We start from the raw sequence: 115,343 nt of genomic DNA on the forward strand, positions 1-115,343 counted from the left end.
AATATAGACTATTATATAACAGTTTGACAACAGTTTTTTTGAATCTTTTTATTTGCCTTCTCTCTTCAAACCGATTAGGATGAATTGTGTGACCTATCAATGATTGATTCATCAATTAGTTTTAAGGAGGATGTCTCATGCGCGACGCCTGTTCGCTCAGCGACGAAATCCTTTACCACGTCATCACCGTACAAAAAGAACTCGCCCAACTGTTCGATACGGAAATGGACGGACTCAGTTCGACCCGCTTCGATATTTTGAGCAACTTGCATCACGTCGGACCGTTACGTCAACGTGAACTGCAACAACGGGTCGGAGTCGACCATGCCGCCATTACGCGTCACTTAAAACAACTCGAGACACAAGGCTTAATCACGCGCGAACGATGTCTTCAAGACAATCGGGTCATCTTTGTCGATTTGACGGATGACGGTCGCGAGCGGATTGCACATTGGACCGAGCAAAAGAAGTGCTTATCGGACCGACTTTTTGTAAACATGAAGGTAGAGGATCAACAACAGCTACTCGAATTGTTAAATACATTACAAACCAACATTCAACACGAAAGGAAGACCCTTATATGAACACGACTACACAAAAAGACTTTATGGAGATCGTCAAAGGACGCCGCTCGATTCGCGTATACGATGAGAACGTCAAAATCTCGAAAGAAGAGATGACACAAATCTTGGAGGAAGCGACGACGGCTCCGTCTTCACTTAACCTGCAACCATGGCGCTTCGTCGTCATCGATAGCGCGGAAGGGAAAGACACGCTCCTCCCGCTCGCAAGCTTCAACAAACGCCAAGTCGAGACGTCATCTGCCGTCATCGCCATCTTCGCCGATTATCAAATGGCCGATTACACAGAAGAGATTTTCGATACGGCCGTTGAACGTGGCCTCATGCCTCCAGACGTCCGTGACCGCCAAGTCGACATGATTACAGGCATCTTCAAAGACGCTCCGAAAGAATCGATCAAAGACAGCATCTTGCTCGACTCAGGTCTCGTCGCGATGCAACTCATGCTCGTCGCCCGTGCTCACGGCTACGACACGAACCCGATCGGTGGTTATGACAAAGCGAACATCGCGGAAGCGTTCGGCCTCGAGAAAGAGCGCTACCTTCCGGTCATGCTCCTCTCAATCGGAAAAGCCGCGGAAGACGGTTACCAATCGGTCCGCTTCCCAATCGACCGCATCACCGAGTGGAAATAAGCAAAAGCTCAAGCGCCGAGGCGCTTGAGCTTTTGCTTATCCGATGTATTTGACGACCTCATTGAAGTCACGGCGTGTCTTCGGCGCGAAGTCACGGGCCCGATGTCCGAACGCGACCATGACCGAGAGCGACCAGGCGCCTCGTTCCATGACGCCTTCTGAAATCAATAATTCGTCAATCTCCGCTTGATTGAACCCTTCAATCGGGCATGAGTCGACGCCGATTTGGGCAGCGGCCGTCATCATGTTGCCGAGCGGGATATACGTTTGGCGTTTAATCCATTCTTGGAACACACGCTCGTCGTCCAACAGTTGATAATCTTGTTCTTGGAACTCACGGACACGTTTTACCCGAAGGGCGTATTCGTCTTCCGTCCGTCCTTGGACGTCCGTGACGATATGACGGATATAGTCCGAGTCGTAGCGCATCGCTTCAGGCGTCCGCGCCAAGATCAACACGAAATGGCTTGCCGTCAACGCCTGCCCTTGCGCCCCCCAAGCATGGTCTTTAATCTTTTGGAGCAAGTCTTCGCGACGAACGACGACGAACTGCCAAGGCTCAAAACCGAACGAACTTGGTGACAGGCGGCCTGTCTCCAAGATGAATTCGAAATCTTCCTCATCGATTTTACGGTCCGCGTCGAACTCCTTCGTCGCTTGACGCCAACGATACGCGTCTAAAATCTCTTCTTTTTTCACGATGATCCACTCCCCATTCACCAAGATGACTCCATCATATCAAAACGATAAATGAGAAAGCGCTCATGAAGATTCTTCAAGGGCAATCGGACGTCCTGCACGTAGCGAAACGGCGTCTCATCGTTCAGAAAATGTAAGTACTCATCGGCTGGATAATAGAGGATGAGGTCGACCGGACGCGGCGTGCGCTCGACCGAGTCGATGATATTCGCGACGACCTGCCGGAACACGTTCACCGAGAACGGGTTGAAGAAGTAAAAGCGGTTCGCCTCAGCCGGCACCTCAAACTGTTCGGCGTAGCCGCGGACGAGCTGAACACTGCCACGCGTCCGGTGTTTCTTGGCGTAGTTCATCCAATTCTCAAGTGCCGCTTCGTGGAAGCCGCCATCCATCTCGATGCCAATGGCCCGAACTCGGAACGTATAGGCGAGATAAAATGGAAGCCGCCCCTTCCCCGAACCGAAATCGACGACCGTGTCCGTGGCCGCGAGCGGATAGGCGTCACGCAACAAGTCGAGCGCCTCATAAGGAGTCGGTTCATAGCGGTGGTATTCGGCCGAGGCCGGGAACCCTTGTTGCGGTTTTGCCGTCTCGATTTGAAGCAATCGTTCATAGTCTTGTTCAGTCATAAATCTGTCCTTTCTTGGATGGCGCGGAAAAATGGATGACGCTCCATCTCTTGTTTGAACGCCTGTCGTTCTTGCCACATCACGTAGCCGACATAGAGCGGGATGAGCAACTTGAACCAGCTCGGCACGAGGAGCATCCCTGTGACGGCAAGCGGGATGAGACGCAGCCATAAGTTCCGATGACGCGGCGTCCGTATATAGAGTAAAATGGCCGACGTGCGCCGGGCGGTCCCAAACCGATTCGGTCTCGGTCGATAGAGCGGACGTTTGCGCCGGCTCGGCTTCTCGATGGCGCCCGACGTCGATAATAATGCCCGGTCAAAGGCGGTACGCAACGCCTCACTACGTTCGAGTTCTTGGCTAAGATATGGGTGGCGTGACAGCCACCCTTCTCCGACATACATCGCAAATGCAACGAGGCCGCTGCCGAGTACGGCCGACCATAAAGGTGAGTCGATGAGGAGCGCATACATACAAACGAACGTTACACACGTCACCGTAACTCGTAACATCCAATGGCTGCTCCGGACCGTCAACTGATAACGGATCCACGTATGAAGCCCGGTCAAAAACAGGAGGCTGATCCCAAATGTGGATATGGAGACAACGGGCCAACCGTCAAGCCAAAGCACGGGGATGAACATCAATAGGACAAAGAGGAGCGTTGAACCTAGTTTGATGGCGTGATAAAGCAACGAACCGTGCTTCAATTTATGAATCAAAGAACGTTTGGCCACCAGTGTCACGTCCGCCCGTTCGACCCAGACGAAAAACGGATTTCTAAGGAGTACGATTCCAATTCCAAGCGTCCAAACGAACATCGGTACTTGGCTCACCCATCTAAGCTCGCCTTGCCAAAGCAATCGGTATTGGTACCCGAGAAAGATGGCGAACGGAATGACGCCGTACAGAACGACTGTCCAATCCAAGATGAGCCGCCACGTCTTCCACTGTTTGGTCACATGGGTGCGGACACGTCTAACGAACAGCTGATGTTCATTCATCGCATGGCCACATCTTCCATCATGTCGAACAGCGACTCGCCTTCGGTTTGCAGGCTGAGACGCAATTCATCTTTCGTCCCACTTGCGAGCATGCGTCCGTCATCGATCCAGACGAAGCGGTCGCATAACCGCTCTGCCGTATCGAGGACGTGGGTGACGAGAAGCACCCCGGTGCCTTGACGGCGTTCCGCTTCAAGTAAACGAAGCAACTGAATCGTCGTCGTCGCGTCGAGTCCGACGAACGGCTCATCGACAAGGAGAAACTTCGCCTCTTGGATGAGCGCCAACAGAATCATCGCTTTTTGCTTCATCCCTTTTGAGAACGAGGCGATATAGTCGTACCGGACCGTCTCGAGCCGAAACAGACGCAGCAATTCGTCTGTCCGCTCGCGAGTGTGAACACTCGTCAATTCCAATACGAGAGCGATATGTTCCTCGAGCGTCAAATAATCATAGTAAACCGGTTGCTCGGGGATATAGGCGTAGCGGTCGATTTTCACCGTTCCACGCATCCACGGGATTGTTCCGGTGAGACAGGCGAGCGTCGTGCTCTTCCCGGCCCCGTTCGACCCAATCATCCCAACGATTTCGCCCGGTCGGACCTCAAATTCGATGTCCTCAATGACCGACTCACCGCGTTCATACCCGGCTTGTTCAATGTGAACGTCCATTCGAACCTCCTTCGCAAAAAGTCGCCTTTTCAGGCGACGTCATCGAACGATATTGACCGAAGAGAAAACGAACTTGTCATAGCGGTGCCGGGCGAATGAATATTCGAACGGCTTCCCGTTACTCAAGTAAACGACTTGTTCGACTTCAATGATTGGGTCGGTAATGTCATTCTTCAAGTAACGTTGGTCGTACTCGTCAGGCTTGTCGGCTCGAATCATCTTGTGTGAACTCGTGATCGTGTAACCGAGCTCCTGTTGGATGTAACTATAGACCGATTTCTCTAAAATTTTACGCGACAGTCCTGTAATTAGATTGGCGACCATGTACGTCAATTCGATGACATACGGCTCTTCGTCCACATAGCGGACACGACGAATCTCATAGACCGGTTCCGTCAGCTCAATCATCAAATGGTCAGCGACTTCCTGGGTCGGGAACTTCACTTCAAAATCGAGCACTTCACTGCGCAAACTGCGGTCGCCGATGACTTGCGTCAATCCCCTCGTCTCTTTACTGATGATGTTGATGCGTTCTTTTTGGAAACTGGCCGGCAAGATGAACGTCCCTTTGCCACGCTTCCGATAAATCAAGCCTTCCATCACGAGAATCTCGAGAGCACGCTTCATCGTCATACGGCTGACACCAAATTCTTCTGCTAATTGAATCTCATCTGGGAGCGGTGTTTCGAGTTCATAAGCCTGTTCATTGATCCGATGCCGAATCTCATCCGCAATCGATTCATATTTTGGTTTTTTCTTTGTAGACATATTCCACCTCATGTATAGACATATACAAATAATATATCAAAAAAAGCTGACAAAGAGTAGGTCCTTGTCAGCTTTTCCTATTATTCTGTAAATCCATGATTGGCAATCACTTGTTTGAACCAGTGACCAGACTTTTTAACGGTCCGCTCTTGGGTCGCCAAGTCGACACCGACGAACCCATAGCGGTTCTTATAGGCGTTGCTCCATGACCAGTTGTCCATGAACGTCCATAAATGGTACCCTTTCACGTTCGCACCTTCTTCGAGCGCCCGATGCGTCCATTTCAAATGCTCGCGAATGAAATCGATCCGGTAGTCGTCTTGGACGCTACCGTCGGTGTCACGGTAACGTTCTTCTCCTTCAACGCCCATCCCGTTCTCAGAAATGAAACACGGGATGTTGCCGTAGTTGTCTTTCAAGTTGATCAAGATGTCATAGACGCCCTGCTCATAAATTTCCCAACCACGATACGGGTTCATCTTGCGACCCGGCATCTCATAGAAGTCGAACAAATTCTCGGGTAGGAACGGCGCATCAGGATTCGGTAGCGACGCCTTTGCCTTGACCCGACGCGGTTGATAGTAGTTGATGCCAAGGAGGTCGATCGTATTCGCCCGAATGAGATCCAAGTCTCCAGGTTGCATCTCCGGCATCGCGCCTTGTTCCTGTAACACGTCGACGAGTTCTTCAGGGAACGTCCCGAGCACGGACGGGTCCAAGAACGAGCGGTTGAAGATCGCGTCGGCCAAGCGTGACGCCTTCAGATCGGCCGGATGTTGGCTGCGCGGATACGACGGCGTCAAATTCAGGATAATTCCGATTTGACCGGCCTGTTCCCGCTCCCGGTACGCCTGAATGGCGAGCGCGCTCGATATGATCGAATGGTAAGCGACTTGAACGGCACGCTTGAAATCGACGACGTTCGGATAGTGGAAATCGTACAAATAGCCGCCTTCGACCGGTACGATCGGTTCGTTATGGGTGAACCATGTCGTCACACGGTCTCCGAAAAGTTCGAAACACGTCTTCGCGAACTGTACGTAAGCGTCGACGACGTCACGTGACTCCCAGCCGCCTCGGTCTTGAAGCGCCATCGGCATGTCGAAGTGATACAAGTTGATGAACGGCTCGATGTCATGATCGATGAGGCAATTGATCACATTGTTATAGAATGTGATCGCCTCTTCATTCACCTCACCGACGCCTTCTGGGAATAGACGTGACCACGAGATTGAGAAACGGAACGTGTTATGTCCGAGCTCCTTCATGAGTACGATGTCTTGCTCGTACAAATGATAGAAGTTAGACGCCTCCGTCGCGCTGACGCCATTGAAGAATCGGTTCGGCTGTTGCATATACCAATAATCCCAAATATTTAAGCCTTTGCCTCCCTCAAACGCCGCACCTTCCATTTGCGTCGCCGAAGAGGCCGTCCCCCACCAAAAATCGGTCGGGAATTGATACGTCACTGCTGCTGATGTTTTCGTTTCTGTCGGGTTCGTCATAAACTTTCTCTCCCTTATTCCCTATTTCTCATTCATACCGCTTCGTCTTTATGGTTAGCGGCTTCTTCCTGTTCTTTCTTCAAGTTCAAACGGTCAATAAATTTAAGGAATGGGAACCAGACCGCCAAGATGATCAAGAAGTTGACGAGTTGTAGCAATCCGCCGGCAAGTGAGTTCGTCGCCATCATCCCGCTGATGAACATCGGGACGGTCCAAGGTACCGCGACCCCTGTCGGCGGCGGGACGAGCCCTGTCGACATTGCAAAGTAAGTGACTGTGACCGTGATGAGTGGGGCGACAATCCACGGAATCATGATGAGCGGGTTCATGACGATCGGCAGACCGAAAATGACCGGTTCGTTGACGTTAAAAATCCCTGGTCCGAGTGACAGTTTCCCGATTTGTTTCAACTGCTTCGATTTCAAGAACAACAAAATCGCTACAATGACGGCAAGCGTCGAGCCGGAGCCACCAAGGCCGACCGTATAGATTTCGACGAACTGTTTACTGATGATGTTCGGCACATCTCCGGTCGCCGTGTACGCGTTCAAGTTTTCAAGCGACAACGTATTCCAAATCGGATCCATGACCGAGTTGACGATGACTTGTCCGTGCAACCCGAAGAACCAGAACAATTGGACGAAGAAGATGGCGATCAACGTTGGGACGAGACCGTTACCCAATTTAACGAGCGGCTGTTGCACGACGTTGAAGATGACGTCATGTAAGTTCGTATTGAACAAGCTCGTCACACCAATGTTGAGGAGCAAGAAGACCGTGAGCGTCAACAAGGCCGGAACGAGCGCCGAGAACGACTTCGCAACCGCCGGCGGTACGCCGTCCGGCATTTTGATCGTCCAGTTCTTTTGAACGACGAATCGATAAATCTCACCTGAGAGGAAACCTGTAATCATGGCGAGGAACATTCCTTTGGCGCCAAGACGATCAAGCGGGAGGACGTTACCGACCGCTTCTGTCATTCCTTCGACTTCAATGAGGAACGGTGTCAACAAGAGGAACGATACGAGCGAAATCGCCCCACCGAAGACGGCTTCGACGTTGTAACTTTTCGAAAGATAATAGCCAATACCGAAAACGACGAAGATTGACATGATTCCCATCGTGGCGGATGGGGCGTTACCGAGTGACGATTTGAACGCATTCAGCGTCCCTTCCGACATGAACTTGTCTAAGAACGGCAAGTTGGCAATAACGACGACGATTGAACCGAACATGGTAATCGGGAACGCGAGCATGAACGCATCCCGTAATACTTGCAAATACCGACTGTTGTTCAAGTAAGTCGCCATCGGCATGAGCAACTTGCTGATCAATAAGAACATTTTGTTGTCCTGTGACATAGGATTCACCCTTCTTGATTAGGATTTACAATCTTTTGCTCCATCATCTCAATCAGACCTGCCGTCAAATCTAGCATCGTCTGAGTCGACATGAGATGGTCTTCGGCGTGAAGGAGCAACAGTGACATGTCCGTCTTCTCCCCGTTCGCCTCTTTTTGAATTTGACCGAAGTGCGTCTGATGCGCTTCTTTTAACTGTTCACGTGCTGTCGCTAGCTGCGCTTCAAACGCTTCGTAGGAACCGTTCTTATACGTTTGGATTGCTTCTTGAATCGTGCTCCGAGCGTTCCCGCTATGCAAAATCATCATGAACGCCATCTGTTCTAACGTTAACTCTTCCGTTCCTTCCATGACCTCACCCCATCAATTTGATTGCTTGCTCATACGCTGCTTTCCCATTCGCCGTTCCGTAGGCCATCATGTCGATGACTTCGACCGGCTTCGATGTTTGCGCTTTCAATTTATCGAGCAAAAAGCGCATTTGCGGTCCGATGAGGATGACGTCCGCTTCTTCCATCTCCTTACCAACCTGGTCTTGACCGACTGCCCAAATTTTCGCTTCGTCCCCGATTGACGCCGCGTGCTGTTGCATTTTTGTGACGAGCAGGCTCGTCGACATTCCTGAACTACAAGCAAGTAATACCTTCTTCATGTTCGACCACTCCTTTTTTGAAATCGTTTACAAGTTTTATTATACACATGATTAATTTCATGTCTATACTTGATTTAAAGTTTGTTTAGTTTTTAAATTTAAAAGTGTATACGATAATAAATGAGAGTGAGGGAATTGACGATGAAAATCATCCCGTTACAGCCGCATTATCAATATCGTCTTTGGGGAGGCGACCGCTTAAAGCGTTTTGGTTTTTGTTTTGATGAAGTCTCGATCGGCGAAGCATGGACCGCCTCGGCGTTGCCGCAAGGCAGTTCCGTCGTGTCTGCCGGATCGCATATTGGGACAACGCTAGACGACCTTTATGCCACGCATCCAGAACTGTTCGGCATTAACTCACCTGTATTTCCGTTATTGATCAAGTGGATTGACCCGAACGATGATTTATCGATTCAAGTGCATCCTGATGACGAGCTCGCGCAGTCGCTCGAGGGTCAACCGTATGGAAAGAATGAATGCTGGTACATCCTCGACGCGCCAGAAGGGGGAGAAATCATCTACGGGCATACGTTCGAGTCGAAAGAGACGTTACAACAGGCGCTCGAAGCTGGTGATGTCATGTCCGGTTTAATTCGAAAACCTGTCAGCCGCGGCGATTTTTTATACGTGCCGGCCGGGACTGTCCACGCTTTGACGAAAGACGTATCTGTTCTCGAGATTCAACAAAGTTCGGATACGACGTACCGTCTCTATGATTACGGACGCACTGAACCGACGACGGGCCGCACACGTGATCTCCACGTCAATCAAGGTACCCTTGCCTCCTTCGCACCCCATCTCGACTATATGGAACCTGCCCTGTCACTGGATCATTTCCGAACGCAGTTGACGCGCAATCCGTATTTCTTCGTCGAAAAATGGACGATCGAACGCGAAGAATCCGTCTCGACGGACACGTTCCGTTTGCTTTCGGTCGTCGAAGGGACACTTGAGATTGACGGTTCGGCCTTCGATATTGGTGCGACGTTGCTTTTGCCAGCGGGTCAGTCATTTCAGTTAGACGGAACGGCCACGTGCCTCGTCACCGGTGTATCCTCTCCAACGAAACAAAAAGCCCGCATCGGCATCGATTTGGGCGGCACAAACACACGAATCGCCGCCGTGTCGACAGAAGGGCGTCTCGAGAAACAATATAAATTGAAGACACAGCCGCACCTTGCGCTCGACACCTTGTTGAACCAAATCAAGCTTGCCGTCGAACGATTCCAACTCGAATATGACATCACGCACGTCGGCATCGCGGCACCTGGTCCGCTCGACTTAAAACGAGGTGCGTTCTTGACCCCGCCGAACCTCCCGAACTGGCACCATCAGACGATCGTGGAGCCGCTATGCACTCTGCTCGGCCTACCTGTCACGTTAGAGAATGATGCCAATGCGGCGGCACTCGCCGAAGCGAAATTCGGGGCTGGTCGTCATGTCGACTCCGTCTTTTACGTCACGGTCAGCACAGGGATTGGCGGCGGTTTCGTCTATAAGCAAAATTTGATTAGCGGGGCTCATGGTAGCGCCGGAGAAGTCGGCAATATGATCATTCGTACGGACGGACCAGCACATCCGACGCTGAACGTCGGAGCGCTTGAGACGCATGCGAGTGGAACGGCACTTCACGAACGTGCCCGCACTAAAGGAATGACTGATTCGATGACGCTTTTGACAGACGAAATCGAACGCAGCACGTTCGTCGAGGATTTAGCGACCGGTCTCGCCAATATCATCCACACGGTCGATCCTGACGTCATCATTCTTGGAGGAGGCGTGACGGCTTCGGCTCCGTTATACTGGAATCAGTTACAAGACGCGGTCGCGATGCGAGTATACCCTCATTTGAGAGGAGCGACCCCCCTCGTCCTGCAGCAACTGCATGGCGACGCTGGCGTCATCGGGGCCGCGTTCTTGCCATAAGGAGTGGAAACAAGACATGCAACATTATTTAGCCATCGATATTGGTGGTACGAGTATCAAATACGGAGTCGTCCAAACCGACGGCAACCTCCTGTCGAACAAACACGTCCCAACCCCAGCGACGTGGGACGGCTTGCTTGATCAAGTCGATGTGATTTTTAACGAAGCGACCGTCGAGTCCCCGCTCGACGGAATCGCCTTCAGTGCGCCCGGCTCCGTCGACTCGACGACCGGTGTGATTCATGGCATCAGCGCATTGCCGTATATCCACAATCGTCCGTTTCTACAGGCGTTCGAAGACCGTTACGACTTACCGGTCACCGTCTTGAACGATGCCAATGCGGCAGCACTTGCAGAAGGATGGAACGGTGCGGCCGCATCCGTGAAACGTTATGCGACCGTGGTCATCGGTACCGGCATCGGTGGTGCCTTCGTCGACTCGGACATCCTCATGGTCGGGTCACACTTCCACGGCGGTGAGTACGGGTACTGGATTTTGGACCCGAACTTGCCGCATCCAGATGGAACATGGAGCGCCATCGGTTCGACGGCCGTCCTCGTCAAGCGTTGCAGCGAACAGCTCGGTCGTCCACTTACCGGAAAAGACGTGTTCGCGCTTCAAACCGATCCGGTCATCCAAACGGAATTAGAGCGCTTCTATCGCTGGAACGCAATCGGCATGTACAATCTTCAATTCGGACTCGACCCGGAGCGGATTTTAATCGGTGGCGGCATCAGTCGCCGTCCGGAAGTCCGAGACGGCATCAAACGACACTTGGATGCGCTCTGTGACGCGTTCGGGACGTTCCACATCGATCTCGAGACGTGTGCCCACTTCAACGAGGCCAACTTGATCGGGGCCGCACGGTTTCACATGTTAGCGCAGTGAAAAAAGGGTTTCCACCACGAGTCTGTGATGGAAACCCTTTTATTGTGCCAGGCGATCTTCATGGAGGTGATGATATACCTCGTCTCGAATCGCTTCGAGCGTACGGTCATGGACAATCATATGCTCCCGAATCGTCCGGTTGACGCGTTCATTAATCTTTCCGGCCTCTAAGTATCGATCCAACACAGGAAGGCTGAAGTCGTCAATCGGCAAATAGGCGATAGGAGTCACGGCGGATCCCGATTTCACAGAGACTTGCACGCCGTTCACTTCTGGAAAGAAATAAGATTCATAATACGGTTCGACGACCAGTTCTGCTTTCGCCGCATCCCGGACTTCCGGAATCGTTGTCGGCAACGCGATGAAATATACCATTTGATCGAACGAGAATGAGACATCTTTCAATGAGACACCGAGTGCCGTAGCGTGGCGTCGCGCCAGGTTGCCTGTCACGAAACGATAACACGGCTGACTCGTCAATAAAATCGAACCGATAAAGACGACGGTCATAATCATGACACTGAATTCGGTCATAACGTTACCCCTTCCCAACGACAAACTTGGTTTTTCCCTTTTGATTTGGCTGCATAGAGGGCTTGATCGGCACACTCAATCAACTGTTCGAGGGACTGTTCATGAAGGGTATGCTTTGAAGCGACGCCGAAACTGAGCGTCAACTGCCCACCCGGTTGTCGCTCTCCGTTCATAAAGTTCGTTCCAAGCACGGCGCTGCGGATCGTTTCCGCCACCTGTGCCGCCTCGACCTCGTCATACTGCGGCAATAGGACGACGAACTCTTCGCCACCGAACCGATACGCCATCTGTTCATCCGGCACGCTTCGTCGAATGACACTCGCGAGTCGCGTCAACAACTCGTTTCCAGCCAAGTGCCCGTTCGTGTCGTTGAAGTGCTTGAAATGATCGATATCCATGACAATCAGTGACAGCTCGTCCGTTTCGCACTCCCGGAACAAGACGTCCAAATCTTGTTCGAACGAGCGATGGTTTTTAAGACGCGTCAAGCCGTCACGAAGCGCCAATGTCTCGATACGTTGATACAGCATCGTTTGATGGAGCGCGAGCGAGGCTTGTTCCGCAATCGGACGGACACTATCAATCTTTTGAGGGGTGATCGGCTTTTTGTTGACAACGTTATCGATGACGAGGAGTCCGTAAGGGATTCCTTGATGGTGAAGTGGGAAAATCGTACACTCATCCATTTGTAAATCGGTATGTAGCATCCGCAGCACCGGGTCATCGGCGATGCTCGCGTAGACATGGAGCGGTCGTCCTGAATCGAGCGTCTGTTTGAACAGGTGGTTGCCATGAAACGGGATCGTCATCTTCTGAATTCGTTCGTTCAACTGTTCATCGTGCGTCGAGTCCGTCTCCTTCTCATCAATCAGTCCTTGAAGATCAATGTGTTGTCTCGTGATTTCTTCCCAAATTTGAAAGCCGTCTTCTGGATTCATCGGTCCTGTCCCCATGACTCCGTAAATGCTATCTTTTTCCAAATCCGCAAAAAAGATGATTGAACGGTTAAACCCGAGCCCATGCCCCGCCGTCACCGATGTCAAAATCGTTTGCAGCAACCGGTCCGGATCGAGCGTGTCTTGCATTGTAAAACTGACTTCCCGAAACACGTTCAATTGACGAGAACTTGCCGTCAACATCCGTAACCGTCCCGACCGCTCACGCTTCAACTGTTTGACGTAGCCGAAGAGCAACGCCGCGCCTAATCCAAAGAAGACATAACTGAGCAACAGTGGAAAAGATAGTATCCCGGATTGACTGTATACTAAAAGCCAGCTGACCATAATTGCAACAGTCATGCCTTTCCAGTGAAAACAGACGAGTCCCGTCATAATCAACAACAGCACGGACCAATGCAAATCATAAAAGTCGAACAACACCCCGTGCCAAATCACGACGAGACTGCTCGTCCCGGCGAGCAGCCAGCGATTCAGGGCGGGGGTCGTCATCAACCGGAGGATGTTGAGGACGATGGTGATTAGGACAGTGCCGCCAATCAATAAGCCATAAACCATGGTTACCCCTCGTTTCATCGATTCATCTATACATTTGATTATAAATCGAATCCTTGAAGGCGGGACCGAATTCGCCCAATCACTGACCAAACTTTTAACTTCCTTGAAGTATTTTCCATAAGATGTCGAACGTCTTTATCTACCTCTCGTATGAGTGATTTCACATAATCCTTTCGTTTACTTTAGTGGAGTAACGTGGAATGATGGAATTAACTAACCTATTTAAGCGAGGTGGAAGCGTGACCCGTACCGAACATCTAGAAGCTACACGGATTTTACAACATCTATTTAACGCGTCTTCCTTCGTCGGAATCGACTTCGGTTCCGGCCCAAACCATCACCTACTTTACTTTAAACGAGACGGCAACGAGTCTTGGCTCTCAATCGAAGGACCCTGGTACGTCCACTCATCGGGTCCGTCGTTCAACGAAGACGAACAACTCCATCACCTCGTCGGACTGCGACGTGAACGCGTCCGCTCCGTCCGTTTAACAGAAGACAACCCCAACCTTGAACTTACATTTGAATCCGGATCAGTCCTGTTCGTGAACGGTTATCATGAGCAGTACGAGAGTTGGCAGGCCGGGGACGCCCGCCCGCTCGGAGGCGAGCACTTTTTACTCGTCGCCATGCCTCAAGGAGACTTGGCCGTCTTCGCGGAAGATGACGTCTGATGGCAGCCTGGACGGAGATTCTCACGTATATGTTGATTGCCGGCGGCGTCAGTCTCGCCATCATCGTTTTGCGAAAAATCACGAAAGCATAATAAAAGAGCGGCCGCGGCCGCTCTTTTATTATTTCACCGTCTCGTCCTCGAACAAGCTTGCCCCGTTCGTCTGGATGACGTCTTGATACCAGAAGAACGAGTCTTTCCGTGAACGCTCGAGCGTCCCTGACCCGTCGTCGTGCTTATCGACGTAGATGAAACCGTAACGTTTGCTGTACTCCCCGGTCGATGCGCTGACAAGGTCGATACAGCCCCAGCTCGTATAACCGATGACGTCGACACCGTCTTCAATCGCCTCCACCATCGCTTTCAAATGGTCACGCAAGTACTCAATCCGATAATCGTCATGGACCGAACCGTCCGCTTCGACCTTATCATAAGCCCCGAGACCGTTCTCGACGATGAAGAGCGGCAATTCATAACGCTCATACAGTTTGTTCAAAATGACGCGAAGTCCCATCGGATCGATTTCCCAACCCCAGTCGCTTGCTTTCAAGTAAGGGTTTTTCACACCGCTCATAATGTTCCCTGCTGCTTCGTCTTCTGTCTTCTCCGCTTTCTCGGTACGCGACATATAATAGCTGAGTGAGAAGAAGTCGACCGTGTGTGCTTTTAGCGTCTCGAGATCGCCATCTTCCATCACGAGTTCAATCCCGTTCTCACGGAAGAATCGTTTCGCGAACGACGGATATTCACCGCGAACGTGAACGTCGCCGCAGAAGAAGTTCATCATGCGCTCGGCGTCATGCGCGTACCAAATGTCTTCCGGGTTCGAGCTGTACGGATAGACCGGCGCCGCGATGAGCATGCAGCCGATTTGCATCGACGGGTCGATTTCGCGTGCTGCTTTTGTCGCGAGTGCACTTGCCACGAGTTGATGATGCAACCCTTGATACGTCAATTGCAACTGGTCGTCCCCTTCACGGATTGCCATCCCGAGACTGAGCATCGGCATGAATTGGGCCCCGTTGATTTCATTGAACGTGAGCCAATATTTGACCTTGCCTTGGTAACGTTCGAACAAGACACGGCTGTACCGCTCGAAAAATGTCACGAGGCGGCGGTCACGCCAACCACCGTATGCTGTCGCCAAGTGGAGCGGCAACTCATAGTGCGAGATGGTGACGAGCGGCTCAATCCCCTGCGCGACGAGCTCGTCGATGACGCGGTCATAGAATTGAAGACCTTCCTCGTTCGGCTCGAGTTCGTCACCGTTCGGGAAGATGCGCGACCAAGCGATTGACATGCGGAACGTCTTGAAGCCCATCTCTTTGAAGAGAGCGATGTCTTCCTTGTAGTGATGATAGAAGTCAATGCCTTCGTGGTTCGGGTACGTATACTCGTCATGTAGCTCGAAATCGAACGTCGGGTCATGGATGATTTTCATCCGGTCCTTGCCGCCCGGCATCACATCCGCGATCGACAGTCCTTTGCCACCTTCTTGATATCCGCCTTCAAATTGGTTCGCCGCTGTGGCGCCACCCCATAAAAAGTTTTTCGCTACTTGTTTCATATCCATTTCCTCCTTTTAGGCTAAGACGCGCAAGACGCCGTGGTTTGGTTCGACGATGCCGCTATGTGTCGGCAAGACATCTAAGTAGTTCCCTGTATTGGTGACAATTACCGGAGTTATCGTGTCGTAACCGGCTTGAGCGATGGCTTCTAAATCAAATTTCACCAACACGTCGCCTTCGGTCACTTGTTGTCCGTCTGTGACGAACGATTCGAAATGTTGTCCCCCGAGCTGGACCGTGTCGAGCCCGACGTGAATCAATACTTCGACACCGCTATGCGACCGGAGTCCGATTGCGTGCTTCGATTGATAGACCGTGACGACTTCCCCGTCGAACGGCGCATAGACGACGCCTTCCGTTGGCATGATGGCAATTCCTTTCCCCATCGCGCCACTCGAGAACACTTCATCGCGAACGGTCTCAAGTGCGACGACTTCCCCTTTGACCGGTGAGGAGACCGGTGTACCGACGTGATCAGTCAAGACAGGTGCTGATTCGACACGCGGCGACGTTTCTTCCGATGCTACTTCTTTATGGAATGCGAACGTGAGTCCGAACGAGACGAGCGTCGCAACTGCCATCCCAATCAACGCACCATAGAATGTCATATCAAGGCCCGTTGCCGGAATCATGACCGGGATACTGAACACGCCGAGACCACCCATCGCATAAGCGGCCGTCCCGAGCATACCGCCGACGACACCGCCGGCCGCGCCACCGACCATCCCAAAGACGAACGGTTTTTTACGCGGGAGCGTCAATCCGTAAATCGCCGGCTCGGTGATACCGAACACACCAGCGATCGTCGACGAGGTACCAAGTCCTTTCGTCTTCGGGTCACGCGCCTTCAATGTGATGGCGAGCGTTGCCCCGACTTGACCGAATGTCGCCATGAGGACTCCGACGACGATCGTGTCCATGCCGACGACTGCCAAGTTGTTGATGATAATCGGCACGAGCCCCCAATGGAGACCGAACATGACGAGCACTTGCCAAAATGCACCGATGAAAGCGATGGCGACGACTGGACTGAGTTCATATAAGAACGAGTAGCCGCCGGCGAGACCTTGACTCGCGTATGTTGCGACCGGACCGATGGCGAGGAACGTGAGCGGGACGACAATCAAGAGTGCCATCATCGGGGTCGTGAAGTTACGGACCGCCTCATGCGTGTGTTTGTTGAAGAACGTTTCGACTTTCGATGACACGTACGCCGCCAAGATAATCGGGATGACCGAGGACGCGTAGCTCATCAAGACGACTGGCACCGTGAGGAATGAGAGTGACTCGCCCGCCCCTTGTATCGCGACGATAGCCGGATAGACGAGCGCACCCCCGATAATCATCCCAATATACGGATTGCCGCCAAACTTCTTCGCTGCCGAATGGCCGAGGATGACCGGTAAGAAGTAGAAGAGCGCGTCGGCCGCTGCGTTCAAGACGATGTATGTGCCCATGTCTTGTGTCAGTAAGCCGAGGGCGACGAGAATGGCGAGCAACCCTTTCAATAGACCACTACCGGCCATCGGACCGAGAATCGGGGTGAAAATCCCCGCAATCACATCAATCAAACGGTTAAAGACGCCCGTTTTTTCCGTATCGTCGTTCGATGACGTCTGGAATCCACCCGCCTCGACCACGTCTTGATAGACGTATGGGACGTTGTTGCCGATGACGACTTGGAATTGACCGCCGCTTTGGACGACCGTGATGACGCCGTCATGATTTTTTAACGCTTCAGGATTGGCTTTCTGTTCATCTTTCAATTTAAAACGTAGCCGTGTTGCACAATGGAACACGCTTTTGACGTTATCTTTCCCGCCGACGTGACGAATGATGTCCGCGGCGAGCGTTTTTGTTTGGCTCATAATGTTCACTCCTTCAATTTGGGTAAAAAGAAAAACCTAAATGAACGCACACGGGAGGTGTCGTCATTTAGGTTTGGCCTGCATCATCAGTAACCATCCTTAGGATCGTCGTTCTTTCATTAAGTTTTCGATATGAATCATCATATACAACCGCTCATCGGTCGAGACTTCGTAACTGTACTTCGTGGCGATTAGACCGGCGATTTTCTCGACACATTCGTAAGCATCCGGATAGCGCAGCTTTACCATCTCGAACAGTGTCTCGTCGCCCCCCTGCTTAATCTTCTCACCTGAGGCAAGCCGTTGGACGAAATACTTCAAGTGGGTCAAGAATCGTGAATAGGCGTATGATTCTTCATCTAAATCAATTTGAAAGTGGTACGTGATGATGGTGAGGATTGCTTGTGTGGCGCGTGTCATCTCGGTGACGAGATGCAAATTTTCACCTTTGGCGCCCGACATCGTCGCGTTGACGAGATGGAGCGCGATGGCGACCGCCTCGTCTTCGTCTAATTTGACGTCGTGCCGTTCATTGATGAGGGCGACCGCTTCTTTCCCGATGGTGAACTCGGGTCCGTAAAATCGTTTCACTTCCCAAACAAGCGGGTTCCGAATGATGATTCCATCCCGATACCGACTGAGGGCGAAATGGATGTGGTCGGCGAGGGTCACATATAGCGAATCATGGACCGACTTCTCAAGCCGCGTCTCCGCCAACTTGACGATTTCTTTGACCGTATCCATCTCCGCCGCTGGCATCTCATTCAAAAAATGAACGAACCGTTCGTGGCTCTCTTTACTCTCGAGCGTAAAGACTTTTTCAATCCGCGCTTGATCAATCGCATCACCCGGACGTTTTTGAAACGCAATCCCCCGTCCCATGACGACTTGTTCTTGACCGTTCGCTTGAATGGCCACGACGTTATTGTTGAACACTTTTGAAATCTGCATGGAATCAATTCACCTCCGCTCAAGTTCGAGTGAAAAGAAAAAAACCTAAATTCACACCGGTCCGCCCAAATTTGGATGATCGGCATCAATTTAGGTTTTGCCTGCTTGACCAGTAACAATCCCAAAATGGATTTTCTTCTTCTCGCTACTAGCATACTCCCTTGAAATCTTGACGTCAACATAAAAATAAAACGCTTACACCGTGACCGTTTTCACTCGAACAGGATGCGTTGCATCCGTTCTGGTGCCGCTAGAAAGTCACGCATGACACGGACGTGCTCGAGTTCGTCGAACGTCGTCGGCCGGAGTCCCGTCTCGACTTGGAGTATGTCGGCGTCAGGATACGACATGAGGATTGGTGAATGGGTCGCGATGATGAATTGACTGCCCGATTGGACGAGTTCATGCATCCGCGCGAGCATCGTCAACTGCCGCATCGGGGACAAGGCGGCCTCAGGCTCGTCCAATATATAGAGCCCGCCATCCCGGAAACGATGGAGCATGAGCGACAAGAACGCCTCTCCGTGCGATTGCTCATGGAGCGATCGACCGCCGTAAGACGCATAGAACCGTTCCGGGTCGGGCGACGTTCGTGCAATCTCATCCACATAACTCGACAATTGATATGCCGTCTCGGCCCGGAGGAAAAATCCGTCCTTCGGTCGATAGGCACCCCGAATCGGACGGAGCGCCTCGAACAACGGGCTATGCGTTGCCTCGGTCTCAAAACGGAACGTCGTCGCCCCACCTTCCGGATTGAATCCGGCGGCGATGGCCATTCCTTCGACCAACGTCGATTTTCCACTCCCATTCTCGCCGACCAAGAACGTGACCGACTTCGTCATCGTCAGTTCATCAAACCCCTCAAAAATCGGTAGCGAGAACGGATAGCCAGGTGTCTCAATCCGGTCCCGTTCCAAGCGCACACCCCGCAAAAATAAGTTTATTCCCATTCGATCCAAAACAGTGCCCCCTCTCTCGACTCAATCCCGTACGACAGCCCTTGTGCCTCGAGTAACAGCTTATTGATAGCCAGACCAAGCCCGTGCCCGTTCGAGCGGTCGCCTTTCACATACATGTCCCAGATGTTGGCACGCATCGATGCTGTGATGCCCGGACCGTCATCCTCGATTTCAAGCCGTCGCTCGGTGAGCCTGATTGTAATCATTCCGCCAATCGGACTCGCATGATACGCGTTCTGAAGAAAGTTTGACAGGATGCGCTCCATCGCCAACCGGTCCGCCTGAACGACCGCGTCCTCGACGAGTTCAAGTGTGACCGTCACTTGCTTGTGACGGAACCATTCCTCCATCCGCGCGACCGTCGCTTCAATCAATTCATTCATGTGAACAGTCTCAATCGTGAGCGCCAGCTTGCCTGCCGATAGCTTCGAGTATTCGAGCATCTGGGTGACGAGCCGGTCGATGCGATCGACTTCTTCGGTCATGCTACGTCCCGTCTCGGCCACATCTTCTTGTTTGACGACACCGAGCTCGAGCATTTCTGCCTCGTTTCGGACGATGGCGAGCGGGGTGCGGACGTCGTGCGTGATTCCCGAGATGAACGTGTTTTGCAGTCGCTCTTTCTCTTCGAGCGACGTGTTCATTTGACGGACCGCTTCCGTCAAATCGCCGATTTCGTCGTCGGTGACCGGTGGCAATATGAGATCATGACGACCCGACATGATGGACGCGGCCGCCTGCTTCAGCTCGATGAGCGGGGACGTCAAACGCCGACCCATCCAATACGTGACACCGATGGCGACGAGGAGTGCGAGCAAAAAACCGCTGCCGAGAATGACATAAATTTGGCGAAACTGAGGGTTCGACAGCGGGACAGGTGCATACGTCACGATTTGAACATCTCCTTCTTCCCGCAGGAACGTCAATAGCCGCATCCCGTTCACGCTGACCTCGTCTCGTTCGGACAATCCGTCCGGGTCGAGCATCGGCGTCATCTGTCGACGCATCCTACCTCCCCGCTCAAGATTGACCGCCTCCCCGTCTTGAAACACGAGGACATCGAGCTGTCCGGGTATGCCGCGCCCATCCACGAGAGCCTCGTAGACGATATCTGCTTCACGCGCTAATTGGTCATAGCTCTCTGTCTCAGCGAAACGTCCAATCAATAGCGACGTCAGGCCGAACGTGAGCAACGCCATGACGACGAGCGGAAGGATTGCCGTCCAAAGCAGTTTCTTCATCAAACGGCTCATCAGACTTCCTCCAATCGATAACCGACACGGTGCACCGTCTTCAATTGCTGTTTCATCGTCGTTGATTTGTCGCGCAACTGCTTGACGTGCGTATCGACCGTCCGCGTATCCCCGGCGAACGTGTAATCCCACACCTCGTCGAGTAGGCGGTTCCGATCGAGCGCTTCTCCGCTATGCTTCAAGAAGTAGAGTAACAACTCATATTCTTTATTGGTCATTCGAATCGCTTGCCCGGCGTCAGTCACCGTGCGAGAACGTGCGTCCACCGTCATGTCGCCGAACGAAATCTCGTCCGTCTGTTTGACGAGACGCTTCAGACGAATTTCGAGTTCTTTTAACACAATCGGTTTGACCAAATAATCGTCGGCCCCGAGCTCGAGACCGAACACACGGTCATCTGCCTCTCCTCGTGCCGTCGCCAAGATGATGGCCGGCCGCGGCTTAAGCGCCTTCAGTTTTGGAATGAGCGTCCATCCTTCCCCGTCCGGCAGACGAACGTCGAGCAAGACTGCATCGAACGGTTGCTCGAGCTGTCGTTTCGCCTCGGCGAGCGTGCCGGCCACACTGACATGAAACCCCGCGTACGTTAAAAAGCGGGCGAGCCCGTCCGCTAATTTCGGTTCATCTTCGACTACGAGTACATTCATCTTTATCGCCTCCACCCTCATTATATCGCATCGCGAAACGAACCCATCATTTCCCAAAGACAATTTGCAGAAACCTTGCAACTCCCTCACAACTTTTGAACGTCCACGTCCTACACTTGAAGTAGTAAAGGAGGAGATTAATATGAAAACATCTAAATTAGCCATCGCCCTGGCCGGCCTACTTGCCGTCTCAGGAACCGGCGTCTATGCCGCCACGAACGATACGACAACAACCGACGGAACGGAAACGACGACCCAATGCGAACGCGGAGAACGGGGTATGTTCGGTGACCGGGCCGCCGGGCAGGCCGCTTTGCTCGAGGCGCTCGGTTTGACCGAAGCCGAGGTGGAGGCAGCGCGAGAAGAAGGACAATCGCTTCCTGAACTCGCGGAAGAAAAAGGGATCACCATCGAACAGTTCATCGAGGCGATCATCACCTCTCATGAAGCGAAACTTGAGGCAGCCATCGAATCCGGTGACTTGACGCAAGATGAGGCCGACGCGATTCTTGCCGACCACGAAGAACGTTTTGCTGACGTCACGAGTTACGACGACTTAGGCGACATGCGCGGCTTTGGCGGTGGACGTCACGGAGGTGGGCATGGCCCTCATCACGGTGGTCAATTCGGTGGACCGAACCAAGATGAGGACACACCTGCGGCCGATGATAACGTAGACAATCAGAGCACCAATTCACTGTAAGCAAAAAGGCAACCTCGCGGTTGCCTTTTCATATGGCCAATAACAGTAAAGCGTATCCGATGAGCCCGACAGCAAACGCACGAAAGCTGCTGTCTCGCTCTTCCGGCAGCTCTTCTTTCATGACGTTCAAAATAATCCCCCCGGCCAAGAACGCGACAATCATCGACAGCGTCACTTCATGGAGCACTGAAAATGCGCCGACGCCCCACCCGGCAAGCACAGCCAACGACAACCACAATCGGCCTCGCCTGTCGTACGACTCCTGATGGTGATGCCTCAGACCCTGGTCGACCGTGATGAAATGAATCCCTAATGCGACAAAGTAGAGTGTCATTGCCCATGCCGTATCGAACTCGCTCTCCGCGAGCACATAGCCGATGCTGAAGTTGTAGACGATGAACAACGCCATGTGAATCCAAAAAACGCTGCCGTTGCCACGCCGTTTCATTTGCGTGGCCAACCGTTCCAAGCCATAAAACACTGCCAGACCGAGCATGCTGACGACGAGGATATGATTCTCGATTGAAGCGAACAGTCCGCTCTCGAGATGTCCTTCGAGTTCTTGTTGATATTCGTTCAGTTCAGGCAAGAGATGAAGAAACACATACGCGACGGCGACTCCGCCGGCGAGTGACAGAAACCGGCTCCGCGGCGTCTCGCGCACGTGAATCAACTGTCCTGAAAAGTAGTGAATCAAGGCAAATCCGATGGCGAACAACAAGCTTAACCAAAACATCCAGTCACCTCCGACACGTTACCCGAAAGCCGAACTGTACGTGATGACTCCCGGTCCTTGTTCCTTACCCGAGTGTCTTCCCGGATACACTCATTCGCCTCGTTCGGCACGTTGCCGCGCCCGAATCTCTTTCTCGACGCGACGGAGCGCCTTCTTCGAACCGCGAGCAAAGTCATGGGCTTCTTTCCGGTCCCGGTAATCGATGAATAACGTTTCCAGGTTATAACCAGCTGGATACAAGTCGAGCGCTTTCGCCTCGCGTCGAACTCGGCGGAGCGGTTGCTCACTGAAGACACCGTCGACATACACGGTGACTTGGCGCAACGATTCGTCCATCGCATAGACAAGACCGACTTGATCCGTCTCGAGCAGGCGGACCCGGTCACCCTTCACTAGCATTTGGTCAGGTTCGACGACAGGGCGGACGACTTCTTGTGTCAGTCGCGTCGCATCAAGGAGCGACTGGTCGTACGTCTTGTCGTGCATATAGCGGGCCGCCTGCTTCAAAATCGATTCGGGCAATTTCATTTTCCGGGCAATGAATAAGGCGTTGCTGTCGCCGGACTGCCCAATCAACAGCCGATACTTCGGTTCGAGCGTGTCCGGGTCGAACTGCATGGCCGCGTTCATGAAGTCCGGATGCGTCTCGGAGTACGCTTTGATTTCGCCGTAATGGGTCGAGGCGACGACGAGACAGCCGCGCTTATATGCCTCTTCCAAAATCGCGATGGCGAGGGCCGCTCCCTCGTTCGGCTCAGTCCCGCTTCCGATCTCATCGAATAATAGTAACGACCGTTTCCCGGCCTTCTGCATGATGCTCGCCACGTTATGCATATGGGCCGAGAACGTGCTGAGCGCCGACCCCATATCCTGGTTGTCCCCGATATCGACGAATACGTCGTCAAACGTCGAGATGTCCGTGTCCGGATGGGCCGGGATATGAAGCCCGCTCATCGTTATCAAACTGAGCAGACCGATCGTCTTCAAGACGACCGTCTTCCCGCCGGCGTTCGGTCCGGTGATAATCAGACCGCGGTACGTGTCCCCGAGCGAGAAGTCGAGCGGGACCGCCCGTTCGAGGAGCGGATGGCGGACTTGTTTCAAACGGATTTTTCCGACACCGTTCACGCGCGGGGCGATGCCATCGATGGCTTGGCTATACTTCCCTTTCGCGAACACCATATCGTATTGGGCGATGACGTCGAGCGTCGCCTCGATGGTCGGCAACGCTTCCGCCACCATGCCGGTGAGCGTGGCGAGCACTTGATAGATTTCGACTGCTTCCTCCGTCCGTTTGACGACGAGTTCCGCGTTCAGCTTCGCCACCGCTTCCGGTTCGATGAACACAGTCGTACCGCGGCTCGAGGTGTCGATGATCGCCCCAGCGACTTTATGTTTATACGACGCTTTGATCGGAATCGTGAATCGGTCTTGTTTCTTCGTCACAAAGCCGTCTTGAATCGCTTCCCGGTTCGCAGCACTCTTCAAGAACTTGCTCAACCGCTCCTCAATCCGTCCTTCGAGAATGTCGATTTGTTTGCGGACCCGTTTCAATTCTTTGGACGCCTCGTCGACGACACGTCCCCCGCGAATCGACTGGATAATGTCTTCCTCGATACTGCGCCACTCGCTCATCTCTCCCGCGTAAAGGGACAAGAGCGGTGCAAAGAACGCCTGCTCGGCCATGAACCGCTTCAGTTTCCGGGCACCCCGGAAAAATTCGGCGACGGCTTCGAGTTCGCTTGCCTCGAGCTGGATGCCCCGGCTGATTTTACCGATGAGTGGTTCCATATCGGATACCCCGATAAAGGGGACGTGTGACGTCGCGTCGAGAATTGCGCGTGCTTCCGATGTCTCTTGGAGCCGTTTTTTCACCGTTTGCAAATGGCTCGTCGGACGCTGGTTTCGTAACAAGTTGCGTCCGAATCCGCTGATGCAGTAGCGTTCGACGTGTTGAATCAAGTCGTTATATTGTAGTTTGTCTAATGTTTGTTCATTCATGATAGAGTCTCCTTAAAAATGGGATGGAGATACCGCGCAAACAAAAAGCGTCGGCCGATGACGACCAACGCAAAAAGACAGACCGGTGTCTGGCAGTTTATGAAGGGCAGTATCTGTAACAGAACATGAAGGCATGACAAAAAGACGCGTCATCCAACATTTTTCAGTTCGTTAGGCAGATACAACCTCACTCATTAACATGCAACACCTTTCTCATTCAGTTTCGCCCTAACTATACAACAGATTTTCGAAGAAGTAAAATTTCTAGAGAACGCTTTCAAATTAGGTCTTGATATCTATACATCGGCGTGCTATCTTGAGGGTGACGAAACGAATAATGATCACATGTGACTGATTCGATCAGGCATGGGGTAAGACGAAAGGCTCAGGCCACCCGTCTATACTCCATGCCTGTTTTGTTTTTTCACAATCATTTTTCAAGCGAAAGGATGATTTGATTATGTTATTGAATAAGTGGATGAAGAGACATACACTGACACTTTATGCACCCATGGAAGGAGACATCATTCCACTTGAGGAAGTGACCGACCCTGTCTTCAGCGAGAAGATGATGGGCGACGGGATTGCCATCATGCCGACGGACGGAACCGTCGTCGCTCCGGCTGATGGGACAATCGTCCAAGTCGCACCGACGAAGCATGCCATCGGGCTCCGTTCGGGAGACGGAGCTGAAATTTTGATTCATGTCGGACTAGATACGGTCGAGCTTGCGGGAAGCCCGTTCGATGTCCACGTCAAAGTCGGTGACACGGTCACGACCGGACAGCCACTCTTGACAGCCGACTTGGAACAAATCCGGCAAGCCGGAAAAGACACGGTCACCCCAATGGTCATCACGAACGGAGGCGCTTTGGAACAGCCATACTCGTTCCATGCAGGCGGCCCATCGCTTCCTGGGAAGACCGTCGTCGCTCAAGCGGAACAATGACTCCTCGATAGGAGGACACATGTTAAAAATCAAAAAGATTCTAAACAACAACGCGGTCATCGTCTCAGACGAGGGTGAAGAGAAAATCGCCATCGGACCGGGCGTCGCATTCAAGAAGGCACGCAACGATATCGTCAATCCGCATAAAGTTGAAAAGTTGTTCGTCATGTCGGAGAACGATAAATTTCAACAACTGCTGACGCGGATTCCAATCGAGCACTTCACGATTTCAGAAGAAATCATTTCGCATGCGGAAAAACGGCTCGAGACGACGTTCAACGAACACATCCATATCGTCCTCACCGATCACATCTCGTTCGCCATCGAGCGCGAGCAAGAAGGCATCTCGCTCCGAAATAAACTGTTGAACGAGATTAAGATTTTATATCGAAACGAGTACGAGATCGGACTATGGGCGCTTCACCTCATCGAGGACAAACTCGGCGTCAAGATGCCGAAAGATGAGGCGGCCTTCATCGCGCTACACATCCATACACTAAAAGTGAAGGGAGGTGATTTACGCAAGACGGTCAAACAGACGACAATCGTACGTGACATGATTCAATCGATTTCGAGACGACTCGATCTATCTATAGAAGAAGATGACTTATCCTATCAACGCTTATTAACTCATTTACGATTCGTCATGGATCGGGTCAACCATTACGATCACCATACGATCGACGAAGATATGCTTCTCATGATTCAAACGAAGTTCTCGTCGGCCTATGCATGTGCGTCTGACGTCGCAAACGAAATGGAAGACTTATACGGCATCGTCTTGCCCGAATCAGAGCTTGGTTATATTACGCTCCACATTCAACGCTTGCAAGATCAACACCATCAAAAAGGAGGAAATTCACAATGATGAACTTTTTACAACGTCTCGGACGTTCCCTCATGTTGCCAGTTGCCGTACTTCCTGCAGCTGCCATTCTCATGGGGATTGGTTACTGGATTGATCCCGTCGGCTGGGGTTCTGAAAACATCGCCGCCGCATTCTTGATCAAAGCCGGTGCAGCCATTATCGATAACATTCCAATTCTCTTCGCAGTCGGGGTCGCCCTCGGAATGGCGAAAAACCGTGACGGCTCAGCCGCTCTAAGCGGACTTGTCGCCTTCCTCACGGTCACAACGCTCTTGTCTTCGGCTACCGTCGCCTTGTTCCAAGGTATCGACGTCGAAGCCGTCAACCCAGCGTTCGGTAAAATTGCCAACGCGTTCGTCGGTATCTTGTCAGGTATCGTCGCCGCTCAAATGTACAACCGCTTTAGTCATGTGAAGCTTCCAGACGCGCTCGCTTTCTTCAGTGGCAAGCGTCTCGTCCCAATCATGACAGCGTTCTCGATGATTCTCGTCTCGGTCGCCCTCTACTTCGTCTGGCCGGTCGTTTACACAGGACTCGTCGGATTCGGGGAAACCATCTCGAAAATGGGCGCGATCGGTGCTGGACTTTACGGTTTCTTCAACCGTCTGTTAATCCCAACTGGACTTCACCACGCCTTGAACTCGGTGTTCTGGTTCGACGTGGCCGGTATCAATGACATCGGTAACTTCTGGTCAGGCGAAGGCGAAAAAGGGATTACTGGACGCTATCAAGCGGGGTTCTTCCCGATTATGATGTTCGGTCTTCCGGCAGCAGCTCTCGCCATGTACCATACAGCGAAAACAAAACGTAAAAAACAAGCGGCCTCGCTCCTTCTCGCCGCAGCGTTCGCATCGTTCTTCACAGGTGTCACGGAACCGCTCGAGTTCTCGTTCATGTTCCTCGCACCAGTTCTCTACCTCGTCCACGCGGTCTTGACAGGGGTTTCCCTCTTCATCGCGGCGACGTTCCAATGGACGGCCGGATTCGGCTTCAGCGCCGGTCTTGTCGACTTTGTCCTCAGCTCACGGTTACCGCTCGCGAACCAACCGTACATGTTGCTCGTTCAAGGTCTCGTCTTCGGTGCCATCTACTACGTCATCTTCCGCTTCATGATCGTCAAACTCAACTTGGCCACACCAGGTCGTGAGTCAGACGAAGCGGTTGACGCGGTCGCAACGGAAACAGCGCCTGAAGGTGAAACACGCACGGCTCCAGTCGCAGCCGGCGGACAGTACTCTGCCATGGCAGCGATGATTTACGATGGTCTCGGCGGCGATCAAAACGTCACGGGCATCGAATCGTGCGTCACGCGCCTTCGTGTCGATGTGAAAGACATGGATACGGTCGACCAAGCCCAAATCAAGAAAGCAGGCATCCCTGGTATCAAGGTTGTCAGCCCGAACCACATCCAAGTCATCGTCGGAACGAACGTCCAATTCGTCCTCGAAGAGATTGAAAAACTCCGGAGCCATCGCGCCGGGTAACTGACGAAAGCCACCTCGCGCGCGAGGTGGCTTTTTACTGCCTTTGCTCATATGTTAAGTTCAGCTCTTCTTTTTGACTGACATCAACATCAGCGAAACCGTGACTGAGTAAATCAATAAGAAGATGACAATGCCTAACTCAAGTGCCGACTCAAACATGAAGTCCCCTCCAATCCGTCCTCTTTTTACTATCATTCCCATTCAAAATCAATACAAACTGGATATGTGAAATAGGCTGATCCGATTCACGTACAAAGGCCCTCTTCCTAAAAAGAGGACCTTCGTTATGCACTACATACTTCGCAGTCTGGCAATCCGTTCAGACGGGTTCGGGTGCGTGGAGAACAGACCGCTCAGCTTTTTCTTGAGCGGGTCTGAAAAGTAGAGCGACGCAGAGGCACGTGAGGCTTCCTTCACCGGTGTCTGGATATTGGCGATTTTCTCGAGCGCCGACGCGAGGGCATCCGGATTACGTGTCAATTCGGCCCCGCTCGCGTCCGCCAAAAACTCACGATTCCGTGAGATGGCCAAGTTAACGAGCGTGGCAATGAGCGGTGCGAGAATCAACAACACGAGCCCGACAATCATAAAAATCGGGTTTTGGTTGTTGTCGCGGCGGCCGCCGACGCTGCGGAAGAACAGCATCCGCGACCCGATATCGCTCATGATGGCGATGACCGAGACGAGGGCGAGCGTCACTGTCGCCAGTCGTACATCGTAATTTTTGATATGGGCGACTTCATGGGCGATGACACCTTCGACTTCTTCGCGCGTCAACTGGTCGAGCAGTCCGGTCGTCACGGCGACAGCCGCCTTTTCTGGTTTCAGGCCGGTCGCGAACGCGTTCGGTGACGCATCGTTGATGATGAAGATGCGCGGCATCGGGACACGCGCGACCATCGCCATATTCTCGACGGTGTGCCAGAGAAACCGATGCTGATCGACCGACGTGATCTCTTGGGCATGGTTCATCTTCATGACGATGTTCGTGCTCGACATGATGACGATCCCGATATAAAACAGCGAGAACACCGGCGTGAAGATGAGGCCTGGGAGCGGGTCACCATAATTCAAATACGAGATGACCACCCCGACGCCTAAGACGAGAAGGACGAATCCGGCCACGATGAACACGGTCTTGATTTTATTTTTCCGAATCTGTTCATATAAAATCATCGTCGCCACTCCAATCCATTAAAATGAAACTCGCACGTTTTCGCGTTCTTCTTCACGAGCTTCGAGCATGTCGCGTTTTTCGAAGTTGTGAACGGAGGCGATGATGTTCGTCGGGACCGATTCGACTTTCGTGTTATATTTCATGACCGTATTGTTATACAACTGTCGTGAGTAGGCTACTTTATTTTCGGTCTGCGTCAGTTCTTCTTGGAGCATCTTAAAATTCTCATTCGCTTTCAAATCTGGATATGCCTCACGGAGAGCGAACAAGTTTTTCAGCGCGCCGCTCAATTGATCGTTCACTTCCATCTGTTCTTGACGGCTCGTCTTCGACCCGAGCTGATTCCGGAGCTCGACGACTTTCGCAAGCGTCTCTTGCTCGTGTTTGGCATAGCCCTTCACCGTTTCGACCAAGTTCGGAATCAAATCGTAACGCCGTTTCAACTGTACATCAATCTGTGCCCACGCCTCGTCGACCCAGTTTCGATATTTGACAAGTCCGTTGTACATCGAGAAATAGACGAACGCCAAGACAACGATAATCCCAATTGCGATAATCCAACCCATTTCGACACCTCATTTCATGATTTTCTCCTGTATTAATTCCCTCTCGTCGTATACCATAAGCATAACTTAGGAAAATATAGTAAATGATTCATATCTACAGTGAGCTTTCTCACGATTTCATACAAAGGAGTGTCACGATGTCTATTCCATCCATCGTCGTCGCTGTGAAGGCAGTGATTGTGCAAGACGACCGGCTCCTCATCATCAAACGGGCAACCGATGATGAAGTCCATCCTGGCACGTGGGAGCTTGTCGGCGGCAAGCTCGACTTTGGCGAGACGCTCGAACAGGCCCTAGAACGGGAAGTATTCGAAGAAACCGGGCTACGCGTAACGGTTCAACACTTACTGTACGCCACGACATTTTTGACCGACTCGAATCGTCAAGTCGTCCTGATGACGTACTGGGCTCATCCCGTCGCAACAACCATCACTCTCTCTGAAGAGCATAGCGATGCCAGATGGGTGACGGCTGATGAAGCACGACAGATGTTACTTCAACCGATTCTCGATGATTTAGATTCACATGACGTATGGAACTTGATTCAAACAAAAACAATCAACTGACAGGAGTGCTTGCTATGCTTGTGACTGACCTCGATTCCCGATTGACTGAGTTATACGAAGAGATGGTGTCGCTTCGACGCCACTTCCACCAACATCCCGAACTCTCTTTTGAAGAACGGGAGACACCGCGGACGATTGCGGCCTATTTACGTGAGCTCGGGCTCGACGTGCGCGAACACGTCGGCGGCAACGGTGTCGTCGGACGGATTCAGGGCGGTGACGGTCCAACCATCGCGTTTCGTGCCGACTTCGATGCGTTACCGATTCAAGATTTAAAAGATGTTCCGTATCGTTCAAAAGTGAACGGCTCGATGCACGCTTGCGGCCATGATGCCCATACGGCGACGTTGCTCGTCTTGGCGAAAGCCCTTACGGAAATTGATCTTCCCGGAGATGTCGTCCTCATCCATCAGTTCGCGGAAGAGCTCGCACCAGGCGGGGCCAAACCGATGATCGAAGATGGCTGCCTCGACGGGGTCGACTACATTTATGGTTCTCATATTTGGACGCCGCTTCCATTCGGCACGGTTGGTGTGAAGACTGGACCGATCATGGCGGCGGCCGACCGGTTCGAACTGACCGTCAAAGGCAAAGGAGGTCACGGGGCCATCCCGCAACACACGGTCGATGCCGTCATGGTCGGAACCAATATCGTCAGCCAGTTGCAACAAGTCATCAGCCGCCGCATCGACCCGCTCGAACCGGCCGTCTTGACCGTCGGGACGTTCGTCGCCGGTCAAGCGTTCAACGTCATCGCCGACGAGGCGAAACTGTCCGGCACGGTACGGACGTTCACCCCGGAGACACAGACGCGCATCATTACCGAGATGGAGCGCACCATCGCCCACATCTGTTCGGCGAGCGAGGCACATTATGAGCTCGATTACATTCGCGGCTATCCCGCTGTCATCAACCATGCGACCGAGACCGACCATGTGCGTCGCAGTGCCGCGCGTGTCGTCGGGACGGATGGCGTCATCGAGATGGCACCGCTCATGGTCGGAGAAGATTTCGCCTACTATATGCAACATGTCCCCGGTAGCTTCTTTTTCACAGGGGCCGGCAACCCTGAAGTCGGGGCCGTCTTCCCCCACCATCACCCTCGGTTCGATGTGGATGAACGGGCGATGCTGCATACCGCCCGCATCCTCATGCAGGCGGCGTTCGAGACGTGGAACATGCACAAAAAAGAAGACTGACGCCGCGGCGTCAGTCTTCTTCTCTTTGATCAGATAGCATCGACACAAGTACTTGGTCGACACGTTTTCCGTCCATATCGACGACTTCGAACCGGAGTCCGTACGCCTCGACGACATCTCCCCGTTTCGGGAAGTCACCGAGCGAATAAATGACGAGACCGGCAAGCGTATGATAGGAATTTCGTCCTTCATCGAAGCGATTGTCTCGAATCCCGAACGTCCGCTTCAAATCCTCGATGCCGAGCAATCCATCGGCCAAATATGAGCCGTCTTCACGGCGCACGACTTCCGGTGTTTCTTCTTCAATCATCACTTCGCCGACGATTTCTTCCAAAATATCGAACAACGTGACCATTCCAAGGAACCCACCATACTCATCGAGCACGAAGGCGATTTCGACGCCATTCTTTTGCATCATCTGCAACACTTGGCTCGCTTCTCGCTGTTTTGGCACGACGAGCGGTTGTTTGATTCGTTTCAAGATTTGCGATGGCTCCCGAAGCGTCGGTAACGTCAAAATATCACGGACATCGATATAGCCCACGAATTCATCGAGCGTATCGCGACCGACCGGGAGTTTATTGTGTTTACTCTCATAAATCGATTTCTTGATATCGTCCATATCATCTTCGAGGTCGACCCATTCGAGCGTCGTCCGCGGCTGCATCAACTCATAAATCAACTGGTCATGGAACGCAAACACGCGCTCGACCTGTTGTACTTCTTCGTGAGCGAACGCCCCTTGTTGGGCCCCTTCGAATAAGAGCTGTTTAATCTCGAGCTCCGTCTCGCCACTCGATTGTTCTGCTTTCAAGCCGAGCAGTTTAAAGAGGAACAACGTCGATTTCGATAAAATCCAAATGAACGGTCGCATCACTTTGCTGAATACATCCAACGCTGGAATGATGGCCATCGTGACTTTCTCTGGTGACACGAGGGCAATCCGCTTCGGCACGAGTTCACCGATGATGAGCGACAAGTATGTGATAATCGTGACCACGACGACGTAACCGACGGTCGGTGCGTATTGGGCACTCATTCCGAGCTGTGCGAACAATTCGCCGAGCGGTGCCGAGAAACGCGCACCCCCGTAGGCCCCGTTAATGATCCCGATTAACGTGATTCCGACTTGGACCGTCGATAACAGGTCGGTCGGATCTTTTGAATACTTGAGTGCGATTTCGGCACTGCGCTTACCGCGGTTCGCCTCGACTTCAAGTTTGGCCGGTTTAGACGAGATGAGCGCGATCTCCGTCATCGCAAAAATCCCGTTCAACACAATCAAGAATAAAACAATCAGTAAATCGATTACTATGGAAGAATCCACCGTTTTCATCACCTCTACGTATATTTCGTACTGCTTCCCTCTCTATCCTATCAGAGATTCGTTATCCACCTGTACCCGTTTTGCTCAAAAAGAAGCCACTTCAACGTGAAGTCGCTTCGTTTGAACTTTCTTGCTGAAGAGCCGTTGCTTGTGACTGCTTGAAGACGATGACACCGAGAAGTAGCACCATCAGTCCGATGACCTGACCTGGGGACAATGACAACTGTGGCATTCCGAACGCTCCGGACAAGTCGACACCGAGTGCCCAAATCAATTGAGAGACGAGGATAATCGACACCGATAAAGTCGGCCCGAGCAATTGAATGCTTCGCATCACACAGAAGACGACACCGACACCGAGCAGACCGCCGAGCGCATAAATCGGCGAGATGTCAAACAGCCCTTGGAGATTACCGCCAAATAGAACAAGTGGAACGAGCGAACCGAGCAACCCGACGATAAAGACGAGCACCGTCGTCGCCCAGGCGCCTAAATAGACGTTCATTTTTGCATTGACCGCCGCTTGGACACTTATGAATGCGCCGGCCACTGCCGAACAGATGATTCCTACTATCATGAATTTCCTCCTTATTCGTACAACATGCCATTGGCACGTTCTTTTAATCGAGTCGCATCTAAAATCGTCACTTGCGTCCGTGTTTTCTCGACGAGTCCCTCATCCGCGAACGCCTGTAACGTCCGGTTCAAATGGCGATAGCTCGTCCCGAGCCATTCCGCGACTTCTTTTCGCTTCAACTGGCTCATCTCATCTTGGAACAACTCATTCCCTGACTCGCTGAGCGAGACGAGATAACCCGCCAACCGTTCTTCGAGCGTCGACATGAGATGGTTCGATGAGGCGTTCGCCTCGATAAACAACTTCTCAGACACGCCACGGAGAAGGTGCTCCGTAAATTCGATTGTCCGGTTATGTGTGCGCAACACATCGAACGGGATGCGCAAACACGTCACCGGGCCGACTGTCTCGACCGTGTGGAGCACGTTGCGTCCACTCGCATATTCGATATCTCCAATCAACGTCGGGGCCATCTTTAAACGCAGTAAGCGCAACTTGCCTTCCTCACTTAACGTATAGATTTTGACACGTCCCGACAACACGACGAAGAGTGACTCAATCGGGTTACCATTCGTGCAGAGCATCGCCCCGGACGGATAGGTCATGATTGTCGACGCCTCTAACGTTTGTCCTGAAAACAGATGGGCCCACCCGAGCCGTGCTAACGCTGTTTCTACTCTCATCTGGCTCCTCCTTACGTGAACGTGTAAATCCCAATCCCGATGATCATTAAAGCGAGCCCCAAAAGCTGACCTTGATTGACGGGTTTCTGTTTCACCCCGAACCATCCGTTCACATCAATCAAAAACGCTCCAATCAATTGGGCGACGAGCAAAACGCAAATGGCCCATGTGACACCGAGCTGTTGAATGGCTGTCAATTCCCCGAAGACGACGAAGACTCCGAACAAACCGCCGAGGCTGTAATACCAAGGCACGCGCCGAAACGCCGTTAAATCTGCATCCCGTTTGAACGCATAAATGAGGAGTGCGAGCACGAGACCGACGAGATGGACGACTGTGACCGACAACCAGGCGCCGACCGCGTAACCGAGCTTAGCGTTAAAAATACCTTGCAACGCGATGAACGTGCCCGAGAGCACGGCAAATAAAATTCCCAAACAAGTTCCCCTCCTATCTCCTCGTCTGACTGTACGTGAGATGGAGCGCTTTGAAAAGGACATATGTCCGAAAAAAAGACAGCTTAGGAATCATTCCTAAGCTGTCTTTACGATTATCCGAGCAATTTGACGATTTCAGCGCCAACTTGTTCTGACGACTGCGGGTTCTGACCCGTGACAAGGCGCTCGTCCACGGCTACATTGACGGCCCAGTTGTCGGCGTTATCGAACTTCCCGCCACGCTCGCGCATCGCCGATTCAAGTAGGAACGGCACCGCTGAGTCGAGCTGCATTTCGCGCTCTTCTGCGTCCGTGAATCCTGTCACGCGCTTGTCTTTGACGAGCGGTTCTCCGTTGCTTAACTTGACGTTGACAAGACCGATCGGGCCATGACAGACGGCTGCGACGACGTTTCCACCTTCATACGTGTCACGGATGACACGCTGTAGCGTCTCACTGTTCGGGAAGTCGACGACCGTCCCATGCCCACCCGGAAGGAAAACAGCGTCATACGTGTCATCCGCCACTTGATCAAGTCGGGCTGTATCTTTCAATAGATGCTGCGTATCCAAAACCTCTTGCGGCAATTCGCCCTCTAAGCTGTTCGCATCGATTGGCACGTCTCCGCCTTCGATGCTCGCTACTGTGACTTTATAGCCTTGCTTCTCAAATTGAAGGTACGGTGCAGCAAATTCCTCGAGCCAAAGCCCTGTCGCGTGACCGTTTTCTAATTGATCGGCAGACGTCGTGACAATCAGTACATGTTTAGACATTGAAAATTCCTCCTTCAAAATTAAGCATACGAAAGAGTTGTTCCCGCTCTGGTTCCATTCAAACCTCTGGACCTGCGACGTCGGTCTTTTTTTGACCTGGTCCGATTTTGGAAATGGCTTTCGCTTGCCGACCGTCTATACTCATTACATGCTGGCAGAAGGGAACGATTGTGATGAGATACGTACTCGATTGGGGATTTCTTGCCGTCGCCGTCTTGATTGTAGTACTCGTGATGATGAGTGGGCTGTGAAAGAAGTTCGGTTCGGATTCACCGAGCTGTCACAAGGATGTCTGTTTGAAGCTAGGGTTGAATCGGGAACAAATCTACTGTTGTCCTGTCGTGATCGCTACTTCAGAAAGGATGTTGAATATGTCAGAACGCGTATTTATCAGTCCAGCCAAGTACGTGCAAGGCAAGAATACAATCGATCGAATCGGGGACCATGTCGGTCACTTCGGGTCACAGGCGTTGCTCATCGCCGATGACATCGTCTGGCGCTTGATCGGGGAGCGGGTGACCGATTCCCTTAAAGCGAGCGGCGTCAACGCTGAGAAGGCCGATTTCGTCGGTGAGGCCTCCCGTCACGAGATTGAACGGATTGCCAAAGCGGCCGCAGAGAGCCATACCGCAGTCGTCATCGGGATGGGCGGCGGGAAAACGCTTGATACGGCCAAAGCCGTCGCTGACGAACTGGACGCCCGCATCGTGATCGTGCCGACCATCGCTTCGACGGATGCGCCGACGAGTGCCCTCTCTGTCATCTATACGGATGAAGGAAACTTTGAGACGTATCGGTTCTATAAAAAGAATCCAGATTTGGTTCTCGTCGACACGAAACTGATTGCTGAGGCCCCGGCTCGGTTCCTCGCCTCAGGAATTGCCGACGCGCTCGCGACATGGGTCGAGGTTCGAAGTGTCCTTGCGTTTGGCGGAAAAACGATGGCGGGCGGTGTCCCGACCATTGCCGCGGAGGCAATTGCCAAACGCTGTGAAGAAGTGCTTTTCGATTACGGGATTCTAGCTTACGAATCCGTAAAAGCCAAAGTTGTCACGCCGGCACTCGAGTCCGTTGTCGAAGCGAACACGCTCTTGAGCGGTCTCGGGTTCGAGAGTGGTGGATTAGCCGCTGCGCACGCCATCCATAACGGATTCACGGCCCTGCATGGCGACATTCACCATTTGACGCACGGCGAAAAAGTCGCCTTCGGTACACTCGTCCAACTCGCACTCGAAGGCCGGACGCAGGCAGAGTTTGACCGCTATGTCGCCTTGTATATGGCGCTCGATTTGCCGGTCACGCTTGAAGACGTGAAATTGAAAGATGCTTCCCGCGAAGACATCCTAAAAGTCGGCCAAGCCGCGACCGCAGAAGGCGAGACGATTCATAGCGGATTCGATGTGACCCCAGAACAAGTCGCCGATGCCATCATCGCGGCCGACCGCTACGCCCGCCTGTATCAAAGTAAACTAAGCTAAACAAACGAACGAGGAACGGCTAGTTGAGCCGTTCCTCGTTCGTTCGTTTGCGGGTGACGAAGGAAAACGCCACTCCAAGCGCCATACAACTGACCGTCAGGACGAAAAACGTCAATTGGTTCGCATAAATGATGTTCGTGAACTGATTCCATCCTGACGCATAGGCCGCGTTCTCAGAAGCACGGATGCCAGCGCGGAGCGAAGCGGCCTGCTCGGCGTTAATATAGAAACCGACTCCCGCCATGACGAGACTCCCCACCAAGAGACCGATTCGCGCCAAACGGTTTACCGACGCGACGGTGCGCTGCGCGAGCCGAATCGTAATCCAAATGAACAACAGGATGAACGGCCAACCGACCAGCAAGACGAGCACGTATGGATTCCCCTCGCCCGCCGATTCCGTATAGGCGGCGGTCATCGTCTCACCTAGCTTAAAAAGCACAAATGTAATGAGCGTGATGATGAACCACGCCTTAAGCAATTTATCCATGACAACACCTCGTCCTCAGTATAGCAAAAAAACACCATGCACTTTCGCACATGGTGTCCGGTCAAGCTTTCGGACGGACGGCATAGTAAATCAAGATGACGAGCCACGTCCAGACGCCAGTGAAGATCCCGATAATCCCGATGATGAAAAATCCGAGAGGAATCATCGATTTCGTCCGATTGTAATCTTTCCACATACTCGATAGCCCTTTGATGTTGAAATACAAAAAGGCAAAGAATAGGACAAGCAGTAACAATGGTAAACCAAAAATGAGTTCCATATGCGCTCACTCCTTTCGATACTTCGATCCATCTCTTCCCTACACGATAAGTGTATCGTTTTTGGGTTGCCGGCACATCGGGCTCAGGCAGTACACGCTTCAGGTCAAGAGACGGAGACGATTTCTCTCTTATTCCCTGATTCGTTATCTTTTCATCATTTGAAAAAAAGGGAAAAGAAGAGCACCGACTCAAAAGGAGGTCATCCTTATGAAACTCATCCGTGTACTCCTCGTCTTGATGCTCATCTTTCCCGTCATATCCACTTCCGCCGCAACCCCGTCACCCCAGCCAGGCTACACGATTAAAACGACGAAACTGTACTGGCGGGCCATGCAAACGTCCCCGGTCGCCAAGACGCTGTCCACGAACACACCTGTCCGTTACACGATGTATAATCGCAGTTGGTCAAACGTCTATATCGATGGCACACGCTACTATACCCCGTCGAGCAACTTAAAAGCTGGCATCCCGAAACTTGCGCCTGCGGAACGGATTCGACTCGTCAATAAACAACACGGCCTCTCGAGCACGTATCGTTCGCGGCAACTCGTCACGTTGACCATCCCGACCGTCTACACGAAAGGAAGCGAGCGAACCCTCATGGCCGCTGAAGCCGCTCACGCGCTAGCCCGCCTCTATTACGCCGGGCGAAAAGAAGGCCACACGTTGTATGCCCTCAGCGCCTATCGCTCCTACGCCAGCCAGAAATCACTCTACATGTATTGGGTCAACACGCGAGGCACAGCGTACGCCTCAAAATATGTCGGCCGTCCTGGATATAGTGAGCATCAGACCGGTCTCGCCGTCGATATGACGAGTGCACGCATGCAGATGGGACTCTATGCCTCGTTCGACCAGACCCCAGAAGGCAAATGGATGCTCCAACAGGCACACCGTTACGGATTTATCGTCCGCTATCCGAAAGGAAAAGAGAAAATCACCGGCTACAACTACGAGCCATGGCATCTCCGGTACGTTGGTGTGAAAGAAGCGACGACGATGAAACAACAAAATTGGACGTTCGAGGAGTGGTGGGCCACACGTTGATGCGAGCATCTCGAGCGAGGCATCGATCGTGTTCCATGTATAATGAACGCGTACGATATCGCAGAGGAGGACATGTGCATGTGGATTGTCATGAACAAACTAGACGTTGAAAAAGGGAAAGTTGAGGCGGTCACCGCTCGTTTCCAAACGACGAAAGGCATCGAGTCGATGGATGGATTCGTCCGGATGCAAGTGTTGACGGATACATCGGATGAGACGAAGGATCAGGTCGTCATCATGACGACGTGGCGCGACGCGGCGAGCTTTGAGAATTGGCGCGATAGCGGTGCGTATAAACATGCCCACAAAAAACGGGACGATGGCACTTCTGAAGTGAAGCCCATCGTCCTCGGAAACACGGTCACCCAATATGAGGTCGCCATCGAGCACGGCGCCTCAACCGATGACGTATAAAATATCTTGTGGTCTGATAATCCCGAGTAACGGCTCATTTTCTTGTCCCGTCTCGGTAATCAGCAAGGCATCGAGACGGACGCCGTCCTTCATACTGATAAAATGATGGTGCGCCTCGATGACCGACGTCTCTTGCGCGATAAACCGGTACCGTCGCAGGTGCGGGTCGTGATGGAGTACGTCCTTGACTTGAACGCCTTCGAGTGACACATGTGGCCCGTCGACCGTTTCGGCGAGCCAACTGGTCACTCCTTTTTTCGTCAACAACCCTCGCCACGACCCGTCTTGGTTATAGACGGGGAACTGCGAATAATTCTTGTCTCGAATCTCACCGAGCACGGCGACCAGCGAGTCATCGGCGTTGAACGTCGTCACGATTTTACGGAACAGCGGGATGACTTGACGCGGATGGAGGAGTTCTTTCTCCACTTCGAGAATCAAATTGACGATGGAGTCATGCGGTTCAGCGATGATGAAGTCCGGCTCCCGCCGTTCGTGGACGATGGCGTTCCGCAACTGACTCATTTGATGTAAATCTTCTTTATATCGATCAATAATCGGATTATGTTTGGCAAGACGGTTGACCATGTTGCTGAAACTGAAATGCTGGCCGTCCCCCATCTCTCGACTTAAATAATCTTCAATCCGATGATACGATGCGATAAACTCTTCAGCTCGACTCATACATTCACGCTCCTTGTCGCCTATATATACCCTATTTTTTTAAGTTCGAGCAGGAAAGCGTGACCCAATCTCGAATCCACAACTAATCATCTATGAAATGGAGGAAGTCTCATGGCAACTCCGGTCTCGCAAATGACACCGATCCCGAACAAGGACGCCTTCCGTTCCGGCATGCGTGCCGGCATTCCCGTCGCCGTCGGCTACATCCCGATTGCCATCGCCTTCGGTCTGCTTGCGAAATCATTCGATATGCCAAACGTCATCACGCTCGCCATGTCATTATTCATTTTTGCCGGCGCCAGTCAGTTCATCGGTGTCCAGTTGATTATGGCCGGTTCGATGTATTGGGAGATTATCTTGACGACGTTCATCCTGAACTTACGGCACTTCCTGATGTCGGCGTCGTTGTCCCAGCGTCTCGAGACGACCTCGAATCGATTTCTGGCCGCCATCGCGTTCGGCGTGACCGATGAGACGTTTAGTGTCGCCTCGACGCGTGACGAGTCGACGCGCGGCCACTTTGTGCTCGGACTAAACCTAATCGCCTTCTTGGCTTGGAACGTCGGGACATGGATTGGCGTCTTTCTCGCCTTCGGCTTGCCCGCCTCGGTCCAAACGAGTATGGGCATCGCCTTGTACGCCATGTTCATCGGCCTGCTCATCCCATCCCTTACCCGCAAACCGGTCATCGTCGTGGCTGGGATTGCCGTCCTGACTCAAGCCATTCTCTACTTCGGCGTCTCTCCATTCATCCCGCTGTCGTCGGGCTTGAGTATCATCTTGGCCACGATTGTCGCAGCCGGGATTGGCGCTTTGGTATACAAGGAGGATGAGGTATGATCAGTCTGTTTTTGCTCGTCCTGGCCATGGCGTTCGTCACATACATCCCGCGGCTCGTTCCGCTGCTTTGGCTCCGGGACATCAAGTTGCCGCCGTTCTTGAAGCGATTTTTACTGTTCACGCCTTATGCGGTGCTCGCCAGCCTGATTTTTCCGGGCATCTTACAGGCGACGAACAGCCTCACGTCCGCTTTAGCGGGTGGTGTCGTCGCCGCAGCGCTCGCATTACTCCGGGCCAACTTGATGCTCGTCGTCATCGGCGGCATCGCCGGGGTGTATCTCGTTGATGCGCTCCTCTAACAAACAAGTCCGCCCAAATCGGGCGGACTTGTTTGTTTAGGCAGAGACGGCCTGACGTCGTAATTGAACGAACACGTCTACGAATGCGGCATCCCACTGGGTATTACGTCCACTCTCGAGAATTGAGAGTGCTTTTTCGACAGGCATCCCTTTCCGATACGGACGGTCCGATGTCATGGCGTCATACGCATCGGCAATCGCCATGATGCGACCGAAGAGCGGGATCCCTTCCCCAACCAATCCGTCCGGATATCCGCGCCCGTCAATCCGCTCATGGTGAGACCGGACCCCGGCCATAATCGGTTGCAGTGACTCGGGCAAGGCGATTTGATTCAATATATGAATGCCGATCGTCGGATGCTCTTGAATCTGAGCGAACTCGTGGTCCGTCAGCTTCCCTTCCTTCAACAGCACATCGTCACGAATCCCGATTTTTCCGATATCGTGCAGCAACGCCGATTTGCGGAGCAACTCAATCTGTTCATTCGGCAACTGAAGCGCCTGCGCCAATTCGACCGAATAAGCGGCCACCCGCTCAGAATGTCCGGCCGTATACGAATCGCGGGCGTCGAGTGTCGCGGCGAACAACACAAACAGACTATTTAACAGTTGCTCGTTTTCCTGATCACGGTACGTGACGTTCGTCACCATCTGGTTGAAGCCGGTGACGAGTTGGGCGAACTCATCGGAGTAAGGGTTGTCGATTGTGTTCAACCGCCCGGCATCCAATGCGGCGACCCCTTCGGTCAAGGCACCGATTGGACGTTTGATGTTGTCATAAAGTAAAAAACTACTGAACGTCGCAACTCCGATGATGACGACTAAAATCAAAGCCGCCCACTGCCAATACGCATCGGCTTGTTCCACCGTCGACAGCTGCACTCCTGACGCCAAAATGAACAATGCGACCGGGAAGACCCCGATAACGAGCATGCTAATCAACAACTTCGTCCGGACACTGATGGACCGATACGTCGCTTGCAGCGGACGTTGATGTAGGCGATGGCTCATCTCTTGCAATTGGAGCAAGAGCGGTTCCACCGACCGGTACGTCAAAAAGAATTCGATAAGCGCGTGTAAGATGGCAATCAAGATGGCGCCGAATGCCGCCAAACCAATCAACCGATACGGGAGGTCGATCCAGCCTTGGTGAATGGCAAACGCCGTCAAACTCATCGCTGGAACGGATAATCCGAATAAGTGTGGACCCAGAATCCGCTTTACCGTCAACGTGGGAAAGTGACTCGTCTGATTGAACGCCTGTTGTAACGCCTCATAGGTCGGTGCATCCGTATGGAACACGTGATAGATAGGACGAATGTGACGCCGATAGAGGAGTAATTCAAGCCCGATCATCGTCATGCCCGACATCCCCATGATGACGGCCAAGATGAGCATCTCGGTCTGGGACAGACTGAGCGTCTGAAAAATAAACAGTCCCCCGACCCCGAACACGGCGATGCCTGATCCCCATATGTAGTTCATAATGAGCGTACGTTGAAACTGTTTGAACATATGTATGTCACTCCTGCCTTCTTACCGACCTGTTTCTTATTATATCGACAAAAGTGACACTATTTTACAGCAAAACAAAACGGGCCCCTATGCAGGGACCCGTCCTTCACTGTTATGGACGAAGTGGACCTTCGTTGTCATCAAGTGAACGGTTATCTTGATCTGGTGTGATGTTGTCGTGGAACGGGTTCGGTTCTGGACCGTCTACGTTCGTCACATCAGATTGTGGGGTTTGGGGACGATTCGTTTCACGCTTCAACTCTTGTTTCGTTTGATTCGCTTCACGTTTCGACTGTTCCACACCTTGTTTCGCCTGTTGCTTCGCAGCTTCGGCTTCTTGATTCATCTGTGCTTTTTCTTGCTCGAGACCTTCTTTCGATACTTCTGTCTCATCGATTCGCTTCTCAGCTTTCTTCAAGTAGCGAGCTGCTGTCTCGCGTCCACCAAGACCGAAGGCAAGACCGAAGGCGAGGGCAACTGCACCAAGGATGAGCAAGAATGCCGTATTGACAATCATTGGCGCGATGCCAAGTTGGCTGATTGCCATGAAGAAAGCGATTCCAAGAATCGCGTATTTCGCGACGTGGCGCAAGACGCTCGGTTGGCCAGCTCCATCTACGAGCACGCTACCGACGAGACGCTCTGCCATGTTCGCGAGCCAGAAACCGACCGCCAAGATGACGATGGCTGCGATGACCATTGGCAAGTATGCGAAGATTGCTGTTGCGAGCGAAGCCATAAAGTCGAGGTTCGCGACTTGAAGTGCCTCTGAAACGAACAACAAGATGATGATGATTTGAACGATGGTTCCGATGACTTGTGCAATCGATGTCGATGACGTTGAGCGGCCACCGAGACCCATTTTGCTAGCGAGTGAGTTGACGCCCAAGTTCTCAAGGAGAGACACGACGACACCTTTCAACCACTTGGCAATAAACACACCGGCGAGAATCAAGACGATTGCCACGATGATGTTCGGAATCATCGCCAAGACGTCATTGAGCATCGAGATGGCTGGATCCGAAATTCCGCGAATATCAAGTGCTTCGAGCGCTGAAATCGTGACCGGAATCATAATCAAGATGAAGACGATTGTACCAACCGCTTTCGCAAGACTAGAACCTTTCACGTAGTCAGCCAAGTGAAGTTTTTCGGCGAAGCGGTTAAGACCTGCCGCTTCCAAGAATTTCGTCAAGACGTCACGGACGATTTTCGCAACGATATAACCAATCGCGAAGATGAGAGCCGCAGCGACAAGTTTCGGGATGAAGGCAAGGAAACTGTTCAACAAGTCTTCAAATGGTCCACTGATGCCTTGCAAGCCAAGCGCATCAAGTACAGCCGGAAGAGCTAACAATAAAACAAGATAGAAGACGATATTGGCGACCGTGTCGACCCATTTCGTCTGATTGACGCTTGTCGACTCTTGGCCTGTCTTCTCCATCAACTTGTTCAAGTTGAGGCGATGACCTGCCATTTGAATCCCTTTCTTCAAGAGCGTGGCGATAATCCAAGCGACGAGCAGGATGAGACCCGCTTTGATGACACCTGTGATCAAGCCAGAGAAGCCGGCGTAGATTTGGCTGAACGGTTGAGCGACAGCCGGGACGTTCAAGAATTCAAAGATAATTAAGAATGCGAGAAGCAGTACGCCGAAGAAGACGACTTTCGCGATGATGCGTTCAGGTGTCCACCGCTTTTCCTCTCTTCCAGGTTTTCCAGGTTCACCTTCTTGTTTCACACCTACACGATCGTCAAGACGTGCTTTGCGAAGCGCTTTGCGCGTCACGTTTTCAAGAACTTTCGCCAAAATGAATCCGACGACAAGAATGACCAATGCAAGCAAAAGCTCAGGCAGCCATGACATGAATGTGTTGAAGTTATAAGTAGTATCGTTCATTTAACATCTTCCTCCAATCTCTTTTTGAAATGATTTCATTTATTTGACTCTTTGTATAAATACCAACATTTTCATCTGCCTAAACCTTGCCATTTCCTATTCCTCTATAAATCATTCTCGTCAAAACGTTTTTTTAGAAAGTGCTCTTATAAGAAAGAAGTCGTGTCTTTCTCCAGTAAATGTGATACGAATTAAAAGAAGAAGTCTTTTGAGGAGGAATCAAGATGAACATCGCCCTGATTGCCCACGATAAGAAAAAAGATGATTTGATTGTGCTCGTAAAAGCCTACGCCCACGTCTTGAAACAACATCAATTATTCGCGACCGGTACGACTGGAAAGCGCGTCGCCGAGGCGACCGGTTTACCGGTCCATTGTTTTCAATCCGGACCGCTTGGCGGGGACCAAGAAATCGGTGCCGCCGTCGCCCGAGGCGAGATAGACATGATTATTTTCTTCCGTGACCCGTTGACGGCCCAGCCGCACGAACCCGATGTGAGCGCCTTGATGCGTCTCTGTGACGTGTATTCGATTCCGCTAGCGACGAATATGGGAGGCAGTGAGATTCTCATCCGCAGCATCGAACAAGGGGACTTCGAATCATTGACGCTATCGCATAACGACCCACCCCCGGAATAATCCAACTATGAGAAGAGAGGAATTTTTCTGAAATCACACGTATCGAACGATCCAATCGTTCAACAGTTTTACGATCAAGTCCGAACGCACTTGCACGACCTGCTCAATGATGAGACGAAAGCCGATCGGTTGCTCGACAGTTTAGCGGGCTATATTCGACAAGCGGAAAAGAACGAACAGTCGCTAGAGGGGCTGACCAAGCAAAACCCGAAGGACTATGCCTTATTCTTAATCGAACAACCGACGACGAACGAAGAGTATCGCCGTCGCTACCATACGATGATCGAGGCGTCAGAAGAATTGAAATCGCATGAGAAAACTCAAGCCAATCGGGAATTCGACTGGGCCATCGATCGGCTCAACGACGTCCAGGTCAAGCTTCAAGATGTCGAGATGCGTGACGTCTCCTTTTTGGCCTATACAAAAATCGAGGCCATCAAATCATCGCGTCGCGTCTGGAATCAATTCGGTTGGCTGCTCGGCATGATTTTAGCGTTCGCCTATGCGAATCTGTTGCTCGTTATGGATGACGTATTCAGTTTGCGCTTGTTCACGGCACCGGCCACGCCTTATCCGCTCGACTACTTCGGATTCGTGCTCCCAGTGTTGTTGACTGGTGCCGTGTTTGGACTTTTGACGCGGTTTCGCCATCACTTTCAGACGTTAGGACGACGGATTCTATTCGCCTTGCTCATCATTGCCGTATACGTCGGGTTCGTTTTATTGACCCAGCCCATCCTGTTCTCGCTCGGATGGTCATTCTTGATTCAATTGACGCCTGTGTATGCGCTCATTCTGCTCGCGATCAGTGGATTCATGGCCATGTGGACACTCGTCGAGTTCGTTTGGAAGAACACGCGATGCCATCTCGGAAACGAAACATTAATGATTTATTATTGATGACGCCATTCTCGCCTTGAGATGGCGTTTTTTGTTTGAACCTTTGTTAGAACGGAAATTACTAATAGCGTGACGTCGATTTAACAAATAAACGATTACGAAGGAGGCACAACATGTCGGATCGCAAAATCATTGGGTTATTCCATAATGAGCAAGAAGTCATGGATAAGGTGAATGAACTCAAGCAAGCTGGGGAAGCAGAGAAAAACATGCACGTCGTAGCCAAGCGGGACGGGGAAATTTCTGCCTTGCGTTACCACACCGATGTGAATGCCGAATCGGGGATTCGTGATGTCAACTGGTTGGACCGTGTGAAAGCGTTCCTTCACGGAAGCGACCGCATTCGCGATGAGTTGCGGAATATGGGGCTTAGTGACGCGGAGGCGGAAGAATATTACACGTCCATCGACGCCGGCAAATTACTGCTTTACGTCGATAAGCATTCGTACGAACGCTATCCGAACATGTACAAAAAAGATAGTGCGCTCGACCATGATAAAGGGGAAGAAGCGGATGGCATCGCTTTCGATGCGAAACCGTTCAATGATCACGACGAAGAACCACGTGGCACGAAAGAGGACCCGATCGTCCGCGGACATTCTGGCTTAGAAGACCATCGCCGATTATAAGGAGGAAGACACTATGAGTGAGAAACGATTCATCAGCATGTATGACACGCAAGACGCGGCACTCGGCAAAGTCGAGGAGTTGCGTGCGAAAGGCTACAAAGATTCAGATATCTATGTCGTCGCCAAGCATGAGGACAATGTATCGATTTTGCGTCGTCAAACAGACGTCCATACCGAAGCGTCGCACCATACCGGATGGTTCGATAAAGTTCGGGCTTTCTTGAGCGGGCATGAGGATGTCCACGCGGGACTTCGAAATATGGGATTGAGCGAAGAAGAGGTAACTCGCCACTATAGCGATGTCGAGGCCGGAAAAATCTTGATTTATGTGGACGAAGATTTCGAACGTCGCCACAATGAAGGACTGACGGTCGATTCGACGCCTTATAACGACTCGAGACACGACTCGAGCCATCAAGGCCACCATACGGCTGATGGTCTTGAAATCGATTCGACTCCATATAATGAACCGAAACATGCCACACATGATGCGAGTCGTTCTGACCGCCCGTCGTCTGACGGCTTAGAAATCGATTCGACTCCATACAATGAACCGAAACATGCCACACATGATGCGAGCCGTTCTGACCGCCCGTCATCTGATGGCTTAGAGGTCGATTCGAAACCGTTCAATGAATCGGTCGGTGATGACCCGAACCGAGCCGTCGACCCTGAACAGGATCGATTGGACAAAGAATCCCATTTGAATGACCGCGAGAACAAGTTGCGCGGACTCGATGATCGGGCACTCCGTAACGACTATGAAGATCCGGATAATATTCGCCGTTTCTAATCCACGGATGCAACAAGGACCTGACCGCAACCCGGTCAGGTCCTTGTTTTACGTCAAGCGGTTCTTCGGTTCTTCCCCATCGAGCACGTTCATGATGGCTTCTCGGTTGAGCGCCATCATCGCGAGTCGGGTCTGAATCGATGCGCTGCCGATGTGCGGGAGCGTCGTCACGTTCGGGAGCGTCAAGAGCGGATGGTCCATCGCCACCGGCTCTTTGGCGAACACATCAAGTCCTGCCGCCCAAATCCGCTGTTCTTTTAACGCCTCGTACAACGCCGCCTCATCGATAATCTCGCCACGGGCGACATTGATGAAGCTGGCCGTCTGTTTCATTTTGGCGAACTGTTCCGCCCCTAACATCCCACGTGTTTCCTCGGTGAGGGGCGCAAGGACGACGACGAAATCGGATTGTTCGAGCAGTTCATCGAGTTCCGCGTAGACGAACCCATACATCGATTCCGATTCATGCCGTCGCGTCCGATTATGATACAACACGTCCATGTCGAAGCCACGGGCCCGGCGTGCGACCGCCTCGCCGATACGTCCCATTCCGATAATCCCGAGCTTGGCCCGATACAAGTCCATGCCGACGTACCCCATCGGCGTCCACGACTTCCACTCCCCGGCCCGTAAATCACGTTCCGCTTCCCCAAGCCGGCGTGCCGTCATCATCATCAGTCCGAAGGCGAGGTCGGCCGTCGTCTCGGTCAACACGTCTGGCGTGTTCGTCACGATGATGCCACGTTCTTTCGCCGCCTCGATATCGATATTGTTATAGCCGACCGCCAAGTTCGAGATGACTTCGAGCTGTGGGGCTTGCTCAATCAGTTCCCGGTCGATCGTGTCACTGAGCATCGTCCAAAGCGCATGTGCCGACGCCGCTTCTTCCACTAACACGTCACGTGGGACACTCTTCGCTTCTTCTTCCCACATGCGGACCTCGTACTTGTCCCGTAGCGGTGCCACAGCCTCTTCCGGTAATCGTCTCGTGATGTAAATTCGTTTCTTCATATCGTTTCCCCCTTTTGTCTCGTCTCGACCAGTGTATCAAACCGGTTCAATCAAGACTTCTTTTTCGTCACTGGATTTTGTTCCATGAACTTTTCGAACAACGAGCCAAAGTCACTGTCAAGCAGTTGCTCAATCGTCTTCGATGAGTCCATCGCGTTCCGGTACGCGACTTCGTTGATGGCGAGGCCGATCGCCCACGTGATGCCTGATGCGACAGTCGCATTGATGACGCTCGCCGCCGCGTTCGCCCCCGGGAAGAATTTCATGACGTTCAGTAAAATCGTCTTCGAGAGCGCCCGTCCGATTTGCGGGATGATGGTGCTGCCGATCAGCGTCTTCAGCATATCGTCGTTCGCTTTCACGCCCCAGTAGCGGAACAAGTGAACGCTCATCGTCACTTGAATCGGTGTGAGCGCGATCGCATCAGCGAACGGAAGCGGCACGGCGGCCGCCGTTCCGGCACTGGCGACATAACCCGAGATGATGCGGTTCGCCTTCTTCCGCTTCAATTTGAGCATCGCCTCACTCTCGGCATGAATCTCCATGAGCAACCCTTCTTGGAGCGAGTGGTCGAGCTGTTCGACCGACCACGTGACAAGACGTTCCCAATCGAGATGGGCCCGTAATTCCGGGTCATTCAACAGCTCGGCGGCGACGCTGACTTGGAACACGGCCTCTTCCGGTACCACATCCATTAATTCCTGTCGGAGGGCCGTGAGCTCATCTACATCGACTTGGTCGATTTGTGTCAACAGGACGGCGACCGACGTCGCTTCGTTTAACTGCTTGATGAGCGCACGGTCGAGCGGGGTGACCCGTTTCATCGAGGCGTTGATGACGTACCAAACGAGATGAATCTGTTCGGCAGCGCCTTTCGTCTGGGCCCGCTCAACGAAACCGATGACTTCATCGGCATACGCTTGCTGCCGGTCGCTCCCAATCTCATACCCTTCACTGTCATAGAGCACGATAGAAATCTCATCGCTCATGAACTGATGAATCCCCCGCGTCACCGGTTCACCGGCGGCCACTTTCGTCAAGTCGCGACCGAACACGTGGTTGACGACCGAACTCTTGCCCGATCCGGTCGCCCCTGCGATGAAAATATTCGGCTTTTTGACTTTTCCGCGTAAGCGGTCGAGCTCTTCCTTCAAATCGTACGTATCAAAATTGAATGGGGTCTGTTTATCCATGTCCGTTCCTCCTCATTGATTGAGCGTCCGGCCGAGCCGTCGCATCTCTTCCTCGAATCCGCGGTGCACGTCCAGTTCAATTGTTTGTTTGACCAGCTCGTACTGTTGATTGACGGCTTTCTTGATGCCGCGCTCCGCCGTTCGCCGCTTGAACGCCCAGTAAATGAAGTGGACGCCCGGAATCATGCCGAGCACCATTTTTCGGACGGTCCGGTTAAACGAATAATCAAACCCGAGCTCGACCCGACGCGTTTTAAAGACAAGGTCGGACGGGGCACCGACGAGCGGGTAGCGTTCCATCAATTGAATATAATGCCGAACGCCTTGGGCCATCGCCGCCTCTGTCGTCTCAGCGGCCGCTTCGAGCGTTCGTTCCAAGTCTTTTTCGATTTGGCGTGCTTTCCAGCTGATCATCACTTGCGGGGTGATCATGCGAATCGTCTCAGCCGAACGATAGCTCCGGGCGCGCCACGCCTCTAACTCGGTCAATAAATGACGCGTCAAGTTATGCGGTAGTTTTCGTTCGACGTCTTTCCAGAGGTTGGTCCGATTACGTTGCCACACCGCCTCATAGCCGATATGCGGCACGACTTGTCCGCCGAGCAATTTCTTTTCGACACTGTTGACTCGAATCATCGCATCCCGTGAAATTCCGAGTTCGCGCATGAGTACGTCCTCCATCGCTTCCGCCTTCTCGACGTTCATCGCACTGTCTGGGTTATAGTTCGTCAAGATGATCGTGACATTGCTTCGCTTCGCGTAGAGCGGTTTGAGAATCGATTCGAGTTCGTACGCCTCAACGCGCCCCGAGTTGATCGAGAGTAAATAATAAATGGTATGGAACCAGTCGGCGATATCGAGCGCACCTTCCCGCTTGTTGACGATGGAGAGGACCGCTTCATGCCATTCGTCGGACCGGTCCGCTTCGAGTCCCCATGTATCGAAGAAACGGAACAGAATCCCGCGCTCGAGATCGTAGTACTCGTATTCGTGAAGTCCTTCGGCCGTCACTGGGCTGCCGGCACGTGACTCAGCAACGTCACGCCCATAAATGTAATTTAAAAAAGCGCTCTTCCCGACCCCGGTCTTCCCCGCGATCAATATGTTCGAGACAAGCCCCGTGTTGTCCATATGGTTCCCCCTGCATTCGTTATATAATAACCATTATACTAAACGGACACATTTGAAACGTCCGACGGAAGGATGAGACCGATGCTACACCATGTCGAACTGTACGTTTCCGATTTAACGAAGAGCCTCAACGCTTGGGACTGGCTTCTCACCGAACTCGACTATACCGTCTATCAACAATGGGACGAAGGGCGAAGTTATCGATTCGGCGACACGTATCTTGTCTTCGTCCAAACCGAGGCCGATCACCTCGAACCTCCGTATCATCGTAAAAAGACAGGGTTGAACCACCTCGCCTTTCATGCCGCGTCATTGGAGCAACTCGAGCGACTGCGCTCGGAATTGCCTCAGCACGGATTCACGGAGCTCTATGCCGACCGCTTCCCTTATGCCGGTGGTCCGAACTATATCGCTCTTTATTTCGAGGATCCCGACCGCATGAAAGTCGAACTCGTGGCAACGATGTGAACAGTTGAAACGGCTTTCAAAAAAGTTTGTGAAAACAATTGCAAACTTTTGTTGGACCTCCTAGACTTAAGTTGTCTAAAGGAGGCCGTGTTCAAATGGAAAAACAAGCTGTCGAGTATATGGAAGAAGCCGCCTATAAAAAAGCGACGCTGTTGCGTCATGCGTTCGGTCACTACGCACTCCGTTCCATCGTCGCTGGTTTTCTAATCGGGATTGGGGTCGTCTTTGCCTTTTCGGTCGGTAACATGTTCATCGATGTGCCCGGGACGATGCTGTTCGCCGGGATGAGTTTCTCGGTCGCGCTCGTCTTTATCGTCTGGATGGGCGGCGAACTGTTCACGAGCAACACGATGTATTTGTATACGGGCGCGAAACGCGGACGTGTCGACTGGCGCGATTTGACGGCCGTCTGGGGCATCAGCTGGCTCGGTAACCTCGTCGGTGCGCTCATCCTCGTCGGGCTCGTCATCGGTGCCCACAGCATGGGTGACGTCGACACGGATCATCTCTTGTCCGTCGTCGCTGCAAAAAAGATGGGCGGCGAGGCGCTCGCGATTTTCTTAAAAGGGATTTTGTGTAACATCCTCGTCTGTATCGCTATCTTCATGCCGCTGAAAACAAAAAATGATGTCGCTAAAATCATGCTGACGATGCTACCGGTCGTCGTCTTTTTTGCCGCCGGCTTCGAGCACTCGATTGCCAATATGGGCATCTTCGGGCTCGCGCTCTATTATGTGCCGTCCGAGGCGATTAACATCGGTCTCGCACTGCATAACCTCGTCTTTGCCACACTCGGCAATATCGTGGGTGGCGCGCTGTTCGTCGCCGGGACCTATGTCCATTTGAACGCAAAACCTGCCGAGGGAAATATCGAATCGATCCGCCAAAATGCATAAAAAGACAGGGGCCCCGATGCGCAGGGCCCCTGTTGTTGCTTATATGCTGAGATTAACCTTTTGTCGTATCGGCAGCGGCCGCTTGGACCGCACCTTGCGCGACTTCTTCTTCTTCGACGTCCCAACATTCCGTATTCTCGATACCGAGTTTACGTGCCGAGAAGCGTGGGTTGAGACCTTGGGCACGCTGTTCTTCGTAGTCACGAAGGACTTTGAAGGCGACACCGCCGAGTAACGTGATGGCCGCGATGTTGATTAACGTCATGCCTGCCATGAACAAGTCAGCCAAGCTCCAAACGAAGCCGAGGCTTGCGACTGCTCCGATGAAGACGAACGCCATTGTAGCAAGGCGGAAACCGAGAACTGCGTTTTTGCTCTTCTTGATGAACTCGATGTTTGTTTCACCGTAGTAGTAGCTACCTGCGATTGAACTGAAGGCGAACAAGAAGACACTGACAGCTACGAACGCTGGCGCCCATGATCCGATTTGTTCGCTCAATGCGTTTTGAAGCATAACGATTCCTTCTCCGTTACCGGCAGCATAGCTGTCTGAGAGGAGGATGATGGCTGCTGTTGCCGTACAGACGATCAACGTGTCCAAGAAGACGCCGAGCGCTTGAAGGAAACCTTGTTTCGCTGGGTGTGAAACTTCTGCGGCTGCTGCCGCGTTCGGTGCCGAACCCATACCTGCTTCGTTCGAGAAGAGACCGCGACGTACACCCATCGAGATGGCTGCCCCGACCGATCCACCGAACGCTTGCTCAAGTCCGAATGCGCTCTGGAAGATTAATGCAAAGACGCCTGGGATTTCTGTGATGTTGACGACGACGACATAAGCTGCGATTGCCAAGTATAATCCAGCCATAATTGGTACAACGATTGCCGAGAAGTTCGCGACACGGTGCACACCACCGAAGATAACCAATCCAGTCAAGACGACGAGGATGGCACCACCGACGACGGCGTCGATGCCGAACGCGTTATCAAACGCGGCTGCGATTGTGTTCGATTGAACCGAGTTAAAGATGAGACCGAACGTCACCGCGATTAAGACGGCGAAGACGATACCAAGGGCTCGGTTGTTGAGTCCTTTTTCAATGTAGTATGCTGGACCGCCACGGTAAGCGACGTCATCTTTTACTTTATATACTTGAGCGAGCGTGCTCTCAATCATCGCTGTCGCTCCACCGAGAAGCGCGACGATCCACATCCAGAATACCGCTCCTGGTCCACCGACCGTCACGGCGACAGTGACACCGGCCAAGTTACCAGTCCCGATGCGTGTGGCCGCACCGATGAAGAATGATTTCATCGAACTGATGCTCTTGCTGTCTGTGACTTCTGGTTTTTCAGTAACGACCCGGAACATCTCTTTTAAGTAACGGAACTGCATAAAGCGCGTCCTCACTGTAAAGTAAATCCCTGCTCCGACGAGCGCGATGATGAGAACATACGTCCATAAGATGTTGTTCATGTAATCGACGCTTCCTTGTAACATGCTTTGCACGGCTTCCATAAATAAGTTCCTCCCTGTTGTGTGAATCTAAAGTTGTTAAGATGTTTTATAATGTCTTGTTTTGAATTATACAAAGATTCTGACAATTATCAATAATTTTTTTATAGGTCAGTTCACACTTATTTCGTATGTTATATAACAAAAGTTGAGTTATAGCTTTATTTAAAGCGCTTACAAAGTTATCTGAAAGAAATAATAAATCTTTATTTCCCTGCTGTATTTTGACGTCCTCATTCAACTTGTTTCAAACTATTCGCTTTGTGAATAGGTTTTAATGTGAATATTGTTTACATTTCTCATCTCGTTTGAATTATTTCCCTGATTTGCGACTGAACGCTAATTGACCGGGTAATAAATAACTATAGGTGTGCACCTTCTATAACACCACGTTCAGTCATCACGAGGAAAGAAGGGAACGAGATGAAGAAGCATCGAAAATGGTGGTCACTGTTGTTCGTGCTCATGTTCGTGCTGTCGCTCTTGCCAATGAAAGGAGTCGTTGCGGAAGAAAGTAGTAAACAATGGTGTGTGTCGACGACGTCGAGTACAACGATTTATGCGGGACAAAACATCCCGATTGGTACTGTTGACTTTGAGTTCGTTGCCGATGGGCTGAAAATCGTAATGGATTTGAATGACGGGGTCGTCTTACAGGATGTACCAGAAAACATCAAGATTGATTTCCGTTTAACGACCGAGTCTCTTGAGCGTGGAAGTCCCGGTGCATATGAATTCAAGATCAAATCACTTGTCGACCCGACACAGTTACTGATTCCGTATGCGAATCTCGCCGGTTACCTTGGAGTCACTGAATCCACGCTTTTGTCAGACGGATTCCAATTCAATGTTTTCCTCCACTTGGATACGGTAGTGAACGGTTCGAACGAAACAGCCTATCCGGGTGATCCGGGCGTCGGTACTCCTTGGGTCCGCTACGTCACGTTGACGGTGGAAGAATGTACGCCACCACCGCCACCAACGGACGACTATGATGTGTATACGATCGGTTTCTGGAAAAACACATTCAACTTCGACAAAGTAACGTTCTCGTATGGAACGTTCATTACACTCAACGGCCAAACCTATAGCGTGACTGACGACCGTGAAGCACTCGCCCTGCTCATGGATCCCGCGAAAAGAGGAATGACCGAAGAGAAACGATTGATTATGCAACTGACGGCTGCAAAAATCAACGTCTTGTTAAACGGTACTGATGTGCTCGATCTCGAGCTCGTCTATGCCATAGACAATAGCGAGGTCGGGTTGACCGTCGGTGAATTGCTCGCCGGTGCGGACGCGGCGCTTGCAAGCAAGAACGTTGAACAGATGAAGTACTATCAACAGCTGCTCGACCACTTCAACAATGGCTATTTCATCGGTACGTCACATGACTGAACAAACCTGGACAAACAAAAAAGGCAGTCGCTCATTGTGAGCGGCTGCTTGTTAAACGCCTGTCCGTTTCTTCTGGTTGTTCGGCTTCTTCGTCAACTGGTTCGTCAACGGTTTCTGCTTCGTCCCACGAAGTCCTGTCGGCACTTTCGTCTCGTTTTGTTTCTTTTCAGCGAGTTTTTGCTTCATCGCCTCTTGAAAACTTAATTTCTTTTCAGTCATGTTATTCACCTCCAGCTTCGATCACTTTCACCCGACCGACCTGTCCATCGCTTAAGCGTACTTTAATGCCGTGCGGGTGACGCGGCGAGTTCGTCAAAATGTCTTTGACGACGCCTGACGTCAACTTCCCACTCCGCTGATCTTGTTTTAGGACAATCTGGACGTGGAGCCCTGGGCGAATGTCCGCGCGTTTCGTGCCATCCATACCCGACACCCCTTTCCGTATAGTCAACCTCTATCATATGCTCTTTTCCCGCGTTTGTCACAATCTATTCCAAGATGCCGATTTGTCCGACCGTCCTCGTCAAATAACTTTGATCGGTCTTAAATCGGTTCGTCCCCTGTCCCCAAGCCGTCTCGACCTCGACGCGGCCTCGTTCGAACGAGATTGTCAAAATCACTCGCCCTGCCTCATTTTGTAATCGAGCCACTCCTTGCAACGCGTGAAAGGCATGGGTCAAATCCCGTGCAAATTGGACATACGCCTCCGTCCGGACCGTCTCGATGACTTGCGCATGGACGAGTCGTAACGTGTCGCGTGACGCTTCCGCGATGACGAACTCGAATATCGTCTCATCGTTTCCCATTTCGATGTGATGCATGTTCCTTACCTCCTAAAAAGACACCTTCGCCGTGAAGGTGTCTTTTCTTTATAAGCGGTACAGTCTTGCTTCGAACGGCCGTAGCATAAACGTGTCCGTCTCGATCGTCTCAGGATCCATCTCATTCGTTAACACGAGCGTCGCTTTGTCGAGACCAGGCAGCGTCGTCTCGGCAGGGTTTGCCGTCAAGTTGACGATGACATAAAACGTCTGTTGTTCGAACGTGCGCTCATAGGCGAACACTTGCAGATGTTCCGGCAACAAATCGCGGTAACTGCCGTACGTGAACGTGTCTTCTGTCCGACGAAGACGAATCATCGCCTTATAGAACGAAAGAATCGAATGGGCATCCTTCGATTGGGCGTCGACGTTGAGCGTCTCATACTCTTCATGAATCGGCATCCATGGCGACGCTGTCGAGAAACCAGCGTTCGGTGACGCGTCCCATTGAATCGGGGTGCGGACGTTGTCGCGTGATGTGCCCCATACGTGCTGCATCGAATCGATTTCGCTCATCCCGTTGGCAATCCGTTCGAAGTATTCATTTTTCGTCGCCACATCGTCATAGTCATGGATCGATGGCAGCGGCACGTTCTTCATACCGATTTCCTGCCCTTGATAGATGAACGGTGTCCCGTGCATGAAGAAGTACATCATGCCGAGGGCGGTCGCGCTCTCACGCCAATAGTGGTTCTCATCCCCGACGAGCGAAACGGCACGGACCATGTCATGGTTCTCAATATAGAGGGCGTTCCATCCCGTCTCGAGCAAGCCTTGTTGCCACTTGTCAAAGATGCGCTTCAGCTCGACGACATCGAGCGGCGCTAGACGTGATTGACGCATGATATCAACATGATCGAAATGGAACGCCATGTTCATCGCCCCGTTTTCCGGTCCCATCCATAAATCGGCGGCTTGCGGTTCAATCCCGTTCGTCTCACCGACCGTCATAATATCGTAATTGGCGAACGTCGCTTGTTTCATCTCTTGGAGATAGTCGTGAATGCCATCGATGTTCGAATACATCGAGAACGCCGTGACGTGTGGTTTTCCGTCTGGGGACGGCAACATCGTCTCGGTTGGCATCTTCTTGATGTGGCTGATTGCGTCGACCCGGAATCCGTCGATGCCTTTGTCGAGCCACCAGTTGATCATATCGTAGACGGCACCACGCACGTCTTCATTTTCCCAGTTCAAGTCCGGCTGTTTTTTGGAGAAGACATGCAAATAGTATTGCTCGGTCGTCTCATCGTACTCCCACGCCGAGCCACCAAAGATACTCGCCCAGTTGTTCGGGGGTCCTCCATCCGTCCCATCGCGCCAGATATACCAGTCGCGTTTCGGGTCGTCTTTCGAGCGTTTCGATTCGACGAACCACGGGTGCTCATCGGACGTATGGTTGACGACGAGGTCCAAGAGCAGCTTCATGCCGCGTGCATGGACGGCCTTGAGCAAGGCGTCAAAGTCTTCCATCGTCCCAAATTCTTGCATGATGTCTTGATAGTCCGAGATATCATAGCCGTTGTCATCGTTCGGAGATTTGTACATCGGACATAGCCAAATCACATCGATGCCAAGGTCTTCTAAATAATCGAGCTTCTCGATAATACCGCGGAGATCCCCAATCCCGTCTCCGTTCGAATCTTTAAAGCTACGCGGGTAAATCTGATACGCGATCGCTTCTTTCCACCACGTGCGGGTAACCGTTTTTTTCGCCACTTGTTCTCTGCTGACCATTGACTCCATACGCCGCTTGCCTCCTACATCTCATCATTTATATTTTATATTCTTGAACAGCAATACCTGTTTTAGGCTGAATCTAATCCTACAATAGCACTTGTGCAAGCGTTTGCAAATAATCAGATATAAAAAAATGTAGTCCGGAGACTACATTTTCGGGGCTGTCGCAACTTGTTCACAGAATGCGCCGATGACGTCCGCTAACCGCTCCCGGTCATGGTCCATCGTCGCCACATGATACGACTGTTCGAGCACCTCTCGTTGTTTTGGGGCTTGAACGGTCTCGTACAACCACATCGAGTCCTCGGGCGGCACGACGTTATCGATGGCCGAATGGATGACGCACGTCGGCACGGTCACCTCGGCCGCCATCGGTCGCACTTCCTCGATGAGCGCGAGTAATTCCCGAATGGCTGACGTCGGCACTTTGTCGTAGACGATTTCGTACACGCCCGGTGCACAGATATCCGGTTCGTCTTCATCAATGAAACGACAGACATCGTCCGTGGCGTGACAGGCATAGCCTGGCACGGACAACGCCGCATTGATGGTGACGATCGCATCGGCTTGCCCGGCCAAAGCGGCCTTCATCGCCAGCGTCCCGCCCATTGACTGCCCGACAACGATGACGTGTCGACATCGCTCACGCAAGAGACGGATACCGGCTTCCATCGACTCATACCAGCAGCGGCGTGTCGATTGCCGAAACTCTTCCGGATCCGTCCCATGTCCTTTGAGCCGCGGTGCGAAGACGGTGAATCCTTTCTCCATCAAGGCGATTCCGACGTCACGCACACTTTGAGGCGTCCCGTTAAAGCCATGGCATAACAAGATGCCGATATCATTTCCTTCATAATAAAACGCGCCCGCTCCCGGGATGACCGGATAAGTAATTGTCGTCATTCGTTTCCTCCCCATTTAATTCACAGTTAACCGATACACTTAATTGTATTAATGAATTGTAAGAGTTGGGGGACGTCCCGTCAACCCGATTGCCTACTTGCTCAGTTCTCTTCAAGTCTGTAATCAAACTGTAATATGAACTTCGCAATAAGTGGATTGAGTTCTGACGTCTGCTTGGTTATGTTTAACATGTAGTTGAAAAGTTGGTAAATGATAGTGAAATCCGTCAATCGATGGAGGGAGTACGAACGCAACTTCCTTACGTCAAGTCGAGTAATGTAAGCGCTATCATTTCATTTTGGCCTAAAGGGGGCATCCGCTCAAGCAAGTGACCACACGAACTGGGACATCGTATCGGCCATCTACATAATCAAAGGGAGACTAACACATGGGGAAACCACAAGCACGTTCATTCAAACAAATGACCGGCCTCGCCTTATCAGCCGGACTCATCGTCAGCAGCATGACGCCGATCGCGGCAAACGTACACGCAGAGACGCTGAACGCTTCAGACCTGTTCATCTCGGAATACGTTGAAGGCTCGAGCAACAATAAAGCGATTGAACTGTTCAATGGAACGAATGCGGCCATCGACCTCTCGGCCTATAAACTTGAACTGTATTCAAACGGCGGTACGGCTCCAGGCACGACCCTCAACTTGACAGGTACGCTCGAGCCAGGTGGCACGTATGTCATCGTCAACGCCAGCGCAAGTGATGCCTTGAAAGCGAAGTCGAACACGACAAGCGGTGTGACGAACTTTAACGGCGACGACACGCTCGTCTTGAAAAAAGGGGACACGGTGCTCGACGTCTTCGGTCAAGTCGGATTCGATCCGGGTACGAAATGGGGAACGACGGTCGCCACGGCTGACCAGTCGTTGGTTCGGAAAGATACGGTCACGACAGGGGATGCGAACGGCGCGGATGCGTTCGACCCGGCCACTGAATGGAACACACAACCAATCGATACGTTCACGAACCTCGGATCGCACACGTTCCAAGGCGTCGACTACGGCGATGGCGGTACGGTAGAACCACCGGCGCCGGTCACTCCGATTTCAATCAGTGACGCCCGTACGAAAGCCGAAGGTGAAACGGTCACGATTAAAGGAGTCGTCACGGCGAAACTGGCCAACACGATTTCGATTCAAGATGCGACAGGCGGACTCTCGGTCCGTCCGACGTCACTTGCCGTCAACGTCGGTGATGAAGTCGTCGTCACGGGTGCCATCGGTTCGTATCGTGAATTGCTTCAATTGAACAGCGCCGTCGTCGTGTCAAAACAAGCGGCGAGCGTCCCAGCTGCGCAAGTCCTCACTGGCGAACAAATCAATGAGGACGTCGAGTCTGAACTCGTCACCGTCAATAACGTCACCCTCTCAGGTAGCGGGCAAAACTTGACGGCGACGGATGGAACGAAAGAGTTCGTCGTGCGTGATGAGCGCGGCATTCTCGATTTACAGACGGACGTCAACTACTCGTCGATCACGGGTATCGTGCAACAGTTCGATAATACGTATCAAATCATTCCGCGCGACGTATCTGACACAGTCATCGACGCATCGGTACTCCGTCCGGCGACAGCGAAGCCAGGTGCGGGCACGTTCGTCGGTCCACAAGACGTGACACTTTCGACGACGACAGCGGGCGCTGACATCTATTACACGCTCGACGGGTCGGACCCGAAAGTGAACGGTACGCTTTATACGTCACCAGTCCGCATCGAGGAGACGAAAACGCTCAAAGTTGCCGTCAAATCGGGTGATGCGTTCAGCGCCGTGACGACGTTCGACTATAAAATCACGGACAAAATCCGCATCCATGACATCCAAGGCGCAAGCCACACGTCACCGATGAACGGACAGACTGTTGAAGGCGTCGAAGGCGTCGTCACGTACTCGTTCGTCTCGATGGGTACGACGTATTACTATATCCAAACGCCTGACATGGAAGCCGACCAAGATGCACGCACGTCAGAAGGAATCATCTTGTATGGTGGTCGTTCGATCGCGGGCATCCAAGTCGGTGATCTTGTCAACGTGAAAGGTCTCGTCAGCGAGTACGCCATCGAAGGCTACAGCGACCGTCAACAGACGGATATGAAGATGACGCAAATCGATACACGCAACGGAAGTGTCAACGTCGTCAAGAGCGGTGTCACACTCCCGACGCCGGTGAAAATCGACGCGTCGAACTTGCCGACCGAGTTCATCGACAGCGATGCCCTCGCCGTCTTCAACCCGGACAAAGACGCCATCGACTTCTGGGAGAGCCTTGAAGGGATGCGCGTCGAGACGGGCAACCTCAAATCGGTATCACCGCAACAGAACGGCGACCTCGTGACCGTGCTCGAAGCAACACCGACCGAGACGTTCAACGGTGGCATTCTGTTGAAAAAAGATGATGCCAACCCGGAACGGATTCAATTCCGTCTCGAACCGAATGCCGACGCTCGTGATTTCGATGTCGCGACCGGTGACCGCTTCAACGGCCCGATCGTCGGTGTCGTTGGATACTCGTACGGCAACTATAAGATTCAAGCAGGTCTTGATGAGATGAAGGCTGCCTTCGTCAAAGGTGATGCCAAGCGTGAGACGACGTTCATCGAAGCTGAAGAGGATAAATTGACGATCGCCTCTTACAACCTCGAGAACTTCTCGAACAACGTCAAAGAGACGTCGGACGAGAAAGCCCTCAAACTCGCGAAAGCGTTCGTCGAGGAGTTGAACAGCCCGGACATCATCGGTGTGACCGAAGTCCAAGATAACAACGGGGAAGGCACAGGCGATTCTGCGGCCGACCAAAGCTACCAACGCTTGATCGACAATATCGTCTCGATTGGCGGCAAATCGTACAAGTACGTTAACATCGACCCTGAGTACAATAAAGACGGCGGCGCACCAAATGCCAACATCCGTGTCGGCTTCTTGTATGACCCGGAACGTGTCTCACTCACAGAAGGCATCCCTGCCGGTGACGCAACGACAGCTGTCGGTTATGAAAATGGCAAGTTGACGCACAACCCGGGCCGCATCGACCCGCTCAACCCGGCGTTCAACAGCTCACGTAAACCGCTCGCGGCCCAGTTCGACTTCCAAGGAGAGAACGTCGTCGTCATCGCCAACCACTGGAACTCGAAAGGTGGCGACACTGGTTTCTTCGGCTCGAAACAGCCGGTCGTGCTCGGCAGTGAAGTCCAACGAAAACAAATCGCTCAAATCGTCCATGACTTCGTCGCTGACGTGAAAACGGACAACCCTGACGCGAACGTCGTCGCCCTCGGTGACTTCAACGACTTCGAATTCTCGGATGCGATGCAAATCTTCAAAGGCGACTTGATGACGAACATGGTCGAGAAAGTCCCAGCTGTCGACCGTTACTCGTACGTCTATCAAGGGAACTCGCAAGTGCTCGACCATATCCTCGTGTCAAACCGTTTAGCGGCGACGACCGAAATCGATATGATTCACGTCAACGCTGACTTCACGGAAATGTCGGGCCGCGCCAGTGACCACGATCCGGTCCTCGCACAAATCGACCTCACTCCGGAGCCAGAAGTGGAATTGACGCGTTACACGATCGAGAACAACAAGGCTGCACGCCTCGTCCTCCAAGATGACTTCATCGGCGTGACGATCGGCAAAGGCACAAACTTCAAGAACGGCATCTTCGTACGCGGCGCCTACACGGAATTGACAGGTGACCCGCTCAAAAACATCGTCGTTCAAGTGAAACCGAAAGAAGCCGGTGCCATCATCGACTTCGACGGCGCAACTGTCAAAGAAGTAATTGTCGATGGAACGAACTTGGCTGAAATCCGTGGCGCAGAGAATGTGAAACAGATCAGCTACACGAAAGGCGCATCCGCGAACACGGTCGTCATCAAAAAATAACGATTGAATCGAATACGCAAGCCGCAGACAGATTGTCTGCGGCCTTTTGCGTTTTCATTCGTGAAATTCGGGGATTAAGTAGAAGATGCTGATTATCGGAGGATGACGTCATGGAGATGCACAACGGGAACTTATATTGGCCGACCACAGAATCGGAACAGATCGTCTTACAAAAACCAATCAAGAAAGAGCGCTACGACGTACTCGTCATCGGCGCGGGCATGTCGGGAACGCTGACAGCCTATACGCTTTACAAGGACGGTGTCGATTTCGCCGTCATCGACCAAGGGAAAGTCGGAGCCGGGAGTACGGCCGCGAACACAGGGCTCATTCAATACTCGAACGACATCATGTTGCACGAATTGGCCGAACAAATCGGTGAAGAGGACGCGGTCCGCTTCTATCAACTGTGTGCCGAGGCGGTCGATGCGCTCGACGAGGTCGCCGGGACGGTTGACGCCAAGTACGTCTATATCCGGCGTGACAGTCTCTGCTTCGCCAGCAGCGAGGCAGATGTCTCCAAATTGAAACGGGAGTATGAGATGCTGACGAAACACGGACTCGCGGCCGAATGGCTCGACCGGGAGGCGTTACAAGAACGCTATCCGTTCGATAAACCGGCCGGCTTGATTACGAACGGCGATGCCGAGGTCAATCCGCTCACGCTCAGCCGTCAGGTCGTCCGCTACTTGTCGACCCAAAACGTCCCCATCTTCGAAGAGACGGACGTCACAGAAGTCGTCGCCGACGGAGACAACTGGCTCGTCTTGACTCCCACAGGAACGTTCAAAGCGGGCCACGTCATCTTCGCGACCGGCTATCGTCCGGCCCCGCTCCTCGACACGCATCGGATCGAACTCAACCGTTCTTATGCGATTGCGACGAATCCCGTCCCTGATTTCGACGAGTGGGAAGGTCAGGCGCTCATTTGGGAAACGAAACGGCCGTACCTCTATTTACGGACGACCGTCGACGGCCGCATCATCGCCGGCGGACTCGATGAAGAAAAAGCAGAGACCCCGCATAGCGAGGCACTCATTCAAAAACGGGCCGAGCGGTTGCGCCAAGAAGTCGAAGCTCTGTTCCCGATGTATGATTTGACAGTTGAATACGCCTGGGTGGCCCTGTTCGGTGAGTCAATCGACCAGCTACCCTTTATCGGGGAACATCCGGACCGTCCGAACCTCTACTATTTACTCGGATATGGGGGCAACGGCACGGTCTACAGCATGTTAGGTTCTAAAATTTTGAGCGAGTTGGTCCGCGGCATCGACAATCCAGATGCTCGAATCGTACGATTAGATCGGACACGTTAATCCCCTGACATCAGGGGATTTTTTTATACATACGCATTGGAGTGAGTGAAATGACAACAAAACAAAAACCAAAATGGGTGTATCGCCTGAGGCGCGGTCTTCTCTTCATCCCTGCCATCGCCTTGACCGTCTACGTCTGGCCGCATGAGCCGGCCGAAGAAACGCCAGAGGAAACCGTCACGCAAGCAGAGGCAACAGACGACGAGCAACGCTACACGATTGAAACGAGACAAGCTGTGACAGAAGACGAGGCCGTCCGCTATACGTATGACATCGTGGTCCACGGACAACCTGACGTCGAGACGCTCCAGTCCATCAGTCAGGATGTCATGGACGAGGTGACGGCGCGTGATACGTTCCAAGCCGCCCTCCTCCGTTTTTATGATCACGAAGCCTATATCGGTACCGAATCACCACTCGGCGAAGCCGTATTTGCCCCTGAAGGCGATTGGAGCCTGGCGAGTACGGTCCAACCCGGCGCCTATGAGGAGATGTCGTTCGGCTGGCAATTGAAAGAGAAAGAATGGGACACGCAACTGTCGGACAAGGAAGTGCGCGTCTGGCAAGTCTGGAATCGCGTCTACGAGGCCGAGCAATCGGACGACCCTGACTTGAAAGCGAAAGTGACCCGAACCGTTTCAACGAAATATGATCTCAATCCCGAAACGGTCCAACGTATCGTCTTGAAGCAGAGTGTCTGGGCCGCGTTATAACCTGATTCATCCAAAAAGATAGTACGAATTTTCCTTTCTTTGGCTAAATATATAATTGTATACTAATTGTATACATGTAACCGTTGAACGGTCGGAGAAAGGAAGACGTTATGAAACGATGGATGCTTTTATGCCTACTTCTGGTTATGATCGGTGCCACTTTGACGCCGCGACAGGTCGACGCCGCATCAAGTTCACCTTATGAGGTGAGTGCGCCTACCGGCACGACGCTTTATCAATTTGTCGGAAAGACGCTCAAGCCGAAAGGAACGTTGCGCGCGGCAAAGCGGTTCAAGGCGCTCAGTACGTCCGGTCACTATTATAAGATTCAAGACGGAAGAACCATCTACTACGTAAAAAAGCAAGCCGTCACACTAGTGGCGACGAACTTGTCGCTGACGACGTTTTCCGGTTCGGCCTACTCACGGATGACGCACGAGTATATGCGCTCGCTCACCCGGGGACAGACGCCTTACTATTACGATGAGTTGACCGCCAAGACGGCCATCGCCCGGGCCGACGCCGCCATGAAGGGGAACTGGTATATCCCGTCCCCGCCCTATCAGTTGCGTGTCCCGAACATCGATACATACCGGTTTGATGTCAGCGTCCCTGCGGTCGATTCGACGTCATTCAAGTTTCAAATCCATTACTTCACGACGTTGAACCAGTTGACGCAAGCGTATGCCGCCACCGGACGAGACGATTATCTCCGCTACGGGAAGCGGATCGTCACGAGTTGGACCAAGCAATACCCGGCTGCGAACTATACACGCTACCGTTGGCCGTATCACGACCATGGCACCGCCATCCGGACGTTCCATTTGCTCAATTTTTGGAATGAATTCCGCTCGTCCGCGGTGAACACCGATCCGGCCTTCTCGCAGCTGTTCGCCAAGACACTGTATGAACACGCGACACTGCTGGCGACGCCAAGCTTTTATAAACCGAACAACAATCACGGCATGTTCCAAGATATGGCCTTGACCGCCGTCGCGGAGACACATCGGAGCTTTTATCGTTCCTCGGCCTGGCGCTCTCTCGCGACGAACCGGCTCACCCAGCAGTTGAACCACAGCTTAAGCACGGACGGCGTCCATCTCGAGCACTCGCCGTTCTATCAAATCTATCTGTACGACACGCTCGCCCGTTTCAACGACTGGGCGGCCGCCAACCGCTTCGCCCTATCGAGCCGGATGCGTGACGTCAAAGATATGCCGAGCGCGCTGACGTATATGTTGAAACCGAACGGGACACTGCCGATGTTTGGCGACACCCCGTCCATCACGCACCGCACGGACGCGATTCCGTATATCGATCGCTATCCGCACTTGAATTACGCGATGACACAAGGGAAATCGGGAACCCAACCGTCGACACGGGTCGGTAAGCTATCGAACCAGTACGCCTTCTTCCGTCAACATTGGGGCGGGGCTTCTGGTCCGTTCCGGGACGCGGTCCAAGTAATGATGACGGCCGGCTATCATAGCAACATCCATAAGCACGCCGACGATTTGTCGATTGACCTGTACGGCTATGGCCGCGACTTCCTCGTCGAGAGCGGACGCTACGCCTATACGAACCGTCCCGAGCGCAGCGTCGTCATGCAGGCCGCGGCCCACAACACCGTCCATGTGGCAGGTAAGAGCTTCAACTTAACGACGAACAACTTGCGGAGAAGCCAAATCACATCGGTCGGTGCCGCGTCGACGCAATGGACGGCCGCGGGAACGAGCGGGCTGCTCGGTAACGGGATGACGCACACGCGTCGTCTCGCCTACGACCGCGACGGAACGGTGCTCGTCTACGATGACATCACCAGCCCGACCACGACCTCGTTCGTCCAGCGATTCCATCTCGGGACCGGTTTGAATCGCGTCTCGAGCGGCAGCCGTCACGCCTTGTATAAGGACAACGAGAACCGCTCGATCCATCTGTTACAACTCGAGGTCGGCACGACGCCGAAAGTCGCCGTCGGTGCGAGTTATGTGTCGTATCGGGACTACGACTGGCAACGCCGCAATCAAGTCGTGACGACAAAGCGTGGCAAGCAAGTCGAGTATTTGACGCTAATCCATATCGGCGAAAAGACGACGAAAATCACGTCTGCTACGGTCCAGACGACGTCGCGCCACTACGTCGTGCGCTACAAACTGTCGGACGGCAAGACGAAAACCCTATCCATGTTACGCTAACCTCCATTTGAAAAATGGGGGTTTTTTCTCGGTCGGTTAGGGAAAACTCGTTAAGTAGGCCAAAATGTGGCCTACGGCGTGGACGTATACTTAAAGGGGAGGCACTAATATGGGGAACAAAAAAGAAGAGCAGTTAAAACAACATATGATTGATAACGAGCAACAAGCCGGGCTCACGACGAACCAAGGGCTGAAGATGGCAGAGGACGAGTTCTCGCTCAAAGCCGGACGTCGCGGACCGACATTGATCGAGGATTTCCACTTCCGCGAAAAGATGACGCACTTCGACCACGAACGGATTCCTGAACGTATCGTGCACGCACGAGGCGTCGGGGCGCATGGAGAGTTTCAGGTGTATGAGTCGCTCGCCGAGTATACGAAAGCCGACTTCTTGAACGACCCGTCGAAAGTGACGCCGGTGTTCGTCCGTTTCTCGACGGTGCAAGGTTCGCGTGGGTCTGGGGACACCGTGCGCGACGTCCGAGGGTTCGCGACCAAGTTCTATACTGATGAAGGCAACTATGACCTTGTCGGGAACAACATGCCGGTCTTCTTCATCCAAGACGCCATCAAATTCCCGGACCTCGTCCACGCCGTGAAACCGGAGCCGCACACGGAAGTACCTCAAGGCGGCAGCGCCCACGACACGTTCTGGGACTTCGTCGGACAAAACCATGAGACGGCCCATATGATCATGTGGGCGATGAGCGACCGGGGCATCCCGCGTAGCCTTCGCATGATGGAAGGGTTCGGTGTGCACACGTTCCGTCTCGTCAACAAAGAAGGCAAGGCACACTTCGTCAAGTTCCATTGGAAACCAAAACTCGGTGTTCATTCACAAGTCTGGGACGAAGCGCAGAAAGCGCTCGGTAAGAACGCTGACTTCCACCGCGTCGACTTGTACGAGGCGATTGAAAAAGGCGACTATCCGGAATGGGAGCTCGGGCTTCAAGTCATCGCCGAAGAAGACGAGTTCAAGTTCGACTTCGATATTCTCGATCCGACGAAACTTTGGCCGGAAGAAGATGTGCCCGTCAAACTTGTCGGGAAGATGATGCTCAACCGCAACGTCGACAACTTCTTCGCCGAGACCGAGCAAGTCGCGTTCCACCCTGGCCACCTCGTGCCGGGAATCGACTTCTCGAACGACCCGCTCCTTCAAGGCCGCCTGTTCTCGTATACGGATACGCAACTGTCACGTCTCGGGGGACCGAACTTCCATCAAATCCCGATCAATAAGCCGGTCTGCCCGTTCCACAACAACCAACGCGACGGCATGCATCAGATGGCCGTCCATAAAGGGCAGACGAGCTACCATAAAAACGCGCTCAACAACAATCAACCGGAGCCCGTCCCAGCCGACCAAGGCGGATTCGAGCACTATCAAGAGAAAGTCGACGGCCATAAGATTCGGGGCCGGAGCGACAGCTTCCTCGACTTCTACTCGCAAGCGAAGATGTTTTATAACAGCATGACCGACGTCGAAAAGCAACACATTCAAGACGCCTGTAGCTTTGAGCTCGGCAAATGTGAGTCGGACATGGTCAAAGAGAACGCCGTTGATTTGTTGAATCGAATCGACCGTCACCTCGCCTCGGTCGTTGCCGACAACCTAGGTGTCGACCTCCCGGCCGAGAATAACGAAGTCGTCTCGGACAAGGCCTCACCGGCGCTCAGCATGGCCAATACGATTGCGAAGCCGGACACGAAGAGCGTCGCCGTCCTCTTGGCCGGAGACGTCGATGCCGCGCAAGTGAAGGCGTGGGTGCAAGCGCTCGCCGATCATAAGGTCAATTACAGCCTCGTCGGCAAGAAATCATATACGCTCGGCGATCTTAAAGTGAAAGAGACGTACGACACGGTCGACTCGAGCCTGTTCGATGCGGCTTTCCTCGTCAGCACCGCGACCTCGGTCGAAGACGACGTGCTCGAGTTCATCGAGAACACGTATAAACACTTCAAACCGCTCGCGTTGCATCTGCATCATGATGAAGTGCTCGACCGTTGCCGCGTGAAGACGGACCAACCTGGCGTCTACACGTTCAAACAACATAGTCTCGATGGCTTCGATACGTTTATCGACGGTATCGCGAAAGGCCGGTTCTGGGACCGCGCCTAACGTGAACAGTTCAAGGATTCGACCCAAATCGACGGGTCGAATCCTTTTTACGTGCTTCCCCTCTCCTCCTCTCTAGCGATATACTTGGTGGGGTATATAGCGTAAAGGAGGAATGACTGGATGCGAAAAGAGATGGCTACATATGTGGAAAGCCTCGAGCACCAAAGACAGTTATATAAACGAACCTTAGTCATCGTCGTGCTCTCGCAAGTGTTCGGTGGTGCCGGTCTCGCCGCCGGGATTACGGTTGGTGCTTTATTGGCACGTGATTTACTCGGAACCGATGCCTATGCGGGCGTCCCGACGGCCCTGTTCACGCTCGGCTCTGCTGCCGCTGCGTTTTTGATTGGATTGATGTCACAACGAGTCGGACGCCGTTTCGGACTGGCGACAGGATTTTTGACCGGTGCGGTCGGCGCATTCGGTGTCATTGTTGCCGCGACGTTCGAGAGCGTACCGCTCTTATTTCTCTCGCTCCTGATTTACGGGGCCGGCACGGCGACGAACCTTCAAGCCCGTTATGCCGGCACAGATTTGGCGAATGCGACCGAGCGGGCGACGGCCGTCAGCATCGCGATGGTCTCAACGACGCTCGGGGCCGTCGCCGGTCCGAACTTGGTCGAACCGATGGGACGTGTTGCCGCCGGACTCGGGTTGCCGACACTCTCTGGACCATTCTTGCTTGCAGGTGTGGCCTATCTCTTTGCAGGTCTCATCTTACTCGTCTTTTTGAATCCTGACCCGCTCCTCGTCGCCCGCGCAATCGAGGCGAAACGGAAGGAGACCACTTCGACGGCACAACCGGTCGAAGCTGCGCATAGTCACCGCGGCGTGTATGTCGGTGCGTTCGTCATGGTCCTCAGCCAAATCGTGATGGTCGCCATCATGACGATGACTCCTGTCCATATGCGCCACCATGGCCATGAACTCGGTGCGGTCGGTCTCGTCATTGGCTTTCACATCGGAGCCATGTATTTGCCTTCTCTCGTGACCGGGATTCTCGTCGATCGGATTGGCCGTGAAGTGATGGCGATTGCTTCGGGCGTGACATTGTTTCTCGCCGGTGTCGTCGCCGCTTTTGCCCCAGCGGATTCCTTGTTCTTCTTAATCGTCGGGCTCGTCCTACTCGGGATCGGTTGGAATTTCGGGCTCATCAGCGGGACGGCCATCCTCATCGATGCGACGACGACCGAGACACGTGCGAAGACGCAAGGTTCAGTCGATGTATGGATTGCCCTATCCGGCGCTTCCGGCGGGATGCTTTCCGGTGTCATCGCTGCCCAGTCGAGTTACTTGACCTTGTCGCTCCTCGGTGGGGTCGTCTCCCTCATTCTCGTCCCTCTCGTCCTCTGGTACCGACGTCAGCTCGCTTAACGATTGCCGATGCGCGCACGCGCCTCGGTTTTTTGCTGGAAATGCGTTGACTCTGACAAACTTTCTCTCGTTTGATATACTCCTTTAGTTATGTTTATTAACTATTTAGAATCAAACGGATAAGGAGGCGGGCTGCAGATGCAACTGACCGCACAAAAACTATGGACGAAAGATTTCCTCATCATCTCTCTCGTCAACTTCTTCTTAACACTCATCTTTTTCTTATTGATGGTGACGATTGGCGTCCACGCCGTCTCAGCATATGGGGCTTCGACGAGCGAGGCCGGCCTTGTTACCGGTATTTTCATTATCGGGACCCTCGTCGGGAGACTCTTTATCGGGCGCTTGATCGACTCGATTGGACGTCGCAAGACGCTCCTGATCGGCCTGACGTTCTTCACGGCTACGATTTTGCTCTATTTCCTCGACTTTGGCATCGGCTTCTTACTGTTTACGCGCTTTGTCCACGGTCTCGGGATGGGACTGTCGAGCACGGCGACCGGAACGATTGTCGCCCAAGTCATTCCCGGCTCTCGAAAAGGCGAAGGTATCGGCTACTACAGCATGAGTTCGACGCTCGCCACTGCCATCGGACCGTTCGTCGGCTTGATGATGAGCCAATACACGAGCTTCTCGGTGATCTTTCTCGCCTGTTTCGTCATCGGTCTCATCAGTCTCGGTAGCGCCTTATTCGTGACGGTGCCCGAAGCTGACAACCCGCAAGTCGTCCGGGGGCTTTCGCTCAGTGCATTCGTCGAGCCGAAGGCGTTACCAATCGCGCTCATCATCGGCGTCGCCGCTCTCAGCTACTCGAGCGTGTTGTCCTATATCAATTTTTACGCAAGCGAGCTTGACCTCGTCGAAGCGGCGAGTATTTTCTTCCTCGTCTACTCCATCGCCGTCCTCATCTCACGGCCGATCACCGGTCGTCTGATGGACGCGCGCGGCGCCAATATCGTCATGTACCCGGCCATCGTTCTCTTTGCCGTCGGAATGCTCGTCTTGAGCCAGGCTAACAACGCCGTCATGCTGTTACTCGCCGGGGCGCTGATTGGTCTCGGCTTCGGGAATATCCAGTCCGGTACGCAGGCGATCGCCGTGAAAGCGGCGGACCCTCATCGGATGGGCATGGCCACGTCGACGTTCTTTATCGCCCTCGACGCAGGACTCGGGTTCGGCCCTTACTTTATCGGCTTGCTCATTCCGTTGACCGGTTTCTCGACACTGTATCTGTTACTTGCCGGTGTCGTCTTCTTTACCGTGTTCCTCTATTACTTGATGAACGGCCGCCGCGAGCGGACCGAAATGAAACAAGCTGCCTGACAGGACTTTTCATCGTCCTGTCTTTTTTTGAATGTTCACACATTTTGTCACAACTTACGGTAATATGAGAATGACGCGCCGAAAAGTTTTTGATTGAAATGAGGGACATGATGCACGCCGACCAGACCATCCAACACTATTCCTCCGTCCTGCTCCGTACGTTCGACAAAATCTCTGATTTTGTCTTCTTCATGGAAGTGGACGGTTCAACTTATCGCTACGTATTTGTAAACGAACCGGGAAGACAGGCGATCGGCTGGACCGAGGCCGATATCGGGAAACGTGTCGAGGACATGGTACCACCCGAGACGGCCGCTCTCGTCACGCGCCATTATGACGAGGCGGTACGAGAACGAAAGAGTCTCGTCTTCGAGGACTATCGCCTGGCCGAACCATCTTATACGACAGCAGTCGTCTCACACGAGATTCACTTACCCGTTTATTACTACGAGTCCGAGGTGACGCCGGTCTTCGATGAGGCGGGTGCCTGCACGCACGTCATCTCGGTCGTCCGGGAAGTGACAGAACGGAAACGTCGTGAACTCGAGTTGTCTATCTTGAAAGATCAGCACGAATCGCTCCAACGCTATTCACCGCACGGAATCTTCGTTCTCGACGATGCGTTTCGCGTCCAATCGGTCAATCCTGCCGTCACACAGATTACCGGTTACGAGGAAGCCGATTTGTTGGGGGAGTCTTTTTTGTCATGGTTGCCCGAGTCAGAACGGGCCCTTGTCGATGAGGGTCTCCGCTCTGCCTTGTCTGGCACGCCGCACAAATACGGCATGACCGCTCCGCAAAAGACGGGCAACTGGCTCGATTTGGCCATCTTGAATATTCCGATTGAAGTCGGGGGGCATATCACTGGACTGTTCGCCATCATTATCGACCACACCCCGGAGAAGAATGCCGAACGGGCGACTCAGGAGAGCGAGCGAAGGTATCGCCAATTGATTGAGACGATTCCTGAAGGGATCATCGTTCATAAAGACGGCGTGATTCTATACGCCAACGCCTTGGCGCTAGAAACGATTGGCGAGACGTACATCGAGAGCGAATCGATTTTCACGTTCGTCGCCACGGAATATCATGAGACGACCAAGGCACGCCTTCAGGCGTTGCGCCAAGGCGATCCGGTCCAAGATACAGAGATCGTGCTCGTCACGCCGGCCGGTCGAAAACTGCATATGGACATCGGTAGCCTGTTAATTGATTACGAAGGAACGACCGCCGTCATGACCTTATTGCGTGACGTGACCGAGAAACGTGAGATGGAGCGTGCCCTGCACCAGAGCGAGACGCAATATCGTCTGATCACAGAGAATATGAGCGACCTTGTCTGTATCCTCGAGCGTGACGGTCAAGTCCGCTACGCTTCGCCGTCCCATCAAACCGTGCTCGGATATGCCTCGTCGTTCTACGAGGGCAAGAACACGCTCGACTTCATCCATCCGAATGACGTCGAACCGGCGAGACAACAACTCCGGACGATGACAGCGAAGAGCGAGCCGCTCACCCTCGAATTCCGTCATCTGCATCAAGATGGTCGTTGGATTTGGCTCGAAACGAAGATTCAAGCGATTTATGACGATACGGGGCAACTGCTTCACTATTTGACCGTCACGCGTGAAATCATGAAGCGAAAAGTGCTTGAAAAACAGCTCAAGCATTTGGCTTACCATGATACGTTGACCGACTTACCGAATCGGCGCTATTTCCTCGCCTATTTGGAAGAGACGTTGGCCCGGTTCGAGGAAGAAGACGAGTCACTCGCCATCCTGTCGCTCGATATCGATTGTTTCAAACAAATCAACGACACGCTCGGCCATGACATTGGCGACGAGTTGTTGCGCCAATTCTCCACTCGTTTGACCGACGTATTGCGAAATCAAGATGTGGTCGCCCGCTTTGGCGGTGACGAATTCTCGGTACTCATCCGCTACACGGAAGCTGACGCGCCAAAACGCGTGGCCGAAAAACTCGTGACCGCTCTTCAGCGCCCGTGGCAGATTGAAGACCATTCGTTCGTCACGACCTCTAGCGTCGGCGTGGCCCCGTACCGACCGGGCATGTCGACAAAACTGTTGCTCAAACGAGCCGACTTGGCCTTATATCAGGCGAAAGCTAACGGCCGCAATCAATACGCTTTGTTTGAAGACCGCTCCTAAGCGGTCTTTTTTTCACGTGAAACATAGAAAAAAAGTACCTAAACACGAACATTAGAGATGATTAACCAGCAATCATCCAGAATTTTTGCCTTTTATCGCCATATCCCTTTGACATATGCTCTAATTTACGTTACATTACCGAATGGGCGAAGTATTTATCATTCAACAAACCAAATTGTTCGTAAATAGGGGTGTGACAACATGGATAAAGTATTTGATTATGAAGATATTCAATTAATTCCCGCAAAATGTGTCGTCGACAGCAGATCTGAATGTGATGCGAGCGTGACGCTCGGCGGCTTCACGTTCCGTCTGCCGGTCGTTCCAGCCAATATGCAGACCATCATCGATGAGAACGTCGCTCGGTCGCTTGCCGAGAACGGCTATTTCTATATCATGCATCGCTTCAACCCAGAGACGCGACTCCAATTCATCGAGGACATGCATGGGCGTGGCTTGTATGCATCGATTAGCGTCGGTGTGAAAGAGGACGAATATCGTTTCGTCGAGATGCTTGCGGAAGCCGGACATACACCGGAATTCATTACGATTGATATTGCGCATGGTCATTCGAATGCGGTCATCCGGATGATTCAACATATCAAACACCATCTTCCAAGCTCGTTCGTGATTGCCGGTAACGTCGGGACACCGGAAGCGGTCCGAGAACTCGAACATGCCGGGGCAGATGCGACGAAGGTCGGCATCGGGCCAGGTAAAGTATGTATCACGAAAATAAAGACGGGCTTCGGCACGGGCGGGTGGCAACTCGCCGCACTCCGTTGGTGTGCCAAGGCGGCGACAAAACCGATTATCGCGGATGGGGGCATCCGGACACATGGCGACATCGCCAAGTCGATTCGCTTCGGGGCATCGATGGTCATGATCGGTTCGCTGTTTGCCGGACACGACGAGTCTCCGGGTGAGACGTTCGAACAGGACGGGAAGTTGCTCAAAGAATACTTCGGGTCGGCTTCTGAATTCCAAAAAGGGGAACGGAAAAACGTCGAAGGCAAGAAAGTGTTCGTTGAGCATAAAGGGGCGCTCCAAGACACGTTGACCGAGATGGAGCAAGACCTCCAATCGGCCATCTCTTACTCGGGTGGGGACAATCTCGATGCATTGCGCACCGTCGATTACGTCATGGTGAAAAACTCAATCTTTAACGGGGATAAAGTATATTGAAAAAAGGCGACTCGCGCGAGTCGCCTTTTTTCAATCAGCTGTCAGTTGCTTCGTCATCATATAGTAGTCCGATCCCGGCGGGTAATCATGGAGCACTCCTGCGACTTCATAACCAAAACGCTCGTAAAACGTTTTCGCTTGAAACGAGAACGTCGTCAACTTGACGCGCGTCGCCCCGAGTTCGTGGGCCAACCGTTCCCCTTCCTCGAGCAGACGGCTCCCTAGGCCGGTCCCCGCATGTTCTGACGCGACCCACAGTCGGTCCAAGTCGAACCAGCCCCAATAGACGCTCCCGAACAACCCAGCGATCACGTCCCCGTCCTGTTCCACTTTCAACTGAACGACCGGGACGTCGGCGTTGCGGATCTCGCGATGGTGTACCGAATGAGCGTCATTAAATATCCGCAATCGACTCGTCAAAAATTGTTGAAACGCTTCGTCCTCATCATGAATTCGTTTGATGTCCATCACGCTTCCTCGCTCGAACCGTTCACGAAGAACGAAATCAGCTCTTGTGCTTCTTCGTCGACGGTCCGACCTGTCAGACGTTCGTATTGAGCGGTTATCGCTTCTTTATTTCCTGGGAAATAAGCGGTGATTCGGGCCAAATGGCGTAAAACGTCTCGGTCTTTCTCATATTCGGCACGAGTCACGACTTGACCGTGTGACCAGACGTACGCTTCGGCCTCGAACTGATCGAGCAGGTCTAAGAGACGCAATGTCCGTGCCGGGGTCATTCGCCAAGTCGGCGCGTACAAGTTCGCATAGAGGGCATCCCCTAAAAACAACACCTTTTCCTCTGGTACATAAGCGACGACCGCATCGGCAGCGTGATCTCCACCAACATGCTTCAGAATGACGTGTACCCCGCCGAGGTCGAGGGTGAGCGTATCATCGAACGTGAGCGTCGGTAAGACGACGCGCATCGATCGCTCTTCTCCATATTCGAGTTTGATCGCTTCCGCGCAAAACGTGATCTCGCTTCCGTCTTCGACCCGTTCGGCTAAGGAAGCATCGTCCCACGCATAGGGCAGCAACCGTTCCATCCCGGCTTTTGTCGCCGTGCTTGCGATGGAGACGGTGTCAGTCAGCGCCGACAATCCAAAGATATGATCCCAATGCCAATGCGTCAACGTGACGATTGACGGTCGTTTGATGCCCCGCTCGGTCAAGGCGTCTAGAAATAAATTCGTGTGCGCCTCAGAGTTCCCCGCATCAATCATGAGCGTATGGGTATCTCCGACGACAGCCCCTAAAATGGGACGGTCGGTCTCCGCGACTGGGTCCATATACCAAAACCGTTCCGAATGCCGCTTAAGTGTCTGCATGATTGACCTCCTCTTTGCTCCGTAACACGTCGAGCGCTTCGAGTGCCCCTCGCTCGTCATTGACGAGGCGAATCGTCCGGACCGGCAAACGCTCTAACAAGCTCAATTCACGCCGTTGCCGGTCTTTCAACAGTTGAATCGTCCCTTCGAGCCCGCCCAATCCGTTTGCCTGAGCGTAAGCGCGAGTCGTGTAATACTCGACGAAACCACGTTGCCACTCTGTCGGCCGTTCCGCATAGACATCGCGAAACACGGTCGGAACGTCGACCGTCTCTAAATAGACGACGGTCGGGTCGAGCGGGGCCAGTAAATCTGCCACCGTCTCGATATAGGCTTCAATCTGCTCGTTCGGGACGTCTTGGGCCACCATACCGATCGTGAACGGATTTTGCAGGAAGGCACATTCGAATACGTACGTACCGTCCTCTCCCTTGACCCGCTCCACGAAACGACGCCAACGGCCGATCATCAGTTCAACATGTATATCGAACGGCAGCTCATAGACGTCGACTCCAGAACGACGTTCGTTCGGACGATATCGTATGAATCGACCTGTCCCATCTTGATCGATGACCTCGCCTTCCGTCATACCGTCTGCTTCGACCCAATAGACGTCATGAACATCGACCGGATGTGACGCATCGATTTCCGAATAAAACGTATATCCCGCTGTCGCAGCGATTGTTTCCGCAAACGTCGTCTTCCCGCTCCCTGGTAATCCTTCAATCAGCCATAATTTGCTCATATGATACCTCCGTATCAATTTTCTTGATGGGAGTCGTACACATAATACCCATCCCCACCGCAATTTTTAGCGACGTACATCGCCGCATCCGAGTGATGAATCATCGCATCAAGCGAAGCGTGGTCTTCCGAACAAGCGACGCCGATGCTGGCCGACAACCTCAAGGACAAGCCATCTCCGACGTTCATTTCCTGGGAAATGAGAAGATTCAACTCCTCAAATCGGTCTGCTCCAACTATTTCTCGTTCCGCATCGATAACGATTAAAAACTCGTCGCCTGCGAAGCGATATGCCTTCCCGTCATACGTTTGACTGAACGAGCGAATCCGTCGTGCCGTCTCGATGAGCACTTCGTCCCCAATCAGATGACCGTAGGAATCGTTTACTTGTTTAAAATCATCCAAATCGATGAACAACAGCACGACCGACTGCTTCCGATTCATCTTTTGTCTCATATCGGTCATGAACGAGTGCCGGTTCGCCAGTTTCGTCAAACTGTCTTGGGTGATAAGTTCGATGACTTCCTGATGCTTACGTTCGCGCCGAATCTCGTTCTCCATCCACCGGGTCACGAGCAATATCGTATCCGTCATCTCGTTGATCGTCGCTGCGTCGACGACGTCGTTCAAGCTGCCCTGTTCGGCCAAGAACACGACCCAACCGAACGTCTTGCCATCATTGGACAACGGCAGACTGATCATCGAGCTAAACTCGATTCCATCGATCACAAGTTCGGCACGACCTAATTTTTGGTGCCCGATTGTCGTCAAAGCATGAAGTTGTTGCAGGGCATCACTCGTCCAGTCGAGCTTGCCTTCCCCGTCCTCGGATAAGACGCGATGTTTCGACTCCGTCGAGAAGACGACGGCATGGGAATAGCCGATCCAGCCGCGGAGCACCGTCTGAATCCGTTTTAGTTTATTGCCGAACGGTTCATGAAGTGCCGTCACCTCATACAGCGACTCGAGCGTCTGTTGACGTTGGGCCTGGGCCCGTGTCTGTTCCGTCAATTCGATTTCAGCCATGACCCAACGCGCGAAATCTTCAAGCGACTGCAACGCTGCCTCGTCAAACGTGCGAGCTCGTTCGTCCGTCACACAAAGCGTGCCGATGACATGTCCGCTTCGCGTCGTGAGCGGAACACCGGCATAAAAACCGAGGTTTTCAAGCAACGGATTGTTTGTCCCGGCCTCAGACGTCTGCACATCCTCGATGACAACCGACGATTGGCCAGTCACGACCCGATCACACAGTGTCCATTCCCGATCCACGTGTGGGCTCTCAAGCAAGGGACCCGCGCAGGACTTGAACCATTGTTGGTCTGTCGTCAAAATCGAGATGAGCGCGACCGGCATGTTCAGCGTGCGCGCGACAAGTCGCGTAATCCGATCATAGCGCTCCTCTCGCGGAGTGTTTAAAATCTCAAGGCGCAGAATCGTCTTCAAACGCTCGGCTTCTTGCTCATCAAGTACCGTCGACGGAGAAGTCGTGGCCAACTCGAGTTGCCGCAGCGCCGCATGTTGATAGACGAGCGCATCGAGCGCCTGTTGGAGATCATTTAGCGGGAGTGGACGACTGAAGAAATACCCCTGAATCTCATCACAACCGAGCTGTTCCATCACCCGGTACTGCGCTTCCGTCTCGACCCCCTCGGCCGTGACCTCTAAATTCAATTTTTTAGCGAGTGAGACAATCAATTTGACGATTTCATATTCTTTCAGGCCGTTGTCTTTATCTAATTGACTGATGAATGAGCGGTCGATTTTAATGCCGTCAATCTCAAACATCTTCAAGTAATTGAGGGAAGAGTAGCTGACGCCGAAGTCATCAATCAACACGCGAAAGCCTTTCGTTTTCAAATAGTCGACCGTCTGAATGCCAAGGAGCGGTTCTTGCATAAGCGTATGTTCCGTGATCTCAAACTCGAACTGTTCTGGTCTCAACCCGTATGTCGCGAGCACCTGTAATAACTGTTTGATATAGTCTTGCCGAAACAACACCGGGGATACATTGACCGCGACACGTCGCCCTGCAAACAGGTCCGGTTGCTCGATCATGTCACGACAGACACGGTCGAAAACGAACCCGGTAATGTCTTCAATCAAGAGCGACGTTTCGGCAATCTTAATAAACGTTTCCGGTGAGACGTTACCGAGCGCCGCACTATGCCACCGCACGAGCGCCTCAAAATGAACCATCCCGTCCTGACAGCCAACTTTCGGTTGATAGACGACGCTCAGTTCATCTGCTTTCAGTCCCTTGATGAGTTCCATCTCAATCGTCATCTCATCGATATAATGTTGGACGTAATCGTCCTTTTCGTACACTTTGATGATTTGCTTGCCCGCTTGTCTCGCTTCGAGGAGCGCCGTTGACGCATTCATGATGACCCGGTCGGCGTCCTCGCTCCCCGCGCTGATTCCGAGACAACCGGATAAAGCGAACTCGGTCTCGGCCACTTGGTACGTGTACGCTGCAATGGCCGCAAGCAATCGTTCCCCATGTATCGTCGCCGTCTCGATTGAGGTGTAGGGCAGCACAGCGATAAAATCTTCACCGTCTACGCGTCCGATAATCGATCCTTTCGGCAACAGGTCCGATAAGTGCCGCGTCATCTCTTTAATCAGGCGATGGGACTGTTCCACACCTTGCAGGGATAAGATGATTTTAAAGCGATTGATGTGCAAGCGCATAACACTCGTCGCTTCCGCTCCTTCTTGTTTCGTGAACAGCTTCTCGAGCTCGAGCTTCACTTTCATCAAGTTTGGCATCCCGGTCAAATAATCGATGTTCTCGATGCTACTCAATAGCTTCATTTCTGCCTCTTCCGACAAATCGGTCGTCAGCCCTAATACATAGCGCACGTTACCCGCCTCATCTTCGAGCGGCATGAGAACGGAGGAAGCAAAACGGGCGGTATTGGTTTCGATATTCATTTGTGACATGAAATAGACCGGTGCGTGCGTCGCGACGACTTCGTCATAATGCACGATTAACTCGTTGGCGACATCGACCGCATACATATCATGTAAATACAAGCCACTCACATCGTCCGGGAGCGAGGACGCCAGTTTCCCCTGTTCACTGACGCGTGCGTACCGATATCCCTCAGGTGTCACTTCCATCAAAAACACCATCCGGTATAATTGAACGAATACGTCAAACAAATAGTGCGGATCGATCTTCATCTGCTGCATACTGTACCTCCAGGCAATCTCCGTTTCTTCTAGTTTAGTGGTTTTAGCCGGTCTTGTTCACGAAACAGTTTAAAAAAAGGGGAAGACGTTTTTAACGAGCGGTCAATAATCGGGTATAGATAAGTAAAAGTCGCAAAAGTGAGGTGAACCATCATGCTCAGTCGAAACGTCTATCCACAGACACGGCCTGGAAAATGGTCGGTCCTCTTGTTGCTTGCGGTGTTCGTGCTCTTACTCGTGTCTGCTCTCATCGTCCAATCCGCTCAACCGTTCAACTTCGACACGTTATTCGACAACACGTGGGCGGCTATCGTATCGATGTTGGCCATCGCCGCCGCACTCGGTGCGTTCGTCGTGGGGGTGTATACAATCTTACGCAATCACGAACGTTCGGTCGCCGTCTTCTTTACCGTCTCGCTCGGCGGGCTTGTCGCTTTGTTCGTGCTCATGCAACTGTTCCTCTAACTGACAAACGCACCTTTCCGTTAGGAATAGGTGCGTTTTCGTCATAGAAGTTCTTTGGCGAGCAACCGATAGACGTTCAAGCGGCTCTCTTGTGTATGCTGGATGCTGCAAATCATCGCCTCATCAAATCCATAATGGGCTGATTCTTCCTGCAGTTGCGTCGCAATCTGCTTCGGTGTCCCGACGAGATGGATTTTTCGGTTGTTGGCGATTTGAATCTTGTCGATTTCGGTGAGCGGATAGTCGTGTGCTGCCTCCGGACTCATCAATTGGCGGAGCTGGCCTTTCATCAAGAACAGGCGCGATAGATCGGATGGACGTGCCAAATACTCGGCCTCTTCTTCCGTCTCGGCCGTCGTGACGAGATACGTGACGCTGATGTCCGGCTTCTCCATGAAAGCGGACGGGGTGAAGTGCTGACGATACGCGTCAAGCGCCGCGACACTCAGCTCCCCATTGAAGAATTGAGCGAAGGAATAGCCGAGCCCCATCCGTCCTGCTTGGATGGCGCTGTTCCCGCTCGACCCGAGGAGCCATGCCTCAGGGAGCTTCACACCCGTCGGCGCTGCCGGCGTATTCTTATACCATCGTTCTTCCGGCGCCTCATCGTTGATGAGTTGGAGTGTCGTCCCGAGTTTTTCATACAGGCCGTCCATCATCGGTTTTTGCCCTTGCGACATCGCGTAAATGGCGTTGGCGTCTCCACCCGGTGCCCGCCCGACTCCAAAGTCGATGCGGCCCGGTGCGAGCGCACTGAGCGTCTTGAATACTTCGGCCATTTTGAGCGGTGAATAGTGCATCATCATGATGCCACCTGACCCAAGACGAATTCGTTCTGTCTTGGCCGCAATATAAGCCGCGACGACTTCCGGTGCCGAGCTAGCGAACGACATGCCGCCGTGATGTTCGGCCATCCACATCCGGTAATAGCCGAGCTCTTCTGCCAATTGGGCCAGTTCGACCGCACTTTGTAACGCATGTTCTGACGTATGTCCGGATGTCACCGGCGCTTGATCCAATACACTTAATCTCATCTGTATCGCTCCGTTCCTAAAGTATATATGGTGAATATCTCGATTTTGTAAGACTCGCCGTCATCATACTAAAGTGAGCCGGAGAATACGAATAGTTCGCTCTTGAGAACGCTTTCTTTTTTCAGAAAATTACAACGGGTTGTTGCCTGCTGGATGTTCACTTCTCTATAATGAACGAGAAGAAGCTATTCCTTCATAGCAATTCACGTAACGCACGATGGGGACGTGCCAGTGAAGCGCACACTACACTTTCGGGGAAAAGGGGTAAATTGAATGAATCACACACCAAACCGGTCCGGTCATGACGGACCCACATTCACGTCAGCAGATTACATGAAATTCATCATTCCATCGTTAATCGGGATTCTATTCTTCATCGTCCCAATCCCGTCTGGTGACGGGTTCACCATTCCCGTCGCCTTTTTATCGAACTGGCTGATTGATTTGATCGGCGGCATCGTACCGACGATTGCCGTCATCATGATGGGCATCTCGGTCGTCGGCTCACTCATCGCGTATGCGGTCAAACCGGCGTTCATCTTAGAGCGCCCTCATTTGAACACGTTGTTCAACGTCACACCGTTTTGGTTTGTGATGCGCGTCATCGGCTTCATCGCCGGCTTTATGACGTTACTCGTCATCGGGCCCGAGGCGATCACGTCCGAGTTCACGGGCGGCCTGTTGCTTTATCAATTGATTCCGATTTTATTCGCGACGTTCTTGTTCGCCGGGATGTTATTGCCGCTCCTGTTGAACTTCGGATTGCTCGAGTTCGTCGGTACGATGCTCATCAAAGTGATGCGCCCGCTGTTCCGTCTACCGGGTCGGGCCTCGCTTGACGCGCTCGCGTCTTGGGTCGGGGACGCCACGATCGGAATTTTATTAACGACAAGACAATATGAAGAAGGCTACTACACGAAACGGGAAGCCTCGATTATCGCCACGACGTTCTCTGTCGTCTCGATCACGTTCACGATCGTCATCTTGTCGTACATGAAACTCGACGCCTACTTCCCGCATTATTACGGAACTATTATCTTGTCTGGTATCGTCGCCGCGCTCATCATGCCGCGCATCTATCCGTTGTCCCGTAAGCCCGACACGGCATATGAAAAGACGGAATTGAAACCGGAAGAACCGGTGCCGGCGAATGTCCCAATGCGCGTCTGGGCACTACGTCAAGCGTTGCTCAAATCAAAATCGAGTAAAGGCGCCGGCGCCACGTTCAAAGACGGGTTCCAAAACGTGCTCGACATGTGGCTCGGCATTTTGCCGGTCGTCATGGCCGTCGGAACGATTGCGCTCGTCATCGCCGAGCACACGTCATTGTTCACGATTCTCGGCAAACCGTTCGAACCGATTCTCATGCTGTTGCAAGTGCCAGAAGCAGAGGCAGCGGCCCAAACGATGGTCGTCGGGTTCGCCGATATGTTCTTGCCGGCCGTGCTCGGCAGCGGCATCGAAAGTGAGTTGACGCGATTCGTCATCGCCTGTGTCTCCGTCACCCAGCTCATCTTCATGTCTGAGGTCGGTGGATTGTTGCTCGGCTCAAAATTGCCAATCTCGTTCTTCGATCTCGTTCTCATCTTCTTGTTGCGGACGATCATCACGTTACCGATTATCGTCGGGATCGCCCATCTCATCTTTTGACGACGACACGCCCGTTCTCTCATTCCAGAGGACGGGCGTTGTTTGTATAATAAAGAAAAAGGGAGGTGCGTCATGGACGAACATTATGCCGGACAGCTCGAAGTAGCGAAGAAAGGCTACGCTGGAATCATCGACCCTAAGGCCTACGTGAACGACCGCTATCACGGCCATTGGACGGTCAAAAGCGAGAAGCGCATCAGCAGGGTTCCAGTGTTGCTTCAAAAAGCGTTCAGCGGGGGCAAGAACAATTGTACGCTCACCTCGATGACGGCCATTTTTCGCTATTACCATGATCTTGGCTATGAGCGCATCCCAGAGGACGTAATCGAGATTCAACGAGACGCGCGTGAGATTGCGCTCGCCCATCAGTTCAAAGACGAGAAAGGCACACCGCCGACTCGAATCAGTACGATCGTCACGAAACTATGGGCCCATTACGGCTACAAAGGGCATAGCAGCTCACGTTATTTATGGAAATGGTCGACATTCGAGCGCGAACTCGCGGCCGACCGCCCCTTCATCTTGAATATGGCGAACGGATTTTATAAAAATCACTCCGTGACCGGAATCGGGTACATCATCTTCCACAAGCCGGGCTTTCCCGACGTCATCTTGCTCGAGGTGCTCGATAACCGCTCCCGCGACATCCGCTATATCGATTTCAACGAGTTCAACTTTTGGGGCAGCATCACACGCGTCTATCCGCCCCAGGACGTTCAGCCGAAATAACGACGAGCGCTCGTCTCGATGGCCGTCCCGATTCTGATTAGATGCTCGCGTTTCACGTACGAACCGTGGTGGAGCCCGAAAGCGTCTCGACCGTTCCCGAGACCGACGAACACCTCGGATGGTTTGAAATGTAACCCAATCATCGGGATACCGAGCGTCATGTGATAGCCGAGTTCGAACCGGGCGCTCGGATACGCGTCCAGCCGTTCACTGTGCGTGAACCCATTAAATGCCGCACAGTTATCCCGCCCCAGGACGACCAAACGGGACGGGGTCACATAACGAATCGTCCGTTCGAGCAAATCGAGCGATGTTGGGTGCTCCATCCACTGTCGTCCCGTCCGCAATTGGCCCATCTGACGCCACGTCGCATATTTGAAAAAGTCGACATGGAGCGCGGACCCGTCGTAGAACGAGCGACCCATACCTTCGAGCAGGGCCTCGAGTTTCGCCCCGCCCGGTTTGCCGAACCAGCTCGTCGTCGCCTGTCCGGCCTCGAAGTAAGTCGCGGCGTAGTCGAGCGTCGCTTCGAGGGCACTTTCATCTTGTAAGTAGGTATCGAGTGATTCGTCACGCCAATAGAATTTTTGCGATACTCCGCTTCGAACGGTACCATCCCGTTCGTAAAACTCGCCGCGCGACGGGTTCGTCCCGACGGTGAGCCATTGTTGCTGCGTCGGTCTCACATACCATAGGACCGGGGACGCCCCGTCGATCAGTTCCGCCTGAAACGACGACGCCATGAGCGCTTGTTGAAATCGAATCGCGTCTTGCAATAGCACACGTGCCTGATCCATCGTGCCACATCCTCTCTACTCGGTCGTTTCCCGCTTTCAGGCACATGTAAAATACGTTATAGTGAGAGGACGAAGCCAAAAAAAGGACGTGGATCTATGCGTATCAACAAATTCATCAGTGAATCCGGTAAGGCGTCACGCCGCCAAGCCGACCGTCTCGTCGAAGAAGGACGGGTCACCATCAACGGCAAGAAAGCGAAAATCGGCGACCAAGTGAATCCAGGAGATGAAGTACTCGTCAACGGTTCAGCCGCCCGTGTCGCACGAAACAACGTCTATATCGCCGTCCATAAACCGGTCGGCATCACGAGCACGACCGAGAAGAAGGTCAAAGGCAACTTGGTCGACCTCGTCAACCACCCGCTACGCATCTTCAATATCGGCCGTCTCGATAAAGACTCGGAAGGGCTCATCTTGATGACGAACGACGGTGATATCGTCAACGAGATCCTTCGCGCTGAGGGGGAGCACGAGAAAGAATACATCGTCTCGGTCGATAAGCCAATTACCCCGGAGTTCGTCGAACAGATGGAAGCCGGCGTCAAAATTCTCGGTCAGAAGACGTTGCCGTGTAAAGTCCACCAACTGTCGAAGTTCGATTTCAACATCACGCTGACACAAGGGCTCAACCGCCAAATCCGACGCATGTGTGAAGCGCTCGGTTACGAAGTGTACCGTCTTCAGCGCGTACGTGTCATGAACATCACGCTCGGCAAGCTCCCGCCCGGACAATGGCGCGACCTGTCGAAAAAAGAGCGTGAGCAGTTGTTCCGCGAATTGAATTACGAACCGAAAGAATGGTATTAAAACAAGCCCAGACGCTTTTGTCTGGGCTTGTTATCGTTCATAGAGCGATGCGACATGGTCGGTCTCTCGTCGGATAAAGCGTTTGAGTTGGGCGCATAAGTCATCGAGTTGCCCCATCGTCGTCTTGAACTTGAAGGTCGCATGGAAGTGGTCGAACGGATCGTGTTGCCACTCGTCATGGATGAAGACGTCGACTTGAATCGTGCCTGTCCGATCAATCAGCGTGAACGTGAGGCTGATTTTATGGTCATCCGCATCCGGGTCCAACAACTGCCAAATCACGGGTTCCTTGCCCCAGGTGTTGTTGAATCCAGCAATCGAGTCAATCAGTTCTTGCAGTGTCTCGTCCTGCATATATACATCTTGATTGCTCGAACAGACGGATGCATGGAGCTGAAGCCTAATCTGGTAAAACAGCTCGGTCTCATCCATCCAAATCCGTTCCATCTCAAATTGAGTTTTCACTTTCTACACCCGCTTTCTCGTTTTGACTTGGCCACTTATTCTGGGCGAAGCGATTCGACCCAATCGGTTTCGCACGCCAAGAATGCCGACAGTTGTCGCTGCAACTCATCCATCTGCCCCATCGTCGTCTCGAACGAGAACGTCGCCTTCATGTCTCCACCATCGCCTTTCATTTGTTCCATCTCAATATTGACCCGAACGGTCCCTCGCGCATTCGCCAGTTCGAACCTTAACGAGACGTGAACGAGCGGGACATCGAGCGCCCAAGTCTCAGGTGACTTCCCGTTTCGTGCATTGAACGCCCGTAACGTGGAGACGAGTGATTCGATGTCGGCACCTGTGACATATTCGTCCATCGTGACCGCGCACCATTTCCCTTTCAGCGTCAATTCGACTTCCATTTCCAACACGTCTTCCCAAATCCGTCTCAGTTTGAACTGTTCCACCCTCGTCCCCCCATTCTCTCATTTCGACTATATCATGTCGTTTCCACGAAATCCGTCAACTTTTCGCCAAAACGGGAATAGTTCTATACAGATGATCTCGCAACGAAAAGAGGTGAATCGTCATGAATGGCGCCTTGTTTCCTCGCACCTCGGTCGGCAAGTGGTCGATTATCCTCATCGGCTTGTTCCTGGCCATGTACGTGCCGTTCCTCCTGCTCGATAACTTCGATACGACCTTTCATTCGACGCTTTGGAGCGACAACGCCGCGAACATGCTTCGGCTCAGCTATATGACCACGTTCTCCGTCCTCGGGCTCGGAGCATTCGTGACCGGATGGTGGGCCATCTTGAAACAAAAAGAGTACGCCGTGCTCGTCTTCTTCGCGGCCGTCCTCGGCTCCGGACTGTTCGTCCTACTCGTCATGGAGCTCCTCGGCATCCTCGAATAGAAGACAAAATAAGGAGTTCGCCGCGGCGAACTCCTTGTTGATTGCGCACTTATTTGACGATGACTTGCTTCATCTGGCTGGCGCGGCCTTTCGCATCTTCGATATGAACCGAGAGACGCTCTCCTTTTTTGAGCGTGCGTGTCTTCGTGACGAACGATCCTGTGAGTCCAGTCGTCCCTTTCCCGATGACGCGGCGCTTCGCATCACGCACGATGACCGTCATTCCAGCGTCGGCGCGACCGGTCACTTGTTTCGCGTTCGCACGCGGTGTCGTGACGACCGGCTGTTTCGGACGAGCTCCTGTTGTGACAAGGAGACGTTCGCTCGAAACGAGCTTGCCGTTGCTATAGACGACACGGAGTGTCGTGCCTGCTTTTTGCGCTCCGATGTTCAATGCGACACGAGCCTGTTTCGACGTTCCTGTCGCAAGACGTTTCTCGCCGTTATAGACCGTCACTGTCGTCCCGCTTTGCACGCTAGCGGCAAATACGGTCGAATTGTCACGGACGATCCCTGGCTTGGCGTAGAGACGTAGCATCGAAGCCGCATAATGCACGTTCACTTTGCCGTAGCCACTGATGTAATCATAGTTGAACGGAAGCTCTTCTTCCGAATCTTCCATGAAATAGTCAAGTCCGTCTTCATAGCTCATCCCTTCGGTCGCATCGCCGCCTGAGAAGGCGACTGGTTCCGCTGTGCGATGGAGCAATTGACGTACTTCTTCCACTTTGAGTGTCGGACGCGTCGATAACAACAAACCAACGACGGCCGAGACGTGCGGTGTCGCCATGCTCGTTCCGTCCATATAGACGACGTTACCGTTTGGCACGAGGCTCGCGACTTTCGTTCCCGGTGCCACGACGTCGACGCCGTATCCGTGGTTCGAGTAATCCGAGACGATGCCGAACGTGTTCGTCGCACCGACCGAGATCGTGTATTTCGATGAAGCTGGGTATGACAGGCTTGAATCGCCGTCGTTCCCGGTTGCCGCCACGACGACGACACCACGGTCATATGCGTACTTCAACATGTAGCCGATTGTCCGACTTTCGCTGCCGCCGAGGCTCATGTTGATGACTTTGGCACCCGCATCGACCGCATACTTGATGCCGAGCGCGATTTGTTCTGTGTCTCCAGAACCGCTCGCATCGAGCACTTTGACCGGGAGAATCGAAACGGCCGGCATCATGCCGCGCATCGATGTCCCGTTGTTTTGAATCGCACCGATGACGCCGGCGACATGTGTCCCGTGGCCGTGGTCATCGATGGCACTGCCTTCCCCGTTCGGGTCGACAAAGTTCTTCTCGTTGGCAATATCGACGCGTCCTTTGAAGTCAAGGAGGCGATAATCGACACCCGTATCGAGCACGGCCACTTTGACCGATCGTGCCGGCAAGTTGAGTGCCTCGTAAGCGTCAATGCCGATGCCAGCATCTTGGAACGGCGCCAATACCGATTTTGAATTGAGTGACCATTGATAGTCGTAACTCGTGTCGGCCATGAACGCTTGATACGTCTGGACCGGCTCGATGAACTCGACGTTCGCGTCACGCTCGAGCGTCGACTTGGCTGTCGCTTGCGTTTTCGTGCTCGCCGCTTCAACGTCGACGACCGCGAAGTGGTCACCTGGGCGACCAAGATCGACTTTCTCTGCCGAGACGTTCGATAACGCGTTCATCTTACCGAGCGACTTGCTCGGTGACGATTTGTATTTGACGATATAACGCGGCGCATCATCGACTTCAATCGATACCCCGAATTTACCCATTACATCTTGGAGCGGTGTTCCGGCAAGCGTACCCGTCCCAAGCTTAGCTGCTACCTTGTCGACTTCTGCTTGCAATGCTGTCGGCACACTTGACGTCACGAGCGTCTGTAACCGTTCGATGGCCGCTTCATCCGCTTGCGTGAGCGTGTATGATTTCCGATCAACGAGCGCGTTCATGAGTGGCTGTAACGCCTTCAAATCATTGTACGCTTGCTGGCGTTTCGCGCCGTCTTTCACCATCGCTTTGATGAGGTATGGCGACGTCCGATAGTACAAGGCGGCCAAATCGTTGCCTGACTCCGATTGTGCCAACACTTCCGTCTGGATGCGACGGATGAGTTTCAACATCGAGTCGCGCTCTGGTGCCGGATTTAAAATCGATTCGACGGCACACATGCCTGCCTCCGTCTCGATGTTTTCATACTTGACCGGCAATTTGACCGGGTTGTAGACGAGCTTGATGTCGGAAGGCGACACCGTTTCTTCTTCCATCAGCGGGAGATACTCCACTTTGATGTAGTACGGACCTTCCCATGCATATGGGAAACGAATCGTCGCCGATTGCTGTCCGTCTTCTTGTGACGCGCTCGAACGATACTGTTCGAACGTCTCGTCTTTCGCTGCCAAATCGGCACTCGGATAGATCGAGATATTCGCGAGCTTCGTCGAATCGAACTGAACTTCCATATGCGTCATCGCCGATGGAGTCCCCCGTTCCATTTTGAACCAGTATGTATTCGTGGCGTCTGTCCCGGTTTCGAACGTGACTTCTACTCCGGGGCTGAGCGTCTTCGCCTCTTGCATCCCCGCTCCAGCGTCCGCACTCGCTTGTGGTGGAATCAATGCCAATGCGAGCATGAGCACCGTGACGAATGATAAAACTTGTTTCCATGTTGCTTTCATCTGTTCTCCTCATTTCTATATGTCCAAAGCTTCAACCGACGGATCCGTCAATTCATGTATACGTGATAATGGCTTGAAGGTTCCAACAATTAACTACAAAAAATCACTTAATTTCATTATTTTAGGAAACTCTCAATTTGTCTATCTCTAATATGGTTTTTTCGAAAAATAATTTAAAAAAGGTCAGAGGAAAATTCCTCCGACCTGAACGAGTGGTATAGCTTATTTTGCTGTGACGCCCCCATCGACCGGAAGTTCGATTCCCGTGATGTGATTTGCTTCATCCGACGCGAGGAAGAGGACGGCCGTCGCCACTTCTTCAGCCCGACCGAGATTCGGCAAAGCGATTTGATTCAAGAAATGTTGTTTATAGTCCGGGTGCTCCATATGCGGCGCACTCATCGGTGTCACGATATAGCCCGGATGGACCGAGTTGACGCGAATGTTGTGCTTGCCGTAATCGACGGCTGCCGCTTTCGTGAGCGACCGGACGGCTCCTTTCGAGGCCGTATAGGCACCGGCACCGGCCATACCTGTGAGCGCTGAGATGGACGAGATGTTGACGATCGACCCGCCGCCGTTTTGCTCCATGAGTGGAATCGCATATTGCGTTCCGAGCATGACGCCATCGATATTGATTCGATACGTGCGCGCCCAGTCTTCCTCCATCTGATCCAAGAACGGTTTTGCGAGCGCGATGCCCGCATTGTTGACGAGCACATCGAGCTTGCCGCACACGGACTGGACTTCGTTATAAATGTTTTCCCAATCGTTGCGTGACGTGACGTCGTGTTGAAGCGCGATCGCTTCTCCTCCGTTTGAACGGATCGTTTCCACGACGCGCGTCACCGCTTCAAAATTGATGTCTGTCGCGACGACGGTCGCCCCTTCTCGTGCGAACAACTTGGCCGTCTCTTCTCCCATACCACTGCCTGCCCCCGTAATGACCGCTACTTTCCCCGTTAACCGCATAATCCCAACTCCATTTCTTTAAATATGATAGTCTAACTATCATTATAGTAGTCGATGCACATTCGATTCTCAACGAAACTGCTTCGACACGGTATAATAACGAGATACAAAGAGGTGATTTCATGAGTAAACGACAACAAAATAAAGAAGAACGAATGAATCGCATCATCAAGCAAGCCGAGGTGCTCTTTTTACAAGACGGATTTGAACGGGTGCAAATGCAGGATATCGCTGACGCGTCCGAGCTCGGGGTCGCGACGTTGTTCCGGTACTTTCCGAAAAAAGACCAATTGATCGTTGCCGCGGCCGTGCGCAATTTGGCACCGACGCTCGACGCGTTCAAACAACTGACGAGCCGGCCTGGAAATGCCTACCCGCGACTCGAAGCGATTCTCGACTATTTACTCGACCAACAAGTGAAGAGGACGAGTCATTCTCGTTTCCGTGAGGCGTTCGAGAGTTATGCCTCGTCCGTCGCAAGTCCCCTTCCCGGGATTGACGACTATATCGAATTGCAGCGCGAAATCATGGAGACGCTCGAACCGCTCATCGCGGACGGGAAGACGGACGGTTCGCTCCGGAGCAATCTCGACGTGAAAGCAACCGTCGTCACCATCATCAACGCGTTCGGTACGTTCGGCAACAACATCATTTTGAAGTCTCACATCAGTTATTTAGAGGACGACATCGAGCCCCTCATCCAACAGCGGGTGTTGCGAGAGATGCTCTTGTCTTACGTGCGCCCATAACGAAAGCCCCTTCGCGTGAAGGGGCTTTATTCGTGCAGTTCGAGCGGCAGACCGTCCGGGTCGAAGAAGAACGTCATCTTCTCGCCCGTGAACGTGTCAAACCGAATTGGTTCCGTCGTGACACCGTGCGTATTCAGTTCAGCGACGACCGCCTCGATGTCGTCGACTTTAAAGGCGAGATGACGGAGTCCACACGCCTCCGGGAAGCTCGGCCGTTTCGGACTGTCCGGTTTGATGAACAGCTCGAGCTCGTACGCACCGAGCCGCAGGTCGATCTTGTGATCGCCTTTGTCCGGACGCTGATGCTCGCGGATGACGTCGAAACCGAGGATATCGATGTAGAACCGTTTCGCCTCGTCATAATTTGAAGCGATAATCGCCACGTGATGGATGGTATGTAGTTGCATCATAATCCCCCATATACAAAAAAATGAGCACCTCTCACTAGAGGTGCTCTCGAAAAGTCTACCGCGTCGAACCACGCTCCACAACGTGCTCCCGAAGGAATGTCCGCCGTCTTACATAGACCAGCTCATCGCATGTACTCAACTATAGGTGAATCTGAGCCCCGCGTCAACGTTTTGTTTGAATCGGGTTGACATCTTCCTAAAAATTAGGATAATCAATAGTGTTAGCACTCTTATCATCAGAGTGCCAAAATCGAACAAATAAAAAGGAGAACGATCATGACAAAGAAACAGTTTCAAGCCGAATCGAAACGAATTTTAGAGTTGATGGTCCACTCAATCTATACGCATAAGGACATCTTCCTCCGTGAGCTCATCTCGAACGCGAGTGACGCCATCGACAAGATGTATTACCGGGCCTTGTCAGATGAGGCAATCGACTTCAACAAGGACGACTACTTCATTAAAGTCGAGCTCGACAAAGACGCCCGCACAATCACCATCCGAGACACCGGAATCGGGATGACGGCCGACGAACTCGAATCGAACCTCGGGATTATCGCCAAGAGCGGCTCGCTCGCGATGAAGCAGGCGACGAAGATGGAAGAAGACCACAGCCTCATCGGCCAATTCGGTGTCGGCTTCTACTCGGCGTTCATGGTGGCAGACCGTGTGACAGTCCGCACCCGCTCGGTCGACAGTGAACAAGGCTACTTGTGGGAGTCGGAAGGCACAGACGGTTACACGATCGAGCCGACGGATAAGACCGACATCGGGACTGAGATCACGTTGCACGTGAAAGCTGACACGGACGACGAGACATACTCATCATTCCTCCAAGAGTACGAGATCCGTTCGCTCATCAAGAAGCATTCGGACTTCATCCGCTACCCGATTAAGCTCGACGTGACGAAGCACCGTCAAAAAGACGATTCAGAAGAGTACGAGGACTATATTGAAGAAGAGACGGTCAACAGCATGGTGCCGATTTGGCGCAAACGGAAGAGCGAACTCTCGGAGGAGGACTACAAGGCGTTCTATCACGAGAAGCGCTACGGCTTCGACGAGCCGCTCCAACACCTTCACTTGAACGTCGACGGCTCCATCCGGTATCAGTCGATTCTCTACATCCCATCGACGGTCCCGTTCGACTATTACACGAAAGAGTTCGAGAAAGGGCTCGAGCTGTACTCGAACGGTGTCTTGATCATGGAGAAGTCGCCTGACCTGCTCCCGGACTATTTCGGTTTCGTCAAAGGGATGGTCGACTCGGAAGACCTGTCGCTCAACATTTCCCGGGAGATGCTGCAACAGGACCGCCAACTTCGCGTCATCGCCAAAAACGTGAAGTCGAAAATCAAAGGCATGCTCGAGAAGATGCTCCAAAACGAGCGCGAAGACTACGAGAAATTCTTCGAGTCGTTCGGCCGTCAGCTCAAGTTCGGCGTCTACGATCAGTTCGGTGCCGCCAAGGACGAGTTGAAAGACTTGCTCTTGTTCCACTCTTCGAACGAGAAGAAGCTCGTCACGCTCAAAGAATACGTCGAGCGCATGAAAAACGACCAGAAGTACATCTATTATGCGACGGGTGAATCGATTCACCGCATCGACCTGTTGCCACAGGCAGAACGCTTGAAAGAAGAAGGGTTCGAGATTCTCTACTTCACTGAAGAAATCGACGAGTTCGCCATCAAGATGCTCCAGTCGTATGACGACAAAGAGTTTAAGTCGATCGCGAGCGGTGACCTCGGGCTTGATGACGAGGCGGCCCATTCGCTCAATAAGGACAACAAGGACTTGTTCGCCTTCATGAAACAAGAACTGGGCGACCGTGTCAAAGAAGTGCGCGCATCGACACGTCTCAAATTACATCCGGTCTGCTTGACGGTCGCCGGCGACGTCTCAATCGAGATGGAGAAGATTTTGAACACGATGCCGAATGGCGGCGGCATGAAAGCCGAAAAAGTGCTTGAAGTGAACGCCGACCACGCTATCTTCCGGACGTTACAACGCGTCTATAAGGAAGACGAGGCAAAAGCGAAACAGTATACCGATTTGCTCTATCAGCAAGCGCTCCTCATCGAAGGGTTACCGATTGAAGATCCGGTCGCCTATTCGAACGCGGTGTGTGCGTTGATGGCGGAATGATTGAAAGGCAGAGGGCGACCTCTGCCTTTTCTCATGCCTTTTTATAAAACCAGCGCTTCACCGCTTCATTCAAGAGGACATAGCCACCGAGTAGTCCAAGCAGCGTCGCCAATAACGGGAGCGGCAGTGGCATCAACCCAAGCAACGGTGCAATCGGTAAATAAGGCACACCGATCGCAAGGGCTCCGACGAGAATCGACGCGTACAATAAAATCGGTGCCGGCCGGCTGCGGTAAAGCACGCGACGCGTCCGCATAATCATTAAAATGAGCAGCTCGGTCAAAATCGAGAATACGAACCAGCCGCTCTGAAAGACCGCTTCATTTGCCCGGAACAAGAACAACAGCACGGCAAAGACCGTGTAATCGAATAACGAACTGACGAGACCGAACGTAATCATAAAACGACGGACCTCTTTCAAATCCCACCGTTGGGGCGTCCGCAAATCGTCTTCATCGACCGCGTCCTGCGAGATGGCGAGCGCGGGAAAATCGCTCAGAAAATTAATCATGAGAATCTGCTTCGGCAAGAGTGGTAAGAACGGCAGGAACAACGAGGCACCGGCCATGCTGAACATGTTCCCGAAGTTTGCGCTCGTCGTCACTTTAATGTATTTGAGCGTGTTCAGGAACGTCATCCGTCCTAACACGATACCGCGCAGTAACACGTGTAAACTTTTCCGGACGAGGACGAAATCGGCGGCTTCCTTCGCGACATCTACCGCATTTTCGACCGAGACGCTAACATCTGCCGCATGCAGTGCCGGCACATCATTGATCCCGTCGCCCATATAGCCGACGACGTGGCCATTCTTCTTGAACGCCAAAATGATGCGCTCTTTTTGGTTCGGGTCGACTTCAGCGAACAGCGTCGTCTGCTCGACCTTTTGCCAGAGCGCCTCATCGGACGTTCGGTTCAACTCACTGCCCGTCATGATTCCTGTGACGGATAGGCCGACCGCCTCTGCGGTATGGAGCGCGATTGAAGCGTTATCGCCCGTGATGACACGCAAGCCGACACCGTGACGGGCGAGCTCGCTAATCGTCTCAGCGACGTCGTTTTTTGGATGATCGAAGATGAGCAAGAACCCGATGAACACCATGTCCGACTCGTCCTCAACTTGATAGGCGTCCCGTTCGACCGTCTCTTTCTCGGCCATCCCGAGCACCCGGACCCCACGCGTGCTCCAATTCTCAAAGTGCACATCAAGTGCCGACCGTTCGAACAGTGAGAGCGGACGGACCTCATCCTGATGGCGGACGCGATCACACACGTCAATCACATGATGATACGCCCCTTTCGTGATGAGACGGACGTGGGCCTCTTCCCGCACGACGACACTCAACCGTTCCCGCGTGAAATCGAACGGGATTTCACCGACGCGACGAACGGGCGAGGCATCAATCGTGCGGGCACGACAAATCAAATCATCGAGTTCATTCTTCATGCCGACTTGTAACGACGCGTTCAAATAAGCGGACCGAAAGACGAAGTCGGACGGAACCCCATCGACATCGACCGCATCGTCGAGCCGTGTCTGTCCTTCCGTCAACGTCCCCGTCTTATCCGTACATAAGATGTCCATACTCCCAAAGTTTTCGATGGCGGTCAGTTTGCGGACGATGACCCCTTCTTCCGCCATTTGGCGAGACCCTTGGGACAAGGTGATGCTCATGATCGCGCTGAGCAATTGCGGGGTGATGCCGACCGCCAAGGCGACGGCAAACAAGAGGGAGTCGATGACGTCCCGTTCGAACCAGACGTTAATCGCAAAGACGAGCAACGTCAACATGAACATGATATACGTCAATAAATAGCCGAAGTGACGAATCCCTTGCTCGAATTCCGTTTCTGGAGGACGAAGTGTCAGCTCACGCGCGATTTGACCATATTCTGTCTCACGACCGGTCCGGACGATCAAGACATTGGCGTTGCCGATTTGCACGTTCGTCCCCATATAGACGACGTTTGAACGGTGTTCCATCGCTTGATCGGCTTCGACGAGACCCGCTAGCTTTTGGACCGGGATGGATTCTCCGGTTAAAATCGATTGATTCACGAAACAATGTTCACTCGTCAACACTACTCCATCAGCGGGAATGAGGCTACCGGTCGAAATCGCAATGACGTCACCTGGGTACGATGTCCGAGGCGGATACCTGACGAAGTTGATGGTCCCGCCAGACGTCGACGTGAACGTTCACTTTCTCCCGTAGTTCCTCGATAGCGCGATTGGCATGAAACTCTTGAAAGAAACTAAGTAGCGCACTCGCTAAGATGATGGTCAAGATGATACTCGCGTCGACGTAATCCCCGGTTAGCGCTGAAATGAGCGTGGCCCCAATCAAGATGAGAATGATTGGACTTTTAAATTGTTCAAGTAATAGTGTTAGCTTCGTTAGTCTCTTTTCTTGTGCGAGCACATTCAACCCAATCGTCTGTTGACGGCGTTTGACCTCGTCGGACGTGAGTCCTTGCGGCGTTGAATTCAGGGTTTGCAGTAACTCCTCGGGTGGTCGTGTCCAGAACGGATCGTTCGAATCGAGTTTCATCACCGTCGCCTTCTTTCATCAGTCAATTGGACGCAACAATGGCTACATGGATTGTATTCCCGATTTTTTTATAAATGACATTACCAAAAAAATTAGTCTTCGCTTCGAATTGGATATCCAATTGTTAAGAAGTTGTTATATATCTTTCAGAGTATATTTTGGAGGTAGTTGTTAAACGCAAGAATTTCTTATAGATACAGCTTTCATCTTAAATATTAAGATGAGAAGTAATAGCACAGTCAGATATTGTTGACAGAGTGTTAAAAGATAGAGAACAGCTTCTGGCTTTTAATACATATCCAAATCAAATATATTTTGTGTTACTGTTTTTATTTGCTTTATTAAATGATAGGATGATACAAAGAACATTTGTTCGCAATCACTGGGTCAGGCTATTATTAAATTCAATTTAAACAAAATATTAACGTTTATCTTTTATAACGCTTTAAAGAATTTATAAAGACAAAAAACCAGTTTATTAGATAAATTATTTGTTTTTTGGATTATTTACGTTATTATATTATTATATTTAATACTTTTGGAGATGAAAAATCCGATGAATTTGAAAATAAGTTACAAGCCGCTGTGGAAATTAATGATTGATAAGGAAGTTACGAATAAAGAACTTCGAGAGAAAGCAAAATTAAGTTCGAGTACGTTTTACAGTCTTAAATACAATGAGAACGTAACTACTGATACATTATTAAAAATTTGTTGTGTTCTTGAATGTAATATTAGCGATATCATCGAATGCATAGAGGGGTAACTTAATTATGAATAATGATTCAAACGTCGTCGCAGTAAGCCTTTTTTCCGGAGCCGGTGGTCTTGATTTGGGTAGTTTTTTGGCTAATGTTCCCGTCATCTCCAGCACTGACTTCGAAAAAGATTGCATGGAAACTCTTAAATTAAATGAGGATATTTTTGGAGAAACCGAGTTACTTTTAGGAGATTTACATGAAATCACAAGCGAAACTTTTCAAAGCATTATAGATAGAAAAGCTAAAGATAAGAAAGTGATTGTTATAGGCGGAGCCCCTTGCCAGCCTTTCTCGAAAGCAGGATATTGGGTAGGCAATAAAACTAGACGCGGAATCAATGACCCACGAGCCAATCTAGTCAACGAATTTTTACGAGTAATCACAGATATTCATCCCGATGGATTTGTATTTGAGAATGTGGAGAGTTTACTACATCCCTCTCATAAAATAATTGTTGAAAGTTTCATCAAAATAATTGAAGAATCAGGATACACCCACAAGATTATCAGAGCAAACGCTCTAGATTATGGAGTATCTCAAAAAAGAAAACGAATCTTCATCATTGGAACAAAAGGTGAATTCAAAACTGACGAACCGAGGAAAACTCATAGTAGTTTAAGCGAAGTCGCTGCTACAGGGTTAGCACCTTACCTAAACGTTGGAGAGGTTATTGCCGGTTACGAGGGAGAAGAATATTTCGAACCCTACGAAGTTGTCGAGGGCGGGACATATGCAGAAGATTTAAAAGAAGTTCCACCTGGAATGAACTACAAAGCTTTGACTGCCTGGGCTGGGTACCCAAATCCTAAATTTGTTGCTGATAAACGATTTTGGAATTTTCTTTTAAAGTTATCACCCGATCAGCCCTCTTGGACTATAACAGCACAACCAGGACCTTGGGTAGGACCATTTCATTGGGACAATCGTCGATTAAGAGTACCAGAAGTCGCGGCTATTCAGTCCTTCCCTAAAGGCTATAAATTCTATGGATCTAGAAGATCTATCCAGAAACAAATCGGCAATGCAGTCCCGCCACTTATGGCTAAAGCTATGGTTGAATTTGTAAAGGAGAGTTTAATCCATGAATAAACCAAAGATAGTCAGCATCTTTTCAGGAGGCGGCGGAATTGATTTAGGTTTTAAGCAAGCAGGATATGAAGTTTTATTTGCCACTGATTACTGGCAGCCTGCTGTTGATACTTTACTACTTAACAATTCAGCTAAGTTGGCTAAATGTTCAGACATTAGAAATATAAATTACTCAGACGAACTTTTCTCCATCGGACATAAAATAAACGATGTAGACCTTCTAGTAGGGGGTCCCCCGTGTCCTGCTTATTCAAAATCACGTTTTTATAGAACTGAGAAAAAACGAGCTTTAGAAGACGAGAATTCATTTACTTTATTTGAATATTTTCGTGCGTTAGAAGAACTCAAACCAAAAGTTTTCTTTTTTGAAAACGTTGCTGGGTTCGTCTTCAAACCACATCGCGCAGCTTTCGATGCTCTACTCGATGTAGCCGATCAATTCAATTATCATGTCACTTATAAAGTGATTAACTCTGCAAATTATGGGGTTGCACAGACTCGAGAGCGTTTTATATGTGTTGGAGTTAGGAAAGATGTTGGAAAACCTTTTATTTTTCCAGATGAGACACATTGTAATCCAGATAAGCTTATAAATGCAGACTTGTTTGAAGAATTAAAACCTTGGGTCACATGTGAAGAAATAATTGGAGATTTGGATTACGACTTACCCGAGGATGTGGATATGGAAGCTGGATCAAAACATAAGCATCTCTTAAAAGAAATACCTCCCGGTGATAATTACCTTTATTTTACTGAAAAGCGAGGTCATCCAAATCCACAATTTGAATGGCGATCTCGTTACTGGTCTTTCTTACTCAAACTATCGCCCAAAAAACCTTCTTGGACAATCCAAGCCAGTTTCTCTAATAACCAAGGTCCATTCCATTGGAAGAATCGTTTTTTAAGAATCTCTGAAATTAAGAGAATCCAAAGTTTTCCTGACGATTATGAAATTACTGGCTCTTTCAAAGACCAATGGCGTCAAATCGGAAATGCTGTTCCACCTCTTTTAGTAGAACAAATTGCTTCTAGTATAAAAAAACAATTTTTTGTACAGCATAAAGAAAAAATAAGTTAACTACCAAATTACCATTTGGTAGTTTTTTTGATATTCTGTAAGTGTTGTACATCTAAAGGAGGTTATCAAAATGGCTAGTTATTATTGGGTGCATGACAATGGCGAAATGAAATATGAAAGCCACCCTAAAGAATACTATCAGTTAAACCTTGAACAGCTGAAAGAAATTCTAATAGAAGGATTAAGTGGGCTTCACAATGATGCAGAGATTACAAGCGTAACCGATAATATTTTTCTTGTGCATTATAACAATGCTACTGATAGTTCGCTTAAACGTTTCTATATATGTGTAAAAGGAGTGACACCCGGAGGAAGAGCGGAGAAGTATCCTTATGAGTTCCGAATTCAGCAAAGTCCCCTTCAATGGAATGAAACCTTTGAACTTGCAGAGCGCGAATCAATTCCAGGAATTTTATTAGGTATATATTACACAAATAATCTTTCTAGTCCAATCTTCTGTGCGTGGCAATTAAAAGAAACTAATGAAACATCCGGAACTCAGCGATCAAAGCAAATAGATAGTAAGACTATTTCTCACGCTTTAACTTCTGGATTTTCACAATCTCAAACTAAAAATGAACTTGTATGTGCTTTCAGAAAAGAATTCCTCTTCTTCTATTTGCAAAACGCGACCTGGTTACATGAGAAAGTACTCAACGCCCTAATACCAAATGCTACCGAACAGATTGGCGAGCAACTGGAACGCGAAGGTGACTTGATTGATTTACTAACAAGAAATAGTAATAGTTCTCCCGGAATCAATCGAATTTATTACGGTGCGCCTGGAACAGGAAAATCTTACGGGATTCAAAACTTTATAAAAGAAAATGGCATTCAGGATTACAGTGACAAAGAATCACACGCAAATGTATTTAGGGTAACCCTACATCCTGAATACTCATATAATGATTTTATTGGTCAAGTAATGCCTGTCATTAAAAGAGAGGATGATTCATCAACTATAGAATATGAATTTGTTCCTCAGATATTTACTAAAGCTCTTGCTAGAGCATTTGAAAAAAGAGTTGATGGAGAACCAGTTTTTTTGATACTCGAAGAAATGAGTAGGGCAAATGTAGCAGCTGTTTTTGGAGACTTATTTCAATTATTAGATCGAGACTCTGAAGGTATAAGCGAATACAAAATTGATAATGCATTAATAGCCGCGATTGTATTTGGTGAAACTAATTCAAACGAAAAGATATTTCTTCCTGAAAATCTATATATACTTGGCACCGTCAATACTAGTGACCAAAATGTATTTGTTATGGACACCGCCTTTAAGCGTCGCTTTGAATTCGAGTATATATCTACAGACTCTGTCGTAGAAAATACAAATGATTTCTCTTTTGAATTAACACAAGATGATGAATCAGTCATAGAATTAAGCTGGCTTACTCTTTTCCCAAAAATTAATGATTTTATTGTCAAAAAAGAAGAAGCTGGAGGACTTGGTTTATCAGAAGACAAGCAGTTAGGGCAGTTCTTTATAAAATTCAAGAAAAATGAGGATTACAATTCAGAAATTAATGATTATAACTTACAACAAATTAGAGGGAAATTACTGCAATATTTATGGAATGATGTAGAAATGGTTTCTTATTCTACACATAGAATATTTAAAAATGAGATTTCAAGCTTTGGGAAATTATATACGCTTGCTACAAACAATAAGAATTTCTTCTCACATGAATTTATCCAGTCATTACAACGTGAAAAAGTTTAATTCGGGGTAACAATTATGATAAACAATGAATGGTTTATTATACAGGACGGGGAATGCTTAACAGAAGAAACATATATTTTATTCCAAGATGAGTTCGAGTTTGGAGACATAAATAAAACAAAAAGAGGATATTTTTCTAGGTTTGTAGGCTTTATATTCTGTGGCGATAAAATATTAATCAGTTTCCCAAAACATTATTTCTCCCTAAAAGAAATCGTTGAATACCAACCGGTTAACCCAATCTTGAAACATGATTTATATCCTGAAATAAAAACGCTATTTAGAGTAATTGAAAAAACTATTGTAAGAAAATCCGAAAAAACTTTTGGCGCTAGAGAAGACTTAAACTCTGCCTATCCCCTTCATTATTTTTACGAAATATACACTTATTATTTACAAAATGGTTTGTACGTAAATGAACAAGAAATTAAGAAACAAGGATATTCTGGGAAAATCGACTGGAAAAACACTATTCTCAAATCCCCAATAGTTATTAGTAATGGTCAATTACTATACATGCCTCTTACTGTGAGAAATAAAATTACAGAGTTTGTGTTCATCAGTAAATGCATGGCTTATACAATCGATTCAACTGCCGATGCGATTGGATTTATTATGGACTTCAAAAGGACGGGGTTGGACACTAAGGACATAAATTGGTCCAATAAGGGGAAAATAATTTCTCAGCTTTATCACATTAAACAATTCATATTCAAGGATAAACAAAAAAAATTAATCGACAATTTAATCAATTTTTTTAGAAATGAAACTATCGGAAGCCATACTTTTAAACTAAAAACATGGCGTTTCGATTTAATATGGGAAGAAATGATAGGCGTATATTTGAATCATTATTTTAGTGGGATAAACGAAAACGGATACATTACATTTTCTCAAACAAAGTTACTTAGAGAAGACCCTTTTCAAAAGGGTAAATTTTTCCCTGATGTATTAAAAGAAAGTGGAAGAAGACTAGAACCTGATTTCTATTTGGTAAAAGACGGAGTAAGGTATATTTTTGACGGAAAATATTATAATGAGGTTAAAGAATTAAACTATAAGCAAATAGCATACTATTTTTTATTAAAACATCATGAAGGCATACATGTTATCCAAAGTGACACGGTAGTGCCTTTACTCACACACAATATTTTAATTCTTCCAACAAACATGCATCCGGAAAGTCCAAGTAATTTTAAAGTTCATTTCAATCTTGATACAAATTACAATAGAGATGAAAGTGAGTTAAAAATAAAAGAGCAATATTGCAATACTAAACAAGTCATGTCTTCTTATATTAATTAAATATGACGAACCATTGCAATTGATCAGGAAGGTTCTAAAAATAAAAAAAGACCCCTATTTTAAATGAACTGATCCCCGTCAAGTAGACAGGGCAAATAATGAAAATCAGCCTAGGCGGCTTGAGACCTGTATTCGACAGGGCTCAAGCCGTTTAGTCGTTTCTGAAGACAATCATGGTTATAGAACGACATGTAGGCCTCGATGGCCGATGTGAGTTCGCTATAGGCCTAGAACTCACGCAGGTAGTACATCTCGACTTTCAGGGTCCCCCCAAAACCCTCGATCGGGCTCAATCGGGGCGTTATCGAGACAACGCCCGACCCGGGACATGCTGCGGGTCATTCCCACGTCTTCCACCATGCGTTTGAACCCTCTCGAGGTATATTGGAACCCTCGATTGCTATGGATCATCGGACGTGCTCCTGACCGGAGCCCCGCGATGGCTGGCATGATTGTATGGAACACGAGCCCGTTGTTGTTGGATTTCCCGATACGATAGGCGACGATTGAGCCGTCGTACAGGTCGATGATCGCGTTCAGGTACGCCTTCTTCCCGGAACCGTATTTGAACTCGGTGACGTCGGTGCACCATTTCTCGTCCGACCGGGACGCAATGAATTCTCGGTTCATCAGGTACTCGGCCACATGTTGCGGTGAGGACTTCTTGTGCCGCTTTCGTTTTTGGCGGATGACCGAACAGATCTCATGGATCCGCATGAGACGATAGATACGCTTCTCATTGTATGCCGGCAGGCCATGCTGGCATCGTCTCCGGTTGACCGTCATCGTGATCCGTCGATAGCCGTAGGTACCGTTCATCTGGTCGTAGAGGAGGCGGATGTCCTCCAATAGGCTCAAGTTCTCCTCCTCGCGTACCGAGACGGTACGTTTCAATCATTTATAATAGGCGGCCCGTGAGACCTGCGCGATCTCGCACAGGAGCACCACCGAGAACGTGTCTGTTGTCGACAATTCCTCGATGGCCGTGTATCGCAGATATAGCCGGATTTGGCTGATCAACCTCTCCTCTCGATCTCCTCTAACTTTTTTAGGAACAGGTTCTCGGCCCGCAGACGCTCGTTCTCACGCTCGATCTGTTGGATGCGACGTTCCAACTTCTCCTCGTTGGTCATTTCCTGTTCCGACTTCGTGCGCCCGCGGCGGTCCTCGAGTCCACGCACACCGTCGGCGTCATATTTTTTCGTCCAGTCAGAGACCTACTGGTACGACACCGCGAATATCTCGGCCGTTCGTTGATAGTTCCGTCTATTGTCCAGGCAATACCTGACGATCTTTATGCGTTCCTCGAATGTGGTCTTTCTCCCTTTTGCCATAGTTCGACCCATCCCTTTTCTCGAATCTGTTAACTCGCTATGACCAGTATACTGCCTAATCCACCTGTAAAGAACAGACCAACTATTAATATGATGTTTGGAGAGAACCTCCATTCTAGTGAACCCATCGAGATAATCACGGACGGCAGCGACCTTCTGTTCCTTGGTGTAAGATTTCCAGGTCCTCGATTCCTTCAACGCATCGATCTCACCGGTATCGAATTTCACTTTTCACACCTGGAGGGTGTACCTAGAGACATCATGAGCCTCCGTGATTTCCTTCCAAGTATATATTTCTTCTTCCATCATAAGTAGTGCACTCAGTTTTTGTTCGATTTAATGCCGACTTCTCGCCAAAAAAACACTCCCCAATCAGATAAACAGATTTGTTATTTCATCTGTCTACCTATTGGGGAGCATATCAAAAAATGGAGTCTTTTTTCACTTCAAATCATTATAAGTTACCAAAATCCTATCTGAACCGCCTCAGGACTCGCTTCAACTTTTTGTTCATCCTCTTTTTCGTGGATATCGGCTATCCGACTTGCCATACGTTCAATTAACCCAACAACAAGAGCATTCCCCATTGTAAAGTAACGTTTGCGGTCAGTCATCGTCGCTGTCCATCCATAAGGGAAACCGTTCAAGCCCTCGCACTCTTCGGGACGAAGGTAACGGAGTCGTTTCGTCTGTGGATCTTCGATGACATGGCTTGAGCGGTTGCATGTGCCTTCGCTCGTCAACATCGTACGGCCAGGAAGATCGAGCGAGTCCGGATACGACATACCACCTTCCGCGTACACATACACGTGACCGCTCGCCGAAATCCGCTCGATTTTCTTCGGCCCTTTCAAGTAAGCCAACTCTTCCTGCTCGTTCCGACCCGACTTCTTGATTGTATCGGTGTCCAAATAATACTGTTCCGGTGCAGGACCGAACTGCTCATAGACTTCTTGGACCACTTCGCCAAGCGTCTTAGGCACTTCACGTTTCGGTAACGTCTCGAGCGTCGTCACCTTCCCCCCTGTCATGATTCCTGCGTTACGATACGTCGCAGAGAACGTATCAGAAATCTCAACAATATCCTTCGGTAGTTCGAACTGCGAACCGGGATGCTTGGCACTCACATAATCATGAACCTGAAACGAAGGGGCGAAGAACCCATCTTCGAGTAACCACTTTTGGGGGTTCGCTTTTCGCGCACGAATAGAATGGTTCAAGTCCGAACGTGTCGCAAAGATGAAGATACGTCGCCGGCGCTGCGCGAACCCATAATCGGCTGCATTTATCACACGCCATTCGACTGAATAACCATGATCGGCAAAAGCACTAAGCATGATACTAAAATCACGTCCTCGTTGCTTAGCCGGAGATTTCATGAGACGATCTACATTCTCTAGTAACACATATGGAGGACGTTCTACTCTCACAATGTTCATTATTTCCCAAAATAGAACACCTTTCTTCCCTTGAATACCCTGCTCATTTTTTAAACTGCGTGAAACACTGTAATCTTGACAAGGGAATCCCCCAACCAACAAATGATGCTTCCCAACGTTTCCAAAAGTCAAAGCAATATCTTCATTGATATGCATTCCTCGCCCTTTAAAACGTTCTGCATAGCAATCGAAGGCCGGTTGACTCTTCGTCGCCGGTTCCCATTGATTGCCCCAAACCACATCGAATTTGTCCGATGTAGGCTCGGCATTCACGTCTTTAATTCCTTCAAGTGCGATGCGGAAACCTCCTACACCAGCAAATAACTCAACTACTTTAATCAATGGGAACACCCTTTCGTATTTTCTATCTTAAATTTACTCTATTTCATAAGTTATCTCAAATAAACTTTCTCGATGAGATTAGTTTAACAGAAAAGGTGAATGGGATCAACAACAAGCTATAATGGTTATATATGTAAACTGTAGGAGGAATTATTTTGAGGTATGAAACGATTCAAGAATTGATGGATAAGGCAAGAGAGGCCGAAGGGAAGACGTTTGGTGAAATCGACACGACCGGACGCATCAAGAATGTCCGCTCAAAAGGTGCCCTCGGACATGTCATTGAGGAAAGCCATTTCGGTTACCCAATCAATTCGGACGCTCGACCCGATTTCGAGGAACTCGGCATCGAGTTGAAGGTCACCCCTTTCAAGAAAAATAAAAATGGTACATATTCATCGAAGGAGCGGCTCGTTTTGAACATGATCGATTATCATAACGAGCACGAGTATTCGTTCGAGACGTCGAGCTTCTTATCCAAAGCCACGAGCATGCTGATTATGCTTTATCAATATGAGCCAAACATCCCTATCGACGACTACCGTATCTACAAGGCGTTCTTGAATGAGTTCTCAGAAGAGGATTTGGACGTGATGCGGCAAGACTGGGAGACAATCGTCGCAAAAATCAAACGTGGCGAGGCTCATTTGATCTCCGAGGCCGATACGATGTACTTGTCAGCCTGCACGAAAGGGGCGAACGGCTCGGTCGTCCGTAGCCAACCGTTCTCAGAGCAACCAGCAAAACCTCGGGCCTTCTCACTCAAAGCTTCTTATATGTCGGGACTCGTCCGTCAGTACTTAACCCCAGAGTTGATGGAGTCAATCGCCAATCACGGTGAATTGAAAGAAATGTCGATTGAAGAACTCCTCGAGGCAAAACTCGCGCCTCATTACGGGAAGACGGTACTCGAACTATGCGAAGAGACAAGCATCCCATATAACCCGGGCAATAAGGCGATGATTCCACGAGTCATGGCACAACTTTTAGGAGTCAGGAAGACTGATTTGTCGAGCATCGAAGAGTTCGCGAAAGCGAACATCAAGTTCAAGACGATTGCGCGAGAGCCTGACGGCAAGATTCGGGAACACATGTCGTTCGGAAAAGTCGATTTCGACGACTTGTCTCGAGACGAGTGGGAAGAATCCGACTTGTATGACACGTTCGCCGAACAGAAATACCTCTTCCTCGTATTCCGATATAACGAGGAGTATGTGCCCAAACAAAAACGTATCCCTCGTTTCGAAGGGATACGTCTATGGAACATGCCGCTTGAAACGGTCGATGGCGAGTTGAAGTCGATGTGGCTCGAGGCTAAACACATTGTCCATACTGGAGTAAAACTGACACCTTCGGGTAAACGAGTGAAAAACAATCTTCCCGGCCCGAAGTTCAATCAGGTCGCCCATGTGCGCTCAAAAGGAGCCGACGGTCAGGACAAAGTGAAACTCCCAGACGGTCAGTGGATCACAAAACAATCGTTTTGGTTGGACAGAAACTACATCCAGCAGATTCTAGACGCGTAAAATGAGTACTTATCTCCCTCACGTGGAATCTCCCTATTAGAGGGAGGTGAAGGTATGGCAAGAAATGTACCGAAAGCATCGAGTCCAGCCGTCTTCAAGACGATGAGCGGCAACCGCGGCAAGGACACGAAGATGGAAGTGAAGGTCCGGAAAGCACTATGGGCTGCCGGATATCGATATCGGAAGAACAATCGGAAGTTGTATGGGACACCGGACATCTCGTTTCCCGGACTCCGTGTTGTCGTCTTTTTGGACTCCTGCTACTGGCACGGCTGCCCCCTTCACTTCAAACTTCCGAAGACGAACGCCGAGTTCTGGCGTCAGAAAATCGGTCGCAACATCGAACGGGATGCTGACGTTACAAGACACTATGTTGAGGAAGGTTGGATTATACTCCGATTTTGGGAGCATGAGGTAAATGAAGATTTTAATCATGTGATTCGTGTCATCCGCCACTACGTAGATCGTCAACGCAATCAATCAAGCATTCAATTATAATGTTTTGAAATATTGCACTGGTTCGAATTCTATACCTGTTTCTTCATAACGATAAAAGGGATTATTCCCATCCCAATCAAGGGGCATTGTAGTCGAGGGCAGTAATCTGTCCTCTTCTTTTGTGACAATACATATAAAATGATACTTATTTAAAAGGTTATGTACTTTTTCTTGCGTCAGTTCATTCGTGAGAGCGAGTCTTCTAATTTCATTCAAATATATGTTTTTTGGAACCATGTGTTCATACACAAGGAGAGAAGGCTTTTGATTTAATAATCTTTCTTTTGCCTTCAATGTAATGAAATCACCCATCCGATATTTAGTTTTAGCCAATCCTAATCGACGAAAATAACTTTCAGTAAGAAAGTACAAGTTTTCACCCATTCCTTTTTTCAGTTGATAATCTCGGAGCCCATCATCCCGAATTGACAAACTCAACATCGTCACTTCAAATAAATGTTCACTAAGGTGTCGAATCAATGCATCTCGGTTATATGAAATTGTTGAAATCATCGAATGGCCCTTCTCAATAACATCCTCGTTGTTGTTCAATTCCTCAATCATCTTTAGGTTAATATCTCCTTCTCCGAACCCTTGAGTCTTTACAAGACTTCCGGCCTCATCAATACAGGCTGTTTCAAACGTTTTATTCTCCTTCGATATTCCTTGATCATACCCATTCTCCGCCTTTATCAAATAAAAAGAACGATTCATCTCCCAATTCTTATTACGTTTAACAGCCCACCAAATCGATTTTTCTAATGCAGTCGAATGATATGATTCAAACTGTTCATTATAGAAAGAGGATTGGACAAACTTCTCTACTAACTCGGATTTCGTCCATGTCTTTTTATTAGCAATTTTTTCGAATTTTTCTATAAACTCCAATGTGTTTTGATTTAAAGATACGCTCATAAAATATCGTCCCCTTCAATACTCAAAAATTCTCTTTCAACAATTTTAAATGATAATATGGTGATTTCATACGAGAATCGTCTTCTAATTCCATTAATAATTCTGCTTCTTCAAGTTAGCTTTTACTTTTTTTACATAGGTTATTGAAAACAAAAGCACATTTATTTTGTAATCGTTTTCTTTCCTTTCATCAAGCGATTTATCCATTTAACGTTGATATATCAACATTTTACCAGACATGCAAACGCCTTGACATTTTTGGCGGGTTATATGAAGTTAGTATTACATTATAATTATTCTAGTAGAGACGAAAGTCCACTAGAGTAAAAAAACAAGGAGGACATATCCCATGTCATTAATCGGCAAAGAAATCTTACCTTTCAAAGCACAAGCATTCCAAACAGGTGAATTCCTCGAAGTATCGGACAACGACTTCAAAGGTCAATGGAGCGTCGTTTGCTTCTACCCAGCTGACTTCACATTCGTCTGCCCGACTGAACTTGAAGACCTTCAAAACGAATACGCGACACTTAAAAACCTCGGCGTCGAAGTCTACTCAGTATCGACTGACACACACTTCACGCACAAAGCATGGCACGAAACGTCTGAGAAAATCGGTAAAATCGAGTACATCATGATTGGTGACCCATCACACACAATCTCACGTAACTTCGACGTCTTGAACGAAGAAGATGGTCTTGCTGACCGCGGTACGTTCATCATCGACCCAGACGGCGTCATCCAAACAGTCGAAATCAACGCAGGCGGCATCGGCCGTGACGCGAGCACGCTCGTCAACAAAGTCAAAGCGGCACAATACGTCCGCAACAACCCAGGCGAAGTTTGCCCGGCTAAATGGGAAGAAGGATCTGCAACACTTCGCCCAAGCCTCGACCTCGTCGGCAAGTTGTAAGGAGCGGATTTCATGTTAGAAGCAGATATTAAACAACAGTTGGAACAATATCTCCAGCTCATGGAGGGCGATGTCGTCCTTCGTGTCAGCGCTGGAGACGACGCGGTCTCAAAAGAGATGCTCGACCTCGTGAACGAACTCGCGAGCATGTCGTCACGCATCTCGGTCGAGAACGTCACGCTCGAACGCACACCGAGCTTCAGCGTGAGCCGTCCGTCTGAAGAGACAGGAATCGTCTTCGCAGGAATCCCACTCGGTCACGAATTCACGTCACTCGTCCTCGCGTTGCTCCAAGTGAGCGGCCGGGCGCCGAAAGTGGACGCGGATGCGATCAAACAAATTCAAAGCATTCAAGGCACGTACCACTTCGAATCGTATATCAGCCTCAGCTGCCACAACTGCCCGGACGTCGTCCAGGCACTCAACGTCATGAGCGTCCTCAACCCGAACATCTCACACACGATGATCGACGGTGGTGCGTTCAAGGCAGAAGTGGAAGCGAAAGAAATCATGGCTGTCCCGACCGTCTTCTTGAACGGTGAGGCGTTCGGCAACGGACGCATGTCACTTGAAGAGATTTTGGCGAAACTCGGAACTGGTCCTGACGCTTCGGCGTTTGACAACAAAGACCCGTATGACGTCCTCGTCATCGGTGGCGGCCCAGCTGGTGCGAGCGCAGCGGTTTACGCGGCTCGTAAAGGTATCCGGACCGGCATCGTCGCGGAACGCTTCGGTGGACAAGTGATGGACACGATGGGGATTGAGAACTTCATCGGCACCTCTTACACGGAAGGCCCGAAACTCGTCGCGAGCTTGGAAGAGCACGTGAAAGAGTACGGCATCGACGTCATGAACCTCCAGCGCGCGAAGCGCCTCGAGAAGAAAGACCTCGTCGAAGTCGAACTTGAGAACGGTGCCGTCTTGAAGAGTAAGAGTGTCATCCTGTCGACTGGTGCTCGCTGGCGCAACGTCAACGTCCCAGGTGAGGCCGAGTTCAAAAACAAAGGTGTCGCCTACTGCCCGCACTGTGATGGCCCGCTCTTTGAAGGCAAGCGCGTCGCGGTCATTGGTGGCGGTAACTCTGGGATTGAAGCAGCCATCGACCTCGCTGGAATCGTCAAACACGTGACGGTGCTCGAGTTCGCTGCCGAACTCAAAGCCGACCAAGTGCTTCAAGACCGTCTCCACAGCCTCCCGAACGTGACCGTCGTCACGAACGCTCAGACGACAGAAATTACGGGTACGGACAAAGTGAACGGCATCTCGTACTTGTCACGTGAGACGAACGAGACGCATCACGTCGAACTCGAAGGCGTCTTCGTCCAAATCGGTCTCGTCCCGAACACGGACTGGCTCGACTCGGTCGAACGCAACAACTTCGGTGAGATTGTCGTCGACCGTCATGGCGCGACGAATGTCCCAGGTGTGTTCGCAGCAGGGGACTGCACGAACAGCGCCTACAAACAGATCATCATCTCGATGGGATCTGGTGCGACTGCCGCACTCGGTGCTTTCGATTACATGATTCGCAACTAATAAAAAAGTTCGTCCTTATATGGGGACGAACTTTTTTATTAGTTGTGAAATGATAAAATATTAACTATATAAGTAAAAAAAGTTATAAGTTCTATTTGATTTATAAGTAACTCTAAAAATATTTATACAACTCTATGTTAATCCGAGGTGAGCAGTTTGTACAAAAAGATAGTAGAAGCAAAAATGAACGAATTCGAAGCTTTGAAGTGGAACAATAAAACTGAAGGTCGCCTGGTCCTTCATCCCGAGAATCAAATTTTCTTTCGCCATGCTGATTTATTTTTAAAAAATTTTGAGGAAATCAAATTAAATATATTAAAGGCTCTTGAAATTGAACTCACAGATATCAAGCATTTTAGCGATAAAACGTCTACAAAAAAAACGACATATTATAAAAGACGCATAACCGCTGACAGTCTAAACAAATCATTGAAAGATAACATGAGGTGCAACATACCGAATATTAAATTTGAAGTCGAATTCAAAGAAGGAATATTTTATGATACTCCTAAGACAGGCGGTTTTGACTTTGGGTTATTCGATGAAACGTATAACTTAATTAATTTTAGAAATTACTGTTTTGGTAGAAGAAGCATCTATGATGGACAAAAAAGATGGGAAGACGAATTATTAAAAAGAATAGACTGGAATCAAATAGCAAATAATTATGACTTGGATTCCTATGAAACCGGAGTAGATATTACATACAACAAAAAAATTCCTACAATCATAGGAGAGGTACAATTTGGCAACTGGGCTTTAGTTTATTACGATATTTTAAAAACAATTCAAATGGAGCAAACATTTGAAATTGATTTACTTATTTATATCACTGCAGCAGGTAATCTAAAGAAAATGATTAGTGATGGAACTGTAAATTTACAGGTCATCGATAATGCATTAGAAGAATTTAAAAGTATTATAAAATTTCCTATTTGGGTAATAGGTGTGGACTTTGAGTGACTTGTTCTTACACTTTATCACTATAATGTAATATGCAATTAGACTTTTGATTCCCTGTTCTATTTTAATCTCCACATTTAAACGTTTGATTCCCCGGGAAAGTGGAATATCGGACAAGAGAACGGATTTTGAATGAGGAGGCATTTTATGAACATCCCAACCATCAAACTACATGACGGCTACGAGATTCCGGCCATCGGACTCGGTACCGTTTATTTACGAGGCGAACCGGGTGTCGACGCCATCACATGCGCCATCCGCAACGGGTATCGCTTAATCGACTCAGCGATTCGTTATGACAATGAAGGTGCCGTCGGAGAAGCCGTCCGGCAATCTGGCATCCCTCGCGAGCAGCTTTTTTTGACGTCGAAGCTGCGGGCTCAATATTTTAATTATGATGATGCACTCGAGATGATTCGTGAGTCACTCTATCGGGCGAACCTCGACTATTGGGACTTGTTCCTGTTGCATTGGCCGAACCCGAAACAAGACAAATACGTGGAGGCGTGGCGCGCACTCATCCAAGCGAAAGAGAACGGGTGGATCCGCTCAATCGGCGTCTCGAACTTTATGCCTGAGCACCTCGACCGTTTGATTGAGGAGACGGGTGAGACACCGGTCATCAACCAAATCGAGCTCCACCCATACTTCTCCCAAGTGGAACAGCGTCAAGCTGACAAAGAGCGCGGCATCATCACTGAGGCATGGAGTCCGTTGAGCCGAGCCCGGACCGTCACGCATGACGAGACGATTGCGGAACTAGCAAGACAAAAAGGCAAGACCGTGTCTCAAGTCATTCTGCGTTGGCACGTCCAACTCGGTGTCATCCCGCTCCCCCGTTCGTCGAGCGAGTTGCACCAAAAAGAGAACCTCGACGTCTTCAACTTCGAATTGACCGAGGACGAGATGGAGACGCTCAACGCACTGACGAAGCCGGACGGCCGTATCGATAATCAAGACCCGAGAGAATACGAGGAATACTAAAAAAAGATTGAGCCGTCTGGGCTCAATCTTTTCTCGTTAAAACGCCGGAATCGCCGTTTCTTCGTAATTCTCTTCCAAGAACGCGCGGACTTCGTCACTTGTGAGTGCTTCTCCGAGTTTCTGGATCGCTTCTTCATCTTTGTTGTCTTCACGAGCAACAAGCGTGATGGCGAAGTCGTTCTCGACACCTTCCGTCAAGAGAGCATCGCTCTTCGGCGTCAAGCCGAGTGGAGCCGCGTAAGCCGGCGTCATGAGGACCGCATCGACGTCATCATACGCACGCGCGAGCATGAGCAAATCGACTTCCTCGAACTTGAGATTCTTCGGGTTTTCGGTGATATCGGCTTGCGTGTAATACGAACCGTTCTTCTCACCGAGCTCGATCACATCATGCTGTGCGAGCAGCGAGAGCGAGCGGTCGATGTTCGACACGTCGTTCGCGATGGCAATCGTCGCGCCTTCCGGGATATCGTCCATGTTGTCATACTCTTTCGAATAGACACCGTAGTTGGCGAAGTAAATCGGTTCGATTGGGACGAGGTTGGCGTCATTGCTGCGGTTGAACTCTTCCATGTACGGGACGTGTTGGAAGAAGTTCGCGTCGACTTCTTTCGCTGCGAGCGCCGTGTTCGGTTGGACGTTGTCACCGAGGACGACGATTTCGAGCTCGATGTTGTCTTCTGCGAGTTGCTCTTTCGCGATTTCAAGCATATCCGTCATCGGTGGGATGAGCGATGCGACTTTGAGCGTCTGCGGTTCGTTTGACGGGGCTTCCGTCGTGTTCGTTTCTGAATCGTTCCCACACGCCGCGAGGACGAGTGTGAGTGAGGCGAAAAGCGCCAATAATTTTTTCATAAGTTCTCCTTCTTTCTTTAGGTAATTAGCGTTTGTCGATGAGCCGAGCCACCGTCGTACCGGTGAACTGAATCATCTGAACGAAGACGAGCATGATGAGAATCATGTACATCATCAGCTCCGTCTTGAACTGTTGATAGCCGTAGCGGATGGCAAAATCACCGATGCCACCGCCCCCGACCACCCCCATGATGGTCGAGTACGAGATGAAGCTGATGATTGACGTCGTGAGCCCGAGGACGAGACCGGAACGGGCCTCGACGTACAAGAACTTGAAGATGACGTCTTTGATGGACGCCCCCATCGACACGGCCGCCTCGACGACGCCGCGCGGGACGTCAAGGAGTGACTGCTCGACGAGTCGCGAGTAGTGGGCGATGGCGATGAGGGCGAGCGGAACGGTTGCCGCCGCCGTCCCGATGGCCGTTCCGATGATGAGCCGCGTAAATGGAATCAAAAACACGACGAGTAACAGGAACGGGAACGAGCGGACGATATTGACGATCAAGTTGAGCACGGAGAAGACGGCCCGATTCTCTAACAGCTGTCCTTTCCGTGACAAATAGAGCCACGTCCCGAGCGGCAGACCGAGCAGGACGGCCGCGAGAATCGAGACGCCGACCATGATGAACGTCTCGCCGATCGATTGCCAAATCTCGGTCTGATATTGCAGGAGCACCTCAGGCATGTGGTTCACCCGCCTTCTTCAGTTGGTCGACGAACCAGGACGGGTTGTCGTCGATGTCTGCGACCCCGCTCGGAATGACGTCAATCGTCTCATACACCGAACCGTCCGTCATGACGGTCACGCGGTCACACACTTGTTTGATGACGTCCATCTCATGCGTCACGATGACGATGGTGACGCCGAGCCGCTCATTGATCGACTTCAACACGCTGAGCACTTCGGCCGTCGTGTTCGGGTCGAGCGACGACGTCGGCTCATCGCATAACAAGACATGCGGTTCGTTCGCGAGCGCCCGGGCGATGGCGACACGCTGCTTTTGACCGCCACTGAGCTGCGCCGGGTACTTGTCTTTGAACGACTCGAGCCCGACAAAACGAAGGCACTCGAGCACCCGGGCCTCATGCGTCGCCCGCGGTCGACCGGCCAGCTTCAACGAGGCGGCCACGTTGTCATAGACGGTCTTGTTCGCGACGAGATTGAATTGTTGGAAAATCATGCCGATGACGTGACGCTTCTCGCGTAGTTGTCGACTCGACAGGCCCGTCAACTCATCGCCATCGATCGTGACTTGCCCTGTATCCGGTGTCTCGAGCAGGTTCATCAGTCGGAGCAACGTCGATTTGCCGGCTCCACTCGCGCCGATGATGCCATATACCTCGCCACGCTCGATTTGAAGCGAGACGTCACGGACGGCTGCGTCGCGGCCGAACTGTTTGCTGACATTCGTTAACGTGATCATAGATGGTTCCTTTCTCTCATGGGAAAACTGGGTCAACCTCGTACCCCATTTTAGCGAACTAAAGCAAACTTGTCAGGTGAGGTGCTTCACAAAAAAAGAACCGCACGTGGCGGTTCACTTTAACGGGTGCTGTTTGAAATGCTCAGCGATATGGCGCCGCATCGATTCACGATTTTCGGCAAAGATTCGATGTCGATGGCCGTTTCCCCCTGATGGATGGGGAAATCCGCTCACGACGCGTTCTGGCGCGATAATGCCCTTGTCGACGAGCGTCTCGACGGCCCGACGGACGTTAATCCCCATCGGCAAGATGAGTGCGTCCTCGAGGACGGCCATCTCGTCGGCGAATCCCCCTTCGACATAAGACCGAAATAAATCCGTCTTTAACATATCTGGACTCGACCCGTTGTAGTTCTTCCCTTTATAGAAGACCGGA

Annotated in this window: 109 protein-coding genes and 1 pseudogene (1 of these 110 running past the window's edge); 50 read left to right on the forward strand and 60 right to left on the reverse strand. The window is 51.1% G+C overall.

Annotated elements, in window-relative coordinates:
• Nucleotides 1–137 precede the first annotated feature (137 nt).
• Both KNP84_RS09315 and KNP84_RS09320 read left to right on the forward strand, forming a co-directional pair.
• Nucleotides 138–584: a MarR family winged helix-turn-helix transcriptional regulator gene (locus KNP84_RS09315; protein WP_021068009.1), complete on the forward strand. Its 447-nt coding sequence runs from the start codon at nucleotides 138–140 to the stop codon at nucleotides 582–584.
• A complete protein-coding gene (locus tag KNP84_RS09320; protein WP_214762552.1) occupies nucleotides 581–1,216 on the forward strand; it encodes a nitroreductase family protein in 636 nt (211 codons plus the stop codon). Before KNP84_RS09315 ends, KNP84_RS09320 begins: the two co-directional genes overlap by 4 nt.
• A 36-nt stretch (nucleotides 1,217–1,252) precedes the next feature.
• Here the strand turns inward: KNP84_RS09320 and KNP84_RS09325 are convergent, their stop codons facing one another.
• The 9 genes from KNP84_RS09325 to KNP84_RS09365 form a co-directional block, all read right to left on the reverse strand.
• On the reverse strand, nucleotides 1,253–1,915 hold the full coding sequence (locus KNP84_RS09325; RefSeq protein ID WP_215114730.1) for an NAD(P)H-dependent oxidoreductase: 663 nt from the start codon (nucleotides 1,913–1,915) through the stop codon (nucleotides 1,253–1,255).
• 17 nt (nucleotides 1,916–1,932) lie between these two features.
• Complete coding sequence (locus KNP84_RS09330; protein WP_021068006.1) at nucleotides 1,933–2,544, reverse strand: class I SAM-dependent methyltransferase; 612 nt, start codon at nucleotides 2,542–2,544, stop codon at nucleotides 1,933–1,935.
• A complete protein-coding gene (locus KNP84_RS09335; RefSeq protein WP_215114664.1) occupies nucleotides 2,541–3,548 on the reverse strand; it encodes an ABC transporter permease in 1,008 nt (335 codons plus the stop codon). Before KNP84_RS09335 ends, KNP84_RS09330 begins: the two co-directional genes overlap by 4 nt.
• A complete protein-coding gene (locus KNP84_RS09340) occupies nucleotides 3,545–4,219 on the reverse strand; it encodes an ABC transporter ATP-binding protein (protein WP_131471680.1) in 675 nt (224 codons plus the stop codon). Before KNP84_RS09340 ends, KNP84_RS09335 begins: the two co-directional genes overlap by 4 nt.
• A 39-nt stretch (nucleotides 4,220–4,258) precedes the next feature.
• A complete protein-coding gene (locus KNP84_RS09345) occupies nucleotides 4,259–4,987 on the reverse strand; it encodes a GntR family transcriptional regulator (protein WP_021068003.1) in 729 nt (242 codons plus the stop codon).
• Nucleotides 4,988–5,067: 80 nt separating this feature from the next.
• A complete protein-coding gene (locus KNP84_RS09350) occupies nucleotides 5,068–6,492 on the reverse strand; it encodes a glycoside hydrolase family 1 protein (RefSeq protein ID WP_215114665.1) in 1,425 nt (474 codons plus the stop codon).
• A 32-nt stretch (nucleotides 6,493–6,524) separates the two neighbouring features.
• Nucleotides 6,525–7,835: a PTS cellobiose transporter subunit IIC gene (celB, locus tag KNP84_RS09355; protein WP_058765536.1), complete on the reverse strand. Its 1,311-nt coding sequence runs from the start codon at nucleotides 7,833–7,835 to the stop codon at nucleotides 6,525–6,527.
• Nucleotides 7,836–7,858: 23 nt separating this feature from the next.
• Nucleotides 7,859–8,203, reverse strand: coding sequence for a PTS sugar transporter subunit IIA (locus KNP84_RS09360; protein WP_215114666.1), 345 nt, complete (start codon nucleotides 8,201–8,203; stop codon nucleotides 7,859–7,861).
• Between the two features lie 4 nt (nucleotides 8,204–8,207).
• The gene (locus KNP84_RS09365; protein WP_021067999.1) at nucleotides 8,208–8,504 is read right to left on the reverse strand and encodes a PTS sugar transporter subunit IIB; all 297 of its coding nucleotides are present in this window, start codon (nucleotides 8,502–8,504) and stop codon (nucleotides 8,208–8,210) included.
• Nucleotides 8,505–8,624: 120 nt separating this feature from the next.
• Between KNP84_RS09365 and KNP84_RS09370 the strand changes: the two genes are divergently transcribed.
• Nucleotides 8,625–10,430, forward strand: coding sequence for a type I phosphomannose isomerase catalytic subunit (locus KNP84_RS09370; protein WP_215114667.1), 1,806 nt, complete (start codon nucleotides 8,625–8,627; stop codon nucleotides 10,428–10,430).
• Between the two features lie 16 nt (nucleotides 10,431–10,446).
• Nucleotides 10,447–11,319 (forward strand): ROK family protein, encoded by an 873-nt coding sequence (locus KNP84_RS09375; RefSeq protein ID WP_215114668.1) that lies wholly within the window; start codon nucleotides 10,447–10,449, stop codon nucleotides 11,317–11,319.
• Nucleotides 11,320–11,358: 39 nt separating this feature from the next.
• Here the strand turns inward: KNP84_RS09375 and KNP84_RS09380 are convergent, their stop codons facing one another.
• Both KNP84_RS09380 and KNP84_RS09385 read right to left on the reverse strand, forming a co-directional pair.
• Nucleotides 11,359–11,853 (reverse strand): hypothetical protein, encoded by a 495-nt coding sequence (locus KNP84_RS09380; protein ID WP_215114669.1) that lies wholly within the window; start codon nucleotides 11,851–11,853, stop codon nucleotides 11,359–11,361.
• A complete protein-coding gene (locus KNP84_RS09385; protein WP_081637963.1) occupies nucleotides 11,850–13,385 on the reverse strand; it encodes a sensor domain-containing diguanylate cyclase in 1,536 nt (511 codons plus the stop codon). Before KNP84_RS09385 ends, KNP84_RS09380 begins: the two co-directional genes overlap by 4 nt.
• A gap of 185 nt (nucleotides 13,386–13,570) precedes the next feature.
• Between KNP84_RS09385 and KNP84_RS09390 the strand changes: the two genes are divergently transcribed.
• The gene (locus KNP84_RS09390; RefSeq protein WP_214715209.1) at nucleotides 13,571–14,041 is read left to right on the forward strand and encodes a DUF6188 family protein; all 471 of its coding nucleotides are present in this window, start codon (nucleotides 13,571–13,573) and stop codon (nucleotides 14,039–14,041) included.
• A 120-nt stretch (nucleotides 14,042–14,161) separates the two neighbouring features.
• Here the strand turns inward: KNP84_RS09390 and KNP84_RS09395 are convergent, their stop codons facing one another.
• From KNP84_RS09395 to KNP84_RS09420, 6 genes are all read right to left on the reverse strand, one after another.
• Nucleotides 14,162–15,613, reverse strand: a complete 1,452-nt coding sequence (locus tag KNP84_RS09395) for a glycoside hydrolase family 1 protein (RefSeq protein ID WP_031200425.1) — start codon at nucleotides 15,611–15,613, stop codon at nucleotides 14,162–14,164.
• A 9-nt stretch (nucleotides 15,614–15,622) separates the two neighbouring features.
• On the reverse strand, nucleotides 15,623–17,476 hold the full coding sequence (locus KNP84_RS09400; RefSeq protein WP_021067991.1) for a beta-glucoside-specific PTS transporter subunit IIABC: 1,854 nt from the start codon (nucleotides 17,474–17,476) through the stop codon (nucleotides 15,623–15,625).
• Nucleotides 17,477–17,575: 99 nt separating this feature from the next.
• Nucleotides 17,576–18,427, reverse strand: coding sequence for a BglG family transcription antiterminator LicT (licT, locus tag KNP84_RS09405; RefSeq protein ID WP_214836659.1), 852 nt, complete (start codon nucleotides 18,425–18,427; stop codon nucleotides 17,576–17,578).
• A 212-nt stretch (nucleotides 18,428–18,639) separates the two neighbouring features.
• Entirely contained in the window at nucleotides 18,640–19,380 is a 741-nt protein-coding gene (locus tag KNP84_RS09410; RefSeq protein ID WP_021067989.1) for an AAA family ATPase, read from the reverse strand.
• On the reverse strand, nucleotides 19,371–20,642 hold the full coding sequence (locus tag KNP84_RS09415) for a HAMP domain-containing sensor histidine kinase (RefSeq protein WP_215114670.1): 1,272 nt from the start codon (nucleotides 20,640–20,642) through the stop codon (nucleotides 19,371–19,373). Before KNP84_RS09415 ends, KNP84_RS09410 begins: the two co-directional genes overlap by 10 nt.
• Entirely contained in the window at nucleotides 20,642–21,289 is a 648-nt protein-coding gene (locus tag KNP84_RS09420) for a response regulator transcription factor (RefSeq protein ID WP_215114671.1), read from the reverse strand. Before KNP84_RS09420 ends, KNP84_RS09415 begins: the two co-directional genes overlap by 1 nt.
• Before the next feature lie 142 nt (nucleotides 21,290–21,431).
• On the opposite strand from KNP84_RS09420, the gene KNP84_RS09425 reads away from it, so the two are divergent.
• Nucleotides 21,432–21,992, forward strand: coding sequence for a hypothetical protein (locus KNP84_RS09425; RefSeq protein WP_215114672.1), 561 nt, complete (start codon nucleotides 21,432–21,434; stop codon nucleotides 21,990–21,992).
• A gap of 28 nt (nucleotides 21,993–22,020) precedes the next feature.
• Here KNP84_RS09425 and KNP84_RS09430 read toward each other — a convergent pair whose 3' ends face one another.
• Both KNP84_RS09430 and KNP84_RS09435 read right to left on the reverse strand, forming a co-directional pair.
• On the reverse strand, nucleotides 22,021–22,728 hold the full coding sequence (locus tag KNP84_RS09430) for a hypothetical protein (protein WP_021067985.1): 708 nt from the start codon (nucleotides 22,726–22,728) through the stop codon (nucleotides 22,021–22,023).
• 90 nt (nucleotides 22,729–22,818) lie between these two features.
• Entirely contained in the window at nucleotides 22,819–24,729 is a 1,911-nt protein-coding gene (locus KNP84_RS09435; protein ID WP_215114673.1) for an endonuclease MutS2, read from the reverse strand.
• Between the two features lie 460 nt (nucleotides 24,730–25,189).
• Here KNP84_RS09435 and KNP84_RS09440 point away from each other — a divergent pair, with 460 nt between their 5' ends.
• From KNP84_RS09440 to nagE, 3 genes are read left to right on the forward strand one after another with little or no spacing between them, the layout of a single operon-like run.
• Nucleotides 25,190–25,678, forward strand: a complete 489-nt coding sequence (locus tag KNP84_RS09440; protein ID WP_021067983.1) for a PTS sugar transporter subunit IIA — start codon at nucleotides 25,190–25,192, stop codon at nucleotides 25,676–25,678.
• Between the two features lie 19 nt (nucleotides 25,679–25,697).
• Nucleotides 25,698–26,546, forward strand: coding sequence for a PRD domain-containing protein (locus KNP84_RS09445; RefSeq protein ID WP_021067982.1), 849 nt, complete (start codon nucleotides 25,698–25,700; stop codon nucleotides 26,544–26,546).
• Nucleotides 26,543–28,030: an N-acetylglucosamine-specific PTS transporter subunit IIBC gene (gene nagE, locus KNP84_RS09450; RefSeq protein ID WP_214836644.1), complete on the forward strand. Its 1,488-nt coding sequence runs from the start codon at nucleotides 26,543–26,545 to the stop codon at nucleotides 28,028–28,030. Before KNP84_RS09445 ends, nagE begins: the two co-directional genes overlap by 4 nt.
• A 291-nt stretch (nucleotides 28,031–28,321) precedes the next feature.
• Here the strand turns inward: nagE and htpX are convergent, their stop codons facing one another.
• Both htpX and KNP84_RS09460 read right to left on the reverse strand, forming a co-directional pair.
• Nucleotides 28,322–29,203 (reverse strand): zinc metalloprotease HtpX, encoded by an 882-nt coding sequence (gene htpX / locus KNP84_RS09455; protein ID WP_058765535.1) that lies wholly within the window; start codon nucleotides 29,201–29,203, stop codon nucleotides 28,322–28,324.
• A 21-nt stretch (nucleotides 29,204–29,224) separates the two neighbouring features.
• Nucleotides 29,225–29,773, reverse strand: a complete 549-nt coding sequence (locus tag KNP84_RS09460; RefSeq protein ID WP_021067978.1) for a LemA family protein — start codon at nucleotides 29,771–29,773, stop codon at nucleotides 29,225–29,227.
• 137 nt (nucleotides 29,774–29,910) lie between these two features.
• Here KNP84_RS09460 and KNP84_RS09465 point away from each other — a divergent pair, with 137 nt between their 5' ends.
• Both KNP84_RS09465 and KNP84_RS09470 read left to right on the forward strand, forming a co-directional pair.
• Nucleotides 29,911–30,339 carry an NUDIX hydrolase gene (locus KNP84_RS09465; RefSeq protein ID WP_058765325.1) on the forward strand — a complete coding sequence of 143 codons (429 nt, stop codon included), beginning with the start codon at nucleotides 29,911–29,913 and terminating at the stop codon, nucleotides 30,337–30,339.
• A 14-nt stretch (nucleotides 30,340–30,353) separates the two neighbouring features.
• Nucleotides 30,354–31,538, forward strand: coding sequence for a M20 metallopeptidase family protein (locus KNP84_RS09470; protein WP_251131202.1), 1,185 nt, complete (start codon nucleotides 30,354–30,356; stop codon nucleotides 31,536–31,538).
• 10 nt (nucleotides 31,539–31,548) lie between these two features.
• On the opposite strand, the gene KNP84_RS09475 is transcribed toward KNP84_RS09470, so the two are convergent.
• The 5 genes from KNP84_RS09475 to KNP84_RS09495 form a co-directional block, all read right to left on the reverse strand.
• A complete protein-coding gene (locus KNP84_RS09475; protein ID WP_214836632.1) occupies nucleotides 31,549–32,874 on the reverse strand; it encodes a hemolysin family protein in 1,326 nt (441 codons plus the stop codon).
• Between the two features lie 91 nt (nucleotides 32,875–32,965).
• Entirely contained in the window at nucleotides 32,966–33,442 is a 477-nt protein-coding gene (locus KNP84_RS09480) for a DMT family transporter (RefSeq protein ID WP_215114674.1), read from the reverse strand.
• An 11-nt stretch (nucleotides 33,443–33,453) separates the two neighbouring features.
• Nucleotides 33,454–34,125 (reverse strand): Crp/Fnr family transcriptional regulator, encoded by a 672-nt coding sequence (locus tag KNP84_RS09485; RefSeq protein ID WP_021067973.1) that lies wholly within the window; start codon nucleotides 34,123–34,125, stop codon nucleotides 33,454–33,456.
• Between the two features lie 11 nt (nucleotides 34,126–34,136).
• Complete coding sequence (locus KNP84_RS09490; RefSeq protein ID WP_021067972.1) at nucleotides 34,137–34,562, reverse strand: DMT family transporter; 426 nt, start codon at nucleotides 34,560–34,562, stop codon at nucleotides 34,137–34,139.
• A gap of 113 nt (nucleotides 34,563–34,675) precedes the next feature.
• Nucleotides 34,676–35,335, reverse strand: a complete 660-nt coding sequence (locus KNP84_RS09495) for a type 1 glutamine amidotransferase domain-containing protein (protein WP_021067971.1) — start codon at nucleotides 35,333–35,335, stop codon at nucleotides 34,676–34,678.
• 371 nt (nucleotides 35,336–35,706) lie between these two features.
• On the opposite strand from KNP84_RS09495, the gene KNP84_RS09500 reads away from it, so the two are divergent.
• On the forward strand, nucleotides 35,707–36,813 hold the full coding sequence (locus KNP84_RS09500; RefSeq protein WP_215114675.1) for a glycerol dehydrogenase: 1,107 nt from the start codon (nucleotides 35,707–35,709) through the stop codon (nucleotides 36,811–36,813).
• 19 nt (nucleotides 36,814–36,832) lie between these two features.
• On the opposite strand, the gene KNP84_RS09505 is transcribed toward KNP84_RS09500, so the two are convergent.
• Both KNP84_RS09505 and KNP84_RS09510 read right to left on the reverse strand, forming a co-directional pair.
• A complete protein-coding gene (locus tag KNP84_RS09505; RefSeq protein ID WP_214715232.1) occupies nucleotides 36,833–37,303 on the reverse strand; it encodes a hypothetical protein in 471 nt (156 codons plus the stop codon).
• Nucleotides 37,304–37,364: 61 nt separating this feature from the next.
• Nucleotides 37,365–37,583, reverse strand: a complete 219-nt coding sequence (locus KNP84_RS09510; protein WP_021067968.1) for a hypothetical protein — start codon at nucleotides 37,581–37,583, stop codon at nucleotides 37,365–37,367.
• A 208-nt stretch (nucleotides 37,584–37,791) separates the two neighbouring features.
• On the opposite strand from KNP84_RS09510, the gene KNP84_RS09515 reads away from it, so the two are divergent.
• Entirely contained in the window at nucleotides 37,792–38,631 is an 840-nt protein-coding gene (locus tag KNP84_RS09515; RefSeq protein WP_215114676.1) for a M15 family metallopeptidase, read from the forward strand.
• 78 nt (nucleotides 38,632–38,709) lie between these two features.
• Complete coding sequence (locus KNP84_RS09520) at nucleotides 38,710–39,045, forward strand: antibiotic biosynthesis monooxygenase (protein ID WP_029596360.1); 336 nt, start codon at nucleotides 38,710–38,712, stop codon at nucleotides 39,043–39,045.
• Here the strand turns inward: KNP84_RS09520 and KNP84_RS09525 are convergent.
• Nucleotides 39,028–39,729 carry a CBS domain-containing protein gene (locus KNP84_RS09525; RefSeq protein WP_058765318.1) on the reverse strand — a complete coding sequence of 234 codons (702 nt, stop codon included), beginning with the start codon at nucleotides 39,727–39,729 and terminating at the stop codon, nucleotides 39,028–39,030. The two genes, KNP84_RS09520 and KNP84_RS09525, sit on opposite strands and share 18 nt — an antisense overlap.
• A 111-nt stretch (nucleotides 39,730–39,840) precedes the next feature.
• On the opposite strand from KNP84_RS09525, the gene KNP84_RS09530 reads away from it, so the two are divergent.
• Complete coding sequence (locus KNP84_RS09530) at nucleotides 39,841–40,569, forward strand: AzlC family ABC transporter permease (RefSeq protein ID WP_214836623.1); 729 nt, start codon at nucleotides 39,841–39,843, stop codon at nucleotides 40,567–40,569.
• Nucleotides 40,566–40,868 (forward strand): AzlD domain-containing protein, encoded by a 303-nt coding sequence (locus KNP84_RS09535; protein ID WP_029596363.1) that lies wholly within the window; start codon nucleotides 40,566–40,568, stop codon nucleotides 40,866–40,868. The genes KNP84_RS09530 and KNP84_RS09535 overlap by 4 nt, the downstream gene beginning before the upstream one ends.
• A 36-nt stretch (nucleotides 40,869–40,904) precedes the next feature.
• On the opposite strand, the gene KNP84_RS09540 is transcribed toward KNP84_RS09535, so the two are convergent.
• Together KNP84_RS09540 and KNP84_RS09545 are read right to left on the reverse strand one after the other, a co-directional pair.
• The gene (locus KNP84_RS09540; protein WP_214715250.1) at nucleotides 40,905–42,383 is read right to left on the reverse strand and encodes an HD domain-containing phosphohydrolase; all 1,479 of its coding nucleotides are present in this window, start codon (nucleotides 42,381–42,383) and stop codon (nucleotides 40,905–40,907) included.
• Nucleotides 42,384–42,495: 112 nt separating this feature from the next.
• Nucleotides 42,496–44,283 (reverse strand): mechanosensitive ion channel, encoded by a 1,788-nt coding sequence (locus KNP84_RS09545; protein ID WP_214836619.1) that lies wholly within the window; start codon nucleotides 44,281–44,283, stop codon nucleotides 42,496–42,498.
• A 224-nt stretch (nucleotides 44,284–44,507) separates the two neighbouring features.
• Here KNP84_RS09545 and mgsA point away from each other — a divergent pair, with 224 nt between their 5' ends.
• The 4 genes from mgsA to KNP84_RS09565 all read left to right on the forward strand — a co-directional run bounded on the left by mgsA (nucleotide 44,508) and on the right by KNP84_RS09565 (nucleotide 47,243).
• A complete protein-coding gene (mgsA, locus tag KNP84_RS09550; RefSeq protein WP_214718660.1) occupies nucleotides 44,508–44,921 on the forward strand; it encodes a methylglyoxal synthase in 414 nt (137 codons plus the stop codon).
• Between the two features lie 90 nt (nucleotides 44,922–45,011).
• Nucleotides 45,012–45,821 carry a hypothetical protein gene (locus tag KNP84_RS09555; protein ID WP_251130268.1) on the forward strand — a complete coding sequence of 270 codons (810 nt, stop codon included), beginning with the start codon at nucleotides 45,012–45,014 and terminating at the stop codon, nucleotides 45,819–45,821.
• Between the two features lie 113 nt (nucleotides 45,822–45,934).
• Nucleotides 45,935–46,450 carry a YflT domain-containing protein gene (locus tag KNP84_RS09560; protein WP_021067958.1) on the forward strand — a complete coding sequence of 172 codons (516 nt, stop codon included), beginning with the start codon at nucleotides 45,935–45,937 and terminating at the stop codon, nucleotides 46,448–46,450.
• A gap of 13 nt (nucleotides 46,451–46,463) precedes the next feature.
• Nucleotides 46,464–47,243 (forward strand): YflT domain-containing protein, encoded by a 780-nt coding sequence (locus KNP84_RS09565; protein WP_215114677.1) that lies wholly within the window; start codon nucleotides 46,464–46,466, stop codon nucleotides 47,241–47,243.
• Between the two features lie 48 nt (nucleotides 47,244–47,291).
• On the opposite strand, the gene KNP84_RS09570 is transcribed toward KNP84_RS09565, so the two are convergent.
• The 3 genes from KNP84_RS09570 to KNP84_RS09580 are packed head-to-tail and all read right to left on the reverse strand — an operon-like array spanning nucleotide 47,292 to nucleotide 50,578.
• Nucleotides 47,292–48,254 (reverse strand): 2-hydroxyacid dehydrogenase, encoded by a 963-nt coding sequence (locus tag KNP84_RS09570; RefSeq protein WP_021067956.1) that lies wholly within the window; start codon nucleotides 48,252–48,254, stop codon nucleotides 47,292–47,294.
• Nucleotides 48,255–48,304: 50 nt separating this feature from the next.
• Nucleotides 48,305–49,447, reverse strand: coding sequence for a YcjF family protein (locus KNP84_RS09575; protein WP_021067955.1), 1,143 nt, complete (start codon nucleotides 49,445–49,447; stop codon nucleotides 48,305–48,307).
• Between the two features lie 12 nt (nucleotides 49,448–49,459).
• A complete protein-coding gene (locus tag KNP84_RS09580) occupies nucleotides 49,460–50,578 on the reverse strand; it encodes a GTPase (RefSeq protein ID WP_058765310.1) in 1,119 nt (372 codons plus the stop codon).
• 81 nt (nucleotides 50,579–50,659) lie between these two features.
• Between KNP84_RS09580 and KNP84_RS09585 the strand changes: the two genes are divergently transcribed.
• A complete protein-coding gene (locus KNP84_RS09585) occupies nucleotides 50,660–51,046 on the forward strand; it encodes a VOC family protein (protein WP_215114731.1) in 387 nt (128 codons plus the stop codon).
• A gap of 95 nt (nucleotides 51,047–51,141) precedes the next feature.
• Nucleotides 51,142–51,942 carry a formate/nitrite transporter family protein gene (locus KNP84_RS09590; RefSeq protein ID WP_214827822.1) on the forward strand — a complete coding sequence of 267 codons (801 nt, stop codon included), beginning with the start codon at nucleotides 51,142–51,144 and terminating at the stop codon, nucleotides 51,940–51,942.
• 52 nt (nucleotides 51,943–51,994) lie between these two features.
• On the opposite strand, the gene KNP84_RS09595 is transcribed toward KNP84_RS09590, so the two are convergent.
• Entirely contained in the window at nucleotides 51,995–53,458 is a 1,464-nt protein-coding gene (locus tag KNP84_RS09595) for an alanine/glycine:cation symporter family protein (protein ID WP_215114678.1), read from the reverse strand.
• A gap of 420 nt (nucleotides 53,459–53,878) precedes the next feature.
• On the opposite strand from KNP84_RS09595, the gene KNP84_RS09600 reads away from it, so the two are divergent.
• Nucleotides 53,879–54,853: a hypothetical protein gene (locus tag KNP84_RS09600; RefSeq protein WP_215114679.1), complete on the forward strand. Its 975-nt coding sequence runs from the start codon at nucleotides 53,879–53,881 to the stop codon at nucleotides 54,851–54,853.
• Nucleotides 54,854–54,904: 51 nt separating this feature from the next.
• Here the strand turns inward: KNP84_RS09600 and KNP84_RS09605 are convergent, their stop codons facing one another.
• From KNP84_RS09605 to KNP84_RS09625, 5 genes are all read right to left on the reverse strand, one after another.
• Nucleotides 54,905–55,072 carry a hypothetical protein gene (locus KNP84_RS09605; protein ID WP_021067950.1) on the reverse strand — a complete coding sequence of 56 codons (168 nt, stop codon included), beginning with the start codon at nucleotides 55,070–55,072 and terminating at the stop codon, nucleotides 54,905–54,907.
• A 1-nt stretch (nucleotide 55,073) separates the two neighbouring features.
• Nucleotides 55,074–55,277: a YwbE family protein gene (locus tag KNP84_RS09610; RefSeq protein ID WP_021067949.1), complete on the reverse strand. Its 204-nt coding sequence runs from the start codon at nucleotides 55,275–55,277 to the stop codon at nucleotides 55,074–55,076.
• Nucleotides 55,278–55,341: 64 nt separating this feature from the next.
• Nucleotides 55,342–55,674, reverse strand: coding sequence for a hypothetical protein (locus tag KNP84_RS09615; RefSeq protein WP_214836606.1), 333 nt, complete (start codon nucleotides 55,672–55,674; stop codon nucleotides 55,342–55,344).
• Between the two features lie 48 nt (nucleotides 55,675–55,722).
• Nucleotides 55,723–57,420, reverse strand: a complete 1,698-nt coding sequence (locus tag KNP84_RS09620) for a glycoside hydrolase family 13 protein (RefSeq protein WP_214836604.1) — start codon at nucleotides 57,418–57,420, stop codon at nucleotides 55,723–55,725.
• Nucleotides 57,421–57,561: 141 nt separating this feature from the next.
• Complete coding sequence (locus KNP84_RS09625) at nucleotides 57,562–58,317, reverse strand: alpha/beta hydrolase (RefSeq protein WP_021067946.1); 756 nt, start codon at nucleotides 58,315–58,317, stop codon at nucleotides 57,562–57,564.
• Between the two features lie 388 nt (nucleotides 58,318–58,705).
• Here KNP84_RS09625 and KNP84_RS09630 point away from each other — a divergent pair, with 388 nt between their 5' ends.
• The 9 genes from KNP84_RS09630 to guaC all read left to right on the forward strand — a co-directional run bounded on the left by KNP84_RS09630 (nucleotide 58,706) and on the right by guaC (nucleotide 74,605).
• Nucleotides 58,706–62,212, forward strand: coding sequence for a chitobiase/beta-hexosaminidase C-terminal domain-containing protein (locus KNP84_RS09630; protein WP_215114680.1), 3,507 nt, complete (start codon nucleotides 58,706–58,708; stop codon nucleotides 62,210–62,212).
• A gap of 110 nt (nucleotides 62,213–62,322) precedes the next feature.
• Nucleotides 62,323–63,528: an NAD(P)/FAD-dependent oxidoreductase gene (locus tag KNP84_RS09635; protein WP_215114681.1), complete on the forward strand. Its 1,206-nt coding sequence runs from the start codon at nucleotides 62,323–62,325 to the stop codon at nucleotides 63,526–63,528.
• Between the two features lie 50 nt (nucleotides 63,529–63,578).
• Nucleotides 63,579–64,241 (forward strand): hypothetical protein, encoded by a 663-nt coding sequence (locus KNP84_RS09640; RefSeq protein WP_214836597.1) that lies wholly within the window; start codon nucleotides 63,579–63,581, stop codon nucleotides 64,239–64,241.
• 146 nt (nucleotides 64,242–64,387) lie between these two features.
• Nucleotides 64,388–66,436, forward strand: a complete 2,049-nt coding sequence (locus KNP84_RS09645; protein ID WP_215114682.1) for a heparinase II/III family protein — start codon at nucleotides 64,388–64,390, stop codon at nucleotides 66,434–66,436.
• Nucleotides 66,437–66,545: 109 nt separating this feature from the next.
• A complete protein-coding gene (locus KNP84_RS09650) occupies nucleotides 66,546–68,555 on the forward strand; it encodes a catalase (RefSeq protein WP_214836593.1) in 2,010 nt (669 codons plus the stop codon).
• A gap of 120 nt (nucleotides 68,556–68,675) precedes the next feature.
• A complete protein-coding gene (locus tag KNP84_RS09655) occupies nucleotides 68,676–69,929 on the forward strand; it encodes an MFS transporter (RefSeq protein WP_214836591.1) in 1,254 nt (417 codons plus the stop codon).
• A 138-nt stretch (nucleotides 69,930–70,067) separates the two neighbouring features.
• The gene (locus tag KNP84_RS09660) at nucleotides 70,068–71,252 is read left to right on the forward strand and encodes an MFS transporter (RefSeq protein ID WP_214836588.1); all 1,185 of its coding nucleotides are present in this window, start codon (nucleotides 70,068–70,070) and stop codon (nucleotides 71,250–71,252) included.
• Between the two features lie 107 nt (nucleotides 71,253–71,359).
• On the forward strand, nucleotides 71,360–73,420 hold the full coding sequence (locus tag KNP84_RS09665) for a PAS domain S-box protein (RefSeq protein WP_251131203.1): 2,061 nt from the start codon (nucleotides 71,360–71,362) through the stop codon (nucleotides 73,418–73,420).
• Between the two features lie 201 nt (nucleotides 73,421–73,621).
• Nucleotides 73,622–74,605 (forward strand): GMP reductase, encoded by a 984-nt coding sequence (guaC, locus tag KNP84_RS09670; RefSeq protein WP_021067936.1) that lies wholly within the window; start codon nucleotides 73,622–73,624, stop codon nucleotides 74,603–74,605.
• A 30-nt stretch (nucleotides 74,606–74,635) separates the two neighbouring features.
• Here the strand turns inward: guaC and KNP84_RS09675 are convergent, their stop codons facing one another.
• The 4 genes from KNP84_RS09675 to KNP84_RS09690 are packed head-to-tail and all read right to left on the reverse strand — an operon-like array spanning nucleotide 74,636 to nucleotide 79,875.
• Complete coding sequence (locus KNP84_RS09675; RefSeq protein ID WP_201455038.1) at nucleotides 74,636–75,073, reverse strand: GNAT family N-acetyltransferase; 438 nt, start codon at nucleotides 75,071–75,073, stop codon at nucleotides 74,636–74,638.
• A complete protein-coding gene (locus tag KNP84_RS09680; RefSeq protein ID WP_215114683.1) occupies nucleotides 75,073–75,933 on the reverse strand; it encodes an MBL fold metallo-hydrolase in 861 nt (286 codons plus the stop codon). Before KNP84_RS09680 ends, KNP84_RS09675 begins: the two co-directional genes overlap by 1 nt.
• On the reverse strand, nucleotides 75,920–76,678 hold the full coding sequence (locus KNP84_RS09685) for a P-loop NTPase family protein (protein ID WP_214764129.1): 759 nt from the start codon (nucleotides 76,676–76,678) through the stop codon (nucleotides 75,920–75,922). Before KNP84_RS09685 ends, KNP84_RS09680 begins: the two co-directional genes overlap by 14 nt.
• A gap of 14 nt (nucleotides 76,679–76,692) precedes the next feature.
• Nucleotides 76,693–79,875, reverse strand: coding sequence for an EAL domain-containing protein (locus KNP84_RS09690; protein WP_215114684.1), 3,183 nt, complete (start codon nucleotides 79,873–79,875; stop codon nucleotides 76,693–76,695).
• Nucleotides 79,876–80,028: 153 nt separating this feature from the next.
• Between KNP84_RS09690 and KNP84_RS09695 the strand changes: the two genes are divergently transcribed.
• The gene (locus KNP84_RS09695; RefSeq protein ID WP_021067931.1) at nucleotides 80,029–80,340 is read left to right on the forward strand and encodes a hypothetical protein; all 312 of its coding nucleotides are present in this window, start codon (nucleotides 80,029–80,031) and stop codon (nucleotides 80,338–80,340) included.
• Nucleotides 80,341–80,381: 41 nt separating this feature from the next.
• Here KNP84_RS09695 and KNP84_RS09700 read toward each other — a convergent pair whose 3' ends face one another.
• On the reverse strand, nucleotides 80,382–81,374 hold the full coding sequence (locus KNP84_RS09700; protein WP_029596391.1) for an LLM class flavin-dependent oxidoreductase: 993 nt from the start codon (nucleotides 81,372–81,374) through the stop codon (nucleotides 80,382–80,384).
• Nucleotides 81,375–81,647: 273 nt separating this feature from the next.
• Here KNP84_RS09700 and KNP84_RS09705 point away from each other — a divergent pair, with 273 nt between their 5' ends.
• Together KNP84_RS09705 and KNP84_RS09710 are read left to right on the forward strand one after the other, a co-directional pair.
• On the forward strand, nucleotides 81,648–83,024 hold the full coding sequence (locus KNP84_RS09705; protein WP_214836571.1) for a YjiH family protein: 1,377 nt from the start codon (nucleotides 81,648–81,650) through the stop codon (nucleotides 83,022–83,024).
• 72 nt (nucleotides 83,025–83,096) lie between these two features.
• Nucleotides 83,097–83,753, forward strand: a complete 657-nt coding sequence (locus tag KNP84_RS09710) for a C39 family peptidase (RefSeq protein WP_214836568.1) — start codon at nucleotides 83,097–83,099, stop codon at nucleotides 83,751–83,753.
• On the opposite strand, the gene KNP84_RS09715 is transcribed toward KNP84_RS09710, so the two are convergent.
• Nucleotides 83,741–84,550 carry a hypothetical protein gene (locus KNP84_RS09715; protein WP_215114685.1) on the reverse strand — a complete coding sequence of 270 codons (810 nt, stop codon included), beginning with the start codon at nucleotides 84,548–84,550 and terminating at the stop codon, nucleotides 83,741–83,743. The two genes, KNP84_RS09710 and KNP84_RS09715, sit on opposite strands and share 13 nt — an antisense overlap.
• Nucleotides 84,551–84,646: 96 nt before the next feature.
• Between KNP84_RS09715 and rluF the strand changes: the two genes are divergently transcribed.
• The gene (rluF, locus tag KNP84_RS09720; RefSeq protein ID WP_021067926.1) at nucleotides 84,647–85,357 is read left to right on the forward strand and encodes a 23S rRNA pseudouridine(2604) synthase RluF; all 711 of its coding nucleotides are present in this window, start codon (nucleotides 84,647–84,649) and stop codon (nucleotides 85,355–85,357) included.
• A 30-nt stretch (nucleotides 85,358–85,387) separates the two neighbouring features.
• On the opposite strand, the gene KNP84_RS09725 is transcribed toward rluF, so the two are convergent.
• Nucleotides 85,388–85,804, reverse strand: coding sequence for a hypothetical protein (locus KNP84_RS09725; RefSeq protein ID WP_251131204.1), 417 nt, complete (start codon nucleotides 85,802–85,804; stop codon nucleotides 85,388–85,390).
• 53 nt (nucleotides 85,805–85,857) lie between these two features.
• Entirely contained in the window at nucleotides 85,858–86,268 is a 411-nt protein-coding gene (locus tag KNP84_RS09730) for a hypothetical protein (protein ID WP_214836562.1), read from the reverse strand.
• A gap of 122 nt (nucleotides 86,269–86,390) precedes the next feature.
• On the opposite strand from KNP84_RS09730, the gene KNP84_RS09735 reads away from it, so the two are divergent.
• Nucleotides 86,391–86,717, forward strand: a complete 327-nt coding sequence (locus KNP84_RS09735) for a hypothetical protein (protein ID WP_021067925.1) — start codon at nucleotides 86,391–86,393, stop codon at nucleotides 86,715–86,717.
• Between the two features lie 49 nt (nucleotides 86,718–86,766).
• Here KNP84_RS09735 and KNP84_RS09740 read toward each other — a convergent pair whose 3' ends face one another.
• Together KNP84_RS09740 and KNP84_RS09745 are read right to left on the reverse strand one after the other, a co-directional pair.
• The gene (locus KNP84_RS09740) at nucleotides 86,767–89,388 is read right to left on the reverse strand and encodes a S8 family peptidase (protein ID WP_215114686.1); all 2,622 of its coding nucleotides are present in this window, start codon (nucleotides 89,386–89,388) and stop codon (nucleotides 86,767–86,769) included.
• Between the two features lie 222 nt (nucleotides 89,389–89,610).
• Nucleotides 89,611–90,360 (reverse strand): SDR family NAD(P)-dependent oxidoreductase, encoded by a 750-nt coding sequence (locus tag KNP84_RS09745; protein ID WP_215114687.1) that lies wholly within the window; start codon nucleotides 90,358–90,360, stop codon nucleotides 89,611–89,613.
• Between the two features lie 122 nt (nucleotides 90,361–90,482).
• Between KNP84_RS09745 and KNP84_RS09750 the strand changes: the two genes are divergently transcribed.
• Nucleotides 90,483–91,109 carry a TetR/AcrR family transcriptional regulator gene (locus KNP84_RS09750; RefSeq protein ID WP_215114688.1) on the forward strand — a complete coding sequence of 209 codons (627 nt, stop codon included), beginning with the start codon at nucleotides 90,483–90,485 and terminating at the stop codon, nucleotides 91,107–91,109.
• Between the two features lie 26 nt (nucleotides 91,110–91,135).
• Here KNP84_RS09750 and gloA2 read toward each other — a convergent pair whose 3' ends face one another.
• Nucleotides 91,136–91,516 (reverse strand): SMU1112c/YaeR family gloxylase I-like metalloprotein, encoded by a 381-nt coding sequence (gloA2, locus tag KNP84_RS09755; RefSeq protein ID WP_021067921.1) that lies wholly within the window; start codon nucleotides 91,514–91,516, stop codon nucleotides 91,136–91,138.
• A gap of 279 nt (nucleotides 91,517–91,795) precedes the next feature.
• Between gloA2 and htpG the strand changes: the two genes are divergently transcribed.
• Entirely contained in the window at nucleotides 91,796–93,664 is a 1,869-nt protein-coding gene (gene htpG, locus KNP84_RS09760; RefSeq protein ID WP_215114689.1) for a molecular chaperone HtpG, read from the forward strand.
• Between the two features lie 31 nt (nucleotides 93,665–93,695).
• On the opposite strand, the gene mgtA is transcribed toward htpG, so the two are convergent.
• Both mgtA and KNP84_RS09770 read right to left on the reverse strand, forming a co-directional pair.
• Complete coding sequence (gene mgtA / locus KNP84_RS09765) at nucleotides 93,696–95,747, reverse strand: magnesium-translocating P-type ATPase (protein WP_353049106.1); 2,052 nt, start codon at nucleotides 95,745–95,747, stop codon at nucleotides 93,696–93,698.
• A 46-nt stretch (nucleotides 95,748–95,793) separates the two neighbouring features.
• On the reverse strand, nucleotides 95,794–96,216 hold the full coding sequence (locus KNP84_RS09770; RefSeq protein ID WP_215114690.1) for a cation-transporting P-type ATPase: 423 nt from the start codon (nucleotides 96,214–96,216) through the stop codon (nucleotides 95,794–95,796).
• A gap of 595 nt (nucleotides 96,217–96,811) precedes the next feature.
• On the opposite strand from KNP84_RS09770, the gene KNP84_RS09775 reads away from it, so the two are divergent.
• The 5 genes from KNP84_RS09775 to KNP84_RS09795 all read left to right on the forward strand — a co-directional run bounded on the left by KNP84_RS09775 (nucleotide 96,812) and on the right by KNP84_RS09795 (nucleotide 102,175).
• Nucleotides 96,812–96,982 carry a helix-turn-helix domain-containing protein gene (locus KNP84_RS09775; protein WP_483299379.1) on the forward strand — a complete coding sequence of 57 codons (171 nt, stop codon included), beginning with the start codon at nucleotides 96,812–96,814 and terminating at the stop codon, nucleotides 96,980–96,982.
• A gap of 7 nt (nucleotides 96,983–96,989) precedes the next feature.
• Nucleotides 96,990–98,066, forward strand: a complete 1,077-nt coding sequence (locus tag KNP84_RS09780) for a DNA cytosine methyltransferase (RefSeq protein ID WP_215114692.1) — start codon at nucleotides 96,990–96,992, stop codon at nucleotides 98,064–98,066.
• Nucleotides 98,059–99,144 (forward strand): DNA cytosine methyltransferase, encoded by a 1,086-nt coding sequence (locus KNP84_RS09785; protein ID WP_215114693.1) that lies wholly within the window; start codon nucleotides 98,059–98,061, stop codon nucleotides 99,142–99,144. The genes KNP84_RS09780 and KNP84_RS09785 overlap by 8 nt, the downstream gene beginning before the upstream one ends.
• Nucleotides 99,145–99,214: 70 nt before the next feature.
• Nucleotides 99,215–100,870 carry an AAA family ATPase gene (locus KNP84_RS09790; protein ID WP_215114694.1) on the forward strand — a complete coding sequence of 552 codons (1,656 nt, stop codon included), beginning with the start codon at nucleotides 99,215–99,217 and terminating at the stop codon, nucleotides 100,868–100,870.
• 15 nt (nucleotides 100,871–100,885) lie between these two features.
• Nucleotides 100,886–102,175, forward strand: coding sequence for a hypothetical protein (locus KNP84_RS09795; protein ID WP_215114695.1), 1,290 nt, complete (start codon nucleotides 100,886–100,888; stop codon nucleotides 102,173–102,175).
• A 110-nt stretch (nucleotides 102,176–102,285) separates the two neighbouring features.
• Here the strand turns inward: KNP84_RS09795 and KNP84_RS09800 are convergent.
• Together KNP84_RS09800 and dcm are read right to left on the reverse strand one after the other, a co-directional pair.
• Nucleotides 102,286–103,818 (reverse strand): annotated as a pseudogene (locus tag KNP84_RS09800) (IS3 family transposase).
• A gap of 152 nt (nucleotides 103,819–103,970) precedes the next feature.
• Complete coding sequence (gene dcm / locus KNP84_RS09805) at nucleotides 103,971–105,290, reverse strand: DNA (cytosine-5-)-methyltransferase (protein WP_215114696.1); 1,320 nt, start codon at nucleotides 105,288–105,290, stop codon at nucleotides 103,971–103,973.
• 155 nt (nucleotides 105,291–105,445) lie between these two features.
• On the opposite strand from dcm, the gene KNP84_RS09810 reads away from it, so the two are divergent.
• The gene (locus tag KNP84_RS09810) at nucleotides 105,446–106,816 is read left to right on the forward strand and encodes a Sau3AI family type II restriction endonuclease (RefSeq protein WP_215114697.1); all 1,371 of its coding nucleotides are present in this window, start codon (nucleotides 105,446–105,448) and stop codon (nucleotides 106,814–106,816) included.
• A gap of 54 nt (nucleotides 106,817–106,870) precedes the next feature.
• Nucleotides 106,871–107,314: a very short patch repair endonuclease gene (locus KNP84_RS09815; RefSeq protein ID WP_251131206.1), complete on the forward strand. Its 444-nt coding sequence runs from the start codon at nucleotides 106,871–106,873 to the stop codon at nucleotides 107,312–107,314.
• Here the strand turns inward: KNP84_RS09815 and KNP84_RS09820 are convergent.
• Entirely contained in the window at nucleotides 107,309–108,229 is a 921-nt protein-coding gene (locus KNP84_RS09820; protein WP_215114698.1) for a hypothetical protein, read from the reverse strand. The two genes, KNP84_RS09815 and KNP84_RS09820, sit on opposite strands and share 6 nt — an antisense overlap.
• Before the next feature lie 349 nt (nucleotides 108,230–108,578).
• Here KNP84_RS09820 and ahpC point away from each other — a divergent pair, with 349 nt between their 5' ends.
• The 4 genes from ahpC to KNP84_RS09840 all read left to right on the forward strand — a co-directional run bounded on the left by ahpC (nucleotide 108,579) and on the right by KNP84_RS09840 (nucleotide 112,625).
• A complete protein-coding gene (gene ahpC / locus KNP84_RS09825) occupies nucleotides 108,579–109,142 on the forward strand; it encodes an alkyl hydroperoxide reductase subunit C (protein WP_021067918.1) in 564 nt (187 codons plus the stop codon).
• A gap of 12 nt (nucleotides 109,143–109,154) precedes the next feature.
• The gene (gene ahpF, locus KNP84_RS09830) at nucleotides 109,155–110,678 is read left to right on the forward strand and encodes an alkyl hydroperoxide reductase subunit F (RefSeq protein WP_215114699.1); all 1,524 of its coding nucleotides are present in this window, start codon (nucleotides 109,155–109,157) and stop codon (nucleotides 110,676–110,678) included.
• 183 nt (nucleotides 110,679–110,861) lie between these two features.
• Nucleotides 110,862–111,641, forward strand: coding sequence for a BglII/BstYI family type II restriction endonuclease (locus KNP84_RS09835; protein ID WP_215114700.1), 780 nt, complete (start codon nucleotides 110,862–110,864; stop codon nucleotides 111,639–111,641).
• Nucleotides 111,642–111,788: 147 nt separating this feature from the next.
• On the forward strand, nucleotides 111,789–112,625 hold the full coding sequence (locus tag KNP84_RS09840; protein ID WP_215114701.1) for an aldo/keto reductase: 837 nt from the start codon (nucleotides 111,789–111,791) through the stop codon (nucleotides 112,623–112,625).
• Nucleotides 112,626–112,661: 36 nt separating this feature from the next.
• On the opposite strand, the gene KNP84_RS09845 is transcribed toward KNP84_RS09840, so the two are convergent.
• The 4 genes from KNP84_RS09845 to KNP84_RS09860 all read right to left on the reverse strand — a co-directional run.
• The gene (locus KNP84_RS09845) at nucleotides 112,662–113,480 is read right to left on the reverse strand and encodes a MetQ/NlpA family ABC transporter substrate-binding protein (protein WP_021067914.1); all 819 of its coding nucleotides are present in this window, start codon (nucleotides 113,478–113,480) and stop codon (nucleotides 112,662–112,664) included.
• A 25-nt stretch (nucleotides 113,481–113,505) separates the two neighbouring features.
• Entirely contained in the window at nucleotides 113,506–114,168 is a 663-nt protein-coding gene (locus KNP84_RS09850; RefSeq protein ID WP_215114702.1) for a methionine ABC transporter permease, read from the reverse strand.
• Complete coding sequence (locus KNP84_RS09855; protein WP_058765237.1) at nucleotides 114,161–114,907, reverse strand: methionine ABC transporter ATP-binding protein; 747 nt, start codon at nucleotides 114,905–114,907, stop codon at nucleotides 114,161–114,163. The genes KNP84_RS09850 and KNP84_RS09855 overlap by 8 nt, the downstream gene beginning before the upstream one ends.
• Nucleotides 114,908–115,021: 114 nt before the next feature.
• On the reverse strand, nucleotides 115,022–115,343 hold the 3' end of the coding sequence (locus KNP84_RS09860; RefSeq protein WP_215114703.1) for a hypothetical protein. 425 nt of this gene lie beyond the right edge of the window; only the last 322 of its 747 coding nucleotides appear in the window; the start codon falls outside the window, past its right edge — the gene reads right to left on this strand; the stop codon is at nucleotides 115,022–115,024.

This window comes from Exiguobacterium sp. s70 (assembly GCF_018618315.1).
GTDB classification, from domain to species: domain Bacteria; phylum Bacillota; class Bacilli; order Exiguobacteriales; family Exiguobacteriaceae; genus Exiguobacterium; species Exiguobacterium chiriqhucha.

What these genes read in the sequence shown, in the direction of transcription:
- KNP84_RS09315 (WP_021068009.1), top strand. Translation starts at nt 138, where the DNA reads ATGCGCGACGCCTGTTCGCTCAGCGACGAAATCCTTTACCACGTCATC.
- KNP84_RS09320 (WP_214762552.1), top strand. Translation starts at nt 581, where the DNA reads ATGAACACGACTACACAAAAAGACTTTATGGAGATCGTCAAAGGACGC.
- KNP84_RS09330 (WP_021068006.1), bottom strand. Translation starts at nt 2,544, where the DNA reads ATGACTGAACAAGACTATGAACGATTGCTTCAAATCGAGACGGCAAAA.
- KNP84_RS09335 (WP_215114664.1), bottom strand. Translation starts at nt 3,548, where the DNA reads ATGAATGAACATCAGCTGTTCGTTAGACGTGTCCGCACCCATGTGACC.
- KNP84_RS09340 (WP_131471680.1), bottom strand. Translation starts at nt 4,219, where the DNA reads ATGGACGTTCACATTGAACAAGCCGGGTATGAACGCGGTGAGTCGGTC.
- KNP84_RS09345 (WP_021068003.1), bottom strand. Translation starts at nt 4,987, where the DNA reads ATGTCTACAAAGAAAAAACCAAAATATGAATCGATTGCGGATGAGATT.
- KNP84_RS09350 (WP_215114665.1), bottom strand. Translation starts at nt 6,492, where the DNA reads ATGACGAACCCGACAGAAACGAAAACATCAGCAGCAGTGACGTATCAA.
- celB (WP_058765536.1), bottom strand. Translation starts at nt 7,835, where the DNA reads ATGTTCTTATTGATCAGCAAGTTGCTCATGCCGATGGCGACTTACTTG.
- KNP84_RS09360 (WP_215114666.1), bottom strand. Translation starts at nt 8,203, where the DNA reads ATGGAAGGAACGGAAGAGTTAACGTTAGAACAGATGGCGTTCATGATG.
- KNP84_RS09365 (WP_021067999.1), bottom strand. Translation starts at nt 8,504, where the DNA reads ATGAAGAAGGTATTACTTGCTTGTAGTTCAGGAATGTCGACGAGCCTG.
- KNP84_RS09370 (WP_215114667.1), top strand. Translation starts at nt 8,625, where the DNA reads ATGAGAGTGAGGGAATTGACGATGAAAATCATCCCGTTACAGCCGCAT.
- KNP84_RS09375 (WP_215114668.1), top strand. Translation starts at nt 10,447, where the DNA reads ATGCAACATTATTTAGCCATCGATATTGGTGGTACGAGTATCAAATAC.
- KNP84_RS09380 (WP_215114669.1), bottom strand. Translation starts at nt 11,853, where the DNA reads ATGACCGAATTCAGTGTCATGATTATGACCGTCGTCTTTATCGGTTCG.
- KNP84_RS09385 (WP_081637963.1), bottom strand. Translation starts at nt 13,385, where the DNA reads ATGAAACGAGGGGTAACCATGGTTTATGGCTTATTGATTGGCGGCACT.
- KNP84_RS09390 (WP_214715209.1), top strand. Translation starts at nt 13,571, where the DNA reads ATGGAATTAACTAACCTATTTAAGCGAGGTGGAAGCGTGACCCGTACC.
- KNP84_RS09395 (WP_031200425.1), bottom strand. Translation starts at nt 15,613, where the DNA reads ATGGATATGAAACAAGTAGCGAAAAACTTTTTATGGGGTGGCGCCACA.
- KNP84_RS09400 (WP_021067991.1), bottom strand. Translation starts at nt 17,476, where the DNA reads ATGAGCCAAACAAAAACGCTCGCCGCGGACATCATTCGTCACGTCGGC.
- licT (WP_214836659.1), bottom strand. Translation starts at nt 18,427, where the DNA reads ATGCAGATTTCAAAAGTGTTCAACAATAACGTCGTGGCCATTCAAGCG.
- KNP84_RS09410 (WP_021067989.1), bottom strand. Translation starts at nt 19,380, where the DNA reads ATGGGAATAAACTTATTTTTGCGGGGTGTGCGCTTGGAACGGGACCGG.
- KNP84_RS09415 (WP_215114670.1), bottom strand. Translation starts at nt 20,642, where the DNA reads ATGAGCCGTTTGATGAAGAAACTGCTTTGGACGGCAATCCTTCCGCTC.
- KNP84_RS09420 (WP_215114671.1), bottom strand. Translation starts at nt 21,289, where the DNA reads ATGAATGTACTCGTAGTCGAAGATGAACCGAAATTAGCGGACGGGCTC.
- KNP84_RS09425 (WP_215114672.1), top strand. Translation starts at nt 21,432, where the DNA reads ATGAAAACATCTAAATTAGCCATCGCCCTGGCCGGCCTACTTGCCGTC.
- KNP84_RS09430 (WP_021067985.1), bottom strand. Translation starts at nt 22,728, where the DNA reads ATGTTTTGGTTAAGCTTGTTGTTCGCCATCGGATTTGCCTTGATTCAC.
- KNP84_RS09435 (WP_215114673.1), bottom strand. Translation starts at nt 24,729, where the DNA reads ATGAATGAACAAACATTAGACAAACTACAATATAACGACTTGATTCAA.
- KNP84_RS09440 (WP_021067983.1), top strand. Translation starts at nt 25,190, where the DNA reads ATGTTATTGAATAAGTGGATGAAGAGACATACACTGACACTTTATGCA.
- KNP84_RS09445 (WP_021067982.1), top strand. Translation starts at nt 25,698, where the DNA reads ATGTTAAAAATCAAAAAGATTCTAAACAACAACGCGGTCATCGTCTCA.
- nagE (WP_214836644.1), top strand. Translation starts at nt 26,543, where the DNA reads ATGATGAACTTTTTACAACGTCTCGGACGTTCCCTCATGTTGCCAGTT.
- KNP84_RS09460 (WP_021067978.1), bottom strand. Translation starts at nt 29,773, where the DNA reads ATGGGTTGGATTATCGCAATTGGGATTATCGTTGTCTTGGCGTTCGTC.
- KNP84_RS09465 (WP_058765325.1), top strand. Translation starts at nt 29,911, where the DNA reads ATGTCTATTCCATCCATCGTCGTCGCTGTGAAGGCAGTGATTGTGCAA.
- KNP84_RS09470 (WP_251131202.1), top strand. Translation starts at nt 30,354, where the DNA reads ATGCTTGTGACTGACCTCGATTCCCGATTGACTGAGTTATACGAAGAG.
- KNP84_RS09475 (WP_214836632.1), bottom strand. Translation starts at nt 32,874, where the DNA reads ATGAAAACGGTGGATTCTTCCATAGTAATCGATTTACTGATTGTTTTA.
- KNP84_RS09480 (WP_215114674.1), bottom strand. Translation starts at nt 33,442, where the DNA reads ATGATAGTAGGAATCATCTGTTCGGCAGTGGCCGGCGCATTCATAAGT.
- KNP84_RS09485 (WP_021067973.1), bottom strand. Translation starts at nt 34,125, where the DNA reads ATGAGAGTAGAAACAGCGTTAGCACGGCTCGGGTGGGCCCATCTGTTT.
- KNP84_RS09495 (WP_021067971.1), bottom strand. Translation starts at nt 35,335, where the DNA reads ATGTCTAAACATGTACTGATTGTCACGACGTCTGCCGATCAATTAGAA.
- KNP84_RS09500 (WP_215114675.1), top strand. Translation starts at nt 35,707, where the DNA reads ATGTCAGAACGCGTATTTATCAGTCCAGCCAAGTACGTGCAAGGCAAG.
- KNP84_RS09505 (WP_214715232.1), bottom strand. Translation starts at nt 37,303, where the DNA reads ATGGATAAATTGCTTAAGGCGTGGTTCATCATCACGCTCATTACATTT.
- KNP84_RS09510 (WP_021067968.1), bottom strand. Translation starts at nt 37,583, where the DNA reads ATGGAACTCATTTTTGGTTTACCATTGTTACTGCTTGTCCTATTCTTT.
- KNP84_RS09515 (WP_215114676.1), top strand. Translation starts at nt 37,792, where the DNA reads ATGAAACTCATCCGTGTACTCCTCGTCTTGATGCTCATCTTTCCCGTC.
- KNP84_RS09520 (WP_029596360.1), top strand. Translation starts at nt 38,710, where the DNA reads ATGTGGATTGTCATGAACAAACTAGACGTTGAAAAAGGGAAAGTTGAG.
- KNP84_RS09525 (WP_058765318.1), bottom strand. Translation starts at nt 39,729, where the DNA reads ATGAGTCGAGCTGAAGAGTTTATCGCATCGTATCATCGGATTGAAGAT.
- KNP84_RS09530 (WP_214836623.1), top strand. Translation starts at nt 39,841, where the DNA reads ATGGCAACTCCGGTCTCGCAAATGACACCGATCCCGAACAAGGACGCC.
- KNP84_RS09535 (WP_029596363.1), top strand. Translation starts at nt 40,566, where the DNA reads ATGATCAGTCTGTTTTTGCTCGTCCTGGCCATGGCGTTCGTCACATAC.
- KNP84_RS09540 (WP_214715250.1), bottom strand. Translation starts at nt 42,383, where the DNA reads ATGTTCAAACAGTTTCAACGTACGCTCATTATGAACTACATATGGGGA.
- KNP84_RS09545 (WP_214836619.1), bottom strand. Translation starts at nt 44,283, where the DNA reads ATGAACGATACTACTTATAACTTCAACACATTCATGTCATGGCTGCCT.
- mgsA (WP_214718660.1), top strand. Translation starts at nt 44,508, where the DNA reads ATGAACATCGCCCTGATTGCCCACGATAAGAAAAAAGATGATTTGATT.
- KNP84_RS09560 (WP_021067958.1), top strand. Translation starts at nt 45,935, where the DNA reads ATGTCGGATCGCAAAATCATTGGGTTATTCCATAATGAGCAAGAAGTC.
- KNP84_RS09565 (WP_215114677.1), top strand. Translation starts at nt 46,464, where the DNA reads ATGAGTGAGAAACGATTCATCAGCATGTATGACACGCAAGACGCGGCA.
- KNP84_RS09570 (WP_021067956.1), bottom strand. Translation starts at nt 48,254, where the DNA reads ATGAAGAAACGAATTTACATCACGAGACGATTACCGGAAGAGGCTGTG.
- KNP84_RS09575 (WP_021067955.1), bottom strand. Translation starts at nt 49,447, where the DNA reads ATGGATAAACAGACCCCATTCAATTTTGATACGTACGATTTGAAGGAA.
- KNP84_RS09580 (WP_058765310.1), bottom strand. Translation starts at nt 50,578, where the DNA reads ATGGACAACACGGGGCTTGTCTCGAACATATTGATCGCGGGGAAGACC.
- KNP84_RS09585 (WP_215114731.1), top strand. Translation starts at nt 50,660, where the DNA reads ATGCTACACCATGTCGAACTGTACGTTTCCGATTTAACGAAGAGCCTC.
- KNP84_RS09590 (WP_214827822.1), top strand. Translation starts at nt 51,142, where the DNA reads ATGGAAAAACAAGCTGTCGAGTATATGGAAGAAGCCGCCTATAAAAAA.
- KNP84_RS09595 (WP_215114678.1), bottom strand. Translation starts at nt 53,458, where the DNA reads ATGGAAGCCGTGCAAAGCATGTTACAAGGAAGCGTCGATTACATGAAC.
- KNP84_RS09600 (WP_215114679.1), top strand. Translation starts at nt 53,879, where the DNA reads ATGAAGAAGCATCGAAAATGGTGGTCACTGTTGTTCGTGCTCATGTTC.
- KNP84_RS09605 (WP_021067950.1), bottom strand. Translation starts at nt 55,072, where the DNA reads ATGACTGAAAAGAAATTAAGTTTTCAAGAGGCGATGAAGCAAAAACTC.
- KNP84_RS09610 (WP_021067949.1), bottom strand. Translation starts at nt 55,277, where the DNA reads ATGGATGGCACGAAACGCGCGGACATTCGCCCAGGGCTCCACGTCCAG.
- KNP84_RS09615 (WP_214836606.1), bottom strand. Translation starts at nt 55,674, where the DNA reads ATGCATCACATCGAAATGGGAAACGATGAGACGATATTCGAGTTCGTC.
- KNP84_RS09620 (WP_214836604.1), bottom strand. Translation starts at nt 57,420, where the DNA reads ATGGAGTCAATGGTCAGCAGAGAACAAGTGGCGAAAAAAACGGTTACC.
- KNP84_RS09625 (WP_021067946.1), bottom strand. Translation starts at nt 58,317, where the DNA reads ATGACGACAATTACTTATCCGGTCATCCCGGGAGCGGGCGCGTTTTAT.
- KNP84_RS09630 (WP_215114680.1), top strand. Translation starts at nt 58,706, where the DNA reads ATGGGGAAACCACAAGCACGTTCATTCAAACAAATGACCGGCCTCGCC.
- KNP84_RS09635 (WP_215114681.1), top strand. Translation starts at nt 62,323, where the DNA reads ATGGAGATGCACAACGGGAACTTATATTGGCCGACCACAGAATCGGAA.
- KNP84_RS09640 (WP_214836597.1), top strand. Translation starts at nt 63,579, where the DNA reads ATGACAACAAAACAAAAACCAAAATGGGTGTATCGCCTGAGGCGCGGT.
- KNP84_RS09645 (WP_215114682.1), top strand. Translation starts at nt 64,388, where the DNA reads ATGATCGGTGCCACTTTGACGCCGCGACAGGTCGACGCCGCATCAAGT.
- KNP84_RS09650 (WP_214836593.1), top strand. Translation starts at nt 66,546, where the DNA reads ATGGGGAACAAAAAAGAAGAGCAGTTAAAACAACATATGATTGATAAC.
- KNP84_RS09655 (WP_214836591.1), top strand. Translation starts at nt 68,676, where the DNA reads ATGCGAAAAGAGATGGCTACATATGTGGAAAGCCTCGAGCACCAAAGA.
- KNP84_RS09660 (WP_214836588.1), top strand. Translation starts at nt 70,068, where the DNA reads ATGCAACTGACCGCACAAAAACTATGGACGAAAGATTTCCTCATCATC.
- KNP84_RS09665 (WP_251131203.1), top strand. Translation starts at nt 71,360, where the DNA reads ATGATGCACGCCGACCAGACCATCCAACACTATTCCTCCGTCCTGCTC.
- guaC (WP_021067936.1), top strand. Translation starts at nt 73,622, where the DNA reads ATGGATAAAGTATTTGATTATGAAGATATTCAATTAATTCCCGCAAAA.
- KNP84_RS09675 (WP_201455038.1), bottom strand. Translation starts at nt 75,073, where the DNA reads ATGGACATCAAACGAATTCATGATGAGGACGAAGCGTTTCAACAATTT.
- KNP84_RS09680 (WP_215114683.1), bottom strand. Translation starts at nt 75,933, where the DNA reads ATGCAGACACTTAAGCGGCATTCGGAACGGTTTTGGTATATGGACCCA.
- KNP84_RS09685 (WP_214764129.1), bottom strand. Translation starts at nt 76,678, where the DNA reads ATGAGCAAATTATGGCTGATTGAAGGATTACCAGGGAGCGGGAAGACG.
- KNP84_RS09690 (WP_215114684.1), bottom strand. Translation starts at nt 79,875, where the DNA reads ATGCAGCAGATGAAGATCGATCCGCACTATTTGTTTGACGTATTCGTT.
- KNP84_RS09695 (WP_021067931.1), top strand. Translation starts at nt 80,029, where the DNA reads ATGCTCAGTCGAAACGTCTATCCACAGACACGGCCTGGAAAATGGTCG.
- KNP84_RS09700 (WP_029596391.1), bottom strand. Translation starts at nt 81,374, where the DNA reads ATGAGATTAAGTGTATTGGATCAAGCGCCGGTGACATCCGGACATACG.
- KNP84_RS09705 (WP_214836571.1), top strand. Translation starts at nt 81,648, where the DNA reads ATGAATCACACACCAAACCGGTCCGGTCATGACGGACCCACATTCACG.
- KNP84_RS09710 (WP_214836568.1), top strand. Translation starts at nt 83,097, where the DNA reads ATGGACGAACATTATGCCGGACAGCTCGAAGTAGCGAAGAAAGGCTAC.
- KNP84_RS09715 (WP_215114685.1), bottom strand. Translation starts at nt 84,550, where the DNA reads ATGGATCAGGCACGTGTGCTATTGCAAGACGCGATTCGATTTCAACAA.
- rluF (WP_021067926.1), top strand. Translation starts at nt 84,647, where the DNA reads ATGCGTATCAACAAATTCATCAGTGAATCCGGTAAGGCGTCACGCCGC.
- KNP84_RS09725 (WP_251131204.1), bottom strand. Translation starts at nt 85,804, where the DNA reads ATGGAACGGATTTGGATGGATGAGACCGAGCTGTTTTACCAGATTAGG.
- KNP84_RS09735 (WP_021067925.1), top strand. Translation starts at nt 86,391, where the DNA reads ATGAATGGCGCCTTGTTTCCTCGCACCTCGGTCGGCAAGTGGTCGATT.
- KNP84_RS09740 (WP_215114686.1), bottom strand. Translation starts at nt 89,388, where the DNA reads ATGAAAGCAACATGGAAACAAGTTTTATCATTCGTCACGGTGCTCATG.
- KNP84_RS09745 (WP_215114687.1), bottom strand. Translation starts at nt 90,360, where the DNA reads ATGCGGTTAACGGGGAAAGTAGCGGTCATTACGGGGGCAGGCAGTGGT.
- KNP84_RS09750 (WP_215114688.1), top strand. Translation starts at nt 90,483, where the DNA reads ATGAGTAAACGACAACAAAATAAAGAAGAACGAATGAATCGCATCATC.
- gloA2 (WP_021067921.1), bottom strand. Translation starts at nt 91,516, where the DNA reads ATGCAACTACATACCATCCATCACGTGGCGATTATCGCTTCAAATTAT.
- htpG (WP_215114689.1), top strand. Translation starts at nt 91,796, where the DNA reads ATGACAAAGAAACAGTTTCAAGCCGAATCGAAACGAATTTTAGAGTTG.
- KNP84_RS09770 (WP_215114690.1), bottom strand. Translation starts at nt 96,216, where the DNA reads ATGAAACTCGATTCGAACGATCCGTTCTGGACACGACCACCCGAGGAG.
- KNP84_RS09775 (WP_483299379.1), top strand. Translation starts at nt 96,812, where the DNA reads ATGATTGATAAGGAAGTTACGAATAAAGAACTTCGAGAGAAAGCAAAA.
- KNP84_RS09780 (WP_215114692.1), top strand. Translation starts at nt 96,990, where the DNA reads ATGAATAATGATTCAAACGTCGTCGCAGTAAGCCTTTTTTCCGGAGCC.
- KNP84_RS09785 (WP_215114693.1), top strand. Translation starts at nt 98,059, where the DNA reads ATGAATAAACCAAAGATAGTCAGCATCTTTTCAGGAGGCGGCGGAATT.
- KNP84_RS09790 (WP_215114694.1), top strand. Translation starts at nt 99,215, where the DNA reads ATGGCTAGTTATTATTGGGTGCATGACAATGGCGAAATGAAATATGAA.
- KNP84_RS09795 (WP_215114695.1), top strand. Translation starts at nt 100,886, where the DNA reads ATGATAAACAATGAATGGTTTATTATACAGGACGGGGAATGCTTAACA.
- KNP84_RS09815 (WP_251131206.1), top strand. Translation starts at nt 106,871, where the DNA reads ATGGCAAGAAATGTACCGAAAGCATCGAGTCCAGCCGTCTTCAAGACG.
- KNP84_RS09820 (WP_215114698.1), bottom strand. Translation starts at nt 108,229, where the DNA reads ATGAGCGTATCTTTAAATCAAAACACATTGGAGTTTATAGAAAAATTC.
- ahpC (WP_021067918.1), top strand. Translation starts at nt 108,579, where the DNA reads ATGTCATTAATCGGCAAAGAAATCTTACCTTTCAAAGCACAAGCATTC.
- ahpF (WP_215114699.1), top strand. Translation starts at nt 109,155, where the DNA reads ATGTTAGAAGCAGATATTAAACAACAGTTGGAACAATATCTCCAGCTC.
- KNP84_RS09835 (WP_215114700.1), top strand. Translation starts at nt 110,862, where the DNA reads ATGAACGAATTCGAAGCTTTGAAGTGGAACAATAAAACTGAAGGTCGC.
- KNP84_RS09840 (WP_215114701.1), top strand. Translation starts at nt 111,789, where the DNA reads ATGAACATCCCAACCATCAAACTACATGACGGCTACGAGATTCCGGCC.
- KNP84_RS09845 (WP_021067914.1), bottom strand. Translation starts at nt 113,480, where the DNA reads ATGAAAAAATTATTGGCGCTTTTCGCCTCACTCACACTCGTCCTCGCG.
- KNP84_RS09850 (WP_215114702.1), bottom strand. Translation starts at nt 114,168, where the DNA reads ATGCCTGAGGTGCTCCTGCAATATCAGACCGAGATTTGGCAATCGATC.
- KNP84_RS09855 (WP_058765237.1), bottom strand. Translation starts at nt 114,907, where the DNA reads ATGATCACGTTAACGAATGTCAGCAAACAGTTCGGCCGCGACGCAGCC.